The 110,688-nt window shown below is 61.5% G+C and carries 121 protein-coding genes, 2 tRNA genes and 2 pseudogenes (2 of these 125 cut by a window edge); 78 read left to right on the forward strand and 47 right to left on the reverse strand.

The genetic code is table 11. From position 1 onward, the window contains the following. The 5 genes in view from TNEU_RS00310 to TNEU_RS00330 are tightly spaced (at most 57 nt apart) and all read left to right on the forward strand, a layout consistent with a single transcriptional unit that may run on beyond the window. Window positions 1–5,444 carry the 3' portion of a collagen binding domain-containing protein gene (locus TNEU_RS00310; protein ID WP_012349443.1) on the forward strand. It extends 2,587 nt beyond the left edge of the window, so 5,444 of the gene's 8,031 nt are visible here — the last part of the coding sequence; the start codon falls outside the window, past its left edge; its stop codon occupies window positions 5,442–5,444. Window positions 5,445–5,501: 57 nt separating this feature from the next. Beyond that, on the forward strand, window positions 5,502–6,098 hold the full coding sequence (locus TNEU_RS00315; protein ID WP_012349444.1) for an AMMECR1 domain-containing protein: 597 nt from the start codon (window positions 5,502–5,504) through the stop codon (window positions 6,096–6,098). A 29-nt stretch (window positions 6,099–6,127) separates the two neighbouring features. After that, window positions 6,128–6,952, forward strand: a complete 825-nt coding sequence (locus tag TNEU_RS00320) for a hypothetical protein (RefSeq protein ID WP_012349445.1) — start codon at window positions 6,128–6,130, stop codon at window positions 6,950–6,952. Then, entirely contained in the window at window positions 6,933–7,463 is a 531-nt protein-coding gene (cyaB, locus tag TNEU_RS00325; protein ID WP_012349446.1) for a class IV adenylate cyclase, read from the forward strand. The genes TNEU_RS00320 and cyaB overlap by 20 nt, the downstream gene beginning before the upstream one ends. A 7-nt stretch (window positions 7,464–7,470) precedes the next feature. Further along, complete coding sequence (locus tag TNEU_RS00330) at window positions 7,471–9,225, forward strand: ATP-dependent DNA ligase (RefSeq protein ID WP_012349447.1); 1,755 nt, start codon at window positions 7,471–7,473, stop codon at window positions 9,223–9,225. Here the strand turns inward: TNEU_RS00330 and TNEU_RS00335 are convergent. After that, window positions 9,213–9,704 (reverse strand): hypothetical protein, encoded by a 492-nt coding sequence (locus tag TNEU_RS00335; RefSeq protein ID WP_012349448.1) that lies wholly within the window; start codon window positions 9,702–9,704, stop codon window positions 9,213–9,215. The genes TNEU_RS00330 and TNEU_RS00335 overlap by 13 nt on opposite strands. Before the next feature lie 40 nt (window positions 9,705–9,744). Here TNEU_RS00335 and TNEU_RS00340 point away from each other — a divergent pair, with 40 nt between their 5' ends. From TNEU_RS00340 to TNEU_RS00365, 6 genes are all read left to right on the forward strand, one after another. Further along, window positions 9,745–10,662, forward strand: a complete 918-nt coding sequence (locus TNEU_RS00340) for a carbohydrate kinase family protein (protein WP_012349449.1) — start codon at window positions 9,745–9,747, stop codon at window positions 10,660–10,662. A gap of 22 nt (window positions 10,663–10,684) precedes the next feature. Beyond that, window positions 10,685–11,020 carry a hypothetical protein gene (locus TNEU_RS00345; protein ID WP_012349450.1) on the forward strand — a complete coding sequence of 112 codons (336 nt, stop codon included), beginning with the start codon at window positions 10,685–10,687 and terminating at the stop codon, window positions 11,018–11,020. Beyond that, the gene (locus TNEU_RS00350; protein WP_012349451.1) at window positions 11,017–11,694 is read left to right on the forward strand and encodes a nucleotidyltransferase family protein; all 678 of its coding nucleotides are present in this window, start codon (window positions 11,017–11,019) and stop codon (window positions 11,692–11,694) included. Before TNEU_RS00345 ends, TNEU_RS00350 begins: the two co-directional genes overlap by 4 nt. Window positions 11,695–11,725: 31 nt before the next feature. Further along, window positions 11,726–12,445, forward strand: a complete 720-nt coding sequence (locus tag TNEU_RS00355; RefSeq protein ID WP_012349452.1) for a hypothetical protein — start codon at window positions 11,726–11,728, stop codon at window positions 12,443–12,445. Then, complete coding sequence (locus tag TNEU_RS00360; RefSeq protein WP_012349453.1) at window positions 12,442–12,996, forward strand: hypothetical protein; 555 nt, start codon at window positions 12,442–12,444, stop codon at window positions 12,994–12,996. The genes TNEU_RS00355 and TNEU_RS00360 overlap by 4 nt, the downstream gene beginning before the upstream one ends. Before the next feature lie 104 nt (window positions 12,997–13,100). Further along, window positions 13,101–14,162 carry a Clp1/GlmU family protein gene (locus TNEU_RS00365; RefSeq protein WP_148682250.1) on the forward strand — a complete coding sequence of 354 codons (1,062 nt, stop codon included), beginning with the start codon at window positions 13,101–13,103 and terminating at the stop codon, window positions 14,160–14,162. Here TNEU_RS00365 and TNEU_RS00370 read toward each other — a convergent pair. From TNEU_RS00370 to TNEU_RS00390, 5 genes are all read right to left on the reverse strand, one after another. After that, a tRNA-Arg gene (locus TNEU_RS00370) sits at window positions 14,163–14,257 on the reverse strand. Window positions 14,258–14,502: 245 nt separating this feature from the next. After that, window positions 14,503–14,621, reverse strand: a tRNA-Glu gene (locus tag TNEU_RS00375). A gap of 40 nt (window positions 14,622–14,661) precedes the next feature. Then, on the reverse strand, window positions 14,662–14,949 hold the full coding sequence (locus TNEU_RS00380) for a hypothetical protein (protein WP_012349455.1): 288 nt from the start codon (window positions 14,947–14,949) through the stop codon (window positions 14,662–14,664). Next, complete coding sequence (locus TNEU_RS00385; RefSeq protein ID WP_012349456.1) at window positions 14,919–15,818, reverse strand: ferredoxin family protein; 900 nt, start codon at window positions 15,816–15,818, stop codon at window positions 14,919–14,921. Before TNEU_RS00385 ends, TNEU_RS00380 begins: the two co-directional genes overlap by 31 nt. Next, window positions 15,811–16,215: a YkgJ family cysteine cluster protein gene (locus TNEU_RS00390; RefSeq protein ID WP_012349457.1), complete on the reverse strand. Its 405-nt coding sequence runs from the start codon at window positions 16,213–16,215 to the stop codon at window positions 15,811–15,813. The genes TNEU_RS00385 and TNEU_RS00390 overlap by 8 nt, the downstream gene beginning before the upstream one ends. 328 nt (window positions 16,216–16,543) lie before the next feature. Here TNEU_RS00390 and TNEU_RS00395 point away from each other — a divergent pair, with 328 nt between their 5' ends. The 7 genes from TNEU_RS00395 to TNEU_RS00425 are packed head-to-tail and all read left to right on the forward strand — an operon-like array spanning window position 16,544 to window position 20,704. Further along, window positions 16,544–16,855 carry a 50S ribosomal protein L14e gene (locus TNEU_RS00395; RefSeq protein ID WP_012349458.1) on the forward strand — a complete coding sequence of 104 codons (312 nt, stop codon included), beginning with the start codon at window positions 16,544–16,546 and terminating at the stop codon, window positions 16,853–16,855. Beyond that, window positions 16,852–17,847, forward strand: coding sequence for an RNA-guided pseudouridylation complex pseudouridine synthase subunit Cbf5 (locus TNEU_RS00400; protein ID WP_012349459.1), 996 nt, complete (start codon window positions 16,852–16,854; stop codon window positions 17,845–17,847). The genes TNEU_RS00395 and TNEU_RS00400 overlap by 4 nt, the downstream gene beginning before the upstream one ends. Window positions 17,848–17,870: 23 nt before the next feature. Continuing rightward, window positions 17,871–18,164: a DUF211 domain-containing protein gene (locus TNEU_RS00405; RefSeq protein ID WP_012349460.1), complete on the forward strand. Its 294-nt coding sequence runs from the start codon at window positions 17,871–17,873 to the stop codon at window positions 18,162–18,164. Continuing rightward, window positions 18,161–18,658, forward strand: coding sequence for a hypothetical protein (locus TNEU_RS00410; protein ID WP_012349461.1), 498 nt, complete (start codon window positions 18,161–18,163; stop codon window positions 18,656–18,658). Before TNEU_RS00405 ends, TNEU_RS00410 begins: the two co-directional genes overlap by 4 nt. Before the next feature lie 26 nt (window positions 18,659–18,684). Continuing rightward, window positions 18,685–19,146, forward strand: coding sequence for a hypothetical protein (locus tag TNEU_RS00415; protein WP_012349462.1), 462 nt, complete (start codon window positions 18,685–18,687; stop codon window positions 19,144–19,146). Window positions 19,147–19,175: 29 nt separating this feature from the next. Further along, the gene (locus tag TNEU_RS00420) at window positions 19,176–20,114 is read left to right on the forward strand and encodes a Gfo/Idh/MocA family protein (protein WP_012349463.1); all 939 of its coding nucleotides are present in this window, start codon (window positions 19,176–19,178) and stop codon (window positions 20,112–20,114) included. Between the two features lie 50 nt (window positions 20,115–20,164). Next, window positions 20,165–20,704 (forward strand): ATP-binding protein, encoded by a 540-nt coding sequence (locus tag TNEU_RS00425; RefSeq protein WP_012349464.1) that lies wholly within the window; start codon window positions 20,165–20,167, stop codon window positions 20,702–20,704. Here the strand turns inward: TNEU_RS00425 and TNEU_RS00430 are convergent. After that, window positions 20,691–21,272, reverse strand: coding sequence for a CPBP family intramembrane glutamic endopeptidase (locus tag TNEU_RS00430; RefSeq protein ID WP_012349465.1), 582 nt, complete (start codon window positions 21,270–21,272; stop codon window positions 20,691–20,693). The two genes, TNEU_RS00425 and TNEU_RS00430, sit on opposite strands and share 14 nt — an antisense overlap. A gap of 28 nt (window positions 21,273–21,300) precedes the next feature. Here TNEU_RS00430 and TNEU_RS00435 point away from each other — a divergent pair, with 28 nt between their 5' ends. After that, window positions 21,301–21,762 (forward strand): hypothetical protein, encoded by a 462-nt coding sequence (locus TNEU_RS00435; protein WP_012349466.1) that lies wholly within the window; start codon window positions 21,301–21,303, stop codon window positions 21,760–21,762. On the opposite strand, the gene TNEU_RS00440 is transcribed toward TNEU_RS00435, so the two are convergent. Then, window positions 21,734–22,549 carry a nicotinamide mononucleotide deamidase-related protein gene (locus tag TNEU_RS00440; RefSeq protein ID WP_012349467.1) on the reverse strand — a complete coding sequence of 272 codons (816 nt, stop codon included), beginning with the start codon at window positions 22,547–22,549 and terminating at the stop codon, window positions 21,734–21,736. The two genes, TNEU_RS00435 and TNEU_RS00440, sit on opposite strands and share 29 nt — an antisense overlap. An 8-nt stretch (window positions 22,550–22,557) precedes the next feature. After that, window positions 22,558–23,415 carry an EamA family transporter gene (locus TNEU_RS00445; RefSeq protein WP_012349468.1) on the reverse strand — a complete coding sequence of 286 codons (858 nt, stop codon included), beginning with the start codon at window positions 23,413–23,415 and terminating at the stop codon, window positions 22,558–22,560. 37 nt (window positions 23,416–23,452) lie between these two features. Here TNEU_RS00445 and TNEU_RS00450 point away from each other — a divergent pair, with 37 nt between their 5' ends. Beyond that, a complete protein-coding gene (locus tag TNEU_RS00450) occupies window positions 23,453–23,863 on the forward strand; it encodes a peroxiredoxin (protein ID WP_012349469.1) in 411 nt (136 codons plus the stop codon). After that, window positions 23,860–24,081, forward strand: a complete 222-nt coding sequence (locus tag TNEU_RS00455; protein WP_012349470.1) for a hypothetical protein — start codon at window positions 23,860–23,862, stop codon at window positions 24,079–24,081. The genes TNEU_RS00450 and TNEU_RS00455 overlap by 4 nt, the downstream gene beginning before the upstream one ends. Here TNEU_RS00455 and TNEU_RS00460 read toward each other — a convergent pair. Beyond that, window positions 24,065–24,454 carry a DsrE family protein gene (locus TNEU_RS00460; protein WP_012349471.1) on the reverse strand — a complete coding sequence of 130 codons (390 nt, stop codon included), beginning with the start codon at window positions 24,452–24,454 and terminating at the stop codon, window positions 24,065–24,067. The two genes, TNEU_RS00455 and TNEU_RS00460, sit on opposite strands and share 17 nt — an antisense overlap. Window positions 24,455–24,504: 50 nt before the next feature. Beyond that, entirely contained in the window at window positions 24,505–25,173 is a 669-nt protein-coding gene (locus TNEU_RS00465) for an endonuclease III domain-containing protein (protein ID WP_012349472.1), read from the reverse strand. A gap of 44 nt (window positions 25,174–25,217) precedes the next feature. Between TNEU_RS00465 and TNEU_RS00470 the strand changes: the two genes are divergently transcribed. The 3 genes from TNEU_RS00470 (at window position 25,218) to TNEU_RS00480 (ending at window position 28,089) form a co-directional block, all read left to right on the forward strand. Beyond that, window positions 25,218–25,709 (forward strand): hypothetical protein, encoded by a 492-nt coding sequence (locus TNEU_RS00470; protein ID WP_012349473.1) that lies wholly within the window; start codon window positions 25,218–25,220, stop codon window positions 25,707–25,709. Window positions 25,710–25,753: 44 nt separating this feature from the next. Beyond that, window positions 25,754–26,530, forward strand: a complete 777-nt coding sequence (locus tag TNEU_RS00475; RefSeq protein ID WP_012349474.1) for an ATP-binding protein — start codon at window positions 25,754–25,756, stop codon at window positions 26,528–26,530. A gap of 83 nt (window positions 26,531–26,613) precedes the next feature. Then, the gene (locus tag TNEU_RS00480) at window positions 26,614–28,089 is read left to right on the forward strand and encodes a carboxypeptidase M32 (protein WP_012349475.1); all 1,476 of its coding nucleotides are present in this window, start codon (window positions 26,614–26,616) and stop codon (window positions 28,087–28,089) included. Here TNEU_RS00480 and TNEU_RS00485 read toward each other — a convergent pair. Continuing rightward, window positions 28,086–28,724, reverse strand: a complete 639-nt coding sequence (locus TNEU_RS00485) for a tRNA(His) guanylyltransferase Thg1 family protein (protein ID WP_012349476.1) — start codon at window positions 28,722–28,724, stop codon at window positions 28,086–28,088. The genes TNEU_RS00480 and TNEU_RS00485 overlap by 4 nt on opposite strands. A gap of 41 nt (window positions 28,725–28,765) precedes the next feature. Here TNEU_RS00485 and TNEU_RS00490 point away from each other — a divergent pair, with 41 nt between their 5' ends. Further along, window positions 28,766–29,227, forward strand: coding sequence for a phosphopantetheine adenylyltransferase (locus TNEU_RS00490; protein WP_012349477.1), 462 nt, complete (start codon window positions 28,766–28,768; stop codon window positions 29,225–29,227). On the opposite strand, the gene TNEU_RS00495 is transcribed toward TNEU_RS00490, so the two are convergent. The 3 genes from TNEU_RS00495 to TNEU_RS00505 form a co-directional block, all read right to left on the reverse strand. After that, window positions 29,213–30,520: a M28 family peptidase gene (locus TNEU_RS00495; RefSeq protein WP_012349478.1), complete on the reverse strand. Its 1,308-nt coding sequence runs from the start codon at window positions 30,518–30,520 to the stop codon at window positions 29,213–29,215. The two genes, TNEU_RS00490 and TNEU_RS00495, sit on opposite strands and share 15 nt — an antisense overlap. A gap of 102 nt (window positions 30,521–30,622) precedes the next feature. Then, window positions 30,623–30,967 (reverse strand): hypothetical protein, encoded by a 345-nt coding sequence (locus TNEU_RS00500; protein ID WP_012349479.1) that lies wholly within the window; start codon window positions 30,965–30,967, stop codon window positions 30,623–30,625. A 123-nt stretch (window positions 30,968–31,090) separates the two neighbouring features. Further along, window positions 31,091–31,900 carry an arginase family protein gene (locus TNEU_RS00505; RefSeq protein ID WP_012349480.1) on the reverse strand — a complete coding sequence of 270 codons (810 nt, stop codon included), beginning with the start codon at window positions 31,898–31,900 and terminating at the stop codon, window positions 31,091–31,093. Between the two features lie 18 nt (window positions 31,901–31,918). Between TNEU_RS00505 and TNEU_RS00510 the strand changes: the two genes are divergently transcribed. Further along, entirely contained in the window at window positions 31,919–32,851 is a 933-nt protein-coding gene (locus TNEU_RS00510) for a prephenate dehydratase (protein WP_012349481.1), read from the forward strand. On the opposite strand, the gene TNEU_RS00515 is transcribed toward TNEU_RS00510, so the two are convergent. Further along, a complete protein-coding gene (locus TNEU_RS00515) occupies window positions 32,814–34,934 on the reverse strand; it encodes a DEAD/DEAH box helicase (protein WP_148682252.1) in 2,121 nt (706 codons plus the stop codon). The two genes, TNEU_RS00510 and TNEU_RS00515, sit on opposite strands and share 38 nt — an antisense overlap. 149 nt (window positions 34,935–35,083) lie before the next feature. Continuing rightward, window positions 35,084–37,126 carry a minichromosome maintenance protein MCM gene (gene mcm, locus TNEU_RS00520; protein WP_148682253.1) on the reverse strand — a complete coding sequence of 681 codons (2,043 nt, stop codon included), beginning with the start codon at window positions 37,124–37,126 and terminating at the stop codon, window positions 35,084–35,086. A 341-nt stretch (window positions 37,127–37,467) separates the two neighbouring features. Here mcm and TNEU_RS00525 point away from each other — a divergent pair, with 341 nt between their 5' ends. Next, window positions 37,468–37,785, forward strand: a complete 318-nt coding sequence (locus TNEU_RS00525) for a hypothetical protein (protein ID WP_012349484.1) — start codon at window positions 37,468–37,470, stop codon at window positions 37,783–37,785. Here the strand turns inward: TNEU_RS00525 and TNEU_RS00530 are convergent. After that, window positions 37,737–38,030, reverse strand: coding sequence for a hypothetical protein (locus TNEU_RS00530; RefSeq protein ID WP_012349485.1), 294 nt, complete (start codon window positions 38,028–38,030; stop codon window positions 37,737–37,739). The two genes, TNEU_RS00525 and TNEU_RS00530, sit on opposite strands and share 49 nt — an antisense overlap. A 12-nt stretch (window positions 38,031–38,042) precedes the next feature. On the opposite strand from TNEU_RS00530, the gene TNEU_RS00535 reads away from it, so the two are divergent. From TNEU_RS00535 to TNEU_RS00585, 11 genes are all read left to right on the forward strand, one after another. Further along, window positions 38,043–38,366 (forward strand): hypothetical protein, encoded by a 324-nt coding sequence (locus TNEU_RS00535; RefSeq protein ID WP_012349486.1) that lies wholly within the window; start codon window positions 38,043–38,045, stop codon window positions 38,364–38,366. A 50-nt stretch (window positions 38,367–38,416) separates the two neighbouring features. Further along, window positions 38,417–38,770, forward strand: a complete 354-nt coding sequence (locus TNEU_RS00540) for a roadblock/LC7 domain-containing protein (RefSeq protein WP_012349487.1) — start codon at window positions 38,417–38,419, stop codon at window positions 38,768–38,770. Beyond that, the gene (locus TNEU_RS00545) at window positions 38,767–39,228 is read left to right on the forward strand and encodes a XylR N-terminal domain-containing protein (protein ID WP_148682254.1); all 462 of its coding nucleotides are present in this window, start codon (window positions 38,767–38,769) and stop codon (window positions 39,226–39,228) included. Before TNEU_RS00540 ends, TNEU_RS00545 begins: the two co-directional genes overlap by 4 nt. 56 nt (window positions 39,229–39,284) lie before the next feature. Beyond that, window positions 39,285–39,716 carry a hypothetical protein gene (locus tag TNEU_RS00550; RefSeq protein WP_012349489.1) on the forward strand — a complete coding sequence of 144 codons (432 nt, stop codon included), beginning with the start codon at window positions 39,285–39,287 and terminating at the stop codon, window positions 39,714–39,716. Between the two features lie 103 nt (window positions 39,717–39,819). Continuing rightward, window positions 39,820–40,134 (forward strand): hypothetical protein, encoded by a 315-nt coding sequence (locus tag TNEU_RS00555; protein ID WP_245521964.1) that lies wholly within the window; start codon window positions 39,820–39,822, stop codon window positions 40,132–40,134. Window positions 40,135–40,178: 44 nt separating this feature from the next. Further along, window positions 40,179–42,719, forward strand: coding sequence for a WD40 repeat domain-containing protein (locus tag TNEU_RS00560; protein ID WP_012349491.1), 2,541 nt, complete (start codon window positions 40,179–40,181; stop codon window positions 42,717–42,719). A 50-nt stretch (window positions 42,720–42,769) separates the two neighbouring features. Then, the gene (locus TNEU_RS00565; protein ID WP_012349492.1) at window positions 42,770–44,092 is read left to right on the forward strand and encodes a hypothetical protein; all 1,323 of its coding nucleotides are present in this window, start codon (window positions 42,770–42,772) and stop codon (window positions 44,090–44,092) included. Beyond that, window positions 44,089–44,535 (forward strand): hypothetical protein, encoded by a 447-nt coding sequence (locus tag TNEU_RS00570; RefSeq protein ID WP_012349493.1) that lies wholly within the window; start codon window positions 44,089–44,091, stop codon window positions 44,533–44,535. Before TNEU_RS00565 ends, TNEU_RS00570 begins: the two co-directional genes overlap by 4 nt. Further along, window positions 44,532–47,834: a hypothetical protein gene (locus tag TNEU_RS00575; protein ID WP_012349494.1), complete on the forward strand. Its 3,303-nt coding sequence runs from the start codon at window positions 44,532–44,534 to the stop codon at window positions 47,832–47,834. Before TNEU_RS00570 ends, TNEU_RS00575 begins: the two co-directional genes overlap by 4 nt. 1 nt (window position 47,835) lies before the next feature. Further along, the gene (locus TNEU_RS00580) at window positions 47,836–48,504 is read left to right on the forward strand and encodes a hypothetical protein (RefSeq protein WP_012349495.1); all 669 of its coding nucleotides are present in this window, start codon (window positions 47,836–47,838) and stop codon (window positions 48,502–48,504) included. Further along, window positions 48,501–49,034, forward strand: coding sequence for a hypothetical protein (locus tag TNEU_RS00585; RefSeq protein ID WP_012349496.1), 534 nt, complete (start codon window positions 48,501–48,503; stop codon window positions 49,032–49,034). Before TNEU_RS00580 ends, TNEU_RS00585 begins: the two co-directional genes overlap by 4 nt. Here the strand turns inward: TNEU_RS00585 and TNEU_RS00590 are convergent. The 4 genes from TNEU_RS00590 to TNEU_RS00605 all read right to left on the reverse strand — a co-directional run bounded on the left by TNEU_RS00590 (window position 49,021) and on the right by TNEU_RS00605 (window position 51,723). Beyond that, the gene (locus TNEU_RS00590; RefSeq protein ID WP_012349497.1) at window positions 49,021–49,320 is read right to left on the reverse strand and encodes a hypothetical protein; all 300 of its coding nucleotides are present in this window, start codon (window positions 49,318–49,320) and stop codon (window positions 49,021–49,023) included. The genes TNEU_RS00585 and TNEU_RS00590 overlap by 14 nt on opposite strands. 20 nt (window positions 49,321–49,340) lie before the next feature. Further along, window positions 49,341–49,895, reverse strand: a complete 555-nt coding sequence (locus TNEU_RS00595) for a class I SAM-dependent methyltransferase (RefSeq protein WP_012349498.1) — start codon at window positions 49,893–49,895, stop codon at window positions 49,341–49,343. A gap of 227 nt (window positions 49,896–50,122) precedes the next feature. Further along, entirely contained in the window at window positions 50,123–51,112 is a 990-nt protein-coding gene (locus TNEU_RS00600) for an ATP-binding protein (RefSeq protein ID WP_012349499.1), read from the reverse strand. A gap of 89 nt (window positions 51,113–51,201) precedes the next feature. Next, the gene (locus TNEU_RS00605) at window positions 51,202–51,723 is read right to left on the reverse strand and encodes a PaREP1 family protein (RefSeq protein WP_012349500.1); all 522 of its coding nucleotides are present in this window, start codon (window positions 51,721–51,723) and stop codon (window positions 51,202–51,204) included. Window positions 51,724–51,853: 130 nt separating this feature from the next. Between TNEU_RS00605 and TNEU_RS00610 the strand changes: the two are divergent. Then, a pseudogene (locus TNEU_RS00610) lies at window positions 51,854–52,438 on the forward strand (elongator complex protein 3); the annotation flags it as partial. Here the strand turns inward: TNEU_RS00610 and TNEU_RS00615 are convergent. After that, on the reverse strand, window positions 52,348–53,211 hold the full coding sequence (locus TNEU_RS00615; RefSeq protein WP_012349501.1) for a hypothetical protein: 864 nt from the start codon (window positions 53,209–53,211) through the stop codon (window positions 52,348–52,350). The pseudogene TNEU_RS00610 and the gene TNEU_RS00615 overlap by 91 nt on opposite strands. A 431-nt stretch (window positions 53,212–53,642) precedes the next feature. Here TNEU_RS00615 and TNEU_RS00620 point away from each other — a divergent pair, with 431 nt between their 5' ends. The 3 genes and pseudogenes from TNEU_RS00620 to TNEU_RS00630 all read left to right on the forward strand — a co-directional run bounded on the left by TNEU_RS00620 (window position 53,643) and on the right by TNEU_RS00630 (window position 57,025). Continuing rightward, complete coding sequence (locus TNEU_RS00620) at window positions 53,643–54,896, forward strand: zinc ribbon domain-containing protein (protein WP_012349502.1); 1,254 nt, start codon at window positions 53,643–53,645, stop codon at window positions 54,894–54,896. A 165-nt stretch (window positions 54,897–55,061) separates the two neighbouring features. Then, window positions 55,062–55,865 (forward strand): annotated as a pseudogene (locus tag TNEU_RS00625) (elongator complex protein 3); the annotation flags it as partial. A gap of 47 nt (window positions 55,866–55,912) precedes the next feature. Further along, window positions 55,913–57,025 carry a SufB/SufD family protein gene (locus TNEU_RS00630; RefSeq protein WP_148682255.1) on the forward strand — a complete coding sequence of 371 codons (1,113 nt, stop codon included), beginning with the start codon at window positions 55,913–55,915 and terminating at the stop codon, window positions 57,023–57,025. Here TNEU_RS00630 and TNEU_RS00635 read toward each other — a convergent pair. The 3 genes from TNEU_RS00635 to TNEU_RS00645 all read right to left on the reverse strand — a co-directional run bounded on the left by TNEU_RS00635 (window position 57,022) and on the right by TNEU_RS00645 (window position 59,632). Then, on the reverse strand, window positions 57,022–58,269 hold the full coding sequence (locus TNEU_RS00635; protein ID WP_012349504.1) for a tRNA(Ile)(2)-agmatinylcytidine synthase: 1,248 nt from the start codon (window positions 58,267–58,269) through the stop codon (window positions 57,022–57,024). The genes TNEU_RS00630 and TNEU_RS00635 overlap by 4 nt on opposite strands. Beyond that, window positions 58,266–59,075, reverse strand: a complete 810-nt coding sequence (locus TNEU_RS00640) for a TroA family protein (RefSeq protein WP_012349505.1) — start codon at window positions 59,073–59,075, stop codon at window positions 58,266–58,268. The genes TNEU_RS00635 and TNEU_RS00640 overlap by 4 nt, the downstream gene beginning before the upstream one ends. Window positions 59,076–59,350: 275 nt before the next feature. Next, window positions 59,351–59,632, reverse strand: coding sequence for a hypothetical protein (locus TNEU_RS00645; protein WP_012349506.1), 282 nt, complete (start codon window positions 59,630–59,632; stop codon window positions 59,351–59,353). 63 nt (window positions 59,633–59,695) lie between these two features. Here TNEU_RS00645 and TNEU_RS00650 point away from each other — a divergent pair, with 63 nt between their 5' ends. Next, the gene (locus TNEU_RS00650; protein ID WP_012349507.1) at window positions 59,696–60,328 is read left to right on the forward strand and encodes a YkgJ family cysteine cluster protein; all 633 of its coding nucleotides are present in this window, start codon (window positions 59,696–59,698) and stop codon (window positions 60,326–60,328) included. On the opposite strand, the gene TNEU_RS00655 is transcribed toward TNEU_RS00650, so the two are convergent. From TNEU_RS00655 to fbp, 4 genes are all read right to left on the reverse strand, one after another. Continuing rightward, window positions 60,325–61,248, reverse strand: a complete 924-nt coding sequence (locus tag TNEU_RS00655) for a 2-oxoacid:ferredoxin oxidoreductase subunit beta (protein WP_012349508.1) — start codon at window positions 61,246–61,248, stop codon at window positions 60,325–60,327. The two genes, TNEU_RS00650 and TNEU_RS00655, sit on opposite strands and share 4 nt — an antisense overlap. Further along, complete coding sequence (locus TNEU_RS00660; protein WP_012349509.1) at window positions 61,245–63,122, reverse strand: 2-oxoacid:acceptor oxidoreductase family protein; 1,878 nt, start codon at window positions 63,120–63,122, stop codon at window positions 61,245–61,247. The genes TNEU_RS00655 and TNEU_RS00660 overlap by 4 nt, the downstream gene beginning before the upstream one ends. Before the next feature lie 107 nt (window positions 63,123–63,229). Then, window positions 63,230–63,826 (reverse strand): MarC family protein, encoded by a 597-nt coding sequence (locus TNEU_RS00665; protein ID WP_012349510.1) that lies wholly within the window; start codon window positions 63,824–63,826, stop codon window positions 63,230–63,232. Window positions 63,827–63,880: 54 nt separating this feature from the next. Further along, a complete protein-coding gene (fbp, locus tag TNEU_RS00670) occupies window positions 63,881–65,080 on the reverse strand; it encodes a fructose-1,6-bisphosphate aldolase/phosphatase (RefSeq protein ID WP_012349511.1) in 1,200 nt (399 codons plus the stop codon). A gap of 100 nt (window positions 65,081–65,180) precedes the next feature. Between fbp and carA the strand changes: the two genes are divergently transcribed. From carA to TNEU_RS00685, 3 genes are read left to right on the forward strand one after another with little or no spacing between them, the layout of a single operon-like run. Continuing rightward, on the forward strand, window positions 65,181–66,239 hold the full coding sequence (gene carA, locus TNEU_RS00675; protein WP_012349512.1) for a glutamine-hydrolyzing carbamoyl-phosphate synthase small subunit: 1,059 nt from the start codon (window positions 65,181–65,183) through the stop codon (window positions 66,237–66,239). Next, the gene (gene carB, locus TNEU_RS00680) at window positions 66,226–69,303 is read left to right on the forward strand and encodes a carbamoyl-phosphate synthase (glutamine-hydrolyzing) large subunit (RefSeq protein ID WP_012349513.1); all 3,078 of its coding nucleotides are present in this window, start codon (window positions 66,226–66,228) and stop codon (window positions 69,301–69,303) included. The genes carA and carB overlap by 14 nt, the downstream gene beginning before the upstream one ends. Next, window positions 69,297–70,094: an ATP-grasp domain-containing protein gene (locus TNEU_RS00685; protein ID WP_012349514.1), complete on the forward strand. Its 798-nt coding sequence runs from the start codon at window positions 69,297–69,299 to the stop codon at window positions 70,092–70,094. The genes carB and TNEU_RS00685 overlap by 7 nt, the downstream gene beginning before the upstream one ends. Here TNEU_RS00685 and TNEU_RS00690 read toward each other — a convergent pair. Further along, window positions 70,078–71,058: an AIR synthase family protein gene (locus tag TNEU_RS00690; protein ID WP_012349515.1), complete on the reverse strand. Its 981-nt coding sequence runs from the start codon at window positions 71,056–71,058 to the stop codon at window positions 70,078–70,080. The two genes, TNEU_RS00685 and TNEU_RS00690, sit on opposite strands and share 17 nt — an antisense overlap. Before the next feature lie 54 nt (window positions 71,059–71,112). On the opposite strand from TNEU_RS00690, the gene TNEU_RS00695 reads away from it, so the two are divergent. The 4 genes from TNEU_RS00695 to TNEU_RS00710 all read left to right on the forward strand — a co-directional run bounded on the left by TNEU_RS00695 (window position 71,113) and on the right by TNEU_RS00710 (window position 74,187). After that, complete coding sequence (locus tag TNEU_RS00695; RefSeq protein WP_012349516.1) at window positions 71,113–71,772, forward strand: endonuclease dU; 660 nt, start codon at window positions 71,113–71,115, stop codon at window positions 71,770–71,772. Further along, the gene (locus TNEU_RS00700; protein ID WP_012349517.1) at window positions 71,762–72,886 is read left to right on the forward strand and encodes a polyamine ABC transporter substrate-binding protein; all 1,125 of its coding nucleotides are present in this window, start codon (window positions 71,762–71,764) and stop codon (window positions 72,884–72,886) included. The genes TNEU_RS00695 and TNEU_RS00700 overlap by 11 nt, the downstream gene beginning before the upstream one ends. 255 nt (window positions 72,887–73,141) lie before the next feature. Beyond that, on the forward strand, window positions 73,142–73,660 hold the full coding sequence (locus TNEU_RS00705; protein WP_012349518.1) for a MogA/MoaB family molybdenum cofactor biosynthesis protein: 519 nt from the start codon (window positions 73,142–73,144) through the stop codon (window positions 73,658–73,660). Continuing rightward, window positions 73,657–74,187: an LOG family protein gene (locus TNEU_RS00710; RefSeq protein ID WP_012349519.1), complete on the forward strand. Its 531-nt coding sequence runs from the start codon at window positions 73,657–73,659 to the stop codon at window positions 74,185–74,187. The genes TNEU_RS00705 and TNEU_RS00710 overlap by 4 nt, the downstream gene beginning before the upstream one ends. On the opposite strand, the gene TNEU_RS00715 is transcribed toward TNEU_RS00710, so the two are convergent. Further along, window positions 74,170–74,763, reverse strand: coding sequence for a CPBP family intramembrane glutamic endopeptidase (locus TNEU_RS00715; protein ID WP_245521965.1), 594 nt, complete (start codon window positions 74,761–74,763; stop codon window positions 74,170–74,172). The genes TNEU_RS00710 and TNEU_RS00715 overlap by 18 nt on opposite strands. 45 nt (window positions 74,764–74,808) lie before the next feature. Between TNEU_RS00715 and TNEU_RS00720 the strand changes: the two genes are divergently transcribed. Continuing rightward, the gene (locus TNEU_RS00720; RefSeq protein ID WP_148682256.1) at window positions 74,809–75,306 is read left to right on the forward strand and encodes a DNA replication complex GINS family protein; all 498 of its coding nucleotides are present in this window, start codon (window positions 74,809–74,811) and stop codon (window positions 75,304–75,306) included. Here the strand turns inward: TNEU_RS00720 and tmk are convergent. Then, window positions 75,256–75,870, reverse strand: coding sequence for a dTMP kinase (gene tmk / locus TNEU_RS00725; protein WP_012349522.1), 615 nt, complete (start codon window positions 75,868–75,870; stop codon window positions 75,256–75,258). The genes TNEU_RS00720 and tmk overlap by 51 nt on opposite strands. Before the next feature lie 20 nt (window positions 75,871–75,890). After that, window positions 75,891–77,339, reverse strand: a complete 1,449-nt coding sequence (locus TNEU_RS00730; protein WP_012349523.1) for an NAD(P)/FAD-dependent oxidoreductase — start codon at window positions 77,337–77,339, stop codon at window positions 75,891–75,893. 118 nt (window positions 77,340–77,457) lie between these two features. Here TNEU_RS00730 and TNEU_RS00735 point away from each other — a divergent pair, with 118 nt between their 5' ends. The 3 genes from TNEU_RS00735 to hisH are packed head-to-tail and all read left to right on the forward strand — an operon-like array spanning window position 77,458 to window position 80,230. After that, window positions 77,458–78,456: an adenylosuccinate synthetase gene (locus TNEU_RS00735; protein ID WP_012349524.1), complete on the forward strand. Its 999-nt coding sequence runs from the start codon at window positions 77,458–77,460 to the stop codon at window positions 78,454–78,456. Continuing rightward, a complete protein-coding gene (gene purB / locus TNEU_RS00740) occupies window positions 78,453–79,664 on the forward strand; it encodes an adenylosuccinate lyase (RefSeq protein WP_012349525.1) in 1,212 nt (403 codons plus the stop codon). Before TNEU_RS00735 ends, purB begins: the two co-directional genes overlap by 4 nt. Beyond that, window positions 79,655–80,230 carry an imidazole glycerol phosphate synthase subunit HisH gene (gene hisH, locus TNEU_RS00745; RefSeq protein WP_012349526.1) on the forward strand — a complete coding sequence of 192 codons (576 nt, stop codon included), beginning with the start codon at window positions 79,655–79,657 and terminating at the stop codon, window positions 80,228–80,230. Before purB ends, hisH begins: the two co-directional genes overlap by 10 nt. On the opposite strand, the gene hisI is transcribed toward hisH, so the two are convergent. Next, a complete protein-coding gene (gene hisI, locus TNEU_RS00750) occupies window positions 80,231–80,605 on the reverse strand; it encodes a phosphoribosyl-AMP cyclohydrolase (RefSeq protein WP_148682458.1) in 375 nt (124 codons plus the stop codon). A 62-nt stretch (window positions 80,606–80,667) separates the two neighbouring features. Here hisI and TNEU_RS00755 point away from each other — a divergent pair, with 62 nt between their 5' ends. Continuing rightward, window positions 80,668–81,681, forward strand: coding sequence for a pyridoxal phosphate-dependent aminotransferase (locus tag TNEU_RS00755; RefSeq protein ID WP_148682257.1), 1,014 nt, complete (start codon window positions 80,668–80,670; stop codon window positions 81,679–81,681). A 38-nt stretch (window positions 81,682–81,719) separates the two neighbouring features. Further along, window positions 81,720–82,568 (forward strand): ATP phosphoribosyltransferase, encoded by an 849-nt coding sequence (gene hisG, locus TNEU_RS00760; RefSeq protein WP_012349529.1) that lies wholly within the window; start codon window positions 81,720–81,722, stop codon window positions 82,566–82,568. A 12-nt stretch (window positions 82,569–82,580) separates the two neighbouring features. Here the strand turns inward: hisG and hisE are convergent, their stop codons facing one another. From hisE to hisF, 3 genes are read right to left on the reverse strand one after another with little or no spacing between them, the layout of a single operon-like run. Further along, window positions 82,581–82,865, reverse strand: coding sequence for a phosphoribosyl-ATP diphosphatase (hisE, locus tag TNEU_RS00765; RefSeq protein ID WP_012349530.1), 285 nt, complete (start codon window positions 82,863–82,865; stop codon window positions 82,581–82,583). Further along, window positions 82,862–83,971: a histidinol dehydrogenase gene (gene hisD / locus TNEU_RS00770; RefSeq protein WP_012349531.1), complete on the reverse strand. Its 1,110-nt coding sequence runs from the start codon at window positions 83,969–83,971 to the stop codon at window positions 82,862–82,864. Before hisD ends, hisE begins: the two co-directional genes overlap by 4 nt. Beyond that, window positions 83,968–84,726 (reverse strand): imidazole glycerol phosphate synthase subunit HisF, encoded by a 759-nt coding sequence (gene hisF, locus TNEU_RS00775; RefSeq protein ID WP_187146726.1) that lies wholly within the window; start codon window positions 84,724–84,726, stop codon window positions 83,968–83,970. Before hisF ends, hisD begins: the two co-directional genes overlap by 4 nt. Window positions 84,727–84,771: 45 nt before the next feature. Between hisF and hisB the strand changes: the two genes are divergently transcribed. Both hisB and TNEU_RS00785 read left to right on the forward strand, forming a co-directional pair. Then, window positions 84,772–85,335, forward strand: a complete 564-nt coding sequence (hisB, locus tag TNEU_RS00780) for an imidazoleglycerol-phosphate dehydratase (RefSeq protein ID WP_012349533.1) — start codon at window positions 84,772–84,774, stop codon at window positions 85,333–85,335. Beyond that, window positions 85,332–86,024 carry a 1-(5-phosphoribosyl)-5-[(5-phosphoribosylamino)methylideneamino] imidazole-4-carboxamide isomerase gene (locus TNEU_RS00785; protein WP_012349534.1) on the forward strand — a complete coding sequence of 231 codons (693 nt, stop codon included), beginning with the start codon at window positions 85,332–85,334 and terminating at the stop codon, window positions 86,022–86,024. The genes hisB and TNEU_RS00785 overlap by 4 nt, the downstream gene beginning before the upstream one ends. Here the strand turns inward: TNEU_RS00785 and TNEU_RS00790 are convergent. Further along, entirely contained in the window at window positions 86,014–87,468 is a 1,455-nt protein-coding gene (locus TNEU_RS00790) for an RtcB family protein (protein WP_012349535.1), read from the reverse strand. The genes TNEU_RS00785 and TNEU_RS00790 overlap by 11 nt on opposite strands. 171 nt (window positions 87,469–87,639) lie before the next feature. Between TNEU_RS00790 and TNEU_RS00795 the strand changes: the two genes are divergently transcribed. The 3 genes from TNEU_RS00795 to TNEU_RS00805 are packed head-to-tail and all read left to right on the forward strand — an operon-like array spanning window position 87,640 to window position 89,903. Further along, complete coding sequence (locus TNEU_RS00795; protein WP_012349536.1) at window positions 87,640–88,083, forward strand: hypothetical protein; 444 nt, start codon at window positions 87,640–87,642, stop codon at window positions 88,081–88,083. Between the two features lie 39 nt (window positions 88,084–88,122). Beyond that, complete coding sequence (gene gatD, locus TNEU_RS00800) at window positions 88,123–89,376, forward strand: Glu-tRNA(Gln) amidotransferase subunit GatD (protein WP_012349537.1); 1,254 nt, start codon at window positions 88,123–88,125, stop codon at window positions 89,374–89,376. Further along, window positions 89,373–89,903, forward strand: a complete 531-nt coding sequence (locus TNEU_RS00805; RefSeq protein WP_012349538.1) for an HD domain-containing protein — start codon at window positions 89,373–89,375, stop codon at window positions 89,901–89,903. The genes gatD and TNEU_RS00805 overlap by 4 nt, the downstream gene beginning before the upstream one ends. On the opposite strand, the gene TNEU_RS00810 is transcribed toward TNEU_RS00805, so the two are convergent. Then, entirely contained in the window at window positions 89,900–90,424 is a 525-nt protein-coding gene (locus tag TNEU_RS00810; protein ID WP_012349539.1) for a ZPR1 zinc finger domain-containing protein, read from the reverse strand. The two genes, TNEU_RS00805 and TNEU_RS00810, sit on opposite strands and share 4 nt — an antisense overlap. A 45-nt stretch (window positions 90,425–90,469) precedes the next feature. Between TNEU_RS00810 and TNEU_RS00815 the strand changes: the two genes are divergently transcribed. Further along, the gene (locus TNEU_RS00815) at window positions 90,470–90,736 is read left to right on the forward strand and encodes a hypothetical protein (protein ID WP_012349540.1); all 267 of its coding nucleotides are present in this window, start codon (window positions 90,470–90,472) and stop codon (window positions 90,734–90,736) included. Window positions 90,737–90,766: 30 nt separating this feature from the next. Next, window positions 90,767–91,330 carry a hypothetical protein gene (locus TNEU_RS00820; protein ID WP_012349541.1) on the forward strand — a complete coding sequence of 188 codons (564 nt, stop codon included), beginning with the start codon at window positions 90,767–90,769 and terminating at the stop codon, window positions 91,328–91,330. Here the strand turns inward: TNEU_RS00820 and TNEU_RS00825 are convergent. Together TNEU_RS00825 and TNEU_RS00830 are read right to left on the reverse strand one after the other, a co-directional pair. Beyond that, complete coding sequence (locus TNEU_RS00825; RefSeq protein ID WP_012349542.1) at window positions 91,327–92,043, reverse strand: isopentenyl phosphate kinase; 717 nt, start codon at window positions 92,041–92,043, stop codon at window positions 91,327–91,329. The genes TNEU_RS00820 and TNEU_RS00825 overlap by 4 nt on opposite strands. Next, a complete protein-coding gene (locus tag TNEU_RS00830) occupies window positions 92,043–93,047 on the reverse strand; it encodes a polyprenyl synthetase family protein (protein WP_012349543.1) in 1,005 nt (334 codons plus the stop codon). The genes TNEU_RS00825 and TNEU_RS00830 overlap by 1 nt, the downstream gene beginning before the upstream one ends. Before the next feature lie 41 nt (window positions 93,048–93,088). Here TNEU_RS00830 and TNEU_RS00835 point away from each other — a divergent pair, with 41 nt between their 5' ends. The 5 genes from TNEU_RS00835 to TNEU_RS00855 all read left to right on the forward strand — a co-directional run bounded on the left by TNEU_RS00835 (window position 93,089) and on the right by TNEU_RS00855 (window position 96,649). Then, the gene (locus TNEU_RS00835) at window positions 93,089–93,826 is read left to right on the forward strand and encodes a DUF92 domain-containing protein (RefSeq protein WP_012349544.1); all 738 of its coding nucleotides are present in this window, start codon (window positions 93,089–93,091) and stop codon (window positions 93,824–93,826) included. 23 nt (window positions 93,827–93,849) lie between these two features. Next, the gene (locus TNEU_RS00840) at window positions 93,850–94,260 is read left to right on the forward strand and encodes a secondary thiamine-phosphate synthase enzyme YjbQ (protein ID WP_012349545.1); all 411 of its coding nucleotides are present in this window, start codon (window positions 93,850–93,852) and stop codon (window positions 94,258–94,260) included. A gap of 483 nt (window positions 94,261–94,743) precedes the next feature. Next, a complete protein-coding gene (locus TNEU_RS00845) occupies window positions 94,744–95,076 on the forward strand; it encodes a hypothetical protein (RefSeq protein ID WP_012349546.1) in 333 nt (110 codons plus the stop codon). After that, entirely contained in the window at window positions 95,077–95,931 is an 855-nt protein-coding gene (locus tag TNEU_RS00850; RefSeq protein WP_012349547.1) for a thiamine-phosphate kinase, read from the forward strand. It begins immediately after the preceding gene. A 13-nt stretch (window positions 95,932–95,944) separates the two neighbouring features. Continuing rightward, window positions 95,945–96,649: a hypothetical protein gene (locus tag TNEU_RS00855; RefSeq protein WP_012349548.1), complete on the forward strand. Its 705-nt coding sequence runs from the start codon at window positions 95,945–95,947 to the stop codon at window positions 96,647–96,649. Window positions 96,650–96,734: 85 nt separating this feature from the next. On the opposite strand, the gene rpiA is transcribed toward TNEU_RS00855, so the two are convergent. Continuing rightward, entirely contained in the window at window positions 96,735–97,406 is a 672-nt protein-coding gene (gene rpiA / locus TNEU_RS00860) for a ribose 5-phosphate isomerase A (protein WP_012349549.1), read from the reverse strand. A gap of 22 nt (window positions 97,407–97,428) precedes the next feature. Next, on the reverse strand, window positions 97,429–97,812 hold the full coding sequence (locus TNEU_RS00865) for a CBS domain-containing protein (protein ID WP_148682258.1): 384 nt from the start codon (window positions 97,810–97,812) through the stop codon (window positions 97,429–97,431). Window positions 97,813–97,895: 83 nt separating this feature from the next. Here TNEU_RS00865 and TNEU_RS00870 point away from each other — a divergent pair, with 83 nt between their 5' ends. Further along, the gene (locus TNEU_RS00870) at window positions 97,896–99,752 is read left to right on the forward strand and encodes an aldehyde ferredoxin oxidoreductase N-terminal domain-containing protein (RefSeq protein WP_012349551.1); all 1,857 of its coding nucleotides are present in this window, start codon (window positions 97,896–97,898) and stop codon (window positions 99,750–99,752) included. On the opposite strand, the gene TNEU_RS00875 is transcribed toward TNEU_RS00870, so the two are convergent. Further along, the gene (locus TNEU_RS00875; RefSeq protein ID WP_012349552.1) at window positions 99,736–100,089 is read right to left on the reverse strand and encodes a NifB/NifX family molybdenum-iron cluster-binding protein; all 354 of its coding nucleotides are present in this window, start codon (window positions 100,087–100,089) and stop codon (window positions 99,736–99,738) included. The genes TNEU_RS00870 and TNEU_RS00875 overlap by 17 nt on opposite strands. A 109-nt stretch (window positions 100,090–100,198) precedes the next feature. On the opposite strand from TNEU_RS00875, the gene TNEU_RS00880 reads away from it, so the two are divergent. The 6 genes from TNEU_RS00880 to TNEU_RS00905 all read left to right on the forward strand — a co-directional run bounded on the left by TNEU_RS00880 (window position 100,199) and on the right by TNEU_RS00905 (window position 105,520). Beyond that, window positions 100,199–100,726 (forward strand): 2-oxoacid:acceptor oxidoreductase subunit gamma family protein, encoded by a 528-nt coding sequence (locus TNEU_RS00880; RefSeq protein WP_012349553.1) that lies wholly within the window; start codon window positions 100,199–100,201, stop codon window positions 100,724–100,726. Continuing rightward, window positions 100,723–101,034, forward strand: a complete 312-nt coding sequence (locus TNEU_RS00885; RefSeq protein WP_012349554.1) for a 4Fe-4S binding protein — start codon at window positions 100,723–100,725, stop codon at window positions 101,032–101,034. The genes TNEU_RS00880 and TNEU_RS00885 overlap by 4 nt, the downstream gene beginning before the upstream one ends. Further along, window positions 101,031–102,209 carry a pyruvate flavodoxin/ferredoxin oxidoreductase gene (locus tag TNEU_RS00890; RefSeq protein ID WP_012349555.1) on the forward strand — a complete coding sequence of 393 codons (1,179 nt, stop codon included), beginning with the start codon at window positions 101,031–101,033 and terminating at the stop codon, window positions 102,207–102,209. The genes TNEU_RS00885 and TNEU_RS00890 overlap by 4 nt, the downstream gene beginning before the upstream one ends. Then, a complete protein-coding gene (locus tag TNEU_RS00895; RefSeq protein ID WP_012349556.1) occupies window positions 102,206–103,165 on the forward strand; it encodes a thiamine pyrophosphate-dependent enzyme in 960 nt (319 codons plus the stop codon). Before TNEU_RS00890 ends, TNEU_RS00895 begins: the two co-directional genes overlap by 4 nt. Before the next feature lie 102 nt (window positions 103,166–103,267). Then, a complete protein-coding gene (locus tag TNEU_RS00900; RefSeq protein ID WP_012349557.1) occupies window positions 103,268–105,148 on the forward strand; it encodes a carboxypeptidase-like regulatory domain-containing protein in 1,881 nt (626 codons plus the stop codon). A gap of 27 nt (window positions 105,149–105,175) precedes the next feature. Next, window positions 105,176–105,520, forward strand: coding sequence for a hypothetical protein (locus TNEU_RS00905; RefSeq protein WP_012349558.1), 345 nt, complete (start codon window positions 105,176–105,178; stop codon window positions 105,518–105,520). Here TNEU_RS00905 and TNEU_RS00910 read toward each other — a convergent pair. Further along, the gene (locus tag TNEU_RS00910) at window positions 105,461–105,652 is read right to left on the reverse strand and encodes a hypothetical protein (protein WP_012349559.1); all 192 of its coding nucleotides are present in this window, start codon (window positions 105,650–105,652) and stop codon (window positions 105,461–105,463) included. The two genes, TNEU_RS00905 and TNEU_RS00910, sit on opposite strands and share 60 nt — an antisense overlap. Window positions 105,653–106,166: 514 nt before the next feature. Here TNEU_RS00910 and TNEU_RS00915 point away from each other — a divergent pair. The 3 genes from TNEU_RS00915 to TNEU_RS00925 all read left to right on the forward strand — a co-directional run bounded on the left by TNEU_RS00915 (window position 106,167) and on the right by TNEU_RS00925 (window position 110,027). After that, on the forward strand, window positions 106,167–107,582 hold the full coding sequence (locus TNEU_RS00915; protein ID WP_012349560.1) for a DUF3536 domain-containing protein: 1,416 nt from the start codon (window positions 106,167–106,169) through the stop codon (window positions 107,580–107,582). A 182-nt stretch (window positions 107,583–107,764) separates the two neighbouring features. Further along, window positions 107,765–108,982: an MFS transporter gene (locus tag TNEU_RS00920; protein WP_012349561.1), complete on the forward strand. Its 1,218-nt coding sequence runs from the start codon at window positions 107,765–107,767 to the stop codon at window positions 108,980–108,982. 37 nt (window positions 108,983–109,019) lie between these two features. Then, a complete protein-coding gene (locus tag TNEU_RS00925) occupies window positions 109,020–110,027 on the forward strand; it encodes a pyridoxal-phosphate dependent enzyme (protein ID WP_012349562.1) in 1,008 nt (335 codons plus the stop codon). Here TNEU_RS00925 and TNEU_RS00930 read toward each other — a convergent pair. After that, window positions 110,008–110,688 carry the 3' portion of a helix-turn-helix domain-containing protein gene (locus TNEU_RS00930; protein WP_012349563.1) on the reverse strand. The gene runs 51 nt beyond the window's last position, so 681 of the gene's 732 nt are visible here — the last part of the coding sequence; its start codon lies off the right edge, out of view; its stop codon occupies window positions 110,008–110,010. The genes TNEU_RS00925 and TNEU_RS00930 overlap by 20 nt on opposite strands.

Below are 110,688 nucleotides of genomic sequence, written 5' to 3' on the forward strand. Positions count from 1 at the left end.
TTGTGGGCTTTGTAGTTAGAGTCTTCAGCACTGCGACCGGCGACGAGATGGCGAGAAGCATATCCAACGTGACGGGCTACGCATACGTGCCCAATGTGCCTATTGGCGTGCCGCTGAAGGTATCCGTGAGGACCATCGTGCCGTCTTCTGACAAATACTGGAGCTATACGTACGAGCAGATCAAGAGGTCTAACGACTATGCCTCCTACGCGACGTTCATGGGCCGCAACCCCTCGGATAACGTCTACACGCTGGGCACAAGGGGCGCGATTGACGCTGGGCTAGAGGTGAACAAGACGACCATAGTCCTCACGGCGGGCAACGCGTCGAAATACATATGCGCCAAGGAGCCCATTAACCTAGCTACGCAGGTGTTTGACCTAGTCGTGAGGCTGTGGGATAAGACAGGTAAGTACCTCCTGAGGAGCCAGTACGTCTACTTCGGGCCGTATCCGCAGGCAACTAGGCCGTATTTGATGAACGTAACGCTAGTCGTCGACGGCGGCGTGTATCCCGACGCCTCTAGATGGATGAACTACGCCACGAACGACTACAAGATTTTGACGGACTTCCGCGTAATAGGTATAACCGGCATGAGGTCGATATACCAGAAGCTAGCCTCGTACTACTTGAAGCAGGCGCAGACCTATCTCTACTGTCCGACGTATGCGGCTGCCAACTACTCGGCTGCTATCAACGCGTTTGCCCTAGCTGCGATGGCTGGGTACATCGCCAACGCCTCGACGGACAGGTACGCCGCTGTGTTCCTGCTGACGTCGCAGCAGCCGAAGGACTTGATAGATGTGTGTGCGATGACGCCTTCGCAGGTGGGTGCCTCCGAGCTGGCGAGGCTATTTATGCCGGGCCAGAGGCTGAGGTTCGTCGTGTGGTACCTAGGCCAGAAGGTGTTTGACGACTACGTGACTATCACAGGGCCGGTTGTGGACATAAGGACCGACGTATACCCAGTCAACACCACGACCTACACAAAGAGCATGAGGTTGCCCGTCGACGCGTTCGTAGGCTTCACGCTGTCTGACGTCTACGTAGGCGTCGCTGCCAACAAGACGCCCGTCGACACGTTGTTTGCAAACGCGTCGGTGGCCTCGAGGTTGCTTGCTCCGTTTGACTCGATGTACAAGGTATACAACCTCGGCTGGCTTGTTGACAACGAGCTGGCGAAGTCTAGCCAGACGATGTACAACGATATGGTATACGCGGTCAGCGGTGACCAATCCCAGACGTGGTACTACGGAACCTACAAGCCGACCACCTCTGGCGTCGAGTTCGTGTATCTGCCTAACCTCGCAGTGATAAGAAACGGCACAACTGCGAAGTACCTCACCACGTTGCTCAACAGCGTCCAGCAGAGGACGGTCACACAGAGAACCGCCAACTCCATACCGCTACAGAACTTCACGGTACAGGTCCCCGCCTCTTCCAGCGGCACGGTAACGCTACGCGGCGCCTATATCAAGTACGACCCGGCGTCCAACTCCACCTACCTCCACCTCACCGCCTATAACGGCACTGAAAACGGCGTCTTGGTTCAGCCGTATGCCGTGTTGAACCTACAGCTTGCCGTGTTGCCAAACGGCACCGTTAAGAAGGACTTCGTCCGCGAGTATCCAGCCAACTACACAATAGACCTCTACGTCTACGCCAAATGCGGTAGCGTGACGCTTCAAGGCGCCCCCGGCGACATAACTGTTAACGTAAACGTGCAGGCAGGTAGCTGTCCCGCAACTATCGTGCTGAAGGGCGTCAACATGAGCTATCCTGTTAAGACGATCGTGTTGCCTGCAACACCCAGCGCAGAGTACGTCGTAAGCTTCGACAGATGGTTCAGTACGATGTACGACACAGCCTTCATGTCCTACAGTGTGCTCTACCACTCGAGCGATGTTGTCGAGAGGAACCACATCCTGTCTGTGTTGACCTATCCGGGCGCCAACAGAATATGTGCTGTTCAGACTGCAGTTGCGCAAGTGGGTGAAGACGATGAGTACACCTACAGATTGTGGTTGAGAGGCGCCAACGTGACTAACTACAGGACCTTGTTGGTGACTCTGCCGTGGAAGATCGCCGGCGGCGGAAAGGCTCTGGTCAACATCACCGCCTACTTTGACAACAACAACACTCTGATCGACTACAAGGTCTACAACTTGACCTCAATGCTCAACGGCACGAAGGGTGAGCAAGCGACGGTAGCTCTGCCGCTGAACTTCGGCAGAGTTGGCCAGCTGGCCTATGCCATAGCAACCACGGGCGCGAGGGTACGCTACGAGATAAAGTTCTACATGTATGACCCGAGGACTGCTCCATACAGCGTCTGTGCGGTTAAGTTGGTGCCGCTGTATGCCAACTACAAGACGGTGTCTATGTACGACTGCGCGGTACCGTCTCTGGCTGGCCCAACTAACATCGACCCCACCACTGTGGTTTACAGCATCGACCCAGCCGGCTCTGCCAACAACGGATTCACTGTGACGTTTGACCAGTATGGCGGGTTCGGAGCTCCGATTACCTACGTGGTGAGAGCCGGAGACGTCGCTCTACTGCCGTCTTGGTACCACAAGACCTCGGTGGCTGGCTCGCGCATCTCCAGGATATGGCTGATCGCCGCCAGCGACGACCCGTCCAAGGGCCCGGCGCTTGGTACAAAGTATGTCGAGCTAACGGCTAAGGACGACAAGGTCGCTGTGGAGGGCTACAAGCTGTTTAAGTACCTCGTGATCAACTACATACCGCCCGTCTGCCGCGGCTACGTCACCACCACCTACCTGGACGAGTTCGACGGCTCGGGCAGAATTAGCGGCCTGGGCTTCGGCGTGGGCGGCACGAGCTCGCTGTTGCTGAGCAACTACACGCACGTGGCTATGTGGAACTCCACCGCCATGTGGATGGCCGGAGGAGTGTTCAAGTTGCCCACCGTGGCTCTCGACTACTTGAGCGTGCAGAACGACGCCCAGTTCCCGATATATGTCGGATCGCTGACTGTGAAGTACCGCGACTGGAGGTACGAGGTGCCGATGAATTTGACGAGGGTTGACGCGAAGTCTACCGTGAGCATGATTCCGCTGAACGGCTACGGCTTCGGCAGGACGTACATGATCAACGCGACCGACGTCTGGGGCTTCAGGCTGGTGCAGCCCAACTACGCCTACGGTCTGAAGGTCTACCACGGCGGTTTGGTTGACGCGATTAAGTACTTCGGCATACCGACCATGCCGAAGACGCTTGATAAGTACATACAGCCGCTGACGAGCCAGTACTACCTGCAGAACGTCTTGTACGCGAGCCATGCCGAGACGACACAGTGGACGTTTGGCATACTGAACAACAAGATCTCCGAGGTGACCCGCGGCGTTTGGGGCAACTTCGACGTGAACACCACCAACTGGGACTACAAGTACGTGTTCAACTTCCCGACTCTGCCGCTGAAGGAGATACGCGACTGGAACGACAGACCGCTGGCTAACCAGACCGTGGCGCTGTTTGACAGATCCGGCAGGCTCTACGCTGTGGTGTACAGCAACAGCTTGGGTAGGCTGGCATATCCGTTGCCCGATCTGTCTTCGGTAGGCCTATCTAACGTGGTGAGGGTGGCGTGGTACGACGGCTACATCGTCGAGCTGTTGATGGGCAAGCCCGAGTTCACGATATGGGTCTACGACCAACTGATCCAGAGAGATGTCACTGAGCTGGGCGACGCATCGGTTAACGACAAGATAAGGACCTATGTCTACCCGCTGACTGTCACCGTGAAGGACGACGCCGGGAGGCCGCTGACGAATATGATAGTGAAGGTGGTGGACACCTCGACCGTAGGGCAGTTGGTGAACGCGGCTAATAAGACCGGCGCCGACGGCGGCGCCCAAGTCGTTGACTTGAGGATTTCGAAGTACTCCACCGGAGTGCTCTCGCAGATTCCGCCTACCAGCTACTACTACTACGTCTATGATCCGTCCGGCGCCTTGGTTGCCGCCGGCAGATTTGAGATACAGCGCGGTGCCTCTGTGCCGTCGACCGGCTGGAACGTTGTGGCCACCGTGAGGTATGCCACCGAGATACCCGTGAAGAACAGCGCCACTAGGGGCTATCTGCTGATCAAGGGCGTGGAGTTCCTCAACGGCACTAGGAAGGATATCAAGATTCCGTTCACTATATCGGGCGGCGTGATGATCCTGGGCGGCAAGGTGCCTGTGTCTGTCGAGTACCCAGTTGAGATCTACGTGACCCACGTGACGTTAGGCGGCCAGGAGGTGCCTGTCAAGGGCGGTCAGTTCCTTGTGTACAGCGGAAAGACCACCGATCTGCTGTCTGGGCTTGACTTCGCCGAGCTTGGGCTGACGGGCGTAGTGACGATACAAGCTGTTGACGCCAGCGGCGCACCGAGGAGCGACTGGACTGTTCAGGTGCTGTACGGCAACCTCACCGCTGCACAGGGCGCTGGCCAGGTGCAGGCCGTGTTGCCGAGGAGCGACGTCCTTGGCCAACCCTACACTGTGAAGGTGATTACGAACGCCATGACGCCCGAGGGCCGCGCCTTAGTCAAGACGCAGGTGCTCAACCTAACGCAGAAGGCGCTGTCTCTCCAGATACCCGTCTCGACGGTGAAGGTGGTTGTGCAGGTGGTTGACGGCTTTGGTGCTGTGAGGAGCGACTGGCCTGTGGCTGTGGAGAACGTGGGGTCTGGGATGGGTCAGCTGTCTGTTGAGCTTGTGGATGGTCAGCAGTACGTGGCTAGGGCCACCGGCCTAGGCTTCACCAACACCACCGCCTTCACAGCCAAAGGTCCGCAGATGGTGATAAGGATCAAGATACCCACCGGCAAGATAGTGGCCCAGGCCGTAGACGGCTTCGGCAACGTCAGAAGCGACTGGACTGTGCAGATCGTCGGCGTCACCACAGGCCAGGGTAGTGTAGGGCCCGTGGAGGTGCTGGCCGGCACATACACCGTTAAGACTTCGGTGTTTGGCAAGGAGTTCAGCCAGACTGTCAACGTGCAGCCGGGCCAGACCGTGACTGCGGCTGTCCAGGTTCCCACCGCGAAGCTGAGCGTCACCGCCGTAGACGACGACAAGAAGCCCATCGACCAGTACGTCTCGTCTGTGGAGGTAACCGGCCCGCAGACGTTGATGTACTCCAGCTCGCCGAAGAACGTGGAGGTGCTGGCGGGCACCTACACGGTTAAGGTGCAGGCTCTTGGGAAGGAGGCCACTGCGCAGATCGCGCTGAATCCGGGCGACGTGAAGAACATACAGGTAGTGGTGCCGGGCACCGCCGGGCTTGACTTCTTCGGCACCAGGATACCGTTGCCGACGCTGGTGCTGTACGGCCTGCTGTTGTTGGTAGTGATAGTGATACTGGCGATACTGATCATCGAGTACAACAACTGGAGGAGGAGGCGCTTGATGCAGATACTGGCGCCGCCTAAGTAACCCCCTCTTTTTCGTATTACCCCCCAACCTTTTTATTTCCCTTTTCCCCCTTTCCGCATGTCTCTTGGCCAGATCCTAGTGTCTCACGTCCGTTCTGCCATGTTGGCTAAGCTCCGCGGGCAACCTCTTCCCGAGGCCCACCCCGTGCTCTCTGGCATGAGGAGCGGGGTTTTTGTCACTGTGGAGGCCATCGTGAGGTCCGGAGGCTTCGAGAGGAGGGAGGTCAGGGGGTCTCTGGGGGTTGTGGAGCCCTACAGAGATCTGGCGTACGACACGGCGAAGATCGCGGCGAAGCTTGTATACAGCATCCCCCGTTTTACCGAGTTCGACCTTAGGCGTTCTGTGGTTGAGGTGACGCTGGTTGGGGCGCTTCGAGAGTGGGACGGGGAGCTGGAGGGGTTTGGCTGGGGTAGGGAGGGGGTCTACGCCGTGTCTCGCCGGGGGATGGCTGTGGTGCTTCCTCAGACCATGGTGGAGAGGAGGATCTTGGGGGATGCCCTGCATAGATACGTGGAGTCCCTGGTGGGGCCTCCCGAGAGGCTGTACCGGTTCGATACTCAGATCTTCTACGAGCTACACCCCGAGGGGGAGGTTATCGAGAGGGAGCTCTGGAGATCCCGTGTTATTAGGCAATTTCTGGAAGTTGTGCGTTAAGCTTTTATATCTGGGCGCCCCATTTGCCAATGTATATTGAGTTGTTCGTGGTGGCTGGCCAGAGCGTCGATCTTGAGAACGCCCTTAAGAAGGCCGTGGAGGAGCTTAGGGGTCAGGTGCAGAGGGCGGACAAGGTTAGGCTCGCCACCGTCAAGATCAGGCCCGACGCCGTGGACCAGGTGCTTAAGCTCGTTGGGGAGTCGCCCGACAAGATCCCTCCGCACTACAGATCTCTCGTGAACATGCTGAAGAAGTACAGCATATCGAGGTTCCCCGCCGTGGTAGTAGACGGGGTGAAGGTCGGCGAGGGCGACGTCTCCATAGAGGAGGTGCTTAGGGCCGTCCAGGACAGGGCAAGGGCAGAGTTCCCCGAGCTCTCCGCCCTGGAGCTCGTCCCGCCGAGGCCCACCCCCGCCCCGGTTCAGCCCGTACCCGAGGTCCGACCGCTTGAGCCTCCTCCGGAGCCTCAGAAGCCGCCGGCCGAAGCGCCTAGGCCGGAGCCTGTAAGGCCTCCAGAGCCGCCCAGATTTGCCCCTCCGGAACCGCCGAGGCCGCCGCCCGAAGTTCCCAGGGCAGAGCCTCCGCGGCCGCCGCTTGAGCTCCCCAGGCCGGAGCCGCAGCGTCCCGTTGCGGCTGAGCCCGCGCCGTCGGCCCCGGCTGCCCTCCCCAGGCCCGCCGAGGCCTCAGTCCCCCGCCAGCTCACCGCCGTGGTCAAGCTGGTTCTGGGTCGGCCGGACAGCTGCCTAGAGTGTGCCTATTTTGGCCAGCTGACGTCGCGTTGCTTCCTCTTCGGCTTCGCCGTGGCTAACCCCGCCTCGCCGCCTTGTAAACAGTATGTTAGAGGTGGAGGTTAAATACAGGGCGCACCTCGCCGCAGTTAAGAGCCGTCTGCCGTCGCTCGGCTTTTCCCCCTCCGGCGCCCAGTCCGAGGAGGACGTCTACTTCCAGCACCCCTGCAGAAACTTCGCGGAGACTGACGAGGCCCTCCGTGTGAGGGTTGTGGGGGGCAGGGTCGAGGTGACGTATAAGGGGCCGAGGTTGGGCCTCGGCGGTAAGACCAGGGCGGAGATCACGGCGGAGGCCGACTTGGGGGTTCTGGAGGTCTTGGAGCGGCTTGGCTTCAAGCCGGTGGCTAGGATTAGGAAGAGGCGCGAGTACTACACGGGGAGGGGGCTGACCGTGTCCCTCGACTGGGTGGAGGGCCTGGGGGAGTTTGTCGAAATAGAGAAGGTGGTGGAGGGCGAGGGGGAGGTGGCGGCGGCCGTCGCCGAGATCAGGAGGCTTGCGGCTGAGCTGGGGGTGGGGGAGGAGGTGGGGGAGACATATCTGGAGCTTTTCTTGAAGGCTTATAAAGGAGGGGGCTAGACTCTACGTGCAGTTTGGGGAGCTGGTGAAAACCCTCGCCGCTGTGGAGTCCACCACCCAGAGGACCACCATGGTTAAGCTCCTCACCTCCCTCCTCAAGAGGGCGAGGCCGGACGAGGTGGACAAGATAGTCTACTTCGTGCTGGGGGATCTCAAGCCCCCGTGGGAGGGGGTGGAGCTGGGCGTGGCTGAGAAGCTCTGTCTCAGGGCTGTTTCTAAGGCGGCGGGTACGCCGCTGTCTGAGCTGGAGGCAGTCTACAAGCGGACTGGGGACGTGGGCGAGGCGGCCAGGAGAGCCCTCTCCGCGGCTAAGAGGCCGGGTCTCCTGGCGTTTGGCCAGCAGAAGCCTCTGGAGGTGTCGGAGGTGTACGACACCCTCCTAAAGGTGGCGAAGGCGGCGGGGGAGGGGGCGCAGGACATGAAGATATCGCTTCTGGCCTCCCTCTTCGCCAGAGCTACCCCCGAGGAGGCTAAGTACATCGCCAGGTTTGTGGTGGGGAAGCTCAGGCTCGGCGTCGCCGATATGACGTTGCTGGAGGCGCTCTCTGAGGCCTTCGGCGTGGGGAAGGAGGCCCTCGAGAGGGCGTACCACGTGTGGCCAGATATGGGCAAGCTGGCGCGCCACGTGGCCGAGGGCCGGCCCCTCGAGGAGGTCAAGATCACGCCGGGGGTCCCCGTACTCCCCATGCTTGCGCAGAGGCTCTCCAGCGCTTCCGAGATCTTGGCGAAGCTCGGCGGCGCGGCTGTCTGCGAATATAAATACGACGGCGAGAGGGCGCAGATTCACATCAGCGGCGGCTCGGTCAAGATCTTCAGCAGGAGGCTGGAGGACATCACCCACGCCTATCCAGACGTGGTCAAGGCCGTGAAGGAGTCCGTGGCGGCGGGGGAGGCCATACTGGAGGGGGAGATAGTGGCGGTCGACCCAGATACGGGGGATATGTTGCCGTTTCAGGAGCTGATGCATAGGAAGAGGAAGCACGAGGTGGCGGCGGCTGTGGAGAGCTACCCAGCGGTTTTAAACCTCTTCGACGTCCTCTACCTAGACGGCGAGGATCTCACGGGGGAGCCCCTCATCTACAGAAGGCTGAGGCTGTCGGAGGTTGTGCATGAGACGGAGAAGGTCTCGATAGCCAGGTGGAGGCTTTTCGACGACCCCGGCGAGGTAGACGTCTTCTTCCACGAGGCGGTCTCCCTAGGGATGGAGGGCTTGGTCTGTAAATCCCCCACGTCTATATACGAGATGGGGGCCCGGGGGTGGAACTGGATTAAGTACAAGAGGGACTACAAAAGCGAGATGATTGACACCGTGGATCTGGTGGTGGTAGGCGCCTTCTACGGCAGAGGCAAACGGGCGGGGCTCTACGGCGCCTTCCTCCTAGCCGCCTACGACCCCCAGACGGACATGTTCTACACAGTGTGTAAGGTGGGGAGCGGCTTCACCGACGCGGACCTCAAGAAGATGTATGAAGTGCTGCAGCCGTACAAGATCCCGCATAGACACCCGCGGGTGGTCTCGAAGATGACCCCCGACGTCTGGTTCACCCCCCAGGTGGTGATCGAGGTGATCGGGGCGGAGATCACCCTCTCGCCGCTTCACACCTGTTGCCTCGGCGCCGTGAGGCCGGGGGTGGGCCTCGCCATTAGGTTCCCCAGGTTCACCGGCCGGTACAGAACCGACAAATCGCCGGAGCAGGCCACCACGCCGGCAGAGATGGTGGAGCTCTACAAGAGGCAGAAGAAGGTGGCTCAGCCCGAGTAGACCTTCTCCAGGGTCCACCTGAGGACCCTCAGTATCTCGCGCCTCCTGTCCTCGGTCCTGTAGTTGTAGATCTTGATCGCCGTGGCCTCCGCCTCGCCGCCCTCCAGCTCGTATCTAAGCACCTCCTCCTGTTTAAGCGTTCCCTGCCTCGCCTCCCTTGCGTCTTCCTCCCTGTACTTCTGGAGGAACTTGTCCAGGAAGAACCTCTTGAAGAGGCCGTCTAGCCGCACGGGCTCCCTAAATTTGACGTATAGGTAGTTCGGGTAGACCTCCGCCGTCGCGTACACCTCGCCGCCCTTCCCCCTAACCTCCTCCACGGCCTCCGGCTTGGCGACCTGGGCGGCTGTGGAGAAGGACCTCTCCCCTATGGCTTTATCTAGAAGCTCCAGGAGGGAGGTGTAGAGCTTGAGCTCCTCCTGAAGCTTGGCGATCTTCTCCTCCAGCATCTTCCTCACCTCCAGCATCTTCTGGACGTCCACGTCTGCCCCACTACATTTATATTTAAAGTTTTGAAGAGGCGTGGAGATCGCCTCGGTGGGCAACTTGAACTTCGACGTCTACCTACGCGTCTCCGAGCTGCCGGGGCCGGACGAAAACGCGGAGGTTCTCGACTTGTACACGGGGGGAGGGGGCTCGGCGGCTAACTTCGCCGTGGCGGCGGCTAGGCTGGGGCTGGCGCCTAGGTTCATAGGCGCGGTGGGCGAGGACCCCCTGGGGGAGATATCGTTGCGGGAGCTGAGGGAGGAGGGCGTTGACGTAACCTACGTCAAGAGGATAGCGGGGGTTAGGTCGGGGCTGGTGGTCGTCCTCGTCCACCCCGACGGGGTCAAGAGGATGCTGTCCTACAGAGGCGCCAACCTGGGGCTGGCCCCCGGCGACCTCACGCCCGAGAAGTTCCGCGGCGTTAGACACATACACCTCGCCACGGGGAGGACCGAGCTGATACTAAAGGCTAAGGAGGTGGCGAGGGAGGTGGGCGCCTCCCTCTCGGTGGACGGAGGGACTGCGCTGGCAAAGAAAGGCCTTGACATAGTTAGACCGGCGGTGGAGGGCGTAGACGTCCTCTTCATGAACCAAGCGGAGGCGAGGCTCCTCGCCGGGTCGCACGACCACAGAACCGCGGTGGAGAAGCTGGCGAGGGAGTTGCGGGTGGGGGAGCTGGTGGTGACCCTAGGGGCGAGGGGGGCCGCCGCATACGGCGGGGGGAAGCTGTTACACGTCGACGCCTTTAGGGTAGACGCGGTGGACACCACGGGGGCGGGCGACTGCTTCGCCGCCGCCTACATAGCTATGCACCTCAGGGGGCGGGACCCCTACGAGAAGCTTCTGTTTGCCAACGCCGCGGCGGCGATAAAGGTGACTAGGCCCGGCGCGAGGTCCTCGCCCCGCTACGCCGAGGTGGAGGCTTTTCTGGCGTCGCTCGGCTACAAGATTTAAATATTGGGCCGTATGTCGAATAGTGGCGCAGAGAACACAGTGCCTAGGGCCTAGATGCGCCTTTGGCCCAAACGGCACGTCGCTCTTTAGATGCGGCAAGAAGGCCCTAAAGCCGACGATTAGGGGTAACAAGATCGTCTTCTGGTGCACCTGGCTAAACGACGAGTGTATCGGCGCCAAGTGCCAGTATGCCTACTGCGAGGCCAGGGCCATGACCCCGGAGGGCTTCTGCACGTACAAGGCCGCGGGCGGCGAGGAGCAGAAGAGGGATATCTTGGCCGAGGTCAAGAAGATGGAGCAGGAGGTGGAGAAGATCAGGGCACATCTAAAGCGGCAGGGCCTCGGCGACTACCTGTGAAAGCCGTAGTCCTAGCTGCCGGCCTCGGCACGAGGCTAAGGCCGCTTACTTTCCTAGTCCCCAAGGCCCTCGCCACGGTGGGGACGAAACCCCTCGTGGACTACGTAATCGAGTGGCTTAGGTTAAACGGGGTGAGGGAGATAGCTGTGGTGGGGTACTACATGCAGGACGTGCTGGAGAGGTACCTAGCCCAGTTTCACCCAGACGTGGTCTTCCTCAGGTCGAGGAAGCTCCTCGGCACTGCCGGCCAGCTGTACTACGCGAGGGATTGGGTAGATGGAGACGCCGCCGTGGTGAACACAGACGTGTTAACCAACCTAGACTTGAGGGCCCCCGCCGAGCTCCACCGATCGAGGCAAGCGCTTCTAACAGTCGTGGGGCAGATACACAGGGTGTCTCTGAGGTTCGGCGTTTTGGAGGTGGAGGGCGGGATGCTGAGGAGCTGGAGGGAGAAGCCCACCTTGGAATACATAACGTCAACAGGTATTTACATAGTCTCCGAGGGGGTGGTGAAGAGGCTTGGGGAGGAGTACCTCGACATGGACGCCCTCGCCCGGTCTCTGATCCCCAGAGTCGCCGTCTACGTGGCGAAGGAGGCCTTCTTCTACGACGTGGGCACCATCGAGGATCTGTCGAAGGCGCAGGAGGTTAAACTCGACGGTTTAAAGCCGTAACAAATATATATTTTCACGTCACCCGTACGCGATGAGCGTATGTCCAGCGTTGAGGCGTTCCGAGGGGGGGTTCGTATGTGGATACAGCAACAAGCCCATAGACCCCTTCAGTTGGTACTGCATAGGCAACTACGCCGAGTGCCCCATCTTTATCAGGTTTTCACGTGAGAGGCCGCCTGCTCCGAAGCCGGAGGAGGCGCCGAAGCCTCTGGCCGAGGTCCTCCCCCTTGCGCCCGAGAAGGCGGAGGCCGAGTTCGAGAAAGCCATCAAGCCTGTTATAGACAACGTGGTTCTGAAATACGACGACCTCGTGAAAAAGCTAGACGACATGTGGAAGGAGTACGAAAGCGGGGTTGTGGGAGCGCGGAGGCAGTGGGAGGTGGAGAAGATGTCGCTCCTCAGGGCCCAGGAGCTCCTCAGCCGAACCATTGGCGACTACGAAAAGATGCTCGCTGAGGTGGAGCTCAAGAGGGACTTCATGCCGCAGGACGCCTACGAAACCACTAGGAAGGACCTAGAGGCAAAGCTGGAGGCGCTGAGGAGCCTCCTCGAGGAGGTCCGCTCCAAATACGCCGCGTTGGAGGAGGGGCTGGGCGCCCACTTCAAGAGGGTGCTCTCCACCTCCACAAGCACGGAGGTCATCTCTCTAAAGCTGTCGCTGTCTAAACTCGACGAGCTTCTAAAGGAGGGCAAGATATCTCGCGACACCTACGAAAAGCTTAAGAAAGAGCTGGAGGAGCTGTTGAAATGAGCCTCGACGTAGCGTATCTGGCCCTAGGCGAGCTGGAGAAGCTCCTTTCGCAGTACGACGAGAGGCTAAAGGGCATCGAGGACACGTGGAAGGCCTTCGTAGACGCCTCCGCCAAGGCGAAGGCCAGCTGGGACGCGGACCTCCCCAAGATAAAGATCAGGGTAGACCAGCTGAAAAACGTGGTGGAGAGCTTGAGAAAGGAGCTGGAGGTTCTGCTGGCCAAGAGGGAGCTCGGCCTCATCTCTGAGAAGGACTACCTAGACCTAACCGCGGAGCTACAGAAGAAGATCGACGAGTACCAGGAGAAGCTAGCCGCCCTAACCCAGAAGATATCCGAGATCGAGAGCCGCATACTCTACCTCTGGTCGAGGTCTCTCACCAGGGACTACCTGGCGAAGTTCGACCTGGTGGAGCTGGAGAAGAGGATCGAAGATGCAAAAGCCGCCGGTAGGATAGACGACGAGACGTACGCGAGGGTTAAGCAGGAGATCGCCCTGATGAAACACACCTGGGAGCTCCTAAACCTCGTCGCGCCGCCCCCCAAGCTGTGACCCCGCCCTAAAGGGCGGTGGCTGTAGTAGCCTTGGCTACACGCGGTCTGTAGCCGCCATCGCGCCCGGCGGCATCAGTTAAAAACGGCCGCGTAGAGGTGGAGGTGTTTACGGTAGAGGTGCCGGAGGGCTATTCGGCGCTGGTGAGAGGCCCGGCTAAAGTCCGTTGCCGGGGGGCGTGCAGGGTCTTCGGCGGCTTCTTCCAAGGCTTCGAGGTGCCGCCCCACAAGCAGTACCCCGTAGAGGGCCCCGCCGTATTTGAGCTAGAGAGCGGCCTTCTTGCGTTGGCGAGAGGGTCAGCCATCCCGCGGGACTGGGATATGGAGCTGGAGGGGGTGGTGGCGCTTGTGGGCCCCCCGGACTCCGGGAAGAGCAGCCTCTCCACCTACCTGCTGAATACACACGTGGCGAGGGGGAGGAGCGTATGCGTCGTCGACGCCGACGTTGGACAATCCGACATAGGGCCGCCGGGCTTCGTGGCCTACAGCTACACGGCCGCCCCCGCCCCCCACATCTCCGAGCTGGAGCCCCACGACGCCTACTACGTCGGCTCCACAAACCTCCAGGGACTAGAGGAGCTGTTGGTCGCCGGAGTCGTATGGGCGGTGAAGAGGTGCCAAGCCCACTACCCCCATCTAACGGTGGTGAACACCCCCGGGTGGACGACGGGCAGAGGGATCCAGCTCCTACGCGCCGTCGTAGACGCGGTAGCCCCCGCCGTTGTAAACATAGGAGAGGCTCTGCTCCCGGGACGCCGCGTCTCGAAGCCAGCCCAGGTGCTCCCCAGGGGGCCTCAGGAGAGGAAGGAGCTGAGGAACCTCTCCTACAGGAGACACGTAAAAATCGTCGACAGGGTTGAGATAAGCCACGACATGCTCACCCTCTGCACGTGGGAGAGGGGGCTCAACTGTCCCTGGGGGAGATACCTCCCGGCCGACGTGGCTGAGCCACAGAAGAGAGGCCGCGAATACGCCGTCCCTCCACACCACCTGAGACACCTCTTCGCCGGGCTCTACAGAGGAGGCCGCCTCGCCGGCTACGCCATAGTCGAAAAATTCGAGCCAAGGCCCACAGCCTACGTCACCGCAACGGACTTCGACGAGGTACGCATAGGGAAAATACGCCTGGACCCCCACGCCCTAGAGGAGCTGGAGCCACTGCCCTAGCGGGCCCGGTGGGATTTGAACCCACGACCTACGGCTCCGCAGGCTCGGCGGACCAGAGGTCCTCCGCCGCTCCATCCAGGCTGAGCTACGGGCCCCGCAACAAGTAGAGCTAGGCTATAAGAATTTTTCTACCGGCCTAGGCGGCTAGACGACGGCGCCCGCCAAGACCTACCTCCTGCCGCCCCCTACCACGGCCCGCAGACCCGCCGGCTCCACGCATAAGAGCCGCGCCTTTTAGAACAGCGCGTCTTATCCGCTCCCCTGTCCACGGCCTAAAAACAGCTCAATAATTGGCGAGATGAGGGCCTTCAGATGGGCGCGGCCCTTGGGGAGAAGACGTTGGTGCCCCGGCCGGGATTTGAACCCGGGTCACGGGCTCGAAAGGCCCACATCCTTGTCCGGGGTGGAGGCCACCCGACCGGGCTAGACTACCGGGTGGGGTAGCCGGCTGGCTACGGCCCCCGTCTAGCCGGGGCTGGTTTCTACATAGCTCTGGGATTTATACTTTTCTACAGTGGAACCTCAGCGTCCCCTCTGTGAGAGCTCTGTAGATGAGGCATCTGCCCTCCTCCCCTGAACACCTCGCCGTACATGTGATGGTGTAGCCGTCGATTTCGCACTCCAGCTCGTAGGGCTCCCCCGTCTTGTCTATATACCGGATGCCAACCCCGTAGGCCAACGCGGCGAGTAGCAACTCTGCGGGGGTCAGCTGCGTGACGTCTATCTCCTTACCGTTTACCGTTACTTTCCCGCCTGCTACTCTGGCCTTATAGCTCCTCTTGTGCATACCAACGCGCATGCGCCGCATCCGGTGCAGGTCTGGAGTAGCTGGGGGACGCCCCCCGGGGTTGGGGCCACGGCCGGGCACCCCGTTTTTAGACAGTCGCCGCATCGGTCGCACAAGCTCGGGTCTACGACGTAGCGCCTCTGGTCTGGGCTGTAGCCGACCACGCGCCTTTCAAAGAGCTGGCAGGGGTCTCCGCCCTCGTCGAGAACTACGGCGTAGCCGCCCAACTTCGCCAACTCCTCCACCAGCCGATCTCTGGCTTTTGCGATGGCTACCACGGGGCCTGCGCTGTAGCCGCCCGCCAGAACCCCCAGGGCTATGGCCGCGGCCTTGAGCGGAGGCAGATACACGTCGACGACCTCGGCGACCTCGGAGGGGCTGTGCCATGTTGGGATAACCATGTAGTCGGGGGAGCCGGCGCTCCGGGGCTGTAGCCTCACGTCGGAGATAACCACGGGCGTGGCGTCTAGAGCCTTCAGCTTCTGGTAGAGACACGCCATAAGCGGGAGCAGGCGGTGGCCCACAGCCGGTTCCTCGCCGGCGCGAGCCCACCGCCACGGCCTTAGGTAGTGTTTATTGAAGGTGGAGACCCTCCTCCTCTCGGTCGCGGGAAGGGGGCCCTCGTACCCCACGGGGGTGGAGTAGGCCTCGGAGTAGTCCGCAGCCTCCTGGAGATCTTTGAAACACGGCAACTCGGGGGGACACGGCGTAATCAAGAGGGCGCCCCACACGCCGCCTACCGCCGCCTTCACCGCCTCTGGGCTGGGCCTCGCCACGGCCAACGCCCGCCGGAAGGTGATGGAGAGACCCAGCGCTATGGCCAGTTTTTCGTCTTCGCCGTAGTCCCCGTCTACTATGTACTCAACCATGGATCTTGAGCTTCACCACCAGCTTCTTGAGGGCGGCCTTCTCCGATGGGAAGTGGTCAAGAGGCTTCGGCCCGTTGATCTTCACCCAGAGGCAGCGGTCCGAGAGGTATATCTCCCCCGTCTTGAGGTTCAGCACCAGCGGATATATCCGGCAGGAGAGAGGCTTCTTCTCGTGTATAGTGCACTTCCCCCTGTAGAAGGGGCACCAACCCTCTATCACCCACCGGTGGAGCTTCACGCCGTTGTACTCGCCGTAGGGCACGAAGTTGAGTTTTACACCTATCTTCTCCGCCTCTCGCTGGAGGACTGGGATCTCCTCCTCCAGCACCACCGGCGCATCCTCGGGGCTGTCAAATCTGCAACAGTCGGAGGGGCAGCCGATTGGGCATGAAAACATGGCGCCTCCACAGCCCCCGTTTAAATCTCTACCGTCTTATATATATATCAAAAGTATTTTTGTCGTAAGTAGATATACTTTCTATTATGAGCTCTAGTGTATTCGTAAAGGTGGCGGCGTCTGTCATCTCCCAAAGATATGTATTTGGTATCCCCTTCCCTCTTGGAATAGCTAAAGTTCAATTTATAAATTTTCAAAATAACGTTTAAATATATGTCGCATAGGGGTAGCACATGAAGAAAGAGAAGAAGGAGGAGAAGAAAGAGGAGAAGAAGAAATAACGGCCCGCCGCGTTAAGATTTTTAAAACCCCCGTCTTTTTCCCTCCCATGGTCAAGGTCATCGACGTCGGTAGAGTCGTGGTGAAGGTCCTGGGCAGGGAGGCGGGTAGAAAAGCTGTCGTTGTAGACATCGTAGATGAGAACTACGTAGTTATCACGGGGCCGAAGCAGCTTACCGGAGTTAGGCGGAGGAGAGTGAACGTTAACCACATAGAGCCGACCGACAAGAAGGTGGAGGTCAAGAGGGGGGCGTCCGACGAGGAGGTGCTGAAAGCCGTCGAGGCGGCGGGGCTGGCAGACTACATGCGCGAGCGGGTTAAGCCGCAGATGTTTGGGATAACGGCGTCGGAGGTTAGGTGAGGTGCGGAAGCAGAGAGGTTTTTGTAAAGATACAGGAGGCCACTAACCCGGAGTGGGGCAAGCCGCCCTCTCGGCGCTCTGCGGAGGAGCACATCAAGTATTCCCTTGTCCTTCTGGACAAGCCCAGGGGGCCCAGTAGCCACGAGGTGGCGGCTTGGGTGAAGAAGATACTCGGCGTGGAGCGGGCCGGCCACGCGGGGACGCTCGACCCCAAGGTATCCGGCGTACTGCCGATCGCAGTGGCCGAGGGCACGAAGGTGCTTCTTGCGCTTTCTCGCTCAGATAAAGTCTACGTGGCTGTGGCGAAGTTCCACGGGGATGTAGACGAGGGGAAGCTCAGGGCTGTGTTGGGGGAGTTCCAGGGGATCATCTACCAGAGGCCTCCCCTCCGCTCCGCGGTGAAGAGGCAGCTGAGGACTAGACAGGTGTACTCCATCGAGCTTCTGGAGCTAGACGGGAGATACGCCGTGATTAAGATGCATGTCGAGGCCGGCACCTACGCGAGAAAGCTTATCCACGACATTGGGGAGGTGCTGGGCGTGGGGGCAAACATGAGGGAGCTCAGGAGGGTGGCCGTCTCTTGCTACACGGAGGAGGAGACCGTCACGCTACAGGACGTGGCGGACGCCTACTATATATGGAGGAAGTACGGCGACGACACCTACCTCAGGAGGGTTCTGCTACCTATTGAAGAAATCGCGAGGCACCTCCCCAAGATCTGGGTTAGAGACAGCGCGGTGGATGCCCTCTGCAACGGTGCCCCCCTTGCGGCCCCGGGTGTGGCCAAGTTCGAAGCGCCGTTTTCAAGAGGCGAGCTCGTGGCGTACTTCACCCTCAAAGGCGAGCTCATAGGGGTAGGCAGAGCTTTGGTAGACAGCGAGGAGGTGAAGAAGATGGAGAAGGGGCTGGTGGCTAGGACAGACAGAGTGGTGATGAAGAGGGGGACGTACCCGCCGCTGTGGAAGCGTCGTGGCGAGGGGGCTAAAGCTTAAAAGGGGGAGGGTTTAGAGGTAACGTGGGGGAACGTCCTCCAATACGCCGTATAGTGATAGACGCCGCTATACCTACTAAGGGGATAACGATAGTGGATGTGGCTAAGGAGCTCTACCGGGTCGAGGGGGTTAAGGCGGTGCGCGTGACCGTAGACGACGTAGACGTCGACGTGCTCGGCCTCGCCATAGTCGTCGAGGGGGTCAACGTCGACTACGGAGAGCTGGAGAAGGCCTTGGAGAGGGTGGGGGGCGTGGTGCATTCGATAGACGAGGTGGTGGTTGGGGAGTATATACCGGAGGCGGGGGCGACGACGTGAGATACCTCGTCCTCGGCGCGATAGACGGCATCATCAGCGCGGGGACCCTCTCCGCCTCCCTAATACTAAGGGGGGGCGCGGTGAGCCTCGACTTCGCCCTATCGTTGGCGGTGGTGGTAGCCTCCATAAACTCGCTTACGGTTTTCGTGGCGGAGTTCTCACACCAGCTTCGGGAGGTGAGGGAGGTGTCTTACAAGGTCTCCCTGAGGGAGGAGGCGCCTAGGTGGACGTTGCTCCACAGACGCGCACTCTTCTCCACGTTTAGATCTGCGCTTTCGAACTTCGCCGCCTCGCTCCTTGGGGCGGTCTCCGTGCTGGTGCCGGCATCCTTCGCGCCGCACGCCACCTTTGTGGCGATCGCCGCGGCCGTGTTAGCCGCGAGCGCGGCGGTGGCGGGGGGCTCGCCGAGGGAGTTTCTGGAGTTCGCCGCCATGGCGGGGGCTGCCATTGGGGTAGGCCTCGCCGTGGGCTTGGCGTTCCCCGTGATCTCTTAGATTTATATACACCGCAGGTATAGCACGTGGCTACGTTACCTGTCGAATATCTGAGGACCACCAGGCTGTTTAGGGAGAGGGTGGGGGATGTGGAGATAATATCCTTCGAGGTGCCCGTCCACAAGTACTTCTCAAGGAACGAAATCCCCTACCTAGCCACAGCCCTCGAGGCAGATCCGCGGAAGTTGGAGAACATGCTCTCCGACATGAGGTACGGGAGGGTGGCGGTGGAGAAGCTCTGGGCGTATAGGCTAGACGGCGATTTGATACGGGAGAGCAAGAAGGTCCTCCTGCCCGACCTTGCGGCAAATAGGGAGGTAGACGGCGAGGTGGACGAGCTTGAGGACGCCAAGATCTTAAAAATACACGTGGCCGGCGTGAGGGAGCTCGTGAGGATATTCGTCAGAAGGCAACAGGGCTATAGGGAGGTGGTCGTATACAGAAAGCCGCCTCATCCGGCGCTGATTAGGTACGTGGCGTTTCTCTAAAGATTTAAGGGCGTCTATACGGCCACCCGATGAAGGTCGCGGTGGTCGGCATAGGGGGTTGGGGGAAGAACCACCTCCGCGTTGTGACGCAGCTGAAGGGGGAGGACCTAGTGGAGGTGGTATACGCCGTAGATATAGACGAGGCGCGGCTTAGGTGGGCCGAGAGGGTCTACGGGGCGCGGCCTGTGAAGGGCGTCGAGAAGGCGCAGGATCTAGACGTAGACGCGGCGATCATCGCAACGCCTACGTCTCTCCACGCCGCACACGCGGCCGTCTTCCTATCCAGGGGAATCGCCACGCTTGTGGAGAAGCCCTTCGCCGCCTCGCTAAGGGAGGCGCACGAGTTGCTTGACGCCGCCGGCGGCACCCTCGTCACAACGGGCTACCTGCTGAGGTTCCACCAGGGGGTGAGACACGTGAGGAACAACCTGGGCAGGCTCGGCAGGTTCCTCACGGCGTATGGCAAGAGGACCTCCAGGTGGCCTGTGAGGCCGGGAGACGTGGGCGTGATAAAGGACTTGGCTATACACGACGTGGACCTCCTCACATATATCACGGGGAGGCGGGCCGCCTCGGTCTACGCCCTGGGGGGCTCCACGAGGGGTCAGTACGAGGACCACGCCCAGATCTTCGCGAGGTACGACGGCGCCTCGGCGATCTTTGAGGCCAACTGGCTAACGCCGTATAGGTTTAGGAAGCTGGAGCTCACGGGAGACCAGGGCATCTACGTGGTGGACTTCGCCACAGACGAGGTGTATTTCTACGGCGAGGAGGGGGTCTACCGCCCCCGTATAGAGATGGCGGAGCCTCTGCTGGTGCAAGACAGGGAGTTTATAAAGGCGGCGGCGGGGAGGGGGGGCGAGGTTGTGGACAGAGAGGACATCCTCTACACCATGAGGTTCTGCGAGGCGGCGGTGGAGTCGATAAAGACGGGCCGCGTGGTGTACCTAGACGAGCTCCACACGTAAACTTCGCCATCCTAAACACTGAGGCTTTTTACAACGGGGGGCACACCTATATGAAGCCGGGAGAAGAGCTCACGTTGGGAGAGCTCGAGAAGCTGGATATGGGGCACGACTTCAAGCTGGCCTTGTCTAGAGCGGCCGAGGGGGGCAACGTATACCTCGTGGGCCCCCCCGGCAGTGGAAAAACCGCGATGCTTAGGAAGCTCGGGCTCTACCTCTCGAGGCTGGGCCGGGGGGCTCTATACCTAAAGCTCGAGTGGGTGAAATACGGCTGGAGCCTCTCCGACTACGTCAAACACTACGGCGATAAAAGCCGCCAGCTCCTGGGAGGCGAGATCGGAGACGTCGTTCTCCTCGACGACGGGGAGCTCCTCTGGGGCTACGGCTCCGCCTACAGAAACATAGTGAGAGACGTCAGGGGGAGGCAGATAGTTGGGGCTTTTAGGGAATTCGACGTAGACGCCGCCACGTTGCTCTTCGGGGACGGCTTGACCATCTACATACAGCGCCACCACGCGCCGCGGGAGGCGGCCTCAAAGGTGCCGCTTGGACTTGCCTTCTTGAACAAAACCGTGGAGATCACGGTAATATAGAAAGCAGAGCGAGGAGGTTGTTCAGCCCGTGGAGAACTATAGACGATAACGCCCCACCCTTTTTGAAGGAGTAGGTTAGGATGAGGCCCGACGCGAAATACAGCGGCGTCAGCGCGGGGAGGCCGTGGACCAGGGCAAAGGCCAGGGAGTTCCCGACGTAGCCCACTAGGGCGCCTGCCCTCCTCTCCAGCTCGGTGTAGAGGATGACTCTAAAGAGCGTCTCCTCGACGACGGGAGCTAGGACGACGGCGGTGATGAAGAAGTACAGCAGCCAGCTCGGGCAGCCGGCAATGGCCTCCAGTAGCTCCCTGGTAAAGGCCTCGTACTCCCTCAGGATCGGGCTAAGCAAGGCCTCAAGCCCCCACAGAGCCGCGAACATGCCGAGCGAGACGAGGAAGTACCTCGGCCTCAGGGTTAGGTACCGCCTCGAGTAGTAGACCACCGGCGTCAGCGCTAGATAGGCCGCGGCCATGGGGATCGCCAAGCCGCAGCCGGGCGCCAGCAACGCGGCGGCGCCCATGGCTATAAACATAGCGGGGAGCGACAGCGCTAAGACGACGAGACGCATAGATATATACATGTCTCCACTTATAAACGTGGAGATATACGCAGTAGCGGCTACGGCGGGGAGGAGGAGGCTCTTCATAGACCTAACCCATTGGGGTTTGGTGGAGAAGCGCCTCAGGCCCTTCCTCGTCAACTCCGGCTGGCCCCAGGGGCTGGCCTCTCCGCCTGTCGACATCGGCGTATATATTCGTGAGGTCGAGGAGGTGTACAGAGAGGCTCTGGAGGAGGCCGCGGCGGCCCACGCCGAGTTTATAAAATCCGCTAGGCTGTGGCCGCTGCGTTTTCTAATGCCGGTGCAGATAAAGGCGTCCGCGGCCCCTTGGGAGGTTAAGACCCACGTGGAGTCCGTCTTGGGTAGGAACCTCGCCCAGGTCAAGGCCGTAGGCTCCGGCCGCGCCCCGCTTGAGGTGAAAAACGGAGCTGTATACGTCGGCGGGGTGCCCTCCCTGGGCCACACCTACCTCAAGCTAGCCGGCGCTCTTCCGATATAGAGACGGCGCCTCCGAACCTGGCCTTCAGCAACTGGACGAGCCTCCCCACGGCGGCGTCCACAAGCCTGTCCGCCTCGCCTCTGTCGAACGCGCTGGCGTAGACGTGGATGTACAAGAGCGGGGCCTCCACCTCGCGGCCCCTTGGGTGAGATTTCACATATATCCTCGGGTCTAGCCGTAGCACCTCCCGAATAATAGGCGCAACGTCGGCCTCGGGCACGCCCCTAACCTCCAGCCCCCTCTCGGCGAAAAACACGGGAGGCCCCCGCGACTTGAGAAGAGGCTCTACGTACCCCTCGAAGATGGCCTCCATCTCCCTTGGGACACCTGGGAGGAGAACCACCACCTTCCCACCCGCCTCGTATAGGACCCCGGGGGCCGTCCCCACTGGGTTTGGCAGCGGCCTCGCGCCGGGAGGCATCTGGGCCATCTTGACCCTCTCCGGCGTGAGGGGGTACCCCCGCGATCTGTACCTCTCCTCGACCATCCTCAAGGCCTCCTCGTTCACCGCAGGATCGACCCCCAGGGCTCTGCAGAAGGCTATGTTGGTTATGTCGTCTGGCGTCGGCCCGAGGCCGCCCGTCGAGACGACCACGTCTGCCCTAGCCAGGGCCTCTCTAAAGACCTCGGCTATGTCCTCCTCCACGTCTGGGACCGTCACGATGCGCCTCACGGCGTAGCCCAGGTAGGTGAGCCTGCCGGCTAGCCACGACGCGTTTGTGTTCACCACCCTCCCTATAAGTAGCTCGTTTCCCACGGTGACGATCCAAGCCGCGCCTTTATGCATGTAGAGGGCTAGCCCGAGATTTTTAGCTCTTCTCTAATCACCAGCGCCAGCCCCACGAGCGTGACGGCGACTCCGACGGCCTGCACCGGTACGCCGAACACGGCGGGACCCCCGGCGGGCACCTCCCCGAGCACGGCCGCTGCAAGCAACGCCGCGCCGACCGGCTCGCCGAGGGTTGCAACGGCGATTGTGACAGCGCGGTATCTCCCGAGCAGGTAGTTGAACACGGTGTGTCCCGCCATCATAGGCACCGAGGCTATGAGGAGAAACATGGCGAAGGTGTAGCCGCTGTAGTTCGTGAGATTGACCCCGAGGGCGAGCCCAACCGCAAGCGAGATAAGGGCCGCTACGCCGTAGGAAACAGCCGTATAGCCTAGGGTTCCAACGGCGGCTCTGACGAGGCGGCCTACGGCCAAGTAGCCGGCGAAGGAAAGAGCGCCGGCAAGAGCCAACAGATTGCCCAGCAAGCCGCCCGGAGATAGGGTGATCAAAACGCTACCGGCTACAGCCACGGCGGCCCCCACCGCCGTACCCCTGCCCACCCTCTCCCCCAGCCTCCTAGACAGAGGGAGCATAAAGAGGGGGTGGACGTTGACGAGGGTTGTGCTAGCCGCCACGGTGGTCAAGAAGAGGGACGGTATCCAGCTCAAGAAATGAGCCGCGAGGAAGACGCCCGAAAGCGCGGAATACGTCAAGGCCCTCCCCCGCGGGAGCTCCAGCCCCCGGACAAGCCCAAGCGTCAGCACAGCCGCGGTTGCGAAGGCAAGTCTCCAGAAGGTAATGGCGATGGGGTCGGCGGGGGTGAGCCTAATGAGCACAGAGGCGCTCGATATCGCCAAGACGCCCACAGGCAGAAGCCAGAGCATACACTAAAGTTGTTATATACAAAACGCGTCTTGTGGCATGGAGTTCCCGGATCTGGAGCTCACGGCGCACACGGGGGAGAGGGTGTCGCCTGCCAGAGCGCCCAAGGCCGTTGTCTACTTCTTCCCGAAGGCCTTCACCCAGGGATGCACGAGGGAGACCGTGCGGTTCAACGAGCTCTACCCGAGGTTCAGAGAGAGGGGGTACGAGGTGTATGGGGTTTCCACAGACGGGGTGGAAACCCTGAGGAGGTTCGCGGAGAGGTACAAGGTGCAGTTCAAGCTCCTCAGCGACGAGGGGGGGAGGCTCGCGTCGCAGCTGGGCATCCTTAGGCCTACGGGCACCGCCGAGCGGGTCACCTACATAGTAGTGGGCGGCAGGGTTGTCCACGTGCTTAGGGGGCTTAAATCCGCCGACGAACACGCCGACCGCGCCCTAGAGCTGACATGAGGAGGTACAGGGTGGAGGGCCCCTGCCCGGAGCTCGGCATGGTCTTGGCGAAGATGACCGCGGAGCTGGCCCCGGGGGAGGAGGCGGTTGTGGAGAGCCGATGGCGCTACGTGGCTACAGATCTCGCAAAGTCTGCGGGGCTCGTGAGGATGTCGGTGGTGGACGTCAAAGAGGGGCCAGGAGGCGTTTTCGAGATACGCGTCAGAAAGTTAGGATGAGGTCGGCCTCCCTCGCCAGCGCTAGGAAGGTGAGGGAGCCGGCCACCTCTACGCCCTCCAGCGGCTCTATGCCGAGCATCTTAACCACCGGCTCGTCTACGTAGACCTTGACGCCGGTGGATAGGCACTCCCTAGCTAGATCCTCCAGCCTCCGGGCTCCCAGCCTCCTCAGCCTCCACCTTATGTACAAAGACGCCAACGGAGTCAGCCCCAGCAGCCTGGTCTTAGGCCTCCTGCTGAATAGGTAGGCGCCGAGGCCCGTGGCGAAAAGGTGCACCTCGTAGCCCAGGGACCTCGCCGAGAGGGCCACCACCAGCGCGTGGTAGGCGCGCGCCAGGTCGTTGTCTGACAGCATTATAACCGCCTTAGGCATAAATACCCATGTGTCGAGGTATATAAGTGACGAGCCAATGCAGGCGGCGACTAGATGACCGGTGACCTGCCGGCTGATTTAAAGGAGGGACACCTCTCCCCGATTGGGCAGACGCCGCATCTGGGGCTCCGCGCTCTACACACGTCCCGGCCAAACTGGATAAGCTTTAGGTGGAATTCTAGGTATCTGGCCGGGGGCAGTCTATCCATAAACCACCGGCTGATCTCGTCGTAGCTCCTCCCGATTCCCCACCGCCTGGCTATGCGGGTTATGTGGGTATCCACGGGGAAGGCGGGCAGGCCTATGTTGACCAACACCACGTCTGCCGTCTTCTTGCCGACGCCGGGCAGAGACATGAGGAACGCCCTGGCCCTCTCGGCGCCCATCTCCAACAGCCTCTGGGGGGTTATGCCGTGTTTTAGAAAGGCCTCCGCCAGAGCCTTTAGGGCCCTTGCCCTGATTCTGTACATACCCGCCGGCTTGATCAACGCCGCCAGCTCCTCCTCCGCGAGCTTCGCCACAGCCTCCGGCGTTATGGAGCCCAGCGCCCTCTTCAAGCTGTTGAAGGCCTTGAAGGCGTTTTTATCGGAGGTGTTTTGGCTCAGCACAACCGCCACAACCAGCTCGAAGAGGTTTCCGCCGCTTCGCCACACCACCGGCGCTATAAACTCCTCAACCCTCAGCTGTACATATCTGTCGACCACCTCTATGTAGTCCACGTATGCTAAACCCTGCCCTTATATAACCCTGCCGCCGCCCATCTGTGGAAGAGCTGAGGTTCAGCCTACGCAAGTCCGACTTCGACAAATTCGCCGAGAGGCTGGGGGTTAGGCCCGAGGAGTTGCTCAACGAGCTCAAGGCGGAGGTGGTGAAGGTGGGGCCCGGCTTCCGCTACGTGATCGACATGGAGGACTTCTTCTACTTCGTCGTCTCGAGGCTCTACGGACAGAGGAAGGCCGAGCGCCCAGGCGCGGCCCCGCCCGAGAAGTTCGAGGAGGTCCTCAACAAGGCGATAGACAGATTCGCCGGCGCTAGCGGATATGCGAAGCTGGTAGATGTGAGAAACGCAGTGGTGCAGGAGCTGGGCATCGGCGAGGAGGAGTTCGGGAGGAGGCTCGCGGAGCTTATCCAAGCCAAGAGGGGCCAGTACGTCCTGCTGGAGGGCGGCGACTTGAAGGTCCAGATAGGGGCGAAGAAATACGGCTTCATAAAGAGGATCGAGAGGAGGTCGGTGGCGGAGGTCGTGTACTACTAGAGAGATACAGGCCCTTGGTTTATTAGCCACCGGCAGAGAAGAACGTGGGTTGCGACATACCAAGGTGGCCCGTCGCCGGGGAGAGCTTCCAGTTGGGGGGAAGAACCTGGATTAGAGCAGCGGAGACCCTCGTGAAGCTGACGTCTGCCTTCCCCATGGCCGTCCTGCTGGGGAGGGCGGGGATGGGCAAGTCGCAGGTGGCCTACGAGGTCTGCAGGATGACCAACTGCATATACATAGATCTGACCGAGGTGGGGGAGAGGAACATGGCCAACATAGCGGCTATAGTGGCGTGGCGGATCCTCGCTAAATACGGCGGTAGAGACCCCAGAAACAGAGTCGCCGAGGCATACCGGAAGTTCGGCTACGAGGGTCTTCTCTCGCTGGCGAGGGGCGACCCCGCCTGGACGCTGAGGACCGCCCTCGAGCTGGCGGGGCCGCGGGTTGTGGTGGTCTTAGACGAGTTGCTCCCCTCGGCGGAGGACCCGAAGTTCTTCGACGTGGCGTATATACTACACAGGGTCAGGAACATGCATCTGCCCAACGCCTCCTTCCTAGTAACAATGCTGCCCGAGGTGTACGAGAAAATAGTCGAGAGGATCCCGCCGCTTGGGAACTTCTTCCTACACATAACCGTGCAGCTGCCGGACGTTATACCAGAGGACGAGGTGGAGGAGATAGTATCCGTCTACTGCCCGGAGAAGGCCGAGTTGGCCAGGAAGATCCTCGCCGAGAGGCCGGACGCCACGGTGAGGGAGCTCCTCCTGGCCTTGAACAACATGCCCTCTAGGAGATACATCGAGCTCACCCCCACCGACTGACAGCATAAATAGCAAGCCTTGCCCTCTAGGGCGGGGAGGGGGTCATCTGTATATATATATATAGCGGGGAAGTATCACCCCCCATGATTAGGTCTCAAACCGTCAAGGAGATCCTGGACCACTACAGGGTTATATGGGCGTTGGGGCACGCCCAAGCGCTGATGGGCTGGGACTCGGAGACGTACATGCCGGAGGAGGGGGTCAAGGGGCGGGCCGCCGCCAGGGCCGAGATCGCGCAGCTTATTCAGAGGTTTATGCTTGATGAGAAGTTCGTCAAGCTCTTGGATAAGGCCGAGGAGGAGAGGGATCTCACAGACGTGGAGAGGGGCATCGTCCGGGTGCTCAAGAGAGATCTGAGGTTCTACACCAGGGTGCCCCCCGAGGTGGTGAAGGAGCTCGCTAAGGTCACCTCCGAGGCTTTTGTGGCGTGGAGGGGGGCCAAGGAGAAGGCCAGGTTCGACCTCTTCGCGCCTTATCTGGAGAAGATAGTTGAGCTCTCCAGGGTGGTCGCCGAGAAGCTCGGCTACGAGGAGCATCCCTACGACGCGCTCCTCGACCTATACGAGGAGGGGCTTACGTCGAGAGACGTGGAGTCGATATTCTCCACCCTGGAGCCCGGCATAAGGTCGCTCCTCAACAAGCTGGAGGCGAGGGGGTGGCCCAGAAGCCACCCGCTTGAGGAGGCTCCCTACGACAGGCCTGCCCTCGAGGCCGCCATTGCGGAGGTGCTTGACCTCCTCGGCTACCCCAGGGGGAGGTTCAGGGTGGACGTGTCGCCGCACCCCTTCACCATCGGCATCGCGACGCCGTACGACGTGAGGATCACGGTTAGATACAGGGGGGTCGACTTCAGAGAGCCGCTCTTCTCGGCGCTCCACGAATACGGCCATGCTCTGTATGAGCTAAACGTGGCGGAGGAGCTGGCCATGACGCCCGTCGGAACCGGCGTATCCCTCGGAGTGCACGAGAGCCAGTCGAGGTTCGTGGAGAACGTGGTGGGGAGGAGCCGGGAGTTTATACAGAGGATCTCCCCGATATTGAGGAGGCGTCTCCCCCTCCTCTCGAAGTACGGCGACGAGGATCTGTTCTACTACTTCAACCTGGTTAGGCCGAGCCTGATACGTACAGAGGCCGACGAGGTGACCTACAACCTACACATACTCCTGCGGTATAGGCTGGAGCGCCTCATGATAACGGGCGAGGTGAAGGTGAGCCAGCTCCCCGAGCTTTGGAACAGCGAGATGGAGCGGTTGCTTGGGGTAAAGCCGCGTAACGACGCGGAGGGGGTTCTGCAGGACGTCCACTGGTCCCACGGCTCGATAGGGTACTTCCCCACCTACACCCTGGGGAACGTCGTGGCGGCTATGATCTACTACAAACACGGCAACGTACGCGGCCTCGTCTCAGAGGGCAACTTCGCCGCGGTTAAGGAGTACCTCCGGGAGAAGATACACAGGTGGGGTAGCGTCTACCCGCCGAAGGAGCTGCTCAGGAGGAGCTTCGGCGAGGCGTACAACGCCGGCTACCTCGTGAAATACCTAGAGGAGAAGTACCGCTAGCACATCTCGCAGAGCTGAGACACGGCGTTGCAGAGGTCCCCCGACCTCGCGTAGCCCCCCTCTTTATACATGAAGCTCCCCCACGCCAGCTCGAAGTCCTCTATCTTCACCGCGGCCAGAAGCTCCTCTATACGCGGCGTCTCTGCCCCCACAACCCCGGCGAGCCTAGCCGCCTTCACCACGTAGTTGTTGAGGCCCACCCTGGCGCGGAAGAGGACGTACCTCGCCGCGTCGCACCTATCGGCGAGTTTGACCACCCTCCCGTCGAAGTAGAGGGGACGCCCAAGCTTGGCCGTCACCCCGGCTGCGGCCTGGGCGGCTAGAACGCTCGCCAGCTTGAAGGTCCTGCCGCCGTACGGCACCGAGGTGAGAAACAGCAGGTTTATCTCGTCGCTTACCACGTGCACGAACTCGGCCCCATGCTGGGCTGCCAAGTCCCTCGCCACCTCGGCGATGGCCGTGTGCACAAGCCGGCTCCTAGGCGCTGGGAAATCCCTAAGCCTTTTGCCGAAGCCCACGCCGTCTAGCCTCACGGCCACCGGCGGCGAAGCCGGCTCGCATACGGCCTCCCGCTCTCTGTAGCGCATCTCCAGATGCCTGGGGTTCTCCATGAGCAACCTCTTGAGGGGGTCCACGCCTCTAGTTAGGGATTTAAATAAGAGCGTTGTAGAGTCGGGTGAGGCTTAAGTTCCGCACCGTCGTTTTGGGGGGGACCTTCGACACGCTCCACTCGGGCCACGTCAAGCTCTTGGCCACAGCTACGTTAATCGGCGAGAGGATACTCATCGGGCTGACAAGCGACTCCTTCGCCTCCACCTACAAGCAGTACAAGGTGAGGCCGCTCTCGGTCAGGCTTGGAAACGTGAAAAACTTGATGAGCCTCATCGCGCCGGACAGAGAGGTGGTTTATACAGAGATCGACAACCCCTACGGACCCGCCGTCGAGCTGCCCTCCCTAGACGCCATAGTGGCGAGCATAGAGACGGCGCCGCGCGCACTGGAGATCAACGAGGAGAGAGCCAGAAGGGGGCTAAGGCCCATGGAGATCGTCGTGATCTCCACGGTGAGAGACGGCTTCGGCCACGTCCTCTCCTCCACCTACATCAGAAGGGCGCTGGAGAAGCTAGAGGCCAAGTAGCGCCCGGTAGGTCTCGAAGGCGCCGGCGCAGTCCCCAACACAGAGAGTGGGGCCCCCCAGCAGATCTATCCTGCTGTAGCTCCCCGCCTCGCCCCTCAAGAACCTGGGCACGTTGGCGTAGACGATCTCCGAATGTCTGAGGTCTCTGAAGAGGACGAGGTAGTTATACACGGCGGACCACGCGGCGTAGGGATCCGCCTCGGGGTTCGCCAAGCCGTATTCCTCAAGCCCCACCTGGGGAGCCCTGGGCTTCACCTTCACGGCACGCTTCGCCAACTCGGCCACGTAGAGGACGTTTTCAACATCGACGTGGCTGTCGGCGGGGCTGTGGTATCTATCCCAGGCGTCTCTCAGCGACGAGATGGTCAAGGCGGGGAGCCCCCACCTCTCGTAGTGTACGCTGTCGAAATACGCCACGGGCCACTCCACGGGGCCAAGCGACTTAAGCTCCTCGTGGAGGTAGGGCATGGCGTAGATGCGGGGGGTCCCAACCCCCACCACGTCCACGTTCACCAACAGGGTAGGCCTCCAGCGCCTCAGGTAGTTGAAAGACCCCCAGGCCCAGTAGAAGGACGGCACATGCGGCGCCACCCCCTCCTCCGCCGTGAAAAGCCCGAGGGCGATGGGGAACTCCCCCGCGGCTAGCTCGACGAACGCTAAAACAGCTGCCTCAACCCCCGCGCAGTTGTCCGTAGCGCCTACAAGCCAGTGGTCCCAGTGGGCCGATATCATGGGGGTGTTCTCGAAGCTGTTAAAGGCGATCAAGCTGTAGCTGTACGTAACCCTAGACCTGGTCGCCACCTCCAGCCTCGCCCGCCTGCCCAAGTGCCGTTTGAGGTCTCCGAAGCTCGCCGCCGGTATAGGCGGCGGGGCGGCGTCGCTCTTGAACCCGGGCTCGCCGGTGACCACTATCCGACGCGGCCGCTCCCCCGTGAAGACGACGGCCGAGGCCCCCCGGCGCGCGGCCTCTAGAACTATGTACTTTGCGTCGTCTAAATCCGCCGGGAGGTCGGCAACGGCTATGTTCCCCTCCACGTCGCCGTCTAAAGGCGCCAGCCTCCCCTCCACCGAGGTTGGGCGGGAGTAGGGCATCGCCAGGCCCACCTCCTCCTCGCCCCCCACCACGAGCCTCGTGCCGAGGTCCTCCCAGTGTAGGACCTCCACAGGCGATAGGTGGAACCAGAGGCTCGGCGAGTCGAGGAAGGCCATCAGCCACTGTAGAAACTCCCTCTCGGCGGGGGACCCCGCCACGAGATCCCTGTAGGAGGTGCATTTTGCGTACACCTCGGCCACGTCAGGGAGGGGCTAAGGATTTAAAACCTGTTGTTGAGTAGTTCGGCGGATGGGCTGAAAGATGTTGAGTTGAACCCGGCCTGACGTGTGATGGCGCTCCGCCTACACCTCCTCTATCGAAAAGGCGCCCAGCTTCTCGAGAACTTGGTCCAGCTTGGCGTTGACCTCCCTTAGGAGACGAGCCGCCTCGTCGGACCTCCCCGACTCCATCCTCTCGAGGGCGGCCCTCAGCTCCTTCACCACGTCTATCAACGCGTCGAGCCTCTGGAAAGCCCGCATAACGCCGTCGATCGACTCCCTCATCTCGTCAAGCCTCCTCATGTTTAGGTACGTGGCCAGTATCACCAACTCCTGTATATCCAGCTTCTTCTTCTTTTCAAACTTGTTGAGCACCTCCACGGCAAGCGCCCTAACGAGCCCCTCCACCTTCTTAGTTGAGTCCTCCACGCCAAAATTTATACACTCTATAAAAGACTATTGCTGAATGATGAAGGGATCGATGGTGTGACCACATGACGAGGGAAGAGACGATCTGACGTCGGCACCGCCGTGGTGGACCAACCGGCTGTCCTACCGGCGGGCGGGGCGCCTAGCCGATTTAAGCATCCTGTCCACCTCCCTAGCCGCCTCCGGGCTTTCCCAGCCGGCGTCAGCCCGTGGGGGCGGACCGCCTGTTATGCCGGACAAAAGCGCCTCCAGGGCCGCCCTCAGCACCCGTGGCGTCGAGGGGCACTCGATCGATATGTAGAACTCCCTCCCCGCCAGGGCCCTCCCGAGCTTGTGGTAGAACGTCTCCGAGGCGAAGAGGTAGCCGGTGGGGTCCTCCCTATGTATGTCGAAGCCCAGCTGTATTACCACGGGGCCGTCCCACTGCTCCAGCACGTGGCGGGCGATCTTCCAGAAGCCGCCGTCTCCGACCCCCGGCGGCAGCGGGAAGGCCGTTGCCTCCCTCCGCCCTGCGAGCTGCCTCCTAGTTGGGCCCTCGGCCCCTCCGTACACCAGGTAGAGGGGGAAGCCGTGTTCCAGGTGGAGCTCCCACGTCCCCGTTGGGAAGTGTCTGTCTATGGAGATCACCGCCGCGCCGGACCTCTTCGCTATGTAGACCGCCGCGTTGAAGAGCTGGTTGCTCCTGGGCGCGTGGAGGCCAGCCATGGCGGTGCCCCCCACGTAGAAGACGGCGCGTCCCTTGGCCAAAGCCGCATTAGCCACCGCGGCTGCCGCCAGGACCTCCGCCTCGTGTTTCGCCACGGCCTTCACAAACATCTCGCTGTGGATCAAGCGCACCTCGTCCCACGTCGCCACGCCCTCCACCGCCTCGGCGCCCAGCTCCCTCAAAACCCTTGCTACCCAGCGGCCGTCGTCTGCGTGGACGAGCAACACATTTATACCAGATGCTTCGTGTTTATTAATGCAGGGGTTTACAGACTGGAGGAGGAGCTCTACGCCCTCCTGAGAGAGAGGGCGAAGTACAACGTACCGCCGCTGATCGACGGCCCCCTCGCCCCCCTTATAGCCTCGGCCGTCTCAAGGGCGCACTCCCCCGCTGTGGCCTACCTCGGCCCCGAGCGGTCCTTCACCTGGGAAGCTGCGGCGTCGCTGTATCCACACGGGACGCATGTGGCGTATAAGACGATAACGGAGGTGTTTAAGGCCGTTGAGAAAGGCGCGGTGGACTACGGCGTGGTGCCCTTTATAAACAGCCTAGAGGGGCCGGTCGGAGAGACGGTGGACGCCCTGGCCACACACGACGTCAAGATACTGGCTATGGGGGAGATGAGGATAACCCTCTGCCTCGCCAAGAGGGGCACCCCCCGCGTCGTCTACACCCACCCCCACGCCGCCGCACAGGCTAGGAAGATCATCTCGGCGCTAGGCGCCGAGGTGGTCTACACGGCCTCCACCTCCGAGGCCGTCAGAGAGCTGGAGCGGTGCCAAGACTGCGCGGTGATCGCCTCGCCTAAGGCGCTTGAGGGGTACGAGAAGACGTGTGGAGTCGAAGACGGGGAGAGCTACACAAGGTTCGCGGTGCTCTCCAGAGAGGGAGGCCCCGGCGGGTCCAGAGCGGCGCTGATTTTCGCCGTCCCAAACGTGGCGGGCGCCCTCTACAAGGCGCTCGGCCCCATAGCGAGACGCGGCATAAACATGACCCTCATATACTCGAGGCCCACCAAGCTCTCCCCCTGGGACTACTTCTTCCTCGTGGAGGTGGAGGCCGGGGCGGGGGTAGAGGAGGCGCTTGAGGAGATGAGGCTGTACACCACCGTGTTGAAGCTGGCGGGCCGCTACAACATAATCACGATAGCCCAGCCAGCTGCCGGGCCTGCTCGATGATGGACTCGGCCAGCCTCTCGCCGAAGCCGGGCAGAGAGGCTATCTCCCTGACGGAGGCCTTGGCCAAGTCCTTAACCGTCCTGTAGCCGAAGTTGTAGAGAGCCCTAGCTCTAACTCTCCCCACGCCCCTCAGCGCAGTCACGAGCTCCAGCAACTCCTCCCTAACGCCGTAGATCACCCTCGCCGTCACCACCTCCAGCCCCCTCCTGTGCTCCTCCAAGCCCAGCATACCGGCTAGCTTAGCCGCCGCGTTCCCAAGCCACTCGAATAGGTCTATGTACACCCGCAGATCCCCCGGCGCCACCTCGAACCTGTTGAATATGGCGTCTTCGTCCTCCTCCTCGATCCACGCCGTCAGCACCGAGGCGGTCTTAACCACCTCCTCAAACTCCTCGTCCTCCTCCACGTCGAGCACGGAGAGGACCTCCTCGGCCACGCGCCTATCCGCCCTCCCCCTCCTCACCCTGGGGAAGTCGCGCGCCGTGAGCACGACGTAGAGATACGCCGACGTGTTGCCCCCCCTCAAGCTCTTTATAAGCTCGATGTATCTGGCGGCCGTCTCGGGGTCTAGATACAGCCTCGCCACCTGCCTCCCCAGCTCCGTCGCGTATACGCGCTCGCCGTCTCGCTCCAGGAACCCCCACTCCTCCAGCTCCTCCACGGCCGCCCCCACCCTGGACCGAAGTAGAGCCGACTTGACGGCGGTCCTCGCCTGGTGGTACCCCAGGGTGTTGGAGAAGAAGTCCACCAGCTCGTCTATAGACCGGGCGTAGCCGCCCCCCACCGCCCCCAAGACGTGCGCCCTGAGGTTGGGGCCGGCCAAGATGTGGGACCTCACCTCCTCCACCTGCCCCCTGACGTACCTCTCCATGAGGTAGCCCACCTCGTTTTTACTCCTCGCCACCAAGACGGCCTCCCCCACGGCGTCGAGGCCCGGCCTGCCGGCGCGGCCGGCCATCTGCTTATACTCGAGAACCGGGATCTCCTCCCTCCCCACCACGGGGTCAAAACGCTCGAAGTCCGCCACCACGACCCTCCTAGCCGGCAGGTTCACCCCCGCGGCCAGCGTCGTCGTGGACACCACCACCTTGACGACCCCCCTCCTGAAGCCCTCCTCCACCAGCCTCCTCACCTCCAGCTCCAAGCCGGCGTTGTGGAAAGCCACGCCCCGCGCCACAAGCTCCGCGAGCTCCCTCCCTATGATCTTGCTGGAGGAGGCCCTGGCGACCTCCCCGGCCAGCCTCGACGCCTCGGCCACGTCGATCAGCCTGGCGGGGTGGGCCGCGATGGCCTTAGCCACCGCCTTGGCGATCCTCACCGTGGAGGATCTGCTACTGGCGAACACAAGCGCCTGTCCCCCGCCCGCCACGGCGTCCACCGCCAGGGCAACCTCGGCGTCGCCCGCCGCCTCAACCCGCCTATATGTGCCGTCTGGGTAGTATATCCTCCCCCCGTGGTAGACCCCCTCCCTCAGCGGGACGGGCCTCCAGCTGGACGCCACAAGCCTAGCCCCCAGCCACTCCGCCACCTCGGCGGCGTTCCCCACGGTGGCGCTTAAGCCGATGAACTGCGCCCTGAGGCCCAGGTGTTTAAGCTTGGCGATGATAGACTCAAGCACCGGCCCCCTCCTCGGGTCGCCGAGGTAGTGGATCTCGTCCACCACCACCGTTTTTACAGAGCTCAGCCACCCCGGCCTATGCCTCAGGAGGCTGTCCAGCTTCTCGTATGTCACAACCAACACGTCGTACTCGTGCAACCTCCTGTCCTCGGAGTCGAAGTCCCCCGTGGAGACGCCCACCTTAGCCAGACCGCCGTAGTGGGAGAAGTGCACCAGCTTCTCGTAGGCAAGCGCCTTCAGCGGGACGGCATACAGCGCCATCCCCCCCTCCAACGCCGCCTTCACAGACGCCACCTCGGCCAGGAGGGATTTGCCCGAGGCCGTGGCGGTGCAGAGGAGCACGCTCCTCCCGTCGAAGAGACCCGCCTTGACAGCCTCCACCTGAGGGGGGAAGAGCTCCCGGACCCCCCTCCCCCTCAGCACGGAGATCAAACGCCCATCTAGGGGAAGCTCAGAAACCTCCACATGGGGCGCCGGGGCGGGGGTATTTTTCCTCTTCGGCTGTGAGAAAACCCCCGCCATGATTTTCGACATGCACGCCGGGGGCGGCCCCGTCCGCGGCCGGACGCCGGCGGAAGCCGGGCTGGGTCCCTTGGCGTGGGGGGCCGAAAAAACTATACGACGCGTTTTATGTAGCCTGGCCTCGGCGTGTAGGCCTCGCCGTTGCGGATGAGGAGATCCACCACCCTCTGCACCTCGGAGGCGGGGATCCCCAGCTTCTCCGCCTCGGCCTTGAGGAGGTCCACCTTCACCGGCCCCCTCTCGGCCTCCTCCAGCTTCTTCAGAAGCTCGACGACTTTTATGTAGGCCTCCCTCCTCGACGCGGGGACGCCCGTGATTATGGCGTCTATGTCTATGTTGCCAGATTCTACGTCGATGCCGACCGACTTGAGGAAGGCCAGATACAGCTTGATGGCCCTCTCCGCGTCTTCGCCGGTGGCGATGGGGGAGAGCCTCATCTTGGCCTCCGCGATGGTGAGACGTATGAGGGCCTCCAGCTGGCGGGCGGTGATGGCGATCGCCGTCCCGGGGCCCTGGTACCTGCGGCGCATCTCGAGGTAGAACCTCTTGATCCTCTCCTTGGCCTCCTCGCTGATGACGGGTCTTACATACCTCCTCGCGTACATTATATACTTGCGCAGGAAGTCCGGCCTCAAGATGTCGCGGAAGGACTCCGGCGTTCTGCCCGAGTGGAGGTCGAGGATGTGCCCTGCGACAGAGGCGTCGAAGTCCTCCCTGGGCTCATCCCTAATCACGAAGATCAAGTCGAAGCGGCTCAGCAGAGACACGGGGAGGTCGATGTTCTCCGCCACGGTCCTGTTGGGGAGATACCGGCCGAAGGCCGGGTTCGCCGCGGCCAACACGGCAGCCCGCGCGTTTAGGGTGGCCACGATGCCGGCTTTGCTGATGGAGACGGTGTTCTGCTCCATAGCCTCGTGGAGCGCCACCCTGTCCTTGGCGTCCATCTTGTCGATCTCGTCTATGACGGCCACCCCCCTGTCGGCCAACACGAGGGCCCCCGCCTCTAGGTAGAACTCGCCCGTCAGCTTATCCCTTACGACAGCCGCCGTGAGGCCAGCCGCCGACGACCCCTTGCCCGTCGTGTAGACAGCCCTCGGCGCGATCTTAGCCACGAACTTGAGCAGCTGCGACTTGGCGGTGCCGGGGTCGCCGATGAGCAGTATGTTGACGTCCCCCCTCACCCTAACCCCATCTGGGTAAACGATCTCGTTGCCGCCGAAGAGGAGGCAGGCGATGGCCTCCTTTATCTCCTCGTAGCCGTATATCGAGGGGGCGATGGAGCGGACGATGAGCTCCCTCACGTCGGCCCGGCGGGAGATCTCCAGAATCCGTTGCTCGTCCTCCTTCGTGATCTCCTCCACCAGCTCCTTGTTGGAGGTCTCCACGTGCACCCCCTGGACGTAGGACGTCACTATGGGCGGCCTCCCCTTCCTAAGCTCGCTGAGGGCCAAGTCGACGACGCCGGTGAGAGACACGATGTCCCCCGGCTTCACAGTGTCGACGAGGTCGTCCAGGAGAACAACCTCCACGCTCCTCGGCATCTGGCCCGGCGGGAGGTCCTCCGGCCTCTCCTGCACGATGGCCTTCTGCCAGTCTATGTACTGGCTCAGCTCCGTCACGAGGGTAAAGCTCTTCGAGGCCCCGCAGCGGGGGCACTTGGCGGGGGGCTCCACATGCCTCTCCAGCTCCTGAAGAAGCTCTATCTCGTAGCCGCACTGCGTACACCGGTAGAGCGCTCTGTGGAGGAAGTGCTTAGGCGGAGTCTGCCTAGTCACGATCCCCTCGATGCGGATCAGGCGGCCGATGTACTCAGACCTAAGCTTCCTAAGCGGCACAGCCAGCGGCGAGCCCCTAACCCTGAAGTGGAACCGCCTCAGCGCCCTCGCCGTCTCCGGATCCTTCTCCTCCACAACCTCCTGCACCACCTTATCAGCCTCAGGCAACACAAGCCGAGGCCTCTCGACGAAGAGATCCGCAAGAGACTTGTCAAACAGAAGAATGTCGTGGAAATCCACCTCAAGAGACCTCTTCCGCTGAATAATCATGTTGATAACCTCATCCGACACCTTCTCACTAGACGTAACAAACTCCCTAATCCTATCCCTCACAAGATCAAGCTCAACCTCAGCAGACACAGACACAAGACACCCCAACAATAAAAACCAAAACAGGTGATACAGCAGACCGCCCATCCCCAGGCGCTCTGCCCATCGCCGACCCTAGCGGCACCCCCTCGCCCGCGCCCCCACCGGCATCCAGCGCGGGGCCACCGGACCGGGCGGCCCTCCTCCAGCCGGGGCCTGGGTCACCGCCCCCCACCGCCGTTTATGCGCACACGAGTACATAGCCCTCGGCCTACGCCAGATACGCAGAGCCTCTGCTAAGAAGAGGACGATTTTGAATACTGCGCCGTTGTGCTACATACCTACGCCGGGTGGATACATAAACTTTTTTACGTCTGGATATCCTCCCGCATGTGATCGAGGACGTGGTTGGGGAGGAGATCTTGGCCGCCGCTGTTTTGCACAAAAGCGGCTTCGTCGTGAAGTACGTGGGCTTAGACAGGGAGGTCTGGACTAGGCTGTCGGCTGTGTTAAACAAGGCGAGGGAGCTGGCCTCCGCCCTCCAGGGGGACCTCCTGGGCATAGACCTAGTCATGGATAGATACAGGGCGGCGGTTAGGGCGGGGGGTAGCGTAGTCGCCGCCGTGTTGGCCAAGGCCGAGGTGGACCCCCAGTACCTAGACTACGTCGCCTTCCGGATCGTGGAGGAGTTCGAGGCGGAGCTCAAGTAGGCCTCCAGGAGCTCCCCAGCCCTCAACAGAGCCACCCCCCTGGGCTCCCCGCCCACCTTCACCGCCACGGCGGCGCCGCCCCTAGCCCTCCCCACGTACTCCACCCCCTCGATGCGGATGTAGAACTCCTCCACGGCCTCCAGATGCCTCTCCGCCGCCTTCAACATAGCGGCGATGAGCTCCGCGTGCCTCTCCTCAACGCCCTCAGCCTTCACGACCCTCCCATCAACGATATATAGAGACACGTGGAGAAGTACGTGAAAATTAAAATGAAGTGCCCCGTCTGCGGCCGCCAGATCTACATAGAGGCGCCCCCGGTGGACGGGCTGAGGGAGTTTGTAGTCCTCCACGGGGACCACGCCGCGAAGATATACATCGACGAGCACCACTTCGTAAGAAGGGCCTGGCCCGCGCCGCTCCTCAAGGCCGAGGAAGAGGAGGCGCCTAGGCAGGCCTACGGAGTCTTCGTCGGAAGAGGCAGAGCCGTGGTGGTGGGCCCCGGCGGCGAGAAGCTGGCGGAGCTACCCACCGGCGAGCTAGGCGCCGCGGTGACGCTTGCAGAAAAACTGGAGATGAATTAAGTCAAGGAGGCGCAACCGCAACGTAGATAAGGGGGAGCGGACAGACGGCCATGGAGTCGAAATATAGGGAGGAGCTCTCCCTATTTCTTTCCAGAACAGGGGGAGATGTGCTGGGCGCCGTCATGGCTAGACGCGACGGCCTCCCAGTCGCCTCGGCCGCCCCCGGCATGGACCCCAAGGCCATCTCGGCGCTTGCGGCCCTGGCGCTGGGCACCCTGAGGAAAGTCGGCGACGAGCTCAAAATCGGCGGGGTGAGGCAGGTGGTGGCCTACTACGACAGCCGGGTGATAGTGATGTGGCCGGCTAGGGAGCTCTACATAATCGCCGTGGCCAACGCAGACGCCAACATAGGCCTAATCTTCCTAGAGCTGGAACGCCTCGCGAAGAGGCTGGCGGAGCTATGATGGACCTCCTCGGCGCCCTGGGCAAGCTCCTCAGAGGCGACCTCAAGCTCAAGCCGGAGGAGGGCGTCCTGGAATACAGAGGGCAGAGGCTTGTGGCGCTCCCAGCCTCGGCCATAGACGCCGCCGTCAAGGAGATGGAGAAGTACTTCGGAGAAGCCGCCGTCATCGTCATGGAGAGGATGGGGGCGGCCGTAGGCGCCGCCGTTAGAAACGCCCTAGGCTGGAAAACCGGAGAGGAAGCCCTCAGAGAGCTCCCACAGATGGCGCCCCTGGCGGGGCTGGGAAAAATCAGGGTCCAAGGCGACAGACTCGAGATGGAAAACATGCCAGAAGACGTAGACCCCGCGGTCCTGAGGTACATCGCGGGCTTCCTAGAGGGCCTCTGCATACACGTGGAAGAGATAGGGGGAGGAGGCCACAGAGCAGAGGCAAAAGTAGCCCCACGGCCGTGCCCCTGACATTACAGCATACAACCCACACAGCAAAATATTTAAAGACGGGCGTACACACGCCTATGCCAACGAAACTAAGAGGAATGACATCCCTGGAGATAGCGATAATAGTAGCGATAGTGCTGATAATAGCGGTAGCAGTAGGCTGGTACCTATACACCACATTCGTAGCCTCCACCACAGGACAGCCAAGACTAAACGTAGTGTCAGCAGAGATATATGCAAGCAAGGGCACACTTAATCTTACACTTGTAAACCCAGGTCCCATCGACGTCCAGATATCGGCGGTGGAAGTAGGCGGTACAACAGGATCCAGCCCGCAGTGTACAGGCACTACACCTGATAGCTCTGGTAACATCGTGATAAAGGTAGGCCAGCAGGTTAAATGCGGATTTAAGATAACGATCACGGCGACGCCTGGCACCATGTTGCCTGGCCGCGTGATTCTGTCTGGCGGCCAGAGCTTCCCGTTCAACGCGATCGTAAAGCCGTAAGTTCCCCCTTTTTCCCATGGATTCTCTTGGTTTTTTGGTTGTTTTAGTGGTTGTCCTTGTTATCGCTTTTGTTCTTGGGTTTTGGCTTCTCTCTAACTTTCTGGTGGCTAAGGAGGAGTTTTCGCGGGTGTATCCCATCGCGGCTTACGTAGATGCGGGGGGTGGCTTCCTTCTGTGTGTCTACAACGCGGGTCCTCACGACTTCTATGGGAGGTGGCTGGTTTCTACGAAGTCTGGGAAGTCTGTGGAGGTCTCTCTCGCCGTGCCGGTTGGGAGGACTGTTGCCGTGAGGGGGTCTCTCGGCGAGTCGTTTACGCCGGGGACGTCGCCTGCTCTTATCCTCGTGACGGGCGGTGGGAGGGGGTACGTGGTTAATCCCATCGTCGTGCCGGACATAAGCTCGGTGAGTTGTGGATAGGGGGCTTCACCGTAATACATATATTTAAGGCCTATCGTGGGCCTATGAGGTGGCTTGTTCCTCTTCTGCTGGCGGCTCTTGCCTTCGCCTACGTGGTCCCCTCGGAGGGTCTCGACGTCTACTGGTGGGCCGCGCCCGACAAGGTGGCCGGCGTCGGCATAGACGGGAGAACTCTGTGGCAGATCGACGCGGTTTCCCCCCTGGCGGCGACGGACCAGGTGGGGAGGTGTGTGGCGGTGGTCAACAGGCCGTATCTCTACGTGGTGAGGCAACAGCCTATGGAGCTTAGGGTTTCTATTCCGGCTACTGTCCAGCTTTCTCCTGACCTCGTCAGCACTTTGAGCCAGTACGGCATCTCCTTCCCAAGCACTGTCAACGTGGTGCTTAACTTCACCATCCCCCTGCCGCCGCTTGTTTTGGCGAGCGTCTACAAGACGTCGGTTGCCTCGCTTCACACGCCCTATGGCTACCCCCTGTGGGCCGTCTCGCTTGGGCCTAGGGTGAACGCCACCGCCGTGGCCACAAACTGCCGGGATGTGGCCGTGGGGACGATTTCGGGGGAGGTCTACGTGCTTAGGGATGGGAAGGTGTACGCCGTGTATACATACGGCGAGCCGGTGACCGCGCTTGCCTACGGCCGGGACGTCTTGTACGTCGGCACCGCCGGGGGCAAGATCTACGCCGGGGGGAGCCTCGTCGGGTCGTGCTCCGGTTCTGTGTACTACCTCGCAATGAGGCCGGACGGGAGCCCCGTGGCGCTCTGCTTCTCCAAGGGGGCGGTCCCCACTGTCGAGTACTACCCCTACGGCGTTAGGCTGACCCCCTCCTCCTACGTGGACTACGGGATAGATACGCCGAAGGTGCCGGCGGCGCTGAGCCAAGACGGCTCTCTCTTCGTCGCGGCTACCCAGGGCTACGTGGTGGCGTTTAGCGGGGGGCGCGAGCTGTGGAGGGCGAAGGCCCCCTCTCTGCCCACTGCGGTGGCGGCCTCCAACAACGGGTCTATCGTCGTTGTGGGCACCCTAGGCGGCGACGTCTTGGTGTACTGGAACGGGAGGGAGGCGGCGAGGTTCCTCGGCTCGGCCCCCGTCACCTCCGTCGCCGTATCCGCCGACGGGAGGGCCCTGGCGGTGGAGCGGTGGAACACGGTCTCCGGCTTTAGGATCGCCTTCGCCGCGGTGCGCGTCTCGGCGCCTCCCGAGTGCCTCCCCGCCGAGGTGCAGGTGGCGGTGGGCGGCTCGGTGTATAGGTACCTGGTGTCCGGCTCCGGCGTGGTGCTCCTTCCTGTGGGCGACGTGACGGTGGCGCCCCAGTACAAGTACCTAGGCGACTTCAGGTGCCGCCCCTTCGGCAACGTGACGCTGGCGGTGAGGGGGGATCTGGAGAGCCCCATCGAGATAGGCTACGTCAAGGAGTATAGGGTGCACCTCTCCCCTCCGAACATAACGAGGGGCCCCGCCTGGGCCGCGGGGCCAGCCACCTTCTTCGCAGAGCCCAGCGTAAACGTGCCGGTCTATAACTCGCCGGTTTCCTCCGGCCGCCTCGTCCTAGTTGGCTGGGAGGTAGATGGCAGGAGGATAGATCTGCCGACCCCCACCCTCTCCGTCAACGTGGAGGGGCCGACGACGGTCAAGGCCATATACAGGGTTGAGCTGCCCCAGGCCGTGCCTATAGACGAGCAGAGGCGCTACTGGCTGAAGACCGTGCTGGTCTTCGACGCCTTTGGGAACCCCGTGGCCTCCGGCGTAGCCCCCGAGGTGTCCATCTACCCGGTGGTGGTGAGGGGGGTCTACGTCGAGCAGTACAGGGTGCGCACCTACTACCCCGCCACGGTCAACGGCTCCGACACGCTGTGGGCCGAGGCCGGGACTAAGGCGGTGTTTTACGCCCCCGACGTGGAGTTTAGAAACGGGACGAGGCTGGCCTTCGTCAGGTGGAGGGAGGCCGAGTCGAGGGAGCGGACCCTTGCCGTCACTGTCGAGGGCCCAACGACGCTTACGCCCATATACGTCACTCAGTACAGGGTGTGGGTGAAGCCGCCGGCTCAGGTGGTGGAGCCACCGAACGCCACCTGGGCAGACCGCGGCTCTGTGATAAGGGTGGCGGCGCCTCCCGTGTTGAACCAGAGCGGCGACGTCAGAACTGTGGTTGGGCAGTGGCTGGTTAACGGCCTTCCCAACGCCACGGGCGCCGTAGCGTCGTTTAGGGTGACGGCGCCGCTCAACATAACCTACGTAGCGAAGAGGCAGTACCTGGTAACCTTCGTCTCGGCCTACGGCACGCCGCCCCCGCCCATGTGGGTCGACGAGGGGTCCACGGCGTCTGCGGTGCCTACGCCGATGGACGTCTGGTCGCCCCCGCCGCTGCACTGGAAGTTCGTCGGCTGGAGAGACAAGGCGACGGGCACCGTCTACAGCTACCCCCAGATGCCCTACGTCTACGGCCCCGCCACCTTCGAGGCCGTCTGGGCCCTAGACCCACTGCCTCTAGCCGCAATAGGCGGCGGGGCAGCCGCGGCGGCGTTCGCCGTGTGGTTCCTGAGGAGGCGGCGCCTGGCGAGGCTGATGGCCGAGGTGGCGGAGTAGAGACCGGCGGGGCCACCACAAAATATTTTTACTTCGACGTCTTTTCTAGCGTGAGAGGGCTTGAGTCGGTGGAGTTGGTAGTCACCGTTGCCCTACTCCTTGCATTCGTAGGGGGTACCTACTACTTCTTCACGTGGGTCTCCGACTTCTCAAAACAGCAGCAGTTGCAGGCGGATCTGTCGGCGCAGGCGCAGAACGTCTTGGACAGGATTATATACTACAGGCCTTACAACCCCTTGAAGGAGCTCGGCGTGGGCCTCGACGGTAGGTACGTCGACGATAGATACATAGCGCTGTATGCCCTAGCGGCGGGGGGCCGACCGCCCGGCCAGACCTGCACAATACAGAGCCAGGCGCTTGCCTCCGCCGTGGGGACAAGCCAGGCGACGCTGGTGGGGAGGGGGTGGCTCTACGTGGATCCCCAGCAGCTGTCTCTGGACTACGTCGACATCGTTAAAGACCTCTTCGGCTCAGTTGCGCCAGATGGAGTGACGCCGCTATACAACAAGTACGACCTGTGGCTCACCATAACGCCGGTCGTCAACGCCACATGCTCCATAAACAACGACGGGACAGCCTCTCTCCAGCTCTTCACCACGTACGGTAGGAGACCGGTAGACGGCAAAGTCGTCTACACGATCCTATACGCGGCCCCCAGCGGGAGTTCAGGCGTGCTGTGTTCAAAGACGGGGGTCGGCTATACGCAGGGAGGCACGCTGGTGGTGAAGTGGCAGGACCAGCTCACCTGCGACCCCCAGGGCACGGTCGTGCCTGACACAAATACGGGAACCCTCGTCGTTATCTTCGAGAAGATAGATAGGCCGGCTACCCTCTGCTACGCGGTGGCCGGTAAACAGCGCCCTCTGGCGTATGGCTTTGTCTTGCCGACAAGCTCCGGGCCTGTGCTGTACATCGCCCACGACGCCACAGTCTCGTGTGGAAGCGGCAATCTGCCGGCGCTTGGCGTGAGGTATGTGGATCTGTTCTGGGGCGGCTCTAGATACAGGGTGGCGTCTGACGTGACGCTTGACCCCGGCGTTGGGAGAGGCCGGGTCAAGGTGGACAGATGTTCGGCGTGTACGGGCTCTTCCCAGTGCGCGGCGTGTTACATAGACGGCATACCGCCAGCCGCCAAGCTGGCTGTGATATATGTGGAGAGGAACTCGCAGGGCCAGAGCGATCAGACGCCCCTTGTTGACCTCATAGTGGTGCCGGTGGCTCCGTATCCCCCCCTGATGAGGGTAGACGTGAGGACGTGGCTGAGGTGGGGGTTCGTGAACACTCCGCAGGTGTACTCGGCCGTGGCCACGAGGGTGGTGGACAGCCCAACGTCTACGTACAACTTCACCCTCGTGCTGTATAGGTGGCCATGAGGTGGGTTCTTGAGCTTTTCGTGGTGGTGGTTCTCCTGGGCGCGGTGACCTACTTCTTCGCCGCCGCGTTGCCTCAGGGCCCCTCTGCGGTTCAGAGCAACCGGGAGTCCATGGAGCAGCTGTTTACAAACCTCGCGAGGCTCATGCTGGACCCGCAGTTCTTGAGCTCGCTGGAGGGGGCCATATGCAATGATGCCAACGCGCTGAGGTACGTCTCAACGGCGCTGGATCTATCGCTGGGGCCTCAGTACGTATACAACATGACCGTGTTGCCCGGCAAGCTACTGCCGCCGTGTCTAGCCTGCGCCTCGCCTCAGTCCAGGCTTCTCTCTCTGGCCCGCCCCTACGGCTACAGCGGTCCCTCGGTGTACAACGCCACGTTCTACGTGCTTCTCCCAAGCGGGGCAGACGTGAGGATCGTGTTGGCCGTGGGGAGGCCATGAGAGGCCAGGCGCTGGTTCTGGTTGGTCTTATTCTCGTCGCGGCTTTGGCCGTGGCCATGATGGCGTTTTACGCGTTGCAGAGCTCCGCCTCCCTGGCGCCTTCCAAGCCGTCCTACGGCTATATATCGAGGTCTTGGCCCGACCTAGTGAAGCTGGCCGGCGGCTATCTGACCTATGTGGCGTCCCAGAGCGTCTTCGCCTTGGCTAGGGGCTCCCTAGACGTGGGCTTATACGGGAGGCCGTACGACGGTAGGTGGCTTCAGTACAACGAAACGGCTCGGCGGGCTCGGCTGGGCTTGTTGACCATGTCCGCGGCCCTCGCCTCTTTGCAGGTGAACGCCACGGGCGGTCTCTGGTACTACATACGGGGCTTCAACGGGTCGCTGGGGCCCTACCCGCTCGCCGCCACCTACAGCAACTGGAACCTCGATGTGGTGAGAACGGGCGTTGCGATACCTTGTGGCTCGGACACGCTGTACATCCGGCTGGTTCCGCTGAACGCCAAGGCGGCGCGGTTCGTTGTCCAGTCGCAGGTGGACGTAGGCGTGCCCTACGTCTTGACGTATCTGGGACACACCAGCGACATAGTGACTGTGGGCGCCGGCTATAACGAGATCCTCTCGGACATGTTGCGCATGGGGAACCCAAACGGCAAGCTGGCCCTATACGCCTTCGACTCCTCCGTCCTAGGGCCGAACCTCTGTTACAAGACCGACGACCAGATAGCCCAGGTCGTCCGAAGCGGCATAAAGCCGTTGCCGTGGTACGCCGAGGTGTTCACGTGCCCCTTCTGCATGTTGCACTTCCAGGTTCCGCCCGGTTTTCTGCAGAAGGGGAGGACCTCGGAGGTTCTGATCACATATACGACGAGCGGCTCCATATCGGCGCCGCAGTTTAAGGTGGTTATTTCCAGGCGGGCCGGCTACAGCGAAATCCCGATATATGTAAACGCGTACACCACAAGCGACCCGCGCGCCGTCTTTCCGGCCTACTTCGGCGCACGAGACATCGCTACGTGGCAAAGTGCCGTTGTGGCCACAGACGGGGACTGCTATCCGGCGCCTCAAGGCGGCGTCGTGGACTACGGCGTGGCTGTGACGACGAACTATCTGCCCCCCGGCACAACGATTAGCCGGAGCGTAAGGATATACGCCACCTACGCGCCTAACACCCAGAGGTACGGCTTCAACGTGTTTACATCATACAGCTGGCCCTACTCCGACGTCGGCTACAAGGTCGAGGCGCTGGTTCTGCCCGAGGACGTCAGCTATATCAGGCCGGCTAGGCTGGACATCTACGCGTCTGACCCCAGCTCCACACACCCGATATGTGCCTCGATGTATGCCGTTCAAGTGGTCAACCCAGTGCTTGTGTGGTCGTGGTGGAACATCGGCGGTGGGTATGTGTGGAACGGGAGAACTTGGGACGTGGGGTATGTGGTCTACAGCGGACGCCAGTGGTACCTCATGTCCTTTGCCCTATCTCCCTCCGGCATCGCACAGTGGGCTGTGTACCACTACAACTCGACGGGTAGGCCTATGCGGTTGCTGGGGGTCACCACGAGATCTGGCGTCACGTGGCTACAGAACTTCTACATAGTGCTGGGGAGCGCCATAGTGGATAACCCGGGGAGCACGTCGTCCTACTGGACCGAGGCGGCGTACTACGCCTACGTTAGAGTCCGCCCTTGGGTGTATCCGGAGCCCACGGTCTCGCTCTCGGGGTTGGACACGCCGCCTCTCGTGCAGCCGCAGCGCAACGACATAGTTGCCCTAAACAGGAGCGAGGTTAGGCTTAGGCTTGACTCGACCCTAGACATGGCGGGGGCGTTCGTGCGCAGGATGAACGCCACCTTGTGGGTCAACGCCTCGGCGGCTGTTCAGAAAAGCGGCGGCGTCACCTTGACCCACGAGCGGACTTTGTGGTACCTCGTAAACGTGAGCCACAGCGAGCCCAGAGCTGCGCTCTCGTCGCAGTTCTACCTGTACTACGTGTTGGGAAACGCCGTGAGGAACTACACAATCCAAAACGTCGCTCTGTACGACTACGGCGATAGGTGGGCTAGGTTCAACGTGACTTTTACGGTGCCCCGCCGCGCCCCCTACGCCGTCTTGATCTCCGTGGCCGGGTCGGTGGTGGCGAAGTTGGCTGTTAGCAACGCGGCGCCCCGTGTCTACTACCTCAACATCCCGAACAACGACGGCACATACACATACTACGTGATGAACTACGGCAACCTCACGGCCGTCTTCTACCTCCCCTGGGGCACCGTGACCTCCTTTGACGACAGCTGGAACCCACAGGCGCTGGGCTACTCGGGCTACTTTGGGGCGCTGTACGACGTGACAAACGGCAGAGACAGGTGGCAGGTCCTAGCGATACCGCCAGGGGGACTCGTGAAATTCAAGACGTCTAGCAGTGTCGACCTCAAGGCCGCATCCCCAAGCTGGCAACAGCCATACGTCCAAGACTTGTATCCACAGTTGCTTCGTTGGTGTGAGCTGGAGAAGATATATAAGATATATAGGTTTTTGGTCCCAACCAACATAACAACCAGCTACTACATATTCACAATCGACGGATATCTGCCGCGGAGCCTCAGCGGCATCTACATATTTGGTCCATTCACGCCCGGCTGGGTCTCTGTACCCTACTACATAGAGAGGGATCCTCGGGGCAACAAACTGCCGAGGATTTGGGTTAGGGTAGACGCGCCTCCTGGGAAGCTTGACTACAGCGGCATGTTGGCCGTGCTTTGTAGCCAGGGACCAGGCGAGAGTAGCAAAGATGTAGTGTTTGGAACCGGCTACTGGGGGACCGGCACGTCCTACGCCGATATAAGCCAGCTGGCCAACCTTCTGACTTTCCCCGATGGCTATACGGTAGATATTAAGCCGCTTGTGCAGTCGAGCATAGTGGGTAGCTGGGGCTTAAGCAACTCGACGTATCTTCCGAGCGTGTGGCCTTGTAGCGCAGATCAGACGCATGTGGCTATTTACTACGTCGGGGGGTCGCCGCCGTATTGGTGGCATTTCGACGGGTTCTGTTTCGACAGGCATATCTGGGAGAAGCAGGGCTACACGCCCTACCTTGCGAGCATTTCCATTTCTAGGCAGTTCGTGCTGTATAGGATGTGGGATATGTCGTTTAGCTACGACGGCATGTGGCGCCGGTCGTACCCCAACAAGCCTGTTAATTCAAACAGTCCCTACGTGGCGTACAGCTATGTGGTTAGCGATTTTGGGTTTGAGTGGCGTATTCGGCCTTTTGCGTGGCCCGAGCCCTATGTGAGGGAGTAGTATGCAGTCGCTGGAGCTTCTGGTTCTGGTTTCCTTCTCGCTTCTTATCGTGTTTGCGGCTGTGCCCTACATTTGGCAGCTTGCGTCGGCTACAATGGCGCAGTGGGAGGCGCGTCAGTTCGTCACGTTTATGTCGACTTTAGCCGACTCGATGGAGTCTGATTTCGGCATGGCGGGCGTCGTCAGGAGCTACTACATGCCTAGTTTGGTGTTTGGGGCTTTTTCGGTGAGGAGCTACCCGATGTATCTCGTGTGTCAATCCACGGGGGCCGGCGTCACCTTCAACTCCCTATATATCTGGTACAACTCCAGCTATATACTGGGCGGCGCGAAGCCGGTTAGGGGGGAGAGGAGCGTGGCGCCGGCGCCTCTCGGCCAACCCCTGGTCGCCGTCAACGCCACGGGCATGGGCTACGTGTTGTTTACGGGGCCCGTCTACGTGCCGGGCCAGTCCACGGTGCTGTACGTGGTGAACGCCACCGTGTCTCCCCTCAGCGGCTACGCCATAACGTACAGGGTGGTCGGCGTTTCAGACGGCTACAGCAACGACAGGCTGAGGATCGACTGCCCCGGCGGCGTGTTTAAGGTGGGTCTCGTGGGCGGCCCGTCGTATCTGTACAACCTCGGCACGACTGTGGTTGTCGTATCTACCCAGGTGGCCGTGTCATGAGGTCTCTCGAGGCCGTGGTGTTGTTTGGATTTGTCATGGCCGCTTCGGTATTTCTCGCTTTTTACGTCGATATGTTGGCGCAGGCCGCGCTGGATAGGGAGGTGAGGACGTTGGCCGCCTCGACCGAGGGGTTGCTGGTTGGGCAGTTTAGAGATGTCTTGACAGCGGCGTCGTTTTACTACATTAGAAACTTCACATATATGCTGTACGTCCCCACGCAGTTCCCCACGCTGGATGCGTACAACTATACGTCGTTGGTCTACGTCGGGAGAGACGGACTCCTATATATCAACACCACGTTTACCGGATACAGAGGAAACGGCGTAAGCAACGCCTTTGTCTCTGCGGCCGTCGGCAACGTCACGAGCGCCGCCTTGACGGGAGGCGTACGCATATACCTCCAAGGCTCCCTCGGCACTGCGCCGCCTCAGTGCTCTACGCCGTATGGCGTCAACTTAACCATGGTGGGGTGCTCGGCGCTTCTCGCGGGTGGGAGGCAGTACTACACCCTCTGGGTCATAAAGAGGTGACGCCGGCTGCAAAGAGCATGTCCCTCAGCTCCTCCTGGGTTGGCGGCCTTCTGTAGGTGGCGGCGTGGCTGATGATCAAGGCCTTGAGGATCTCCCACTGTTGTGGATCCGCGCTGTATCTCCCGTAGCTCGTCTCCACGTGCCCGCCGGCGTATCTGGCGTAGAAGTTCCCCATCCTCAGCTCGTTTGGCCCAGACCTGAGGCCGGCCCTCTCGGCGTTTTTCAGCGCCTCCGGGGTGGCGTCTTCCCCGAATCTGGCCTTGTCCGCTGGGTTTATGTACGCCACGGCGCCTCTCCGTTTCGTAGTTAAAAGAGTATGTAGTAGTTGGTCCGGCGCCCCCTCCTCGCCACGCCTGCCGAGAGCGGGGCGGCGGGGGCCATGGCTATTAGGTCCCCCAGCTCGTACCTGTAGTATATGCGGGTGGCTCTGCCTCCCCAGGGCACTTCGTACACTCCCGGCGCCACCTCTCGGCCTCTGGCGGGGGCCCAGGTCGTCGCCACCACGAGGCGGGCGGCCCTCTTAGCCTCTTCAAGAACCCTCCGGGCGGCCTCGGGGGGCATGTGGTGCACCACAGCCACTAGGTAGGCGGCGTCGAAGGCGCCGCCTCTGAAGGGGAGCATGGTGGCTTCGCACTCCACGAAGTCTCCGCCTGGGCTGAGCCCCCTGTCGAGGTCGCAGTGCACCACGTAGGGGTGCTCGTGTTCTAGGTACCTCGGCTGCGCGCCGGTGCCCGACCCCACGTCCAACGCCTTTGGCCCAACCGCGGCGAAGTCGGCCACCGGAAGAGGCCTAGCCCTCGTCGCGCCGTACTCCCGGCCTATGGCGAGGTAGGCCTCCCTAGCCCGCCTAGCCCACTCCATACGTAGCAAGCCACACGAGGAGGATGATAGAGTCTGCCGCACTCCTGACCTCTCCAAGATCTTCGTCGTAGTAAAGCACATATAGATCTATGTTGATGTTTAAAAGCTAAGTTCGCTCCTCCGGCGGCGCCACCTCTCGGCGGGGGCGCCCGTGCTCTGGCAGATACAGTAGGCAATCTCCGAAGCGGCCCCGTGGACCTTGTGTTGACGGCGGGAGGCTGACGATGTTAAAGCGCTCTGGCCACCGCGTCTTTTAGCGCCGGCCAGTGCCAGGCGTAGCGTTCGCCGACGCCGAGCGCGGGATCCCTCGGCGGCTTCCCGCCGGCGATGGTCTCCCTTGTCTTCAACAGGGCGTTGTGCCTATACAGTAGCTTCTCTAGGCGTAGTAGCTTCCCGCCGTCTGCTCTGTCGACGGCGTGGTGGAGGAAGTCGGGGTCTTTAACCACCTCGGCAAGGAGGTCGCGTACTTTATACCTCGCCGCCTCGTAGACCAGGGGGTAGACGTCGCCGGCCAACCTATCTACGTACCTCTCCACGTCCCAGCCCACTCTCTTCAAGTCGCCTGCGCATCTTGGGTTTCCTCCGCATGTCCGCCAGAGCGTCTCGAAATCTATAGGCGGGTTGAGGGCGTTGTAGAGCTCTCTAAACTCCTCCCGCGCCAGATTCCAAACCATATACGGATCGGCGTAGCGCTTTGGAGCGATTTCTCTCACCGCCGTGTATTCCGACGTTATGAGGACGACGTTGAGCGTTATGTTTCTGAGTTCTTCGTCCCTCAGGGAGGGGTGTTCCATTAGGTCCATGTAGTATTTGACCCAGCCGACTGGGTCGTCTCTGTAGGCTCGGTGGAATTCGTCTACGATGAGGAGTATGTCTTTGGAGGTCTTTTCTACGAAGTATAGGGCGATGTCCACCGCGGTTCTGGCTAGGAGCTCGCCTACTTCGCCGGCCGCCGCCTTTGCGAATTTTGAAAGCGCCTCCTTCAGCCACTGCACCGCGTTTGTGAAGAGGGCGTTTTCAGCCCTCTTAGCCCTCGCGTTTATGTAGAGAACCACCACGCCGCCGAAGAGCTCCTCCGCCTTCTCCGCGACCTTCTGCGCCAGCGTTGTCTTGCCGCAGCCGAGAGGGCCGTAGAGGAGGAAGGGGTAGGTGTGCTGCACCCCCATAACCTCCCTAAACCACCCAAGCTCCCGGACACGGCCGACGAAGATATCCACGCCTCTCCCCTGTGGCTTGTTTTATATAGGTTTTGTGTAGTGTTTTATCTTTGTCAAGTGTGGCGCGGGGGTGTCGCGTTGTGGTGGGTCTACGGATCTCCCGGCGGCGGTTGCTGGATCTTTTTGGCCCACTCCTTGGTCTTCTGGGCGAGGTGTCGTATGTCTTTTTCGACGTCGCGTAGGTCTGTGTAGCGGCTTGCGACCCCCTCTGGGTCTAGCCCGTTGTATTGGAACTCGTGGAGGTTTATCGCTAAGTCTGTAAGATATACCATCTCCACGCCGTATATGTCTGCTAAGATAGAGGCGACCTCTCTAGCCCCCGTCGTCGGCATATATGCGATGATTATATCAGACTTTTGCCTGGCCTCTCCTGTTTTATCTTTCACAACGCCCCCGAATCTGCTGGCGATTGCCTCTCTGTTTTGCGCCGCGGCGGCCGCCAGAAGCGCCTTCCAGGCCTGCCACGCCTTGCCTGCGGCGTTTCTCACAAGGCCCTGCTCTAGAAACCTAAGGGCGAGCTCCGCCTCTAACACGGCCTCTTCTGTTCTCAACTCGGCGTATTGTTTAACATCGCGCCAAGGCTTTGGAAGCGGCCAGGCGTCGAATGTCACGAGATAGTTTGCAGTTAGGTATTTATGTCTGGTTGGAGCCGTTTCGCAGACGGCGGCGCCGGGCTTGGCCGCGTTGGTTTTTTAATGGTTTGTCATTTGTCTTGTGGAGAAGCCTCTGCGGTTTATTAGGATGGCCAGCGGGGTGCATGTGGTCGCCGTGATGACGCACCCCTTTCCCTGCCCGGGGAGGTGTAGCTTTTGCCCCTCTGCGGCTGGGGTCCCCAAGTCGTATATGCCGGATAGTCCGGTGGTTTTGAGGGCTGGGCGTAGCGGTTTTGACCCCTACCGGCAGGTGGCGGGGCGGGTGAAGGTGTATCTCGACAACGGCCACATGCCCTCTAAGGTGGAGGTGGTGGTCATGGGCGGGACCTTCTCTGCTCTGCCTAGGCGGTACAGGGAGTGGTTCATCGGCAACGTGTTTAAGGCTCTCAACGACTACCCCAGCTGGGCGGCTGGGGCCGACCCCTCGCCTGACCTCGAGCTTGAGCAGCGGCGTAACGAGGGGGCGCGGATCCGGCTGGTGGCTTTGACTGTGGAGACGCGCCCCGACTACGTCGACGTGGAGGAGGTGGACTTCCTCCTTAGGCTTGGGGTGACGCGGGTGGAGCTGGGGGTTCAGTCCATCTACGACGACGTGTTGGCCCGGGTCGATAGAGGACACGGCGTCGCCGAGGTGGTGAGAGCCACGGCTCTTCTGAAGGACTCGGCGTATCGCGAGAGGGCCTCCTCCAACCGCTTTATGTCGGCGCTTATCCTCTCCAGCTTCTGGCTCAACCTCCGCACCTCCCTGGGGAGCTTCCGCGTCTCCACGGCCCTCCCGCCGGCCACGAGGCCGACCTTTACATAGTGGCCGACGTTGTTCACGACCACAAGCGCTCTGGGGTCCACCCGCTGGACTTCGCGGACGAGCACGAGCCCTAGAGACCTCCGTAGGTCGGCCCCTCTCCGTCCCTCTCCACGCCGAGGGACGCGAACTTGAGCTCGCCCCTCTCCAGCTGTCTCTTTATCCACCTCGCCCTGCTTCTCTTTAACAATCGTGAAGGGCGACAAGCCCGGCCAACGTATCTCCACGGTTCCGCCCTCTAGATCAACGACGACTGGGCCTTTCTCCCCCACGCCGAGCGGAAGCGCTTTGAAAGACGGCGCGTAGCGCAGAAACAGCCCGCAGCCGGCGAGACCGCCGAGCCCGCACTTGGCGAGAACCTCCTCGGCCATCTTGAGAGCCGGCTCCCGCCTGTCCAGCGTGAGGAGCCTGCCCAACTCCGGCGCGAGCCCGACCCTCCCCTTCCCCATTGACTCCTTCGACAGCTTCCTTGCGAATTCCTCCGCCGCAAGGCGCATACGCGCCGCGAGGTCGAGGACGTCCGGCCGCTCCTCAACGAGACGCCATGGTATCTCCAACTTCAGCGTTCTGTAGACTTGGCCCGTGGATGCATGTAGTGTGGGGGAGAATAGGTGTTGAGACCCCGTCGTGGGCGGGAAGGGCATCGGTCTTGGGGAAAGCTACCGTTGGGATGTAGAAGCCGTGATCAGCATCCGCCAGGCTACGTTGGCGGTGTATGCCACATCTTCACACCTCCCTCTCCACATGCACAAAAAGCCAGGAACATTCTTTCAACTATTTCGGCTCACCTGCTTAACAGCGGCGCCGTCAGGCAGATGAGCCGAGGGAGTTGAAATTGTGAAGAGGCTGCGTTGGAGGTGTGGGCGGGTTGAAAAACGGGTTTATGGCGGTTATCGCCGTCGGTACGGCGGTTGGCATCTCGAAGGCGTGGGGCTACGTATAACGCCGGCGAGACAAGACGGCCCCGCGGCGGAGACCGCCGGCGCCTGCTACGTACGCGGTTGTAAAACTTTTGGCCTGCCCCCGTCTATCCTCCATAACTAGTGGAGAATTCAGCCCCACCACGTATACGCACATGTACGCATACAGAACGCTGAGGGTGGAAATCCCCTGGCGGTTGGTCGAAAAGCGGCCAGACGTTCTGGATCTAGTGACGCGCATGTATCTGGCCGTGGAAGAATACGCCAGGAGACTGTTGAAGGAGATTGCGGGACAAGAGGAGCCGAAACTGACGGCGGAGGAGCTGGACAGACTCCTCACTCCCGAGAGGCGGGAGCTGGCGCGCCGGATTATCGAAGAGGTGTTTCCCAAGTATGGTCTCAAGAAGTACTTCGTAAAACAAGCTAAGATGTTCTGGCGCGACGCGGCATTTTGGCGGACAGTCCCACTTGACGCCCAGCTTAGAGTTGAAAACGAGAAAGACGTTAGCAGGTCAGTCTTCGTCGACTTAAAGAGCGGCGTCCTCAAAGTGCGGAAGTTAGGCATACCGCCTTTCGCCGTCAAGCTGAAGAAGAGCAACGTCGCCTGGATTAGGCGGAGGTTGGAGGAGGGTGCCAGACTCAAGTTGGCGTTTCTCGGCGTTGAAAAGAGAGGTGGTGAGAAGGAACCGACCTATGGAAGACTCTACGTTGCCCTTGTCTTCGCCCGCGAAGCGGCGCCTGTGGAGCCCAGGGCTATTGTCGTTGTCGACGTGAACCGACTTGACCACGGCGTCGTGGTGGGGCTCGTTGTGGACGGCAAGGTTGTCAAGCGGAAGAGACTCCCCGACGAGGGTGCGGTAAGGGGGCTGAGGAAGCTCCACGAGGAGATAAGCCGTCTCGACGAGCGGGCCGCGAGGGAGGCGGACCCCGTCAGAAGGAGACGTCTCGAAGACAGAGCCCGCCACCTCGCATCAAAGCGGTATAGGAAGATAAGAGGCGTCGTTAAAGACGTCGTAAGCGAGATAATTAAGCTGGCGAGGGAGCATCAAGCCGCCGTCGTGGTAGACACGATAGAGGACGAGAGCTACCGGGAGCTCAAGGAGGGCAACGGGAGCGGCGAAAAGAAGCACCTCCTAGACGGGCTTGGACAGCTTAGGAGGAGGTTACAGGCGCTTACGGAATGGTACGGCCTGCCGTATTTGGAGGAACGGTTGTATTCAACAGTGTGTCCCCGTTGTGGAGCAAAGATGGAGGAGAGAAAGCGCGTAATGCGTTGTCCCTCCTGCGGCTTCTCAGACCACAGAGACAACGTGCCGTTGCTCTGGGCAAAAAGGAGGTACTGGGAGATCCTCCAGAAACAACCCGTTTTTTCCTCCACACTGGCGACCATCACACTTTTAAGCTTGTAACTGTTTCACATTCATGAGCCACGTCCCCGGCCCTGGGGCCCGGCGACTAGGGGGACACCGCCAGTCCCTAATGACCCGGGCCCTCTCGCCCGCGGCCGCCCTCTAGGCGTCTCCGCGGGCGGGCCCCGCGCCCTCCCGGGGAGGCCGGGAGCCGCAAAGGGGGGCTATAAGGTGTGCTACCACCTAATGCCGGGGCTCCCCGGTAGCGACCCGGACCGCGACCTGGAGATGTTTAGGGAGGTTTTTTCAAACCCGGACTTCATGCCCGACTGCGTCAAGATATATCCCACGTACGTCGTCCCCGGGACCAGGCTGTATGAGGAGTGGAGGCGGGGCGTCTATAGGAGCTACGGCGAGGATACGTGGCTGGATCTCCTGGCGAAAATCTACGCCTCCGTGCCGAGGTGGGCCAGGGTTATGAGGCTGGGGAGGGATATACCTCTGCACCACGTCGTCGACGGCCCGAGGTGGGGGAACATGAGGCAGGTGGTGCTTAGGCGGATGGAGCGGCTGGGCCTTAGTTGCTCCGAGATAAGGTGTAGGGAGGTGGGCGTGAAGCTGGCGAATGGGGTCTACGTGGAGCCTGGGCCGGTGGAGATAAGGAGGCACATCTACGAGGCCTCCCGGGGGGTGGAGGTCTTCCTAGAGGCCGTGGGGCCGGACGACACGCTGTATGGGATACTTAGGCTGAGAATGCCGCATAGGCCGCATAGGGGGGAGCTGGCTGGGCGGACTGCCCTGGTGAGGGAGCTACACGTCTACGGCCCGGAGGTGCCTGTGGGAGAGGAGGGCCTCTGGTGGCAACACACGGGGCTGGGGAGAGCCCTCCTGGAGGAGGCCGAGGAGACCGCCGCGCGGGAGTTTTCCGCGGCGAGGATCGCCGTGATCAGCGGCGTGGGGGCCAGGCCCTACTTCGGGAAGCTCGGCTACGGGAGGTGCGGCCCCTACATGTGTAAAGAGCTTAGGTAGCTCCCGCGGCCTTTTGACGTTTATTAATCCATAACGCGCCTATGTCGATGGATTTGTCTACTGCGAGGTCGCGGGGCCTTGAGTTGGCCGGCAAACTGCCCTGGCAGGAGGTGGCGGATTCGCCCACCATTAGGTACTACACCGACTGGTCCAGGTTCGAGGGGTTTAAGCCGTCTGCCGGGACGAGGCCGCGGCCCGCCTCCCCGGCCCCCTGCGAGGTTGTGGTGTCGGGGGGCTACCTCGCGGGGCGGGGGCCCTGCGGCGGGGTGGAGGTGGATGCGGCTGGCGAGGTCTTTAGGAGGCTTGACATCGGCAGTAGGATCCTGGCGCTTCACGCCTCTGCCCTTTCCGAGGCCGTGCGGGTGAGGGTGGCGGGGAGGGTGGAGCCGTTGGTGGTTAAGCTCGTGGCGGATTCCCCGGGGAGCCACGTGGCGAGCCACGTCATCCTGGAGGTGGAGGAGTCGGCGTCTGGGTCGGTGGTGGTCTACGTCGAGGGCAACGTGGGGACCATGCACACGGCCGTGGTGGAGGGGGAGGTCAGGGGGGCCGTCGAGTACGTCCTCGTGTCGAGGGGGGGCGGGCCTCAGTACGTCCACTCGGCGCTTGCGGTGGGGTCGCAGGTCTACGCGAGGCCTCTGGTGCTCGGGGGCGTCATGAACGCCGTGAGGGAGGAGTACGTGGTGGCGGCTGGGGCCTCGGCCGAGGTTGTAGGTATGGAGCTGGGCTACGGCGAGAGCAGGATAGACCACGTGGTTTCCGTCGTAAACGACGCGCCGAAGGGGAGGGGCTTCGCCAGGCTCTACGCCGTTGCGGCAGACAGATCGTTCGTGGCGCAGCGCGCCGTTGGGAGGATCACGCCTAGGGGGGCCGGAAGCGAGAGCGCGGTGGAGGGGGTGGTGTATATAGCTGGGGAGGGCGCCGTGGCCAACTCCCAGCCGGTTATCCTGGTGGAGACCGGCGACGTGGAGGGGGCTAGGCACTCCGCCGCAGACGCCGCGTTGGACGAGGAGAAGGAGTTCTTCCTCAGATCGCGCGGGGTGAGGAGGGAGCACATCCCGAGGCTCATCATGGCGAGCTTGGTCGACCAGTACCTGTCTTCTCTGTCTGAGGGGGCGAGGGGCTTCGCGGAGGCCGTCGTGAGGTCGGCCGGGCTCCTCTAGCCGATCCACTCGGCGGAGCTGGGGCTGAAGAAGTTGGGTATTGTGGGATCCACGTCGGGCGGCTTGAGGAGGTGGCGCCACTCGCCGGGTCGGGGGAGGAGAGCCCTCCGCGGAGCTGTGTCGTAGAGCCAGCGGATCGGGGCGCTGTGGAAGACGGCGCCGCACCGTCTGCACCTCCAGCCTCTGCCTCTCCCCAGGCTCTCTAGCGATCCCCCGCAGTAGGTGCAGCGGCTCCTTGCCGGGATGTACCTGCCCAGCACGTAGGCCCTCTCCACGTATAGGTAGAGGCCTCCCCTCCTGGGCTTCAGCCCTCCGTAGAGAACCACGTCGCACCGGAGGCACCTCTCCAGCTCCGAGGCGAGCCGCCCCAAGTGTCTGTAGGCCACGAAGCGGAGGCCGCTGTCTAGCCTCCCCACTAGGTGCCGCCCGGCTACCCTCCGCGCCTCCACCACCAGCCCCCTGGCTCTGTAGAAGGAGTAGGGGAGGGGGTCGCCGTAGAAGACCCCGAGCTCTATGTGGGCGTCCGTGGCTTGGTTTGTCCTATATATGACCCAGCCGGCGGGTCTGTAGCCCCACGCCTCGAGGAGAGATAGGGCGTATCTGAGGTGTTGTGGGGTGAGCCCCCTAATGCCGTAGTAGACCGGGTCAGGCCCCCTGGGCTCTATCAGCACCCGCCGCCTGTCTACGTTGTGGAAGGTGTAGGGATACGTCAGAGCTTCCAGAAGCCTCACGAGGTCGGGCGGGATGGCCTCCCTGTCGCCCCGCCTATAGGCGATGAGCTCGAAGGTGGACTTGGGGAAGTAGGCGCCGACGGCGGCCACCGCCCCGATCTTCCCCCGTCCGCCCCATGTGAGGACCCCCGCCCTTTCCGCCGCGCTTATGCTCACTACCTGCGTCAGCGCCATGCGGTACAGCGTTTTGGCCCTCTCGGGCACGCCGCCGGCGGCCATGGCCACACCTGGGTCCGTCTTCCCCTCCCGCCTTGAGTGGGCCGCCACCGTCTCCACCGCAAGCCTCCAGAGCTCCTCCACGTCGCCCTCCGGTATCTCCAGATCCAGCGCCACGGCGGCGTTGCCCCTCGTCTTAAAGGGCACGTTTGGGTTAAGCCTCACGAGACGCGGGAAGTCTCTGAAGGCGCCTGCCCCCCACCGCCTCAGCACCTCCTTCGCCAACAGGTAGCCGACGTACGTCGTGCATCCCCCCCTGTGGCTGTCCGTGTCGTCGATTCCGACGACGACCCTCATCTATACGGGGCGTACCACCCGCCCCTCAGCGTGGGTCGCACAGCGCTTGAGGTGCCGCCGACCCACCTAGCCCCCCTAGCTACGGCCTCTGCGACGAGGCGGAGGTCCAGGGGGAGGGAGGGGCCGTAGTGGGCCAGGGTGTCGTTGGGGGTGACCACGTGGGGCTTGCCGCCTAGGAACTGCGTCTCCTTCTCGTAGTAGTTCTTCCCCCTGGCCTCGTAGACGACGAAGTGGGCCCGGCTGAGCGCCTCCTGGGGCGGCGACTCGCTGTGTTTAAACACGCAGGGGAACCCCCTCACGTACCTCAGCCCCACCCGCGTCAGCGCGTCTGCGACGTAGGAGTTGGAGCACGCCAGGTCGTAGACGCCGAGGTTTATGACCGCCACCACCTCGTCGTAGAGGGGGGCGCCCCTCAGCAGATCGCGGTATATGCCGGCTATTCTATCCCCCTCCTCGTCTCTGTCGAAAACCCTGGCGAAGAACCTGAAGACCGCCACGGCGTGGTCTACGCTGGTCGGCGTAGGGACGGCGACAACGGCCTTCGACGCGTTGGCCACGGCGTCGAGGAGGTGCCTCTGCACTGGGTAGTACAATATGGCGAGATCCGGCCGTAACTTGGAGAGAGCCTCCCGGTCGACATCGACGAAGGTGCCGACGATGGGCACAGACATGAGCTCCGCAGGCCTGTAGGAAAAGGCGTCCCGGCCCGCCAGCTCCACGCCGAGGAGAGCCAGAAACTCGTTGACCGAGGGGTTAAGGCTCACCACCCGCCGCGGCACCCCGTCTAAAACGCCAACCGTTATCACAGGCGGATCCGGCCCCCCATATTAAACCTTTGTGTAGGGGGGCGCCGCATACCCCCGCTTCTGTCGGGGTATCGATCTAGCCCCCTACCCGGGCCTCGCCGCGGCCTCACAGGCCCTGCTTGGGGGCCGCAGCGCCGGCTGGTTTTTACCCCCGCCTTGCGGCGGCCCGCCGGCGCCCTCCGCGGGCGGTGCGGGAGGTTCCAGAGGGGCCCCGTCTCCGGGAGCCCCCCCGTCCCCTCGGCGCCCCCGTATCAACTACGGCGGAGAATATAAGCCTATCCCTTCCAGAGACCCAGCGCGAGCCCCAGGAGGAAGGCCAGCGAGGAGTAGGGGACGGCGTCTTTCACCTTCGTGGCGTAGTAGACGGCGTCTTTGGCGGCGTAGCCCAACTGCTGTAGAATAGCCGTGACCTGTTGCGGCGAGATGTAGCCCAACGCCGCTAGGGCGACGAAGAGCGCCAGTAGGGCCACCGCGGCTGATAGTAGCCTCTTGGCTAAAACGCCGACTAGGAACCCCACTATGAAGGGCCCCAGCAACGCCAGCACTTCCCCGAGCACGTATACACAGCCCTACCGGTTTTTAAAGGTTAAGGCTTATAAAGCTCATACGGCGGGCCCCCCGTGGTTTTCCGTTGCGAGCCGGGCTGCGCCTTGTGTTGTAAGGCTAGCCCAGTGACGGTCCTGCCGCATGAGGTCTACATACTCCAGCGGCTAGCCGCCGAGCTTGGGGCCGCCGCGGTTTTTACGCCGGCCTATAAGGTGGCTGATGTAAAATCGGGGCTGAGGGTGGCCTTGAGCTACCTCATGCACCTAGACGAGGAGGGGAAGTGCCCGTTTCTCGAGGGGACGAGGTGCCTCGTCCACGACAGATACAAGCCGCTTACCTGTAGATCTTTCCCATATCTGCCCAAGGTGATAAAGTACGACATCGACCCCGCCGCCAGGGAGGTGCGGATAGACGTGAGGTTCGTCATGTCTACGCTCTGTCCCGTGGTTAGGCGCGACCTAAGCCCCGCCGACGTTGCCAAGATGTCGAGCATAGGCCTGGCGGTGAAGTACGCCCCCAAGGAGACCGAGGTGGCCGTGAAGACGCTGGAGAAGAGGTACTTCTACGCCAGAGTACTCTCCGAGCTGTGGAAGAGGGGGCTCGTGGAGCTCGACGAGGAGGGGAAGTACCCCTTCTTCCCCGTGGTTAACGGCTTCGCCTTCATCAGGAGGTTCTACCCGGAGCTGACCCTGGAGAAGCTCCTCTAGAGTAGCCTATCTGCGACTAGTTTCTCGAAATCTACCACCGTCCTCCCCCCGGACTCCACCCTCTGAAGCGCGGGGGGGTTGGCTCGGTATGTGGGGTCATACGTCGCCTCGTACCTCTCCTCGAAGGTTGGGACAAGCTCGTTTTTGTAAAACACGCCAAGGGGTATCTTGTCGACCTCCACTATCTTGTCCAGCGCCCTCCTGATCTTTTCGCCGGCTTCCTCCTCCCGTCTAACCACGGGGTCCCAGCTCGGATCCTCGTCGAGCTTGTATATCCTTTCCTCATACCAGTCCCTAGTCATCACGTTGTTGTACGTCACGCAGGGGCTTAGGATCTGGAGGAACGCGGACCCCCTGTGTTTAATCGCCTCAGCGATGAGCCGGGAGGTGTGTCTTACGTCGAAGGCGTACCCCCTCGCCACGAAGGTGAAGCCGGAGGCTATGGCCAACAGCAGCGGGTTGACGCCGCTTTGGGGGTTGGCCTTGGGCACAGCCTTGAGTTTAACCCCCGCCGCAAGGGTCGGGCCCGCCTGCCCCCTTGTGAGGCCATACACCGAGTTGTCCATGAGGATGACGGCCATATCGACGTTCCTCCTCCCGAGGTGGAGCAGGTGGTTTCCCCCGATGGCCACCAGATCGCCGTCTCCCCCCACGACGATGACCTCGAGGGCTGGGTTCGCCAGCTTTATCCCCAGCGCGTAGGGGATGGCCCTCCCGTGTATCGTGTGGACGCTGGTGGCGCGGACGTAGTGGGGTAGGCGGGAGGAGCACCCTATGCCAGAGACCAACACCACCCGGGCCGGGTCGAGGTCGAGCTCCGCGAAGGCGTTGTAAACGGCTTGGAGCACGCCGAAGTGGCCACAGCCGGGGCACCACTCGGGGGCTCTAGGCCATCTGTAGTCGGCAGGGGTCCTCGTCATAGGTCAGACTCGATCACGACCCTCCGCCTCCCCTCCTTGAACCTCTTGTAGGCCTCCACCACGTCATCGGCCGTCACAGGCCTGCCGTTGAACTTCACCGCCACAGCCGCCGGCTCCAAGCCGGTGAACATCCTCGTCACCAGGGCGAGTTGCGCCATGTAGTTGTTCTCTATAAACAGGGCGCTTCTCCCCTCTAGAAACCTCCTCACGACGTCGCGGGGGTAGGGGTACAGCATTTTCACGTATAGAAACCCCACGTCTTTGAGCTCCCTCAACGCGGTGAGGACAGCCGGCTTCACGGATCCCCACCCCACCACCACATCTCTGGCATCTTCCGGGCCGAAGTAGACGGCCCTCTCCTCGGGCGGTATCTCCTCCTCGATAAGCGCCATCTTGGCCATCCTCCTTTCGTACATCTTCGCCACAGCTTCGGCGTCTTCTTCGGGATCGCCCGCGGCGTCGTGCTCCAGGCTGCTCAGGTGGAACACGGCGTTGGAGATGCCGGGCAGTAGCCGAGGCGGCACCGTCTTGTCCAGCGGGTAGGCCTCGGCCTCGCTCGGCGCCGTGTAGACGGCGGGAGGCGGCCTTTCTATCTTAACCGCGTCGGGGTTGGGCAGAGGCATCACGGCGAAGGTGTTAGACAGGTTTTTGTCGAGGAGGTGCACTACGGGCACCCTGTAGCGCTCCGCCCAGTTCGCCGCCCTAATGCTGTCTAGAAACGCCTCCTCCAGATCCCCGCTGGAGTACACGATCTTTGGATACTCCCCGTGCCCCGTGAAGAGGGCGTAGAGCAGATCCTGCTGACCCTGCCTCGTGGCTTGCCCCGTGCTAGGCCCAGCCCTCATCCACACCACCACCACGACCCCCACCTCCATCATCCCCGCCATAGACACGGCCTCGGCCATCAAGCTGAAGCCGGGGCCCGAGGTCACAGTCGCCGCCCTAGCGCCGGCAATGGCGCCGCCGGTTGCGACGGCGACGGCGGCGAGCTCGTCCTCTGTCTGCAACACCACGGCTCCAGCCCGCCCATCCGCCACTGGGAAGGGGATAGACCTCTCGAAGGTCATGGCGTCGTCGGTGGCGGGGGTGATGGGGTAGTAGGCCAGCAGCCTCACGCCGGCCACTATCTTCCCGTAGCTCGCGGCCTCGTTGCCGTTCCAGAAGATCCTCCTCTCCGGCGGTCTCCTCGGGGCTAACGTAGCGATGCGTCTATCCACAAGCCGCATGGCCTCCTGGGCAATCCGCTTGTTCTGCTCCACGACGTCCGGCTTCTTGCCCAAGGCGTAGCCGACGCCTCTGGCGACATATTCGGCGTCGAGGCCCAGGAGGGCCGCGCCGAGGGCTACGACGAAGGTGTTTAGAAACCTCGAGAGCAGAACAGGCGAAGTCACGCCTATCTTTCCCCCGATTTCTCTCAGCGCTTTGCCGTAAGGGACGCCCACCGTCTCCACGCCGTTTTCCCTTAGGTACTTGACGAAGCCGCCTACCGTCGGCTCGAAGCCGCGGTCTTTTGCAAATCTCGCCAGCCTCTCCGCCTGCGGCCTAGCCATCATTATGTAGCTCCCCGGATCCCTCTCCTCCTCCTCCGTGTTGTAGACGAGGACGGCCCCCCTCTCTAGGTGGAAGACGTGTTCCAACACCGCCTGGCCGTCGAGGGCGAGGGCAAGCGCTACGCGGTTGCCGGGGGCGGGGGCGGGCCACCGGTCCGATATCGTCCCAACGACGTAGCTGTGGCGGCCCCCCGCTATGTTGCTCCAGAACTCCCTCCTGGCGTATACGTAGTAGCCCGCGGACCCCACGCCATATATGAAAATGAGGGAGGCGGTCTCGACGCCCCTCCCCTGAGGCCCCCCAATGAGAAAACTCAGCTCCATATATCTCTATACCCGACATGGTCTATATATATTTTTCCTTTTACAACTATAGAAATGATGATGTGATAACTTTATGTGATTTTAACTTCTGTATTAGATAGACCTAGCTAGTGGGTAAACAGGTTTGCTATTTGGTTTCTTATGCCCGTTATGATCATCTCGGTGGCGACAGACGCGATGACAAGGGACATAAATCTGCCCAACAGCCTCAGCGGAGTCGCGCCGAGGTACCTCACGGCTCTGATGCCGAGGAGCAAGGTGGCCGCGACGGCGGTGGAGGCTGACGCGGCCACCGCCAGAGCCCAGAGGGGGCCGTAGGTCGACGATATTATGATCAAGGCGGTGATGGTGCCGGGGCCCACTATAAGGGGAGTTGCCAGGGGGACCACGGCTTGCTCCTCCGCAATCTCCACCTTTCCCACGTAGGAGCCCGACATGAGGGTCATTATCGATATCGCCATCAGCATGATGCCCCCCGCGATCCTAAAGCTGTCGAGGCTTACGCCGAACGCGGCGAGTATGGCCCCGCCGCTTAAGGCGAAGAGGGATGTGAGTATGTAGACGGCGAATACGACCACGGTGGTGACCTTTTTCACGAACTGGGGGCGTTCAGACGCCAGCGGCCCGACGATGGCGAGTTTGCCTATTGGGTTCATTATTGCGTAAAGTTGCCCCACAAGCGCAAAAAACTCGGTGATTGACATGAGGCGTCAGCCCTGGAAAACTCTTCACTCCTCCGACCTCACGCGCCACATCACCTAGTCGTGTTGAGACTCCTCGACCTTGGCGCCTTTTACCACAGCCTCTATGTATTTCTTGCGGTCTTTTTCGTACTGGTCCGCCGGATACGGCTTGACCTTGGCCAGTATCTTGGGTAGGGCGGTGTACTCCATCTCTTCCGGAGGTAGCCTGTGCGGCTGGAAGGGACCCATGCGGCGTATGTAGTCGGCTATCTGGGCGGCCGTCTGCCTCACGTAGTCGAAGGCCGGGTCGTCGAAGAGGTCTACGCCGCCTTCGAGGTAGCCCTCGTGTAGCTGGAAGCCTAGGGCTCCCACCTTGGGAGGGCCGTCGAATCTGGTCATCTTTGGCCCAATGGCGATCCTCCTCTCCGGATCCACCGATATAAACCGGGCCGGCATCAGAGGCCCGGCGTGGCTGCCGCGCATCCACCCGTGTACTAGGTGTGGATGGGCGAAGGCCTCAAGCACCTCGCCGACGGCGGGGAGGCCCGACTGGGCTCTCACGAGGAGCACGGGGTCGTCTTTGCCGACGTACCGCCCGGCGATTAGGGAGAGCCTCTCCACGCTGTTGGCGGCGGCCGGCGCGCCGTCGGCCCTCCTGAACACCTTCCTAATTATGTATCTGCCGGTGGTGCCGATTAGGCCAAGCAGGGAGTAGGCGTCCTCGGGGGTCTTGAGGAGGTAGACCTTGTGCTCCACCACGTCGAGGACTTCGAAGATGAAGCCCTCGTGCATCGAGGGGTCGATGACGAGGCCGGCCGTGGTGAAGGGGTCTGCGAACATCTTGTAGAGCGGCAGGTTGAAGGCCCCGGGCTCCGTCTTGTCGGCCGCGAAGGCAATGATGGGCTCGCTGGGCCTCTCCTCGAACTCCATCTCGGCCACCTGGGGCCCCATCCCCCTGATGTTGCCGGAGAAGGCGTCTTTCAGCAGGTCCTGCCCAGCGCCGTACAGCTTGAACCTCTTGGCGATCTGGTCGGTCACCTCTTTAAAGGTCTCCCAGGCGAGGCCGTGGATGTCCTTGTTGTCCTCGCCCTTCGTATGCGTCATCAACAGCGAGATGTCGTCGCCTACGTTGTAGACGAAGTAGTCAATTATCACCCCCCTCTTCTGTGCCTCCTTAAGCTTCGCCGCGGCGTACTCCAGCATTTTTGGGTGGACGTGGGCGTGGCCGGGGAACCCGCCGACGTCTGCCTTGATTATGGAAACCGTAACCCGCATGGGGGATAGGTTGAGGACGCTTTAAAAATATTATAGATAGGCGTTGGAAAGGTTTATATAGGCGGTCTTGTATGGCTGTGATGTTCAAGGGGCGAACACTATGTCGTACCTCGTCCTCGAAGACGGCTCGGTATTTGTAGGTAGGCAGATAGGCGCTGAGAAGACCGCTGTTGGGGAGGTCGTATTCACCACCGCAGTGGTGGGGTATCCCCAGGTTTTGACGGACCCGAGCTACCGGGGGCAGATAGTCGCCTTCACGATGCCGCTAATCGGGAACTACGGCGTTTCCGAGGATCAGCTTGAGTCGGACGGCGTAAAGGCTGAGGGGGTCGTGGTTTTTGAGGCCACGGCGCCGAGCCACTACAAATCCGTGATGTCTCTAGACGAGTGGCTTAAGGCTGAGGGGGTCCCAGGCATAGCGCGGGTGGACACGAGGGCGCTGGCGATTAAGCTCAGGGAATACGGCGTTATGATGGGGGCGCTGGGGCCCGAGGAGCCCGAGGAGCTTCTAAGGCGGCTTAGGTCCTCTCCCCGCTACGACGAGGTGAACTACGTCGATCTAGTGTCGGTGAAAGAGCCGCGGGAGCTGGGGGATGGGAAGTTGTGCATCGGAGTGGTGGACTGCGGCATAAAGAGGTCGATAGTGTCGGAGTTCCTAAAGAGGGGGGTTAGGATCAAGCTTGTCCCATGCCGCGCCCCCGAGCTGGCCTTCGACTGCGACGGCCTCTTCTTGAGCAACGGGCCGGGCAACCCCAAGCTGTTGGGCTCCCTCGCGGAGAAGGTGAGGGAGTACGCCGAGTACAAAAAGCCTCTCACCGGCATATGCCTGGGCCACCAGGTGATCGCCCTTGCCATGGGCGCCGGCGTGTACAAGCTCAAGTTTGGACATAGGGCTAGCAACAAGCCCGTGCGGGACCTCCGCTTCACGGGGAAGACCTACATCACAGTCCACAACCACGGCTACGCCGTGGATCCAAAAGACAGCGGGCTTAAGGTCTGGGCTGTTCAGCCAGACGACGGCACCGTGGAGGGCCTATACCACGAGTCCCTCCCCATCTTGACGACGCAGTTCCACCCCGAGGCCTCCCCCGGGCCGCAGGACACGAGGTGGATCTTCGACATGTTCGTCAAGCTCATCCAGCGCCATGCCGGACGTTAGAAAGATCTTGGTGGTAGGGTCGGGCGCCATCAAGGTGGCGGAGGCGGCTGAGTTCGACTACTCGGGCTCGCAGGCCTTAAAGGCGTTTAGGGAGGAGGGGATAGAGACGGTGCTCGTCAACCCCAACATAGCCACTATACAGACGTCGAAGCTTCTGGCGGATAAGGTCTACTTCGTGCCTATACAGAGGCAGTTCCTGGCGGAGGTCATAGAGAGGGAGAGGCCTGACGCAATAGCGTGCGGCTTCGGCGGACAGACGGCGCTGTCGGCCTGCGTAGATCTACACGACTCCGGCGTCTTGGATAAATACGGCGTTAAGGTCGTGGGGACGCCGGTGCGGGGGATAAAGAGGGCTCTCTCGAGGGATCTGTTTCAAAAGGCCATGAGGGAGGTCGGCATACCGATCCCGCCCAGTAGCCCCGCGAGGTCGCCCGAGGAGGCGCTGAAGGTCGCGCGGGAGATAGGCTACCCGGTGGTCGTGAGGGTGAGCTTCAACCTAGGCGGCGCGGGCGCCTTCGTCGCCAGGAGCGAGGAGGACCTAAGGGCCAGGGTGTACAAGGCCTTCGCCCAGTCCGCAATTGGGGAAGTCCTTGTGGAGAAGTACCTGGAGGGGTGGAAGGAGGTGGAGTTCGAGGTGGTGCGCGACGCCTACGACAACGTCGCAGCTGTGGTCTGTATGGAGAACATAGACCCAATGGGCGTACACACGGGGGACTCCATAGTGGTGGCCCCCTGCCTCACCTTGACAGATGAGGAGTACCAGACTGCCAGGAACATCTCCATCGGCGTGGCGCGCGCCATCGAGCTAGTGGGCGAGGGCAACGTCCAGGTGGCGGTCAACTACGCCGGGCCTGAGCAGTACGCCATAGAGACAAACCCACGTATGTCCCGCTCCAGCGCCCTCGCCTCCAAGGCCTCGGGCTACCCCCTGGCCTTCATCGCGGCTAAGTTGGCCTTGGGCTACCGCCTAGACGAGGTTTTGAACCAGGTGACGAGGCGGACAGTGGCGGCGTTTGAGCCCGCGCTTGACTACATAGTGGTTAAACACCCGAGGTGGGAGAACGACAGATTCGGCGTATCCGAGGGCCTGGGGCCGGAGATGATGTCTATCGGCGAGGCCATGGCGGTGGGGAGGACGCTGGAGGAGGCTTGGCAGAAGGCGGTTAGGATGATCGACATAGGCGAGCCCGGCCTAGTTGGCGGGCCCATGTTTAGGGAACTTACGCTTGAGGAGGCGAGGCGGTGTCTAGAGGGGTACAGGCCCTACTGGCCGATATGCGCTGCCAAGGCCATGTACCTAGGCCTCTCTATAGACGAGGTGTACAGCTATGTGAAGGTGGATAGGTTCTTCCTAAGGGCTATACAGCGCGTCGTAGAGGCCTACAAGGCGCTTGAGCAAGGCCGGTACGACCTGGAGGAGCTGAAGGTCTTGGGCTTCTCAGACGGCCAGATAGCAAGAGCGCTGGGGGTCGAAGAGGAGGAGGTGAGGCGGGCGAGGAGGCGGCCGGTGGTGAAGAGGATAGATACGCTAGCCGGCGAGTGGCCGGCCGAGACGAACTACCTCTACCTCACCTACGGCGGCGTGTACGACGACGACGTGCCGCGGGTGGACTACCTAGTGGTGGGCGCCGGAGTCTTTAGAATAGGCGTGAGCGTGGAGTTCGACTGGTCCACGGTGAACCTGGCGCAGGAGCTGAGAAACAGGGGGTTTAAGGTGGCTATCCTGAACTACAACCCCGAGACGGTGTCGACGGACTGGGACATAGTGGATAAGCTCTACTTCGACGAGATCTCCAGCGAGAGGATACTGGACATAGTGGAGAAGGAGGGCGGCGGCGTCGCGGTTGTCCTCTACGCGGGAGGCCAGATAGGCCAGAGGCTTTATAAGCGTCTTGAGGCGGCGGGGGTGAAGATCGGGGGGACCCGCGCCGCCTCTATAGACGCGGCGGAGGACAGGAGCAAGTTTTCGGAGCTTCTGGAAAAGCTCGGCATAAAACAGCCGCCGTGGTTCGCCGCTAGATCCCCAGAGGAGGCGGCTAAGCTCGCCGAGGCGCTGGGCTACCCCGTGTTGGTGAGGCCCAGCTACGTCCTAGGCGGCACCTATATGGCCGTGGCTTACGACAGGGAGGAGCTCCTGAGCTTCCTCACAAAGGCGGCTAGGGTGAGCGGGGAGTACCCGGCGGTTGTGTCCAAGTTCATGCCGCGCGGCGTTGAGGCGGAGGTAGACGCCGTGTCTGACGGAGTTCGGCTCGTCGCCACACCAATCGAGCACGTGGAGCCGCCTGGCGTTCATTCCGGCGACTCCACCATGGTGCTCCCGCCGAGGAGGCTGGAGGAGGGGGCCGTCAAGAAGATGGTTGAGGCTACTCAGAGGATCGCCGCCGAGCTCGGGGTCAAGGGCCCTCTCAACGTCCAGTTCATAGTCTACGATGACGTGTACGTAATAGAGGCGAACCTCAGGGTAAGCCGCTCCATGCCCTTCGTGAGCAAGGCCACGGGGGTGAACTACATGTCTCTGACGGCCGACGTGTTGGTGAACGGCCGCCTAGCCGTAGACGAGGAGGTCGTGGTGCTTAAGCCGACGAAGTGGTGGGTGAAGTCTCCGCAGTTCTCTTGGTCTAGGCTGAGGGGGTCGTACCCGCGGCTGGGGCCTGTGATGTACAGCACTGGGGAGGTGGCCTCAAACGGGGCCACATACGAGGAGGCTCTGCTGAAGAGCTGGCTGTCCGCAGCGCCGAATAGGATACCGGAGAGATCCGCACTGATATATACATATGATAAACACGGCGCGGAGGCCCTTGGGCAAGCGGCTTCTCTGCTGGCCGGCAGGCTGGAGGTACACACCCCCGAGTCGCTGGGGGAGAAGGCCGTGGAAATGTTAAAGTGGAAGAAGATAGACATAGTTATGACGTCTGGCGTAACGCCGGAGAGGGATTTCCACATCAGGAGAACCGCGGCCGACACCAACACGCCGTTGGTGCTTGACGCGTCGCTGGCGCTGGAGTTAGCCAAGGCGTTTACGTGGTACTACAAAAACGGGAAGCTCGAGGTAGCGCCGTGGTAGCGCTCGCCTACGACGTTGTACGAGAGGAGGAGAAGATGTTGCTTAAAGCCGCCGAGAGAGCCGGCGTACAGCTGAGGCTTGTGAAAGTGGGCGAGGCGGTGGACATAGAGGGTTGGGAGCCCGACGTCTACCTCATCCGCACCCTCAGCCACAACAGGGGGATCGTCTTCGCGGCTGCCGTGGAGGGCAACGGCGGGGTGTCTGTGAACTCCTCGACCGCTATCGCCGTGAGCTGGAACAAGGCCGTGTCTCTGGCGAGGCTAAGGGGGGCCGGCCTGCCTGTCCCCAAGACCACGGTCCTCTTCGGCGAAGCCGACGTCGAGATAAAGGGGAGGTCCATAGTGAAGGCGGTGAGCGGTAGCTGGGGGAGGAAGGTGGCGCTGGTGTCGACGAGGGAGGAGCTCAGCCTCCTGCTTAAGTCGGCTGAAGGCGACGTGTTGATGTTGCAGGAGATGGTGGGGACAGGCGAGGACATCAGAGTTTTCGTGGTGGGGGGCAGGGCGGTGGCGGCCATGAGGAGGATCCCCCCCGAGGGGGACTGGAGGAGCAACGCCGCCAGGGGGGGCAAAACCCTCCCGCAGAGGGTAGACGGCGAGTTGGAGGAGCTGGCCGTGAAGGCGGCTGAGGCCGTGGGCGCCCTCTACGCCGGCGTAGATATCCTAATTGGGGAGAGGCTATACGTCAACGAGGTAAACGGAATACCCGAGTTCAAGGCGTTGACCAGAACCACCGGGGTGGACGTGGCAAGCCACATAATACAGATGCTTCTCGAGGTCAAGAAAAGAGGGTGAAGAGCTTGTCTTCTACGTGCGGCTCCCTGTACAGCCTGTCGCCTATCTTCACGAGGTAGCCCCGGCGCTCGGTCACCCTGCCGATCTGCGAGAAGGACACGCCGAGTTTTCTAAGGCGCTCCTCGGCCTCCCCTAGGCGGTCGGGCGGGACGGTGGCCAGCAAGACGCCGGAGCTGAGGGTCTCCAGCGGATCTACGCCGAAGGCCGAGCAGAGCTCCTCCACCTCCCTATACACCACCACGGAGCCCGGGTCGACCTCTATCGAGACGCCTGAGGCGTAGGCCACCTCGGCAAGGCCGTTGGCCACCCCGCCCTCCGTGGGGTCGTGCATGGAGGTCGCCAGGTCGGCCACCGCCAGGGCCTCCCTAGCCACAGACACAGCTCTGGCGAGCTCGCCCGCCCTCTCCACAGACGCCGGGGAGACGCCACGCCTCAAGGCCTCCTCTCTGAAGTCCGTGGCCAATATAGAGGCGGCCTCCTGCCCCGCCGACTTCGTCATCAACACGACGTCGCCCGGCCTAGCCCCCGAGGTGGTCACGTAGCGCTCGCCCACCCCCGCTGCGGTCACCACGGCGACTGGCCTAGTTACGGCCGTGGTCACCTCGGTGTGTCCCCCCACCACGGCGGCTCCCAGCTCCCGCGCCGCCGCGTCTATCTGCGCCGTTAAGACGTCGAGATCCCCCTCCTCCACCTCAGGTGGGAGGAGGAGAGCCACCGAGAGCCACATGGGAGGTATCCCCCTCACGGCGATATCGTTGGTGGGGATGTAGACGGCGAGGTAGCCGAGGAGCTTCACAGAGCCCGTTATGGGGTCCGTGTGCACCGCCACGTAGCGGCCCCCTATATCGATAATCGCCGCATCTTCGCCCACGGCGGGGCCCACGACGACCTCCTTCCTCTGCGCGCCGGTTCTCCTAAAGACCACGCCCTGGAGGACGCCGGGCGGGATCTTCCCGATCTTCATAAGGGCTCTGGACGTCGGAGGTTAAGAATATTAAGGGGGACGCCGCTGGAGGCGGTGGAGGACGCGCCAAGCTGGGCCCCCCTTGTCCGGCCGAGGAGAGGCCCTCCGGCTGAGCCTCAACGCCTCCTCCAGAAGAACTTCAAGGTGGTCGCCGTAGCTGAGAGCTTCGTGCTTCAAGACGGATACTCGGTATACGCCGGCGTGTTGGCCCGTAGAGACGGCGTAGTTGAGGAGGTGGCGCTGGATCTGGCCACACTCGGCGGCACAGACGGCACAGAAGCCGCCTCCAGGATCCTAGAGGCCCTCCTCCGGCCAGACGTCGCCATGGTCATGTTAGACGGCTGCGTGGTCTCCTTCTACAACTGGATAGACGGGGAGGCGCTGTGGAGGAGGTTCGGGAGACCTGTGGCCTGCTACATCTTCGAAGAGCCGGAGGGGAGGGCGGAGGAGGCCGCGAGAAAGCTGTTTATGGACTGGGAGAGGAGGGTCGAGGCGTTTAGGAGGCTGGGCCAGCCGGTTCCCTACTACACCAGAGGCGGCTACAGGATATATGTCAGATCTTGGGGGATGGACCCGGCCGACGCGGGGAAGGCGGCGGAGCTGTGTACAAAGTTCGGCAAGATGCCTGAGCCGATTCGTGTGGCGAAGATAATAGCCGGGGGGGCGAGGAAATTTTTAAAAAACGCCCGCGCGAAGAGCGGCGATGGTAACTAGGAGGAAGCTCCTAGCCGGCGCGGTAGCCGCGGCGGTTGTAGCCGCCTTGGGAGGTAGCGTTCTGCTTTCGAGGGGGCCGGAGAAGAGGGCGGCAACACTCGGCGGACAGCTAGCCGTCTACAACTACTCCTACTACATAGACAAGGACCTGCTCACGGAGTTCGAGAGGGAGACCGGCGTTAAGGTGATCTACCAGGAGTTCGAGAGCGGGGAGGAGGCCTACGCCGCCCTACTCAGAGGCGGGGGCGGGTACGACCTAGTAGTGGTGCCGGATATGTACCTAAAGGAGGTGATCAAGGGGGGCTACGTGAGGAAGATGGACCACGGCAGACTAGCCAACATCAACAACATAGACCAGGCCTTCTTCGACAACCCGAACGACCCAGGCCTCCAGCACTCTATTCCATACGCCTTCGGCACCACGGGCTTCGCCGTCAACTACCACGCGATGGCCGTAGAGGCCGGCAGAAAACTCGAGAGCTGGGGCGACCTCTTCGACTTCGGTCTCCTGGAGAAGATGAGAAACAAGGTGGCTATGTTGGAGGAGTTCGTGGAGCCCGTCATGGCGGCTAAATACGCCCTGGGAATAGACCCAAACGACTGGAGCCAAGCGGCTGTGGACAAGGTCGCAGAGCTTCTGAAGAAGCAGAAGGGCTACATAAGAGGCTACATGGGGGTCAGCCAGATCGTTCCGGCTATAGCCGCCGGCGAGCTGTGGGTTTCACAGATCTGGAGCGGAGACGCAGCCACGGCACGCGACGAGTTTATCAAACACGCCGGTGAGAAAAACGCCGATAAGTTCGAGTACGTGTTGCCAAAGCCAATGACGCACAGATGGGTCGACTTCATGGTGATCCCCCGCGACGCGAAAAACATCGACGCGGCATACGCCTTCATTGACTTCCTGCTTAGGCCTGAGAACTCTGCTAGAATCACCAAGGCGTCTTACTACCCAACAGCGCTGAAGAGACAGCTACTCGAAAAGCACCTCAGCCCCGACATATTACAGGACCCCACGGTCTTCCCGCCTGAGGGAGCCAAACTCATCTATCTCAACTACACAGACGAGATGATTAAGGCCGTGGAGAAGATCAGCTACGCCGTCAAAGGCTAGCGGGCCGGTCTCCACACAGCGCGTTTGTGAAAACCTTTGCCGAGGAACCTTGCCGGTGGCGATCCCGGATCCACCGGCGTGTGCCCTTCGCCGAGGGGGTGAAGACCGCCCGCGCTTAAGCGTCGACAGGGTAGGCGCCTCTTCCTCCGCGGCCTGTCGAGGGTCGGCTTTCTAAGCCGGCGCATTGGGCACAGATGGTGAAGCGGCTGAGAGGCGAGGGCTGGATGTTTTTAAACACGGGCCGTTGTCTATGCCATGGCTCACGAGGAGCATAGGGCTAGGGGGCAACGCGTTGCGAGGTTCTATATTGTGACTGTGAGCACCTCTAGATACCGGGAGAAGGCGGAGGGGCGCACCCCCGTGGACGAGTCCGGCGACCTGGCTGAGAGGATGGCTAGAGAGGCCGGGCATCAGGTCGTCGGCAGAGACCTAATACCGGACGACCTCCACCTAATTAGGAGTAAAATCCTGGAGCTCGCCGCGCGGGAGGACGTGGACGTTGTGGTGTTCACCGGCGGCACAGGCCTTACCAAGACCGACGTCACCATAGAGGCCGTGAGACCTCTGTTTGAGAAAGAGATGGAGGGCTTCGGCGACGTGTTTAGATACTACAGCATCCAGGAGGTGGGCACCGCCGCCTTTTTGACAAGGGCGACTGGGGGCGTAGTGGGCGGCAAGGCCGTCTTCCTACTGCCGGGCTCCCCCAACGCCGTTAAGGTCGGCATGAGGATAATCTTGGACGAGGTCTCCCACCTCCTTTACCTAGTCAAATGAGGCAGATCGCGGTCGCTGTACACAGCAACCACGTGCCCGGCCTGGGGGAGAAGGCCAGGCTTTTTGTACATGCGTTGGCGGAGAGATACCCAGACGCGGTTCTGTTGGTAGGCGGCTACTGGGGGCACATGAAAGACGTCGTAGACGCCGCCCTAGAGAGAGGTCTGAAGGTCGTCGTCTTTCTACCCACGGAGAGGGAGGATGTGCCGTTGCCGCCGCAAGTCGTGGCGGTGAGAACGGGGTGCGAGTTCAGATGCAGATCTGTGATGATGGTCCGCTCCGCCGACGCGGTGGCGGTCCTGGGGGGAGGTGTAGGGACCGTAATCGAGGCGTTTATGGCCTACGCGATGGGGAAGCCCCTCTACGTGTTGACGGAGACCGGCGCCGCCAGCGACAGGTTGCCGCAGGCCTACCCGGAGTACTTCGACGAGAGGAGGGCGGTGAAGGTGGAGTATTTGAGGGATCCGAAGGCGCTGGCGGAGGAGGTCTGCGGCGCGGAACCCGGCGCCTCAACCGCCTTTGGTTAACCAGAGCGCCGCCGCGTTCTGCAGAAAGTGTAGCAGGATGGAGGCGGGGAGGCCGTATCTGTCGTAGGCGAAGGCGAGGGCCAACGCCACTATGAATATGGGCACTGCGGCGAGCCCCGGCTTGTGCAATATGGCGAACACCAGAGAGGATACGACGTAGGCCGCAGCCGGGCCGAGCCTCCCCTTCACTTCCTCGAAGACTATGCCCCTGAAGAGCATCTCCTCCACCAGAGGCGCCAGAACCAGCGCTTGGAGGAAGACGAGGGCCCAGCCCATTGGACACGTGGTTGCCTCGGCGAAGAACCTCGCCTGCGCCTCGCCTAGTTTGACGTAATCGGCGCGTATAGGCGGGACTGCCGCCGCTACGGCGCCGGCGGCGACTAGCGAGAGGAGGTAAACAGCGAAGGCGAGGGGGAACCTCCTATCTAGCCTCCACCTAACCAGCGCCCCCGCAGGGGCGAAGGCAAGGTATACGGCCGCCCCTGCGTAGAGGGCGACACACGCCGGCGGCTTCAGAGCTACGAGCGCGGCGACGAGCGCCGCGAAGGCGGCCGGGAGGTAGATCCTCCGTATCACGGCCGTTGCTATGCAACGTTTTTTAACCTGTTGAGCCATCTCTACGTGATCTACGGCGGCGTGGTTGGGTCTTACCCAGTCAGGGTGGCTTTTAAGAAAGACGTGGACCTCCCCCTGCTGGGGGTCTCCCACAAGGCTGGCACAGAGGCCGAGGTGCCCCTCTACCTCGCCCTAAAGCTCGACGAGATGGGGGCTGTGGAGATAGACGAAAGCGGGGCGATACAGCCGCGGGACGTGACCTCCCTGAAATACGTGGAGCAGAGGGAGAGCTACCCGGTCAAGTTGCCGGAGGGCTTCTACGCCAGGGTTAAGCTGGCGGCGTACATCTTCAACAAACGCGGGGACGTCAAATCGCTGAGGACGCTGGTGCAGGAGGTTAGAGAGCTGGTGATCGAGCGGGTTAGGAAGATCGCTGTGTTGGTGGCGACGAGACCCGATATAATAAACGACCAGAGCTTCCTGGACCGCCTCACGGCGGAGGAGAGGGCGTTGTTAACCTCTATACACGCCTCGGTCACCTCCTTCGCCCTTTCTATAATCTAGCGCCTTCTTGACGATCTCGGCCACCTCCCTCGCCACCACCTCCGGCGGCCTCGCCGCATCCACCACGGGGTAGCCCTCCTCCCTAGCCCTCGCCAGGTAGATCTCGCGAACCCGCCTGAGGAAGGCCATCTGCTCGTACTTCTCCAGGGCCCCCCTTTGTCTCACCCGCGATATGGCCACCTCGGGCTCCACGTCTAGGATCACGGTTACGTCCGGCCTAGGGACGAGGGAGTTTATGGACTTTATAAACTCCAGGGGGACGCCGGCCGCCCCTTGGTAGGCAATCGAGGACTCTACATACCTCTCGCTGATTACTATATAGCCCTCCCTCACCTTGGGCTCCACCTCCCGCCTGTAGTGCTCTATCCTATCCGCCGCGAAGAGGAGGGCGTCGACGTGCGGATCCACGGTGCCGCCCCTCAGAGCCCACTCCTTTATCAGCCTGCCGATGGGGCCGCCGCTGGGCTCCCTGGTGGTGTACACCTTTGGCAAAATCTCCGCAAGCCGAGAGATCACAGTGCTTTTGCCGGAGCCGTCGATGCCCTCGATGGCGACGAAGGCCACGGGGTAGAACCCGGGGCTATTTAAGCGGTCTTCGCCCAGCCGAGGTAGGCGAGGATGCCTCTCGCCGCCAGCACGCCCGTGGCGGCGGCGACGTTTATGCCTCTGGAGAGACCCGCCCCGTCTCCAGCCACGAAAAGCCCAGGCACCGTCGTCATGAGGTTTTTATCCACCTTAGGCCGCGCTGAGTAGTACTTAATCTCGGGCGCATATATGAGCGTCTGGGGGCTCGCCACGCCGGGCGCCAGCTCGTCGAGCTTCTTCAGACCCTCGATGATGTCCTCCACAACCCTGTGGGGCAACGCCAACGAGATGTCGCCGGGCGTGACGTCCTTCAGCGTCGGCGATATGCTCGACCTCCTTATCCTATCCCAGGTGGACCTCTGCCCGCGTTCAAGATCGTAGAGCCGCTGTATAAGCGGCTTTCCGCCGCCTAGCTTAGTGGCTATCCTCGCGATCGACTTGCCGTATTCTATTGTGTCCTCCATGGGGTCTGTCAACCTCAGCGTGACGAGAAACGCGAAGTTCGTGTTCTCGCTCTTCTTCTCGAGGTACGTCTCCCCGTTGACCCCCACGGTGCCGTCTGCATACACCTCCTTAACAACGAAGCCGCGGGGGTTTGTGCAGAAGGTCCTCACCTTGTCGTCATGTTTCGAGGTGTAGAGTATGACCTTGGGGTCGTGGACGGCGTCTGTCAGAGGCTTCATGACGTGGTAGGGGACCTCCACCCTCACCCCGATGTCTATCGGCCCAAAGTCCAGAGACGCCCCGAGCTTCCTCATTTGGGATATCAGCCACTCGGCGCCGCCGCGCCCAGGCGCCAGGAGGACAGCTCTGGCGTTGAGCACCCCCCTGGTGGTCTTCACGGTGAAGAGGCCGTTGCCACCCTTCTCCACGTCTAGAGCCCACGTGGCGTACATCACGGCCACGCCCGACTTCTCCAGGTACTGCGTCATGTTCTCCACCACGGCCCTCGAGCCGTCTGTCCCCATATGCCTCTGGCGGATGGGCACAATCCTCGCGTTTACCCTAGCCGCCAGGGCTGAGAGCTTCTGTATGAGCTCCATCTGCGGCTCGTAGACGTTCCCCGGCGCTCCGAACTCCACGAAGGTCTTATCGACGTAGTTGATCAGCTCCATGGCCTTGTCCCAGTCTCCCACCAGCTCGTGCAGATCGCCCCCCACGTCGGGCCTGAGGTTTATCAAGCCGGAGCTGAGGGTCCCGGCGCCCCCGATCCCGTAGACGATATGGCAGGGGACGCAGAAGGTGCACTTCTCCAGGGGGGTTTGAAGGGGGCAGTGCCTCTGGGAGGCTCTGTACCCGCCGTCTATGAGCGCCGTCCTTAACCCCCCGGCCTTCGCCAGCTCAAGCGCGGCGAAAAGCCCCGCGGGGCCCGCCCCCACTATCACCACGTCGTAGTCGCCCACGTATCTATCCAGCGTCCGGAGGCGGGAGAGGTACTGGGTTACCACCTTTGTCCAGCGACATACGTCATATATAAAGTGTTCGCGGTAAAAAGTACAACCGCATGCCGCACGGGCAGAAGGCCGGCGGGCGCACATCTTTTTAAATTCGGTGGGAGGCTGGGCCGTGCTCTACGTTGTGGTAGACGGGTTCTTCGGCGATACGGGGAAGGGCAAGGTGGTGGCGTATCTGGCCCAAGCCGATAGCCCGGCGTTGTGCGTTAGAACCGGCGCGCCAAACGCGGGACACACTGTGGTGTACGGGGGTCAGACGGCGGTGTTGAGGACGTTGCCCACCTGTTTTATAAACCGGCGGCCTAAGCTGGCGGTGGCGCCGGGGGCGTTGATAAAGCTAGACGTCTTCCTCACCGAGGTTGAGAAGTACGGAGGCGGGAGGACATACGTCGACTACCAGACGGGGGTGATAGAGGATAGGCACGTGGAGGCGGAGAGGCGGGACGAGTACCTCATGAAGGTCGTCGGATCCACGGGTCAGGGCGTGGGGGCGGCCATGGTGGATAGAGTCCTCAGAAGGCTGAGGCTTGCCAAGGAGTTCGACGTCCTCAAGCCCTATCTGGCAGACGTCCCCGCCTTGATCCACGAAAACAGGGGGGAGGGGGTCGTCATAGAGGGGACCCAGGGCACCTTCCTCTCCCTGTACCACGGCACCTACCCCTACGTAACCAGCAGAGACGCCACGGCAAGCGGGGTCCTGAGCGAGGCCGGCGTTGGGCCGAAGGCGGTAGACGAGGTGGTCCTCGTCTTCAAGGCCTACGTCACCCGGGTCGGCTCCGGCCCTCTGCCGGGCGAGCTACCGCCGGAGGAGGCCGAGAGGAGGGGTTGGGCCGAGCGGGGGGCCGTGACGGGGAGGCCTAGGAGGGCGGCGCCGTTTAATCTGGAGTTGGCGAGGAGGGCGGTTCTCCTCAACACGCCGACGCAGATAGCCATCACGAAGATAGACGTGTTGTTTAAGGAGGCGGCGGGCAAAACGCGCTGGGGGGATCTGCCGCCCGAGGCGCGTAGGTGGATTGAGGAGTTGGAGGAGGCGCTTAAGGTGCCGGTGACGCTTATAGGCACAGGCCCAGAGCCGCACCACATGGTCGACTTGAGGAGGGAGAGGCTGTGATTTCGCCCTTCGACTGGCGGTACGGAAGCGGCGAGGTAAGAGCTCTGTTTACGCCCCAGGCCTTTGTAGACGCATACGTGGAGGTGGAGAAGGCCTTGGCGTGTGCGCTGGAGGAGCTTGGGGTCGCCGAGAGGGGCTGTTGCCAGCGGCTGGAGGGGGTTAAGGTGGCCGCGGAGGAGGTCTACAGGCTCGAAAGGGAGGTTGGACACGACATCTTGAGCCTCGTGATCCTCCTAGAGCAGAGGAGCGGCTGTAGATATGTCCACTACGGAGCTACGTCGAACGACGTGATAGACACGGCGTGGGCTCTCCTGATACGCCGCGCTCTGTCTATAATAAAGAAGAAGATAAACGCCGCAGGCGAGGAGCTGGCGCGCCTCGCTAGGAGGTATAAAGGCCTTGTGATGGTTGGGCGGACCCACGGCCAGTGGGCGGAGCCCATAACCCTCGGCTTCAAGTTCGCCAACTACTACTACGAGTTGTACATCGCGTGTAGAGCCCTCGCCCAGGCCGAGGAGCTGATTAGGGCTAAGGTGGGCGGGGCCGTGGGGACCATGGCCGCCTGGGGGGAGCTGGGGCCCGAGGTGAGGCGGAGGGTTGCGGAGAGGCTGGGCCTGCCCTACCACGTAATTACGACGCAGGTAGCGCCGAGGGAGAGCTACGCCGCGCTGGCCTCGGCGCTTGCGGTGTTGGCTGCGGTTTTCGAGCGCTTAGCCACCGAGATACGCGAGCTGTCTAGGCCTGAAATCGGCGAGGTTGTGGAGAGGGGAGGCGGCTCCTCCGCGATGCCCCACAAGGCGAACCCCACCGCGTCGGAGAGGGTGGTGAGCCTCGCTAGGTACGTTAGAGCGCTTGTGAACGTAGCGCTTGAGAACGTAGCGCTTTGGCATGAGCGCGATTTGACCAACTCGGCGAATGAGAGGGTGTGGATCCCCGAGGCTATACTCGCGGTGGACGAGATCCTAGACAGCTCCGTTAGGGTGTTGCGGACTGTGGAGATAAACGAGGCTAGGATCGAGGAGAACCTCCAGAAGGCGCTCCCGTACATACTCACCGAGTTCCACATGATTAGGATGGTGAGGGAGGGCATGCCGAGGTACGAGGCCTACCGGAGGGCCAAGGAGGTGAGGGACATAACCTACGACTTCGAGAGGTGGCCCGTTGAAAAACTTATAGAGGAGGCCCTCTCGCTGGAGCTATGCAAGTAGGCGTCGTAGATTACACAGTCGGCAACGTGGGTAGCGTCTTAAATGCGCTGAGGAGGGCGGGGGCGGAGCCCAGGGTTGTAAAAAGCGTGGAGGAGGCGGGCGGGGTTGACGCCTTGGTGCTCCCAGGCGTGGGAACCTACGAGGTTGCGTATAAGCTGGTGCACGAGTTCCGCCAGGCCGTGTTGGAGAAGCCGACGCTGGCGATATGCCTAGGCATGCAGCTCCTCTTTGAGTCCAGCGAGGAGGGGGGCGGCCGCGGCTTGGCGGTGTTTAGGGGGGCCGTGAGGAGGATCGAGGCGAGGAAGGTGCCCCACATAGGCTGGAGCTACACAAAGGCGGCGAGGCCCCAGCCCTTTGTGGAAGACGGCTACTACTACTACATGCACAGCTATGGGGTGCCGTGGGATGAAAACGACGAATCACACGTAGCCTACGTCGAGCTGGGGAGGAGATACGTTGCGGCGGTCCTACGCGGGGGCATCCTCGGCCTTCAGTTCCACCCCGAGAGGAGCGGTAGGTCTGGAATAGAGCTTATCAGGAGGTTTCTGAAGGAGGCACGGAGGTAGCTACAGCCTGATCCTGAGGGAGTTCGGCGATTCGAAGCAGCTACGTGTCCCCAGGTGGCAGGCGACCCCTATCTGGACCACCTTTAGAACTACGGCGTCGCCGTCGCAGTCCGTCCGAAACTCCCTCACTATCTGGTAGTGGCCGCTCGTCTCGCCCTTGAGCCAGATCCTGTTGCGGGTGGTCGAGTAGTAGTGTGCCATCCCGGTGGTCAAGGTGAGGACCACGGCCACAGGGTCCATGTATCCCACCATCAACACGTCCTTGGTCTCCACGTCTTGAACCACAGCGACGACGGTGCCCCCTATGTGGCGGTAGTTGAGCGACTTGGCCACCCTCCACGCCTCCTCGGGTGAGGCAAGGGGTCTAGGCTCCACTGGCAGAGGCATGGTGGCGTGGGCGGTTGGAAAATTTATTAGCATAACGCCCAAGGGGGGCCATGCAGATGCCTGAGTTTGACTTCGCCTACGACGAGCCCGACGTGGGCTACGGGAAAGTTAGGCTACACTTCAACGAGAACTTGTTTCTGCCCGAGGATTACTACAGGGAGATAACGCCGTCTGTTGAGCCTTGGGAGCTGAGGTACTACACAGACCCCAACAACAGGAGGCTTGCGGGGAGGATAGAGGCGTTTCACGGATTGCCCAGCGGATCCGTGGTGGTTACGGCCGGAGCCGATGAGGGCCTAAGACTCGCGATGCAACTGGCGGCGCACATCGACGGGAGGTTGGCCATAGTGGAGCCCACCTACGGGATGGCGCGCGTGATCGCCCGGCAGATCGGCATAAGGCCTCTAGTTGCCACATACGGGGAGGACCTCGCGTTGGATGTGGACGGGTTGGTCAAGCTGGGCGCCACCACGGCGTATATCTGCTCCCCCAACAACCCCACGGGCCACGTGGTGAGGGAGGTCGAGGAGCTGGCGGCTAGGTTCAACGGCCTGATAATCCTCGACGGCGCATACGCCGAGTTCGCGGGCTACTGGGCGCCTAGGCTCTACGAATACGGCAACGTCGTCGAGGTGAGGACTTTCTCCAAGGCGTGGGGTCTCGCGGGGCTTAGGGTGGGCTACGTCGTCGCCCACAAGAGAACCGCGGAGAGGCTTAGGGCGCTTTCGCCGCCCCACCCGATCTCCTCCTTCTCGGCAAGAGTCGTGGAGAACGCCCTGGAGAGGGGCAGAGGCTACGTCGAACGATCGATCCAGGAGATGGCTAGAGTTAGGGAGTGGACACTGCCCAGGGTTGCCTTCGACAAATACCACGGCCCGGTCAACTTCATAACTGTGAAAACTCCCAACGCCGAGCAGACCGCGGCGGCTCTGGAGAGGGAGGGCTACGTGGTGAGGGTGTTGGGGGGGAAGCCGCTCTGCCCATCTTGTATACGCTTTACGCTGGCGCCGCTTGAGGTGATGGAGCGCTTCGTACCGGCGTTGGAGAAGGCGCTAAAAAGTTAAAAAGGGAGTTGAGGTGGCCCACATGGCTGGCGATCCCCATGCTCCTCGCCGTTCCATCTAAGGGCCGTCTACAGGAGCCGACGCTCAAGTTGCTGGAGGCCGTCGGCATAAAGCCGCTCGCCTCAGACGAGAGAGCCCTGGTGCTCCCCACCTCGTGGCCCGACGTCAACCTCATAAAGGCGAGGCCGGAGGATATTCCATACCTCGTGGAATCCGGCAGGGTGTGGGCCGGCGTTACTGGACACGACTACGTGCTCGAGTCGGGGTCCAACGTTGTAGAGGCGCTAGATCTGGAGTTCGGGAGGGGGAGGCTCGTGGTGGCTGTGCCAAAGTCAAGTGGGATAAAGTCGGTGGAGGAGCTTCCCCCCGGCGCGAGGGTTGCGACGAAGTTCGTCAACATCGCCTACAACTACTTCGCCGAGCTCGGCAAAAGGGTTAGAGTGGTGAAGGTGACCGGCTCGGTGGAGGTACTCCCGCAGCTGGGCATCGCAGACGCGATTTTAGACGTCATGGCGACGGGCACAACGCTGGAGGTACACGGCCTAACGCCCATCGCGACGGTTTTAGAAACCTCCGCGAGGCTCGTCGTCCACCCTGAGTACACAAGCCACGAGCTGACGAAGAAGCTTGTGACTTTCATAAAGGGCTACTTCGCGGCTCAGGGCAAAAAGATGATCTTCTTGAACGTCCCCGCGGCGAGGCTGGAGGCCGTGCTGTCTGTCCTCCCAGCCATGGAGGCCCCAAGCGTCACCAAGTTGGCCAAGGGGGACATCTACGAGGTCTTCAGCGTAGTCTCAGAGGACGTCCTCCCAGACCTCGTCATGAAGCTGAAAAACGCAGGCGCTAAAGACATAGTGGTCACCTCCATAGAGAAGTTGATAAGCTGAGACGTCGCTCCGTCAGCGCATCCTCTTTTCCAACTCGGCACAAACGTCGGCAAGAGATAGGCCTGTGGAGTTGAGGAGGACGAGGAGGTGGTACAACAGGTCAGCCGCCTCCTCAACAACACGGCCTTTGCCCTCAGCCAACGCCGCGACGGCCACCTCCACAGCCTCCTCGCCGACTTTCCTCGCCACGTTATGCATCCCCGAGGAGTACAGGCGGTAGGTGTAGCTCTCCGGGTTCTTCTCCTCGATCCTCCTCCTTATGACTTCCTCCAGCTTCCTAAGAACCTCGCAACTCATGTCAACGCCTGCCTGTGGTATCTAAAGCCTTCGTACTCCGCCAGCCTTCTGGCGGCCTCTAGAAGCTCTAGACGCCCCACCGCCTCCGCAACGCCGATAGGCTTCATGAAGGTAGCGGGCGTAATTATCCCGCGCCATTTGGCGGAGCCCCCCGTGGGCAACACGTGGCTTATGCCGGCGGCGTAGTCGAGGTAGGGGCTGGGCATATTCACCGATACGGCTCCCACGTTTCTCACGCGGTATGCCACCTCCCTGGCGCCCCACACCTCGAGATGCTCGGGGGCTATCGAGTCTATGAGCTTCACCGCCTCCCCCACGTCGTTGACCTTTCTAACCTCGAGAGGTCCCATGGAGGAGGTCCTCTCGCGCCTGTATATCTCGGCGGCGGCCTCAAGCAGTCCGGCGTCTGTAGAGACTAGGTAGGCGAAGGAGGTGGGGCCGTGCTCCAGTTGCGCCAGCGCCCCGGCCACCGCCTTCTCCGGCGGAACCCCCTCCGCGTAGACCACAAGCTCCGTTGGCCCCTCAATTCCGTCGATACCCGCGTGTAGAGACAGCACGTACTTAGCCGCTTGGACGTAGAGCCCCCCGGGCCCCGCCACCATGTCTACGCCCATGTGAAACACGGAGTAGGCAAGGCCGTGTGGGCCCCCGATGGGGACCACGCCGGCAACGCCGAGCTCCTTCGCCACTGCGAGTAGTTCGCCGGTGGCGCCCTTGGGCGGGGTGACGACGTATATCTTCTCAACGCCGGCCGCCCTCGCGGGGACCGCAAGCATCACGAGGGTCGACACATACCTGGCCGGGACGTAGAGAGCCACCGACCTCACAGGCTTCCAGAAGACAGACCTGAGAACGCCGCCGTAGAAATCCACAGCCTCGAGCGGCTTAAGCCTGCTGTATAACGTCTCTAGGGATTTGGCCACCTCCAGCGCCGCGGCCACCACGCCCGGGTCTCCGCCGGGCCTGGGCTCCAGCAGGGCGCTCTCTGGAGCAACGCCGTCGAGGCGCCTTGAGTACTCCAGAGCCGCCTGTAGCCCCCTCTCCGCCACGTCGTCTACTATCTCCTCCACAGACTTCACCACGTCGCGTGGGAGGACGCGCCTCATAGCCTAACCTCCACCCCAAGTCCGCCGAGGTAGCGCTTGACCTCCGCCACCTCTACAACTCTAAAGTGGAAGAGGCTTGCCGCCAAGACCGCGTCGGCCCCCGCGGCGACGGCCTCGTAGAAGTGCTTGAGCTCGCCGGCTCCCCCCGAGGCGATCACCGGGATCTTGACGGAGTGGGCGACCCTCCTGAGGAGCTCGACGTCGTAGCCCAGCTTTGTCCCATCTCTATCTATAGAAGTCAGCAGTATCTCCCCGGCGCCCAGCTCCTCTACCTTCTTCGCCCACTCCACGGCGTCTAGGCCCGTGGGGTCGCGGCCCCCCCGGACGTAGACCTCGTATCTACCGCCCACGAGCTTGGCGTCTATCGCCACCACGGTGGACTGAGAGCCGAACTCCCTGGCCATCTCCGCCACCAGCTGCGGGTTTTTGACGGCGGCTGTGTTCACCGAGACCTTGTCGGCGCCCGCTTTAAACAGAGCCTCTGCGTCTGACAGGCTCCTCACGCCGCCGCCGACGAGGACAGGGATCGTCACGGAGGAGGCGACCCTCCTCACAGAATCTATAAACGTGCCTCTGCCCTCCGGCGTAGCTGTTATATCCAAAACGGCGATTTCGTCGGCGCCCTCCTCCTCGTATCTAACGGCCATCTCCACGGGGTCCCCCACCTCCCTAATGCCCATGAAGTTGACGCCCTTCACCACCACCCCAGCCCTCCCGTCCATGTCTAGGCAGGGTATCACTCTGACGGCCGGCATCGGCCCTATATAATACATTTTTAAAAATATGTGTCGAGGGGCGGTATGTCCTACGTCAGAGAGACCGCGGAGACCTACGTCGCCGTGTCCCTAAAGGCTGGAGAGAGGCCGCGGGTTGAGACGCCGATTCCATTTCTCACACACATGCTGGAGACCTTCCTCCTATACGCCGGGTTAGGCGGGACGGTGGAGGCTAGGGAAAAGAGGAGGCTGGACGACGGCCACCACCTCATCGAAGATGTGGCAATCGCCCTGGGCAGAGCGCTGGATCAGATGCTGGGGGACCGGGGGAGGATAGCGAGATTTGGCTGGGCGGCGGTGCCCATGGACGACGCGTTTGCACTCGCGGCGGTGGATCTGGGCGGCAGGGCGTACTGGGTAGTGAAGGCTAAGCTTCCGCCGGCCGACGTGGGGGGCTACCCCCTGCGGATGTTTCCACACTGGGTCCGCACGCTTGCCTCTGAGGCGAGGGCCACCATACACGTGTATACACGCGGCGTAGACCCGCACCACAAGGTGGAGGCGGCGCACAAGGCGCTTGGACTGGCCTTTAGACAAGCCATGTCCCCCAGAGGCGACGTCCTATCTACGAAGGGGGTGTTGGGATGATCATCCCCTCCATCGATATAGAGGGCGGCAGAGCGGTAAAGAGGGTTCAGGGGAGGAGGGGGGAGTACATATTCGTGGGGGACCCCCTCGAGCTCGCGCGTAGGTTCAGCAGAGCTGACCTAGTCCACGTGGTTGACCTAGACGGCGCCGAGGCCGGCCGCCCCGTGAACACAAGCATTGTGGAGAAGGTCGCCCGCGAGTTGGGCGGCCGGTGCCAACTGGGGGGCGGACTCAGATCGGCGGAGGCTGTGGAGTGGGCTCTCTCTCTCTGTAGATACGCGGTGGTTGGCTCCATGCCGTTTAAAAACCCCTCTCTCTTCGCCTCGGTTGCGGCTAGATACAGAAGCCGTCTCGTGGTTTCGCTGGACGTGAGAGGCGGCTTTGTTGTCACAGACGGTTGGACTAAGGCGGCCGCCACGCCGGAGGAGGCAGCCGCGGCGATCAAGCCGCACGGCCCCCTCGCAGCGTTGGTCATAACCTCCGTCGACGTGGAGGGGACGGGGGCCGGCTTTAGGCTACCGGTGGATCTGGCGAAGCTGAGAGACGTCGCGGCCCGCCTCTACTACGCAGGCGGCGTGAACAGCTGCGTGGATGTGGAAAAGGCGCTGAAGGCGGGCTTCGACGGCGTTATCGTCGGCTACGCCCTCTACAGGGGAGATCTGAAAAACTGCGCCGGCTTTATCCCTTGACCACGCCGATGGGCCTCTGCCTAACTACCTTCTTCGCGAAGCCCACCTGGTGGGCCGTCTCAACCACTCTGTCCACGTCCTTGTAGGCCCACGGCGCCTCCTCGCTTATCACCTCGGTCTCCGCGCTCCTCACGATGATGCCGCGCTTCGCCATCTCCTCCTGCACCTTATGCGGCGGGTACATCCTGATGGCGGCCTCCCTGCTCAAGACGCGGCCTGCGCCGTGGGGCGCAGTGCCGAAGGTGAGCCTCATGGCCTCGGGGGTGCCCACCAGTATCCAAGACGCAGTGCCCATGCTACCCGGTATTAAGACGGGCTGCCCCACCTGTCTATACTTGGCGGGGATCTCCTGTCTACCCGGCGGGAAGGCCCTCGTGGCGCCCTTCCGGTGCACCCACACCTTCCTCACCGTCCCCTTGTCGTCTACCACGTGTTCCTCCAGCTTCGCTATGTTGTGCGCTACGTCGTAGACTATCTCGAGGCCAACCTTCTCGATGGAGCCGAAAACCTTCTTGAAGGCCTCCCTAACCCAGTGCATAATTATGTGGCGGTTTGTCCAAGCGAAGTTGGCCGCAGACGCCATAGCCTTTATGTAGTCCTCGGCGACCCTGTCCTTAAGAGGCGCAGCCGCCAGCTCTCTATCCGGCAGATTCAGCCCCCACCTCCTCATGTTTCTCTCCATCACTAGGAGGTAGTCGGTCGCCACCTGGTGGCCGAAGCCGCGGCTCCCCGTGTGGATCATTACCACCACCTGGCCCTCTCTCTCAATGCCGAAGGTCTTCGCGATCTTCTCGTCGAATATCTTGTCGACCACCTGTATCTCCAGGAAGTGGTTGCCGGACCCCAGCGTGCCCAACTGGTCCCTCCCCCTGGCCTTAGCCTTTTCGCTGACCTTGGAGGGGTCCGCCAGCTTCCACGAGCCCCTCTCCTCTATATACTCCATGTCCTCGGCCCAGCCGTACCCCTTCTGCACCGCCCACTCCACCCCCTCCGCCAACACCCTCTCGAACTCCCCTGGGGACAGCCTTAGGTGGCCCGTCCCTCCCACGCCCGGCGGCACAAGCCTAAAGATGGTGTCGACGAGCTCCTTCAGCTTAGGCCTAACCTCCTCCTCGGTCAGGTTTGTCCTAAGGACGCGCACTCCGCAGTTTATGTCGTAGCCTATGCCGCCCGGCGATATCACGCCCTCCTCAGCGTCTATCGCCGCGACGCCGCCGATTGGGAAGCCGTAGCCCTGGTGGCCATCTGGCAGGATTATGCTGTGTTTGTAGATCCCGGGTAGACACCCCACGTTTATGCCTTGCTCGATGGTGAGGTCGGCCTTCATCTTCTCAAGGAGCGCGCTGTCTGCGTATATTCTGACCGGCACCTTCTGGCAGGGCTTCACGCCGGGAGGAATCTCCCAGACGTAGTCGCTTACCTTGTTAATGGGGATATTCCTCATAGGCCGGGAGACGCTGTGAACTTATAAAGTTTCTAGCAGGAGAAAAACTTAAAAGAAGCCGCGGCGTTGAGACAAGCCGGGACTACGCCGGCGAGGGCGGCCGAGAGCCGCGCTGTGAATCCGGCGGGGCATCGCCCCTCTCAGAATTTAAATACAAGAGCTGAGGTAGACGTGAGAGGGACCGCGGTGAGTCTGCAGATTGCCATATTGATGGCCGTGATATTAACTATAGCTGTGGCGCTCGCTTCGTATCTCTACACGACTCTACAAGCATCTCTGCACTACATGTACATAGCCGTAACATACGCCTACGTCTACCCAAAGGGGAACGGCTCCGAGGTGAAGATATGTTTCACCACCGGCGGCTCCGGCGTTCTTGAGGTGGTGGGGGTGGAGCTAAACGGCAGATGGGCCGCCGAGGTCAAAACGTATGTCCACGGCGTTGAGAGGGGGGCGGTTGCGGCGGGAGAGATCGGCTACATAAAGGCGTACTTCCCCGGCCTCTCGGTGCAACCTGGGGAGTTGCCGGTGGGCAGGTTGGCGACGCGGCAGGGCTTCAGCTTCTTCTTCACGCCTGCCGTGGTGGACCGCGAGGGAGTCTGCCCAGGTGGGTAGCCGCGGAAAGCTTATAGCGGCGTCTGAACTTGGCGTTGTATGTACAAGAGGGTTAGGGTGGTTTTGGAAAACGGGGATGTTTTCGAGGGGGTCTTGATCCCCCCGACCCAGTTCAGCGATCCCGACGTGGTTGTCCTCAAGCTGAGAAATGGCTACAACGTGGGGCTTAGGAAGAGCCGTATCAAGGAGATGGTGGATCTGGGCGAGGTCTCCGGCGGGCAGCCGGCGCCGCCGCAGATCCCGAAGCTGGAGGGGGAGAAGGTGTGGTTGCTGGCCACCGGCGGGACGATACTGTCGCGTGTGGACTACGTGACCGGCGGGGTCTACCCCACCATGAGCGTGGAGTACCTATTCGAGATCCTGGGCGGGCTGGACGCCCCCGTGGTTGCCGAGCAGGTGGCGGCGAAGTTCAGCGAGGATATGACGCCGGCTGTCTGGTCGCAGATAGCGGCTAGGGTGGGGGAGGCCTTCAGGAGGGGGGCGAGGGGAGTGGTGGTGCTCCACGGCACAGACACGATGCACTACACCGCAGCGGCGCTCGCCTTCGCTTTTAGAAGCGCGCCGGGGCCAATAGCGCTTGTCGGGGCGCAGAGGTCCAGCGACCGGCCGTCCACAGATGCCGTCCTCAACCTGAAGGCCGCCATCGCCACGGCCGCCAGAGCGCCGTTTGCCGAGTCGGTCGTGGTGATGCATAAGGCAAGCGGAGATGGGGTCATCGCGGTACACAGGGGGACAAGGGTGAGGAAGATGCACACCTCTAGGCGCGACGCCTTCCAGTCCATCAACGCCCTACCCCTAGCCGAGTACCATGTCGATCAGAACCTCCTCAAGGTAATCGCGGAGGAGTACAGAGAAAGGGGGGCTCTGGAGTACACAGACAGGTTTGAGGAGGCGGTGGCGTTGGTTAAGTTCTTCCCAGGCATGCACCCCAGGATGTTGGACGTGCTTCTGGAGATGGGGGTGAAGGGGGTCGTCATAGAGGGCACGGGCTTCGGCCACGTGGGGGAGCAGCTGTTGCCCTCTGTGAAACGCCTGGTCGACGCCGGCGTGGTGGTGGCCATGGCCAGCCAGACCCTCTACGGCAGGGTTAACCTGTACGTGTATAGGAGGGGCAGAGAGCTGCTGTCGCTCGGCGTGGTGCCCCTTGAGGACATGCTCCCCGAGGCGGCGTATGCAAAGATGTCGTGGGCCTTGGCCAACTTCAAAAGGGAGGAGGTCCCGCGGGTTTTGACGACGCCATACGCCTACGAGATGAGCCCCAGGTCGGACCCCACGTCTTTCGGCACACTATGACGGACCTGTTGGCGGTGGTGGATACGCTCTGTAAAACGCCGCGTGTTGGGTGGCTACAGAGGGGCGCGTGGGACGCCGAGAGCGTGTGCGCCCACTCGCTGTTGGTCACCCTTCTGGCGGGGGAGATAGCGGCTAGGCTAAACGCAGAGGGGGCCGAAATAAACATGGCCGAGGTTCTGGCGGTCGCGGCTGTTCACGACCTTGCCGAGGCCGTGTTGGGGCATCCGGGGCGGGAGGTGCGGGACAGGCTACGCTGGGAGGAGCTGGAGGAGGAGATCTTCAAGAGGGAGTTCCCCCACCTGGCCGAGCTGTTCCGGTGGTATAGGTACGAGACAAACACCGTGGGGAAGATAGTGGCGTTTGCAGACAAGCTCGCCACATTGATAAGGGCTTGCCGGTATAAACAGCTGGGCTACCCAACCGACGATCTAGCGAAGGCGCTGTACAAGAAGCTTATGGCTTACGACGGGCTTGCCCACATCCTGGACTACTACGTAGGTAGGTATTGCGGAGGCGTATTGCCCTAGACGTATTCAACGACTACGGTTTCGGGCCTGTAGGGCTGTATGAAGGATTTGCCAAAGGGGTCCTCCACTATCAAGGTGAAGCCGCCCTCCTCCACCTTCCTGTAGACGGTTTCGATGAACTGGTCCACCCTTGCGGCGTTTTCCGGCTCCAGCGTCTTAAGCCTCTCCGCGTAGTCCACAACCTTGTACATAAAGCCCTCTACCGTCGTGATTACGGGCTCCCCGTGGGTGCCCGGCTCTAGGGTGAAGCCGAGATCCGGCGAATATACCGTGCCGGTCTTGCTACGGATGAGGAGGGACTTGGCCACGTCGAGGCCGTCCCTAGGCTTAAACACGACGCGGGTCGGCCGCCCCACCTCCGCGTAATCTACGTCGAAGTAGCGGTAGCCGCAGCTGGAGCAGTACCCGCTTTGGATCAACACGTTGCCGAAGAAGGGGGTTTCGTAGAGGAGTTCGACGTATCTAAAGGTCTTCGCCCCGCAGACCGGGCACGTAACCTCGCCGCTGTAGACAACCGACACGCGACCGACCCGGTAACTATTTAAAAACGTGACTTAGGGCCCCGCATGGATAGGTTCGACGTCGTGGTGGGACTTGCCGTGGTGGTGTTCGTATCGCTTGTCTTAAGCGGGCTTTGGAGCCTGTTCGGCCACGCGGCTCCGTTTTGCTCAACGCTGTGGCTCTACGCGATGTTGGGAGCCCTGGCGGGCGGCTCGTTGTTGTTGAGCAGGTGGTATAGGCAACTTGAGGCGGTGGGCGTAGGCCTCACTATCCTGTACCTCCTCGTGATGTGGGTGACATACGTAAACCCGGGCTACCTGGCCAACTGTTAAAATTTATATAGCTCGGCGTCGGCGGGGGCCATGGTGGATAAGGGCGAGAGGAGGAAGAGGCGCGGAAAGATCTTCCTAATAGCGCTCCTAGCCCTCATATTTGCAGAAACCGGCTACATACTCGGCACCACGGGCCTAGGCCCGTTGATTTTCGGCAGGGGAGGCCCCACCCCAACCACGGACTTCTCCGCCGTGTTGTCGGTTAGCCAGGCCTACGTCTTCTACCACGGCAATGTGACTAGGGCGGAGCGCCCTCCGCAGTACGGCAACGCCTATGTATACATAGTTCCGTATAGGCCGGGTCTTCAGATTCCGCAGGCAGTGGCGCAGCAGATCGCCTTAGACGCCGCGGAGCGGCCGGTCTACGTACTGCCGGTGCTTCAGTACAACACGCCGATAGATCCCGTGGATTTCGCCATTGTGCTCCCCACAGACGGCAGAAACCCCGTGGTGTTGCTGACCTACTCAGCCACAGACTTCGGCAAGATAGAGTCGTGGTTGCTCGGCGTCCAGAACCAGCTGAAGATCACAATCAGCGGCTACGCCAGAGTCTCCCTAGAAAACGGCCGGCCCAGCGGCGTGAGGCTTTTCTAGGGCTCCACGGCGGTACAGCTCTCCGGCCTTCCGCCGGACACCACTTCCTCCAGCGCCTTTCTGTCCCTTATGGAGCAGTAGTAGACGGGGATCCCCAGCGCGGCGATGGCGAGCCCGGCCTCCACCTTCTTCCTAACCCCCCCGGTCACATCCACCCCGGCGGTCCCGTCCACGTCTACGGCGCTCTTCAGCACTGGGATCTTCACTGCGCCGGGGGTTCCCGGGGGCGCCGTGTAGATCCCGTCCGCCTCCATTAGGAAAACGACCGCGTTTGGCTTAAGGGTTTTGGAGAGCGCCGCTGCCATGTCGTCTCCGCTTACTACGACATAGCCAGCGTCTGCTGGAACTATATCGCCGTGGAGGAGGGGGTACATCCCGTTGTCTAGGGCGTGTCTAATCGGGTCAAGCCGCACCACGTCGCCTCCCCAGAAGACGTCGCTGGGCTCAACCGGCATCGCAGGCACGCTGGCCTCTGCCAGCTCCTCTATGACGTAGGAGGTGAGGCGCTTAAGAGCGGCTTTTGTGTAGGCTATCCCCAGAGGAGTTAAGCCGTAGGCTTTTACGTGTGGATGCGCGAAGGACCCCGCGCCGTGGATCAAGACGGCGCGTACGCCGCGGAGAGCCGGGGCGATGGACGATATCCTGCCCCTGAGGTAGGTATATGGCTTTGTCTTATCGGTGATGGCCGAGCCTCCGAATTTTACGATATACATCAGTACTGCCTCTCCAGTATAAAGGCGAGTAGCTCCCTCAGCGCCTCGTTGTTGGGGATTTCGGCAAGGTGTTGTTCCGCCTCACGTCTGTATCTCTCCGCAAGGGCGAGCGCCTCCTCTCTCGCCTTCACCGAGTCCATCAACGCGACGGCCTCCTTGACTTCCTCCTCGGCGATCTCGGCCTTGGAGAGGATGGAGAGTAGGCGCCTCCTCTCCTGGGGCTGGAGCCTCGTGAGGGCGATAGCGACGACGGCGTTCCCCCTCTTGTGCTCCTTTATGTCCTTCCCTATCTCTTTGCCGAACTTCTTGGGGTCGCCGTAGATGTCAAGCACGTCGTCTATGATCTGGAACGCCACGCCGGCCTTCAAGCCGAAGTTCCAAGCCTCCTCGGCGAGCTTCCCGTCGTCGCTTACGGACATAGCCCCCCACTTGGCCGCCGCCGCGATTAAGGCCCCCGTCTTGAGAGATACCATGTGTATGTAGTCCTCCAGCGTCACCTCTGCCTTCCTCGCCTTTATGAAGTAGGGGTCCTCGCGTCCGGCGTATTCGAAGAGGATGTCCAGCCTCTCGCCCTCGTCGATCGCCTTTATGACCTTCGCCACCTCCTTCGCGAAGGCCAGAGGCTTTGGGGTGTCCAGCACCGCCTCCTCGATGGCCTCCCTATACCATATGCCTATTAAAATCGCCGCGTTGTCTCCAAAGGCCTTTCTCACGGTTGGGAGACCCCTCCTCACGTCTCCCCTGTCTATTATGTCGTCATATATGAGCGAGTAGTTGTGTATAAGCTCGACGATGGCGGCTGCGGGCACCGCCGGCTCCCAGCGGCCGGAGACGGCCTCGGCCGTCGCCAGGGTCAGAAGGGGCCTCAGCCTTTTCCCGCCGGTTTTAACCTGGTACAGCACCTCCTCCCTAAAATCCGGCGCTAAATCTATGGAGAGGTAGCGCTCCAGCGCCTTTTCGACCGCCGCGCCGTATTTCTTGTGTAGCTTGGTTACGACGTCCATGGCGTAGAAAACCAATAAATATATATGCAGTAGCGTCGCCGATGGAGCCGCAGATAGTGGCTGTTCCATCCATCGTCGTCCTCGCCCTTTTGGCCCTGAGGAAGGGCTTCCTCACCGTCAGGGGCACCGTCTCGGCCATCGCCGTAGGAACAGCCGTGGCCGTTGCCCACCTCGGCCTCTTCGGCCTAACGGCGGCGTTCTTCCTCACCTCCTCGCTTCTCACAAAGCTACGGGCGGAGTGGAAGCTGGAGAGAGGCCTCAAGGACGTGTCCGGCCGCTCGCTGAGGCAGGTTTTTGGAGTTGGGGCGCCGATCGCGGCCTTCGCCCTGGCCTACCTGGCCTCGGGAGATGTGAGGTTGCTCGGCGCCGCCGCGGTGGCGGTGGCGGCGGCTACCGCCGACACGTGGGCGAGCGAAGTGGGGGTGGCGTATGGCGGAACGCCTAGGTACATCCTAGCCCCGTGGAGGCGGGTGGAGCCCGGCACGTCGGGCGGCGTGACGCCTGTAGGCGTTGCGGCGTCGGCGGCGGGCGCTCTCGCCATGGGGGCACTGGCCCCTCTCCTGGGGATACAGCAGCCCTTTTGGAAGATAGCCCTATTTGGCTACCTCGGCGAGCTTCTAGACAGCGTCCTAGGGGCGTCGTTGCAGGTGAAGTATATATGCGGCGGCAGGATATCGGAGCAGCCGGCGGCTGGATGCAGAAGGAGGGGCTTTCTCACGAACGAGGCGGTTAACCTAGTAAGCGGCTTCGCCGTGGGGCTGCTCTACCTCATAACTTAAAAGCGGGTAGCCGTGGGTTAGACATGAGGGTGTACGTCGAGGAGTTTCAAGTGGCTACGAGGCAGAGGGAGGAGATCGTCGTCATCAGCGATAGGGTTGAGGAGGCGGTTAGAAAAAGCGGCGTGAAAAACGGCATAGCGTTGATATATGTGCCACACGCCACCGCTATTGTCACAGCTAACGAGAACGAGCCCAGGCTTAGGGAAGATATCTTGAACAAGCTGAGGGCCCTCTTCCCCCGCGGCGCTGGGTACCGGCACGACGAGATAGACAACAACGCCAACGCCCACCTCGCCAACATATTCCTGGGCTTCCACCTGACGATGCCGGTGGTAGAGGGCGAGCTGAGGCGCGGGACTTGGCAGGAGGTTATGTTGATAGAGATGGACGGACCGCGTCGGAGAAACGTCGTTGTTGTGGTAATTGGCGAGTAAATGGCGTAGCCCGTCTCTCGCCTGTCACTAGACTGTCGCGCCTAGGGACTTTCTCCTCGCCCACGCCCTCATAGGCATCCGGATGCCTCGGGCGTGGGGCACCGGGCATGGGGCCAGACGGCACGCGGCCCTCCTCGAGTGCCCTCCTCTCGATGTTAATGATAGCGGCGACGTCCCCACCCGCAGCGGGGGCGGAGACACTCACCACCCACTCCGTGGGCAGGCGGAGGAGGTCTCCCTCGTTATTCACTTTCGCCACGGGAATTTCCTTATCCATCGCCTTCCTTATAACCAGAAGTAGCCCCTAGGCCTTCCTGGTGGCCCTTCTCCGCTTCCTCGCCTTCGTTAGGTCTCTGCCTAGGCGGGTCTACGCGCGGCTGTCTGCTAGGTCTGTGTCGAATACAGGCGTTATACAGGACTGGACATATTACGATGGTGGTAACCTGTATGTGGGGGTTAAATTCTCTAGGGTGAGGTTCTACCATGAATCATCGTTTTAATCTCTCGGACTTCAGGACTGTGTTGAAGACCGTCCACCTGGGCATGCAGAAGATAGTGGGGGAGGCCAGGGGGTCGTGCGTCTCTTTTACGCCTAGGAAGGTGCTGGAGTTCGGGGGCGTAGATACGACGGCCCCGGTGGCTCTAACTCTCGTAAAACACATCCTGGAGAAGTTGGTGGAGTCCGGCATGATGCAGAGGGACGACTCCAGGGCTAGGACGCGCTACATACTCTGCAAGAATTCGCCGCTGTGGCAGAAGCTGAGGGGCGGCGACGCCGACACGTTGAAAATGCTTGAGGAGATCACGGCCGAGTAGGTGGACGAGAAGGAGTTCCTCAGGTCGTTGCTGGCGAGGCTGGGGGCTGAGGAAAACGACGTCGTATATGCCGACGGACTTGCCCTGAAGATAGACGGCGCGGCGGCGGCGACGTCTAAGTTGCCGTTTCAGACCTGGAGGGACTTCGGCTGGAGAAACGTGGCGGCGGCCTACAGCGATGTCAGAGTGAAATACGTGGAGCCCCTCTACATGTTGGTTTCGGTAACAGCCCCCCGGCTGGAGGAGGCGGCGGAGGTTATAGAGGGGGTGAGGGAGGCGGCGGAGCGCCTCTCTCTGAGGTACGTCGGAGGCGACTTAAACCAGGGTGGAGACGTGGTGGTGGATGTGGCGATAGTGGGGAGGGCCGGCCCGAGGATTGGACGCGTGCCCAAGCCGGGGGACGTCCTCGTCACAATACCCGCCTACGGCTACACGGGCTTGGCCTACAGGTTCTGGGGGGAGCGGCACCCCGCCGTGGAGAGGGGAGTCGCCATGTTGAAAAGGCCTGAGCCGCTGTGGCCCCTCCCACCCCCAGAGTGCGTCACAGCCAGCATGGACTCGTCGGATGGGCTAGGCGACGTGTTGTGGACAATGGCTAAGGGCGTAGACATCGTGGTAAAGAGGCTCCCCGCGCCGCGGGAAGTGCTGGAGCTGGCCGAGGAGAGGGGGGTGGAGGTGGGGGAGGTGGTCTTCAACGGAGGCGAGGAGTTTCTGCCCGTGTTCGCAGTTAGGCGGGGCTGCGGCGTTGGGGAGCCATATGTTGAGTTTGCGGAGGCGGTCGAGGGAGAGGGGCGGGTTGTGTGGGAAAACAGAGAGCTCAGGTGGAGGGGCTGGTCCTACTTCAGGAGGACATAAAGACCCAGTTGACGTGTGGCTGATCTACTTCACCACAGCGGCTCTCGCCCTCTTGGCGCTCGCCGGCGTGTTGCTCGTGGTAGAACAAGCCTACTCGGGCACGCTTGAGGCCTACAGGGTAGCCAAGTTCACGCTGGACCAGTGGACGTCGCTGGCGTCTCAGCTGAACCGCACGATGTGCATAGCGGCTGAGACAAAGGCGGACGAGGCCGTGGCGGCCCTCAACGCCAGCAAATACCTGGAGCTCAGCCGGCTGTTTAGACAAGCCATGGAGGAGGTGAGGGCGAAGACCCTCCTCAAGACGATAAACTACAGCCTCAAGTTAGAGGGCGACTACTTGACATGGGAGGTGTCCTTCCGGGGGAGAAAGGCCTCGGGGCGCATAGACTGGCTAAGACCCACCGCCTTGATCGCCGCAGCCAAGGCGATCCAGAGCGCCTCTTTCGACCTCACGGACTCCACGGTATACGACGTGTTGAAACCTCTGGTTCCGCCGGGCGCCGTCTTGACGGGGACGGTGTATGGATACCTCACCGGAAACCACACCTACACGGGCTATCTACACGGAGAGTACACGCTGGTGGACAAGACGGACTACAGATGTCTACCCGGCCGCCCAATCGCCAGATTCGCCGCAACTCACTTCGCCACGCTGACGACCAACAGCACATCGCCATCGATCTACATATACTACGAAGTTTACATCGACGGCGGCTGAGGCGGCGCCGCGGGGGGTCTGGACATAACGCGGAGCTCCGCCGCGAGAGAAACAGTATACGACCTCGGCGCCGGCGGATGGGGGGCTAGAGAACCTTCAACGTGCCGTCTCCTCTTGCCACCAATACCGTTGCGTCGCGCCGTTTTGAAAATATGCCGTTTTCCACCACCCCGGGTATCAGCTTCAGCTCCTCCTCTAGGGAGGGCTCCACAGGCCCCGGCGGGGTCCAGTCCAGTAGGTAGTTGCCGTTGTCCGTCAAGGCGGGGCCCAGCTTGGCGCCGTCTTGCCTTAGCTTCGCCGTGCCTCCGAATTTCGCCTCGACGGCCCGAGCCACGCTGCGCCATGCCCAAGGCACGACCTCTATTGGGATGGGGTTGCGGGCCGGTATATGTTGCACAAGCTTGTGCTCCTCTATCAGAACTAGAAACCTCTCGGCCATGTAGTCCACCACCTTCTCCCTCAGCAACGCGCCCCCCCTCCCCTTCAGCAGAATCTTTTCCTCCGTCACCTCGTCGGCGCCGTCGACGGCGATGTCTATGCGGTCTACAGCCCAAAGAGGCCTCAGCCTATCCCCAAGCCCCACCTCCACCGCGAGCAACTCGCTGTCGACAGACGTGGCCACGAGGGCCACATCTCTAGGGCCCAGCTCCCCAAGCGCCTTGATGAACTCGCGGGCGGTTGTGCCAGAGCCGAGCCCCACCACCATGCCGCTCTTAATGTATTTCACAGCCTCTCTCGCCACCAAGGCCTTGCCCATGGCGGAGGGGAAAACGGGGAATTTAAGGAAAAGCCTCGCTGGTGAGGAGAGCCCTCAGCACGTCCCTAATGCTGATGACGCCCACCACCCTGCCGCCCTCCACCACAGGCATATGCCGTATGTTGTGCTCGACCATCTTCACAGCCGCAGACAGCACAGACTCGTCGGGCGACGCTGTGACCAACTCCCTCCGCGCCACCTGGCCCAGAGGGGTTCTCAAGTCCACCTCCTGCGCCACCAGCCTCACCACGTCGCGCTCCGTTATTATCCCCGCCGGTCTACCATCTCTCTCAAGCACCACGACGCTTCCCACATTAGCCGCATACATCTTTGCGACGGCGCACTCCACGGGCTCGTCCACGTAGCAAGAAACCACAGAATCCCTAACGAGCTCCCTAAGTCTCACTGTACGCACTGGAGGCATCCTTATAAATTTTACAAATGAAGGCCCCCAGGCGCTCAAATAAATAGGGGGGCGCCTCCAGAGACGTGGAAGTACTCGAAATCGACGTGGGCAAGAAAAGAGCTCAGCGGAGGAGCGTAGCCGCCGGGGGGCCCTTGGAGGCGGCCCTCCGCATACATAGCGAACGGGAGACCTGGCGCCTAGACCCGCTGTCGCCCGAGTGTCCAGTCGTCATAGGTTATGGGCCCTTCGTCGGCGGGAGGCTGTACGGGGTCCACCGGCTGATCTTCGTCTTCAAAAGCCCTCAGACGAAGACCCTACACGTGTCCGCTCTAGGCGGCGCCGCCTATAAGGCGATGGGGGCCTCTGTACAAGCCATCTCCATAGTGGGGAAGGCCGAGAGGCCGACGGCCATCCTCGTGGCGGCTGGACGGGTCGAGTTCGCCGACGTAGAGCCGGGAGACGCGTACCAGACCATAAAGCAGCTCTACGCCAGACACAGAGACTTCTTTGTGCAAAACGACGCCAGAGCCCTCGCCGTTGGGCCCGCCGCCTACACCACCTACAGCGGCGCCGTGGTGTCTGTGGATCTATCGAAGACGGGGGAGCCCAAGCCCGGCGCCGAAGACTTCGCCGCTAGAGGAGGCCCGGGGACCGCCCTCGCCCAGGGGCACAACGTGGCGGCCTTGGCCATAGGCGGCCCCAAAACCCCGCTCTACCGGCAGATAGCGGACGGGGAGGCCATAGACAGGATATTCCTCCAGAAATTCGGCAAACGCTACATAGAGGTGGTGAACGAAAAAACCGTTAAATATAGATTCGACCAGAAGCTGGGGACGGGAGGGACCTTCGGCGTGAACTACGTACACTACCGCGACCTCCTCCCCCTCTTCGGCTACAAATCGATATACATGTCCAGGGAGGAGAGGATAAAACACGCCGACTTAATCCTGGAGCTGTTCTGGAGGCCCTTCCAGAGGGAGGTGTTTGAAAAATCGAAAAGTTGGTACAACTGCGGGGAGCCCTGCCCCGTCGTCTGTAAAAAGGTGTGGCACGGCAAGAAGGTGGACTACGAGTCCTTCCACGCGGCCGGCCCCTTCATAGGCAACTACATATTCGAGGAGGCGGTCCCCCTAGTCGATATGGTAGACAGGCTTGGACTAGACGCCATAGAGGCCGGCCACCTAATCGCCTGGCTCTTCGACGCAGTCTACGTAGGGCTTCTAAAGCCGGAGGAGGTGGGCATAGACGATAAGCCCGCCTTCGACCCGCGGAGCTTCAACCCCACCGAGGACTCCAGAAGAAACGCGCGGCTGGCGGCGAAGCTCCTGGAAAACCTCGTAAACAACACGACGGAGGTCCTAACGCTCGTCGCAAAGCACGGAATCAGGAGAGCCGCGCGGGAGCTGGAGAAGAAACTCCGCGACAGGGTCCTCGCCACGGGGCACAGATTTAGAGACCTCGCGGTATATGCGGCGTACGGCGCCGAGGGCTATATGACCCCCAACTTCTACTGGGCGCCTGGCTTGGTGGCGCCGATGTATATACAGGGCCGCTACTGGACCAACTACAACCCCACCTTCATGGCGCCTGAGGACTTCGCGAAGTCGTCCTACGAGAGGGCGGTGGCCGAGGCCTACATCGACAACGCCGGGATATGTAGATTCCACCGCGGGTGGGCAGAGCCCGTGTTGAAAGAGCTGTATAAGCTCGTGGGTCTCGACCCCCCGACCCCCGAGATCTACAGAGGCTTCGCCCAGTACGCTAAGCTGGCGGGGGCCGAGCCCATGCCCTGGGAGAGCAAAAGGGCAAGGGACCTCGTCTCCACGCTGGCGAGGGAGCTGGGCTCAAGGGAGTGGAGCTTCCAGGACTACGACGACTACTACGAGTGGTGGATCAGGTTCAAGGAGGCGCTGGACAAGCTCGTCAGTGGCGGTGCCTAGGTTCGTGGGCCAGCTCAGGCGGGAACTCCCTAAGCTCGCCCCTCCTGAGCTTGTCCAGCGCCTCGGCGACGGTGGCGCCCTCCGCTAGGTAAATCTTGACCCCCTTCGCCTTAAAGGCGTAGAAGGCAGGCCTACCTATCTCCCTGGTGACCACAACGTCGGGCTTGAGCTTGAGGATCTCCTCCCACCTGTGTCCACGCCCCGTGATCACCTCCTCGTTTTTATAGCCCTCAACTCTATCGCCGTCTACCACTAGGAAAAACGGCGCCTCCCCAAACTCGTCCGAGATGGGGGACTGTAGCCCCTTGTTTTCCTCCACCGGGATCAACACCCTCATGAAGGCACAGCCGATGTGCGCAAATATATGCCGATTACGCCATTTGATAGTTAAAAATTATGTGACTGTCGAAATAGATAAGGTTAAATATGGAGAACAAGAGACGTATATGGGACTCGTGGAGTTGCGTTTTCACGGCCGGGGGGGACAGGGCATGGTCACAGCCGCCCAGGTCTTAGCCGCCTCGGCTGTGTTGGAGGGGAGGTACGCTCAAGCCTTCCCCGAGTTTGGCCCAGAGCGCAGGGGGGCGCCCGTCAAGTCGTACCTAAGGATATCTGATAAGCCGATTTATATACGCGAGCCTATACAGCGCCCAGACGTGGTGGTTGTGGCAGACCCCTCCCTATTCAAGGCGGAGAATCCCCTTGAAGGGGCAAAGCCCACAGCCGTGCTTGTGGTAAACGGCCTCTACAAGGCGCCAGTAAAAACATATTACATAGACGCGACCTCTCTATCGATGAAGATCTTGGGCCGGCCCATCGTAAACACGGCAATGATCGGCGCCGTTGTGAAAGCCACGGGCGTGGTGTCTCTGGCGTCCGTCGGCAAAGCGTTGAGGAAGTTCTTCTCGGGTAGGCTCTACGAGCTAAACCTAAAGCTGGTGGAGGTGGCGTACCAAGAGACGAGAGAGCTATGACGCTCCCCAAGGCCACGGAGCTCCCCATCGGGGCTGTAATACCGGAGCCAGGCTCGACGAGGAGAAACACGACAGCCGGCTGGAGAACCCTAAGGCCTGTGATAAACGACGAGAGGTGCGTCAGATGCCAGCTCTGCTGGCTCTACTGCCCAGAGGGCACCATCGTGGAGAAAAAAGGCGTGTTTAAAGTAGGCGGTAGGACATACGACGTGAGGTACGAGATAAACTACGACTACTGCAAGGGCTGCGGCATATGCGCGAACGAGTGCCCCACGAAGGCGATAGAGATGGTGCCGGAGACCCCATGATGGTGCAGAAGACGAAGCAGGTTGAGGCGTTGACCAGCAACTACGCTGCGGCTTACGCGGTTAAGGCGGTAGATGTGGACGTGATAGCGGTTTACCCAATTACCCCCCAGACGACGATTATCGAGAAGCTTTCGGAGTTTATCGCCAACGGGGAGCTCAACGCCGAGATTATACATGTGGAGTCGGAGCATTCGGCGCTATCGGCGGTGGTGGGGGCCTCGGCCACGGGGGCGAGGGTCTTCACAGCGACGTCAAGCCAGGGGCTTGAGTTCGCCCACGAGGTGCTCCACATAGCCAGCGGTTTTAGGCTACCCATCGTTATGGCTGTGCCTGGGAGAGCCCTCTCCGCGCCGATAAGCATACACGGCGACTACAGCGACGTAATGAACGCAAGGGATACGGGGTGGGTCATATACATAGCCGCCACGGCCCAGGAGGTGTACGACACGGTGATACAGGCGTATAAACTCGCAGAGTCCGTGCTGTTGCCCGTCATGGTGGCTTACGACGGCTTCCTCATGAGCCACACCATGGAGCCGGTGGAGCTAAACGACGAAGAGGAGGTGAGGAGCTTCGTCCCCCGCGCCGCGAGGCCCTACACACTCAACCCGAGGCGCCCGGTGACGATGGGCCCCCTGGCCTCGCCCGATTGGTACTACGAGCTTAAGTACCAGCAGGTCCTGGCCCTCAGGGAGGCCTACAAGGCCGCGGCCGAGGTGGACGCCCAGTACGGGAGAAGGTTCGGCCGTAGATACGGCCTCGTCGAGGGCTACAGGATGGAGGACGCCGACTACGCCATAGTCGTCTACGGGGGTGCGGCGTATGGAAACGCGAGGGAGGCCGCCGATAGAGCTAGAGAGGCCGGTATAGCCGCGGGGGTGGTGAGGGTGAGGCTGTACCGCCCCTTCCCAACGGAGGAGGTGTTAAAGGCGCTGGAGGGCGTGAAGGCCTTCGCCGTGGTAGACAGGGCGATCATGTTCGGGAGCCCCGCGGAGGGGCCGCTGTATAAGGACATAGCCACGGCGATGTATATACACGGCGTAGATAAACCAGCGTTGAACGTGATCCACGGAATTGGGCAACGCCCAATATACGTGGAGGATATGTACAAGATATACGCCGCGCTGAGGGAGAACCCCAGGCGGGGGGTGGTCTTCATGGGGGTGAGGATATGAAGATCTACTACAAGACGCTGAGGGACCTCCCGCGCGAGGAGCTCTTCGCCCCAGGCCACAGGATGTGCGCGGGGTGCGGCGCGGCCCTCGCCATGAGGTGGATAACGAAGACCGTGGGCCCAAACGCCGTTGTGGTAAACGCCACCGGCTGCGTGGAGGTGACCACCACGCCCTATCCTGAGACGGCGTGGATGCACCCATACCTACACGTGGCGTTTGAAAACTCAGCCGCTGCCGCCTCCGGGGTAGAAGCCGCCATAAGGGCGTTGAGGAGGAAGGGCCTCTGGGACGCAGGCGATACTAAGGTGGTCGTCATCGCCGGCGACGGCGGCACCTACGACATTGGGCTACAGTCCCTAAGCGGCATGCTGGAGAGAAGACACCGCGTCTTGTACATACTCTACGACAACGAGGCCTACATGAACACCGGCATACAGAGGAGCGGGGCAACCCCCAAGTTCGCGTGGACCACCACGACCCCCGTCGGCATGGCGGTAAGAGGCAAGATACAGTGGAAGAAGGACATAATGGGCATAGTGACGGCGCACAGGCCCCCCTACGCCGCGACCGCCAGCGTATCCTACGTGCTGGACATGGTCAACAAGATAAAGACGGCCCTCGACTACGCCGAGGAGGGCCCCACCTTCCTGCACATACTAGCGCCCTGCGTCCCCGGGTGGCGCTACCCCGAAAACAAGACGGTGGAGGTGGCTAGGCTGGCGGTGGAGACGGGCTACTTCCCCCTCTACGAGTGGGACCACGGCAGATTTATCCTCAACCCGCCCAGCAACGCCCACCTAGACAGATCAAGGAGGAGGCCGCTCAAGGACTACCTAAGGCTCCAAGGCAGATTCGCCCACCTAACCGACGAGGAGATAGCGGAGCTAGAGAAGGAGCTCGACGCCTACTGGCAGTACCTCGCCAAGCTGGCCCAAGCCTTCGGGCCACGCGCGTGAACCCCCGGAGACTTACCGCCCTCTGGTGTATTACCGACGTATTGCTCTAATTTGAGGGCGTGGATAAGCGTAGCTCTTAAAAAACATGTGGGTCTATGTGGCATGACAAGAACGATCCTACTTACGCTGGGGTTGGCCGCTCTGATGTTGGCGGCCACCACGGTGGTTATACCTCCAACCGCAAAACTGGAGCAGATAGCGTACAAGGTGGAGGAGACCACGCTGAAGATACAGGGCGCCGGCGTGGCGACGCTGGCGAGACCGTACGTCACGCCCGGCGAGGGCTACGTATACGCGGGCATGAAGATAGAGTTCCTCGGCGCATACCCCTCCATACAGGTGGGAGCCGACGGCCAGATAAGCAAGACCTTTGACCAAAACGGCTTCGTGTCCGCGGTGTATGTCGGCCCCGACGCCTCCAAGGTCACCCTGGTCAACACCGCTAAGGATCAGGTGGAGGTGAAGGTGAGGATCACCTACACCTACGTCAAGGCGAGCTACATCCCGCTCAACGGAGACACCACCCTTGAGGTCAACGTCCCAGACGGCAAGCTTGCCCAGGGCTTCAACGCCATGGCTAGGCTCACCATCGAGCCCTACGCCTCCTACGTCGTAAAGTCCGTGGAGAGGCCCGACGGCACCCCCGCCACTGTCTACAGGGTTGAGCCTAAGGTGGTGGAGATAAACACCCCGGGCAAGTACAAGATAGTCATCGGCCAGGGCCCGGCGATGCCCGCCGCTATGTTGGTCAAAAGCCTCTCTAAGCAGACCGCCTCCGTGGCGCCCAACGGAGAGTTCGCCGTATCCGGCGCAGAGGTGGGCGTCCCCCAGGGCTGGAAGCTACTCGGCTACGTGGTGTTCGCATACACAGCCGACGCCAACCTAATCGGCAAGGAGGTGACCGGCGACATCGCCATCTCCGGCGGCTTGGTGGACACCGTGACGGACGTCAACCAGAACATCATAGTTAGGAGCGTCTCGTACCTAATACCGCCCGTCTGGAACTTCAACATCAGGTACAAGATCGCGATAGTCTACGGCGAGGGCTTCAAGATAACCTCCACGCTGCCCAGCACCGTCAACGTGATATACATACCCATCGTGTACAAGGAGGCCCAGGTCAAGTGGTTGCCCGACAGAGCTCTGGTCAACGTGACCGACGCCGACGTGGCAGACGGCCAGTGGACTGCCATAGTGATGCAGCTACCCGAGCTGGCAAGGATAGTGGCCATTAGAACCCCCGGCAACGCCATGATATCAAACGCCACAGATGTCAAGCTGGTGTGGGGCGGCGGTCTGAGGGCGGCCTCCATATCGCCCGACGGGAGGCAGGCCTACCTAGTGGTGCAGATGGGAGACACCAAGGAGGTCGGCACCTACACCTTCATAATCAACTGGAGGCCCATGAGGATACCTGTGGTAGACACCAAGGGCCGTCCCGTGTCGCAGCTCTCCGCCACCTCCGACAAGTTCGAGGCGGCTGCCTCCACCGGCTACGTGGAGGTGAAGGTCTACAAGCCCGAGCCCTTCGCCCTAGACATCAGCTACAGGGGCGTCAAGGCGGCTCACGTCGAGGTGAACTCCCTAATCGCCAGCCCGCAGCCGGTGACTTTGGGCATATACACCGTCAAGATAGTGGTGGTCGGCGCCTTGAACCAGCCGATAGCGGAGGCGTCGGTGGCCATCGAGGGCTTCCCGGCCTCCGGCAAAACCGACAGCTCCGGCGCTGTGAAGTTCCCAGACGTGCTGGCCGGCACGTACAAGGTTAACGTCGACGTCGGAGGTAGGGTCAAGGTGAGCGACACTATCGACGTCAACGGAGACGTGGAGAAGGTCATAAAGACTCCGATAGTGGCCGTGGTAGGGGGCGTGCCGATAACCACGCTAGACGCCATCGCAACCGTCGGTGGACTCTCCGCGGCTGGGCTGTACTTCGCGATTAAGAGGAGAGGAGAGCCGGTAGCCGAAGTGGAACAGATTTAATCTTTTTTATAGGGCCTCTTTCTTTTTGTGCCTCTCATCAAGACGTACATAGACGAGAGAGGTGAGCCCAGGGCCCGTATTGTAGACGAGGGCGGTCGCTACGTGATTTCTCTCGACGTCTTTAAGCAACTGGAGAGGGCTCCCCCCGACACGGAGGTTCTAGCAGTGGGGGAGCGGTACAGAATCCTCGTGAGGAGGCGGAGCCTCCTCGGGGGGGTCTGCGAGTTTGTGTACTTCCAGTTCCCCGGGGGCGTCCAGCTGATCAACGCCAAGTATGTAGGCCCCGACGACCCAGACGCCGCGATAGAGGCGCTACTTAAGGCCTACCAGGAGGAGGTATCCCAAGGCGAAAAAGACGGCGGAAATAAGTAACACCGCGGCCACCTCAGCCGCCTTTATCCTCCTGTATCCCGGCGGCGATTTCGCCACCAGCGCCAATAATGTGAGGAAAAGCACCGCGGCGTATATAGCTGTGGCTAAAGCCAGGGCCTGCAGAGGCTCCACGGAGCTGGGTACTGGGGTGTATATAACATTGGGCCCCCTCCGCGGCCTCCCCGGGGCTCCTTTCCGAAAAACGCCCTTCTACGGCTGCGGCATCCGACACAGATGCATACGCCGAAGCGTCTGGGCCCCTAAAGGGCGAGGCTTGTCGTAAGCCATGTCAAGCCGCTGGTCGCTTCGTCACTCCTGATATGGCAGTGCCGGTCGAAATAACCAAAGCGTTGCCGTATGTAGAAGTTTACGTAAGGCGAGAAAACACGGCGTTCCAATTATAACGATCCGTCTTCCTCAACAGGCCCCGGTGTTGGGCAGAGCTGGTGTGGAGCTTGGCGCCGATGTCCCTCCTCTTCCCCCGTTGCTGGCGGGTAGGGGGGACAAAGCCGCGGTGGTAGAAAGGAGGGCGCTCGCGGAGGGCCGCCTGGGCTCCGCGCCGGAGGTTGCCTGTACGCCGGCGAAGGCGCGGGCGAGGAGAAAGTCCCTAGGCGGACCGTATATATACACCTGTCTACTCCAGCGCGTGATTGTGCTCCACTTACATCTGTATCAGCCGGAGAGGGCGGATCCGTGGCTCGAGGTGATTTTCCCGGAGCCCTCTGCCTCGCCTTATAGGCACTGGAACGAGCGGGTGTCTTACGAGTGCTATGAGCCAAACGCCGAGTTGGGCAACTACAGGTGGGTTAGCTTCGACGTGGGGCCAACCCTGCTGAGTTGGCTTAGGCAGAACAAGCCGCTTGTCTACATGGCTCTTCTCGAGGCAGACAAGGCGGGGGCCGAGCGGTGGGGCCACGGAAACGCGCTTGCGCATCCCTACTACCACGTCATCCTCCCGCTCCTCCCCAGGCGTGATCGGGATGTGCTGATCTACTGGGGGGTGGAGTACTTCAAGAGGCACTTCAGGAGGAGCCCCGAGGGCATGTGGCTACCTGAGATGGCGGTGGATCTCGAAACGCTTGAGGTGTTGGTCGACAACGGCATCTCCTACACGGTGCTTACGCAGAGCCAGGTGAAGGGCGGGAGGCCGGGCGGCCCCTATAAGGTGGTTCTGCCGAGCGGGAGGAGCATCGCGGTTTTTGTAAGAGACGAGGCGCTTTCCAACGCGCTGGCCTTCGGCGGCTTCGGCAGATTCATGGAGATGCTGGGCGGGTCCAGGGAGGCCATAATCGCTCTAGACGGCGAGACCTTCGGCCACCACATCAAGGGCGCGGAGAGGGACCTAGCCCAGTTCATAGCGAGGAGGGGGGATGAAATGGCGAACCTCGGGAAGCTCTACGAGGGGGGCTACCGCGGCGAGGTGGAGATAGTGGAGAAGACGTCGTGGAGCTGCCCCCACGGCTTGGGCCGGTGGAGTAGAGACTGCGGTTGCGACGGCCCAGCCCCGTGGAGGGAGGCGCTGAGGAAGCTGGTGGACTGGGTGGGCGAGGTCGTCGACAAGGCGTTCGAGGAGAGGTTGGGAGGGAGGGGATGGGAGTTGCTGAGGAGGTACATAGACGTCATCCTAGGCGGGGACAACTCGGGGTACGGAGTGGAGGAGCTAAGACTCCTCGAGGCGGAGAGGGCTAAGCTCGCGGCTAACACAAGCGACGCATGGTTCTTCGCCAGAGTAGGCATCGAGTTCGGGATAGCGGTAAAGTGGGCGTTGCGGGCGGTGGAGCTACTAGGCGACGCGGCGCTCATGGAGCAGTTCATGAGGCGCCTCGGCGAAATCCCGATAGATGGCGAGACGGCGCTAGCCTACTGTCCCAGGATCAGAGGGCCTCTGGTCGCCGCCGCCATGTACATCTCCCTGTCGATGTCTGGGCGGCCGCCGGAGAGGGTCGGCCCCTACGTCTTTAGACATATAAACGACGAGTTCGAAATAGTCGACACGAGAACCAGGGAAGTCTTCCGCTTCCGCCACGACCTGCTCTGGAGCCGACAAGGCTTCCCAAGCTAAGCCGATAGACGTCGGTTCAAAGTTGAAGAGGCTGGAGCGTCTCCCCGGGTTTCGCGTTTGTGGATGCAGTCGCGTGGCTGTCTCCCGCTGGTTGCCGATCCGCGGATGGTCTGCGCGGCGTCGGTTGGGGCGCAACGGCTGTGGACAGCGGAAAGCTTTTAAATAGCGCGTGGTTTTGTTGCGTGAGACTTACCGCGTCGTACGTGCCGATCTTTGTGGCTAGGGTGGGCTCGGGGGCAAGCGCTTTCCTAGTGGTGAAGTTGGCGAGCGGCAGTAGCCTTGAAGCCGGCGTGGTGCTCGCCGCCTACCCGTTCCTGGAGGCGCTTGGGGCCTTGGTGGCCGGGCGTTGGTCCGATACCTTGGGACGTAAGAAGACGCTTGTCGCGGGGTACGTGGTGCGCTCGGCGGCTATGTTGTTGCTGGCTTTGGCGTTTTACATGCACAATTCGCCGGCCCTCGTGGGTTTTCTATACGGCGTGATTGGGCTTACGACCGCCTTCATACTCACCGCCTCGCTCACTATGGCCACGGATCTAACGGAGGTCAAAAACAGGGGCGTGGGGATGGGCGGCTTCGAGCTGGTCAACCTGGGTAGCTACGGCGTTGGCTACCTCGTGGGCTCGGCTCTATACACGATGCTGAAGGGGCCCGCCGCCTATCTAGCTGTGGCGTTGTTTACCGCCATGGCGACGCCGGTATTTGCCAAGTTCCTAGAGGAGACGAGGCCGGCGGCGCCCACCGGCGGCAGATTTCTGCTCTCGGTTCTCCCGCCCTCGGCTGTTGTGTTGCTACCGGTGTGGTTTGCGCTGACGACCATCATAGGTCTCGGCGTGTTCGCGCCTAGGGTCCTCCAGGTGGGCCAAGGGGTGGGCGGGGTGGGCGAGAAGATAGTGGGGAGGCTTGGTGAGAGCTTGGCTGTTGGCCTCCTGTTTGTTGGAGCGCTGGCGCTTCTGGGGGCGGGCGCCCTCTTCTTCGGGAGGCTTGTGGACAGGTGGGGCCGCCTCAAGACCTTCAGGCTCGGCCTAGCCGGCGGCTTCGCGGCTCTCCTGGTCTTAAACATCGCTCTGCACGTGGGACTGGGGCCGCTGGAGGCGATCGCCATCACGGCGCCGCTCCTCTTCCTCACTTCTGCAATTGGGCCAAGCATTCTGGCCCTAATAGGCGACGAAGCCGACGTTAGATACAGGGGGACCACCATGGGGATATACAGTGTGGTGCTTGGCCTCGGCATCGGCATCGGTAGCCTCATCGGCGGTGCCGTGGCGACTGTGTCGCAACAGTACGCCATCAACGGCATTGCGGCGGCGGCGCTCGCCGTCTACGCGGCGATGGCTGCGCTACACATCGCCCTGGCTAGAACCAACGGCCTCCGGGAGGCTGCGCTGTCGGGTCCGCGTTAACGTTATAAACCTCGGCCTTGGGGCGCCCAATGTTGGGGTGTGTGTCGAATACTTCAGAAGGCTGATCGGAGACGGAAGATACAGCATCTCGACGGCAGACGAGGCGAGGTGCTTCTCGGCCCTCTTCGATAGAGAGGTTTCGCCGGGTGAGGAGGTTACGCTCGGCGAGCTTATGCCGAGGCCTAAGCCCAACAGGGTATTCGATTCTCCGGTTGAGCTGTTTACAGCCGGGCTCCCCACGCCTCTACTCAAGATCTCGGAGGCGCCTAGAGAGGCCTACGCCAAGCTGGAGTGGTACAACCCCTTCAGCGCCAGCGTGAAGGACAGGACCGTCTACTACCTCCTCAAGTCGACGCGGGGCGACTGGGTGGTGGAGGTGTCGAGCGGCAACGTGGCGGTGGCGCTGTCGGCTCTGGGCAACGTCCTTGGGAAGAGAGTCAAGGTCTACCTCCCGACGGCCGGCAGATACGTGGCGCCGTTTCTGGAGTACCTAGGCGCTGAGTACCAGATACTGGACGTCTCTATGACGATAGAGGCTCTGGAGCTTTTGGAGAAAGACGTGAGGGAGGGCGCGGCGCATCCGAACCAGTTCGCCAACGACATAAACTTCCTCGCTCACCTACGGACAGCGGCAGAGCTGGACTGGCAACTCTCGTCGGTTGGCAAGAAGCCGAATTACATAGTGGCGGCGTTGGGCACCTCGGGCCACGCCTCGGCGCTGGGGTTCTACTTCGGCGTGAGATACGGCGCTAGGCTGATCGCGGTTCAGCCGAAGGACTGGATACCTGGCATCAGGAGGGTGGAGAGCGGTATGAAGTGGATAAAGATGGTGCACGCCGAGATCGTCGAGGTCTCCCTCAGGGAGGCGCTGGAGGGTGTGCGGGCCTTCGCCAAGAGGTTCGGCCTCTTGATAGGGCCAAGCGCCGGGGCCGTCTACACGGCCTTCACGAGGCTAACCGCGGAGGGGACCTACGTTATGGTGTTCCCCGACAGCCTGTTTAAATACGGCCTTATGCTGGAGCAGTTTAGGCAGGTCTCCTCCTGAGGACGAGAAGCTCCGCCTTCCTCCCCCCGCAGCCCTCCACGGTGACGGTCCCCACGAGGTCGTAGTTGGCAAGTAGATCCCCGAGGTCTGTGTTAGGCGACGTGATCCTGATGGTCTTTAGGTCTAGATCTACGTCTCCACAGGTTAGACAGACCCCCACGGCTCTGTCAAGGGCGTTGGAGGCGCAGATGTACCTGGCCCTGGGGGCGAGAGGCGCCACCTTTTCCCAGTCGACGAGCGAGTTAAACACTACTGCTATAGAACGGGCGTTGGGGAGCTCGCCGGAGTAGCGCTCCACCCGCTTGGCAATCCCCTCCAGACGCCTGGGAGATACCGAGTCCGTATGTAGGACAACCTCCGCCTTGCTCAACACCGAGACGGCGTCAGGGGTCAGCCTATCGCCGGCGACGTCTACGAGGTATATGCCCTCGAGCTCGGGCTCCGGCAGTAGCTTCTCAAGCCTAAGCCTATGTAGCTGTCTCCTCCCGCCGCCCGGCACCACGTAGCTCTCTATGAAGCCTTGTCTTCTCAGCGCCACAAGAGCCGACCTCAGCGTCCTCGTGGCGAGTCCAGTGCCCCTCTTGAGATCCTCAAAGGTGAACCAGATCTTGCCGTGGTAGACCACCTCAAAAGCCATGAAGTACAGCACCAACCTTTGCGA

The organism is Pyrobaculum neutrophilum V24Sta, from assembly GCF_000019805.1.
In the GTDB taxonomy this organism is placed as follows: Archaea; Thermoproteota; Thermoprotei; order Thermoproteales; family Thermoproteaceae; genus Pyrobaculum; species Pyrobaculum neutrophilum.

Excerpts from the sequence above, each read along its gene's own strand:
- TNEU_RS00575 (WP_012349494.1), top strand. The coding sequence starts at position 44,532 with ATGAGAGGCCAGGCGCTGGTTCTGGTTGGTCTTATTCTCGTCGCGGCT.
- TNEU_RS00540 (WP_012349487.1), top strand. The coding sequence starts at position 38,417 with ATGGAGTCGAAATATAGGGAGGAGCTCTCCCTATTTCTTTCCAGAACA.
- hisH (WP_012349526.1), top strand. The coding sequence starts at position 79,655 with ATGCAAGTAGGCGTCGTAGATTACACAGTCGGCAACGTGGGTAGCGTC.
- TNEU_RS00785 (WP_012349534.1), top strand. The coding sequence starts at position 85,332 with ATGATCATCCCCTCCATCGATATAGAGGGCGGCAGAGCGGTAAAGAGG.
- TNEU_RS00455 (WP_012349470.1), top strand. The coding sequence starts at position 23,860 with ATGAGGAGGTACAGGGTGGAGGGCCCCTGCCCGGAGCTCGGCATGGTC.
- TNEU_RS00585 (WP_012349496.1), top strand. The coding sequence starts at position 48,501 with ATGAGGTCTCTCGAGGCCGTGGTGTTGTTTGGATTTGTCATGGCCGCT.
- TNEU_RS00690 (WP_012349515.1), bottom strand. The coding sequence starts at position 71,058 with ATGAAGATCGGGAAGATCCCGCCCGGCGTCCTCCAGGGCGTGGTCTTT.
- TNEU_RS00805 (WP_012349538.1), top strand. The coding sequence starts at position 89,373 with ATGACGGACCTGTTGGCGGTGGTGGATACGCTCTGTAAAACGCCGCGT.
- TNEU_RS00840 (WP_012349545.1), top strand. The coding sequence starts at position 93,850 with ATGAGGGTGTACGTCGAGGAGTTTCAAGTGGCTACGAGGCAGAGGGAG.
- TNEU_RS00595 (WP_012349498.1), bottom strand. The coding sequence starts at position 49,895 with ATGGAGTGGGCTAGGCGGGCTAGGGAGGCCTACCTCGCCATAGGCCGG.
- TNEU_RS00430 (WP_012349465.1), bottom strand. The coding sequence starts at position 21,272 with ATGCGTCTCGTCGTCTTAGCGCTGTCGCTCCCCGCTATGTTTATAGCC.
- TNEU_RS00660 (WP_012349509.1), bottom strand. The coding sequence starts at position 63,122 with ATGGAGCTGAGTTTTCTCATTGGGGGGCCTCAGGGGAGGGGCGTCGAG.
- TNEU_RS00815 (WP_012349540.1), top strand. The coding sequence starts at position 90,470 with ATGGATAGGTTCGACGTCGTGGTGGGACTTGCCGTGGTGGTGTTCGTA.
- TNEU_RS00425 (WP_012349464.1), top strand. The coding sequence starts at position 20,165 with ATGAAGCCGGGAGAAGAGCTCACGTTGGGAGAGCTCGAGAAGCTGGAT.
- TNEU_RS00710 (WP_012349519.1), top strand. The coding sequence starts at position 73,657 with ATGAGGCAGATCGCGGTCGCTGTACACAGCAACCACGTGCCCGGCCTG.
- TNEU_RS00825 (WP_012349542.1), bottom strand. The coding sequence starts at position 92,043 with ATGTATATCGTAAAATTCGGAGGCTCGGCCATCACCGATAAGACAAAG.
- TNEU_RS00390 (WP_012349457.1), bottom strand. The coding sequence starts at position 16,215 with ATGTTTTCATGCCCAATCGGCTGCCCCTCCGACTGTTGCAGATTTGAC.
- fbp (WP_012349511.1), bottom strand. The coding sequence starts at position 65,080 with ATGCGGGTTACGGTTTCCATAATCAAGGCAGACGTCGGCGGGTTCCCC.
- TNEU_RS00580 (WP_012349495.1), top strand. The coding sequence starts at position 47,836 with ATGCAGTCGCTGGAGCTTCTGGTTCTGGTTTCCTTCTCGCTTCTTATC.
- TNEU_RS00315 (WP_012349444.1), top strand. The coding sequence starts at position 5,502 with ATGTCTCTTGGCCAGATCCTAGTGTCTCACGTCCGTTCTGCCATGTTG.
- TNEU_RS00885 (WP_012349554.1), top strand. The coding sequence starts at position 100,723 with ATGACGCTCCCCAAGGCCACGGAGCTCCCCATCGGGGCTGTAATACCG.
- TNEU_RS00830 (WP_012349543.1), bottom strand. The coding sequence starts at position 93,047 with ATGGACGTCGTAACCAAGCTACACAAGAAATACGGCGCGGCGGTCGAA.
- TNEU_RS00320 (WP_012349445.1), top strand. The coding sequence starts at position 6,128 with ATGTATATTGAGTTGTTCGTGGTGGCTGGCCAGAGCGTCGATCTTGAG.
- hisB (WP_012349533.1), top strand. The coding sequence starts at position 84,772 with ATGTCCTACGTCAGAGAGACCGCGGAGACCTACGTCGCCGTGTCCCTA.
- TNEU_RS00360 (WP_012349453.1), top strand. The coding sequence starts at position 12,442 with ATGAGCCTCGACGTAGCGTATCTGGCCCTAGGCGAGCTGGAGAAGCTC.
- TNEU_RS00615 (WP_012349501.1), bottom strand. The coding sequence starts at position 53,211 with ATGCCCTTCCCGCCCACGACGGGGTCTCAACACCTATTCTCCCCCACA.
- TNEU_RS00875 (WP_012349552.1), bottom strand. The coding sequence starts at position 100,089 with ATGAGGGTGTTGATCCCGGTGGAGGAAAACAAGGGGCTACAGTCCCCC.
- TNEU_RS00820 (WP_012349541.1), top strand. The coding sequence starts at position 90,767 with ATGGTGGATAAGGGCGAGAGGAGGAAGAGGCGCGGAAAGATCTTCCTA.
- hisF (WP_187146726.1), bottom strand. The coding sequence starts at position 84,726 with ATGCCGGCCGTCAGAGTGATACCCTGCCTAGACATGGACGGGAGGGCT.
- cyaB (WP_012349446.1), top strand. The coding sequence starts at position 6,933 with ATGTTAGAGGTGGAGGTTAAATACAGGGCGCACCTCGCCGCAGTTAAG.
- hisG (WP_012349529.1), top strand. The coding sequence starts at position 81,720 with ATGCTCCTCGCCGTTCCATCTAAGGGCCGTCTACAGGAGCCGACGCTC.
- TNEU_RS00845 (WP_012349546.1), top strand. The coding sequence starts at position 94,744 with ATGAATCATCGTTTTAATCTCTCGGACTTCAGGACTGTGTTGAAGACC.
- TNEU_RS00385 (WP_012349456.1), bottom strand. The coding sequence starts at position 15,818 with ATGGTTGAGTACATAGTAGACGGGGACTACGGCGAAGACGAAAAACTG.
- TNEU_RS00355 (WP_012349452.1), top strand. The coding sequence starts at position 11,726 with ATGAGCGTATGTCCAGCGTTGAGGCGTTCCGAGGGGGGGTTCGTATGT.
- TNEU_RS00890 (WP_012349555.1), top strand. The coding sequence starts at position 101,031 with ATGATGGTGCAGAAGACGAAGCAGGTTGAGGCGTTGACCAGCAACTAC.
- TNEU_RS00655 (WP_012349508.1), bottom strand. The coding sequence starts at position 61,248 with ATGACGAGGACCCCTGCCGACTACAGATGGCCTAGAGCCCCCGAGTGG.
- gatD (WP_012349537.1), top strand. The coding sequence starts at position 88,123 with ATGTACAAGAGGGTTAGGGTGGTTTTGGAAAACGGGGATGTTTTCGAG.
- TNEU_RS00440 (WP_012349467.1), bottom strand. The coding sequence starts at position 22,549 with ATGCATAAAGGCGCGGCTTGGATCGTCACCGTGGGAAACGAGCTACTT.
- hisD (WP_012349531.1), bottom strand. The coding sequence starts at position 83,971 with ATGAGGCGCGTCCTCCCACGCGACGTGGTGAAGTCTGTGGAGGAGATA.
- TNEU_RS00395 (WP_012349458.1), top strand. The coding sequence starts at position 16,544 with ATGGTCAAGGTCATCGACGTCGGTAGAGTCGTGGTGAAGGTCCTGGGC.
- TNEU_RS00550 (WP_012349489.1), top strand. The coding sequence starts at position 39,285 with ATGCCAACGAAACTAAGAGGAATGACATCCCTGGAGATAGCGATAATA.
- TNEU_RS00705 (WP_012349518.1), top strand. The coding sequence starts at position 73,142 with ATGGCTCACGAGGAGCATAGGGCTAGGGGGCAACGCGTTGCGAGGTTC.
- TNEU_RS00445 (WP_012349468.1), bottom strand. The coding sequence starts at position 23,415 with ATGCTCTGGCTTCTGCCTGTGGGCGTCTTGGCGATATCGAGCGCCTCT.
- TNEU_RS00835 (WP_012349544.1), top strand. The coding sequence starts at position 93,089 with ATGGAGCCGCAGATAGTGGCTGTTCCATCCATCGTCGTCCTCGCCCTT.
- TNEU_RS00895 (WP_012349556.1), top strand. The coding sequence starts at position 102,206 with ATGAAGATCTACTACAAGACGCTGAGGGACCTCCCGCGCGAGGAGCTC.
- TNEU_RS00635 (WP_012349504.1), bottom strand. The coding sequence starts at position 58,269 with ATGAGGGTCGTCGTCGGAATCGACGACACGGACAGCCACAGGGGGGGA.
- TNEU_RS00560 (WP_012349491.1), top strand. The coding sequence starts at position 40,179 with ATGAGGTGGCTTGTTCCTCTTCTGCTGGCGGCTCTTGCCTTCGCCTAC.
- TNEU_RS00380 (WP_012349455.1), bottom strand. The coding sequence starts at position 14,949 with ATGCACAAGAGGAGCTATAAGGCCAGAGTAGCAGGCGGGAAAGTAACG.
- TNEU_RS00420 (WP_012349463.1), top strand. The coding sequence starts at position 19,176 with ATGAAGGTCGCGGTGGTCGGCATAGGGGGTTGGGGGAAGAACCACCTC.
- hisE (WP_012349530.1), bottom strand. The coding sequence starts at position 82,865 with ATGAGTTGCGAGGTTCTTAGGAAGCTGGAGGAAGTCATAAGGAGGAGG.
- TNEU_RS00620 (WP_012349502.1), top strand. The coding sequence starts at position 53,643 with ATGTACGCATACAGAACGCTGAGGGTGGAAATCCCCTGGCGGTTGGTC.
- TNEU_RS00570 (WP_012349493.1), top strand. The coding sequence starts at position 44,089 with ATGAGGTGGGTTCTTGAGCTTTTCGTGGTGGTGGTTCTCCTGGGCGCG.
- TNEU_RS00450 (WP_012349469.1), top strand. The coding sequence starts at position 23,453 with ATGGAGTTCCCGGATCTGGAGCTCACGGCGCACACGGGGGAGAGGGTG.
- TNEU_RS00480 (WP_012349475.1), top strand. The coding sequence starts at position 26,614 with ATGATTAGGTCTCAAACCGTCAAGGAGATCCTGGACCACTACAGGGTT.
- carB (WP_012349513.1), top strand. The coding sequence starts at position 66,226 with ATGCCGGACGTTAGAAAGATCTTGGTGGTAGGGTCGGGCGCCATCAAG.
- TNEU_RS00755 (WP_148682257.1), top strand. The coding sequence starts at position 80,668 with ATGCAGATGCCTGAGTTTGACTTCGCCTACGACGAGCCCGACGTGGGC.
- rpiA (WP_012349549.1), bottom strand. The coding sequence starts at position 97,406 with ATGGGCAAGGCCTTGGTGGCGAGAGAGGCTGTGAAATACATTAAGAGC.
- TNEU_RS00700 (WP_012349517.1), top strand. The coding sequence starts at position 71,762 with ATGGTAACTAGGAGGAAGCTCCTAGCCGGCGCGGTAGCCGCGGCGGTT.
- TNEU_RS00900 (WP_012349557.1), top strand. The coding sequence starts at position 103,268 with ATGACAAGAACGATCCTACTTACGCTGGGGTTGGCCGCTCTGATGTTG.
- TNEU_RS00460 (WP_012349471.1), bottom strand. The coding sequence starts at position 24,454 with ATGCCTAAGGCGGTTATAATGCTGTCAGACAACGACCTGGCGCGCGCC.
- TNEU_RS00630 (WP_148682255.1), top strand. The coding sequence starts at position 55,913 with ATGGATTTGTCTACTGCGAGGTCGCGGGGCCTTGAGTTGGCCGGCAAA.
- TNEU_RS00545 (WP_148682254.1), top strand. The coding sequence starts at position 38,767 with ATGATGGACCTCCTCGGCGCCCTGGGCAAGCTCCTCAGAGGCGACCTC.
- TNEU_RS00880 (WP_012349553.1), top strand. The coding sequence starts at position 100,199 with ATGGGACTCGTGGAGTTGCGTTTTCACGGCCGGGGGGGACAGGGCATG.
- TNEU_RS00665 (WP_012349510.1), bottom strand. The coding sequence starts at position 63,826 with ATGTCAATCACCGAGTTTTTTGCGCTTGTGGGGCAACTTTACGCAATA.
- TNEU_RS00790 (WP_012349535.1), bottom strand. The coding sequence starts at position 87,468 with ATGAGGAATATCCCCATTAACAAGGTAAGCGACTACGTCTGGGAGATT.
- carA (WP_012349512.1), top strand. The coding sequence starts at position 65,181 with ATGTCGTACCTCGTCCTCGAAGACGGCTCGGTATTTGTAGGTAGGCAG.